The sequence below is a fragment of the Citrobacter sp. MGH106 genome (assembly GCF_001037495.1).
Classification (GTDB): domain Bacteria; phylum Pseudomonadota; class Gammaproteobacteria; order Enterobacterales; family Enterobacteriaceae; genus Citrobacter; species Citrobacter murliniae.
The window spans coordinates 1,843,409-1,958,751 of record NZ_KQ089822.1 but is presented as its reverse complement, the minus strand read 5'-3'; the positions used below and the strand labels follow the sequence as shown (position 1 = coordinate 1,958,751).

Annotated in this window: 108 protein-coding genes, 4 tRNA genes, 1 other RNA gene, 2 pseudogenes and 1 riboswitch (2 of these 116 running past the window's edge); of the genes and pseudogenes, 69 read left to right on the top strand and 46 right to left on the bottom strand. The window is 49.7% G+C overall.

What is annotated here, in order from left to right; translation table 11 throughout:
* The 3 genes in view from trpCF to trpA are tightly spaced (at most 10 nt apart) and all read left to right on the top strand, a layout consistent with a single transcriptional unit that may run on beyond the window.
* Positions 1-477 carry the 3' portion of a bifunctional indole-3-glycerol-phosphate synthase TrpC/phosphoribosylanthranilate isomerase TrpF gene (gene trpCF, locus SK36_RS09370; protein WP_045449642.1) on the top strand. The gene continues 882 nt to the left of window position 1, outside the view, so the window shows 477 of its 1,359 coding nt (coding positions 883-1,359); its start codon lies off the left edge, out of view; its stop codon occupies positions 475-477.
* A 10-nt stretch (positions 478-487) separates the two neighbouring features.
* Positions 488-1,681 (top strand): tryptophan synthase subunit beta, encoded by a 1,194-nt coding sequence (gene trpB / locus SK36_RS09365; RefSeq protein ID WP_045443538.1) that lies wholly within the window; start codon positions 488-490, stop codon positions 1,679-1,681.
* Complete coding sequence (gene trpA / locus SK36_RS09360; protein ID WP_045443540.1) at positions 1,681-2,487, top strand: tryptophan synthase subunit alpha; 807 nt, start codon at positions 1,681-1,683, stop codon at positions 2,485-2,487. The genes trpB and trpA overlap by 1 nt, the downstream gene beginning before the upstream one ends.
* A gap of 34 nt (positions 2,488-2,521) precedes the next feature.
* On the opposite strand, the gene SK36_RS09355 is transcribed toward trpA, so the two are convergent.
* The 4 genes from SK36_RS09355 to SK36_RS09335 form a co-directional block, all read right to left on the bottom strand.
* Positions 2,522-3,988, bottom strand: coding sequence for a GGDEF domain-containing protein (locus SK36_RS09355; protein ID WP_048221379.1), 1,467 nt, complete (start codon positions 3,986-3,988; stop codon positions 2,522-2,524).
* Positions 3,989-4,853: 865 nt separating this feature from the next.
* Entirely contained in the window at positions 4,854-6,122 is a 1,269-nt protein-coding gene (locus tag SK36_RS09345; protein WP_048221377.1) for a Y-family DNA polymerase, read from the bottom strand.
* 2 nt (positions 6,123-6,124) lie between these two features.
* Entirely contained in the window at positions 6,125-6,544 is a 420-nt protein-coding gene (locus tag SK36_RS09340; protein WP_045443549.1) for a translesion error-prone DNA polymerase V autoproteolytic subunit, read from the bottom strand.
* Between the two features lie 99 nt (positions 6,545-6,643).
* The gene (locus SK36_RS09335; RefSeq protein WP_048221376.1) at positions 6,644-7,381 is read right to left on the bottom strand and encodes a GNAT family N-acetyltransferase; all 738 of its coding nucleotides are present in this window, start codon (positions 7,379-7,381) and stop codon (positions 6,644-6,646) included.
* Positions 7,382-7,490: 109 nt separating this feature from the next.
* On the opposite strand from SK36_RS09335, the gene pdxR reads away from it, so the two are divergent.
* On the top strand, positions 7,491-8,969 hold the full coding sequence (gene pdxR, locus SK36_RS09330; protein WP_048221375.1) for a MocR-like pyridoxine biosynthesis transcription factor PdxR: 1,479 nt from the start codon (positions 7,491-7,493) through the stop codon (positions 8,967-8,969).
* A gap of 31 nt (positions 8,970-9,000) precedes the next feature.
* Here pdxR and nikE read toward each other — a convergent pair whose 3' ends face one another.
* From nikE to nikA, 5 genes are read right to left on the bottom strand one after another with little or no spacing between them, the layout of a single operon-like run.
* Positions 9,001-9,801: a nickel import ATP-binding protein NikE gene (nikE, locus tag SK36_RS09325; protein WP_048221374.1), complete on the bottom strand. Its 801-nt coding sequence runs from the start codon at positions 9,799-9,801 to the stop codon at positions 9,001-9,003.
* Entirely contained in the window at positions 9,798-10,562 is a 765-nt protein-coding gene (nikD, locus tag SK36_RS09320) for a nickel import ATP-binding protein NikD (protein WP_045443561.1), read from the bottom strand. The genes nikE and nikD overlap by 4 nt, the downstream gene beginning before the upstream one ends.
* Entirely contained in the window at positions 10,562-11,395 is an 834-nt protein-coding gene (gene nikC, locus SK36_RS09315) for a nickel ABC transporter permease subunit NikC (protein ID WP_045443564.1), read from the bottom strand. The genes nikD and nikC overlap by 1 nt, the downstream gene beginning before the upstream one ends.
* Positions 11,392-12,336: a nickel ABC transporter permease subunit NikB gene (gene nikB / locus SK36_RS09310; protein ID WP_045443567.1), complete on the bottom strand. Its 945-nt coding sequence runs from the start codon at positions 12,334-12,336 to the stop codon at positions 11,392-11,394. The genes nikC and nikB overlap by 4 nt, the downstream gene beginning before the upstream one ends.
* Positions 12,336-13,910, bottom strand: a complete 1,575-nt coding sequence (gene nikA, locus SK36_RS09305; RefSeq protein ID WP_048221373.1) for a nickel ABC transporter substrate-binding protein — start codon at positions 13,908-13,910, stop codon at positions 12,336-12,338. The genes nikB and nikA overlap by 1 nt, the downstream gene beginning before the upstream one ends.
* A 404-nt stretch (positions 13,911-14,314) precedes the next feature.
* On the opposite strand from nikA, the gene SK36_RS24660 reads away from it, so the two are divergent.
* Positions 14,315-14,662, top strand: a complete 348-nt coding sequence (locus tag SK36_RS24660; protein ID WP_045443573.1) for a colicin E1 family microcin immunity protein — start codon at positions 14,315-14,317, stop codon at positions 14,660-14,662.
* Positions 14,663-14,753: 91 nt separating this feature from the next.
* On the opposite strand, the gene SK36_RS09295 is transcribed toward SK36_RS24660, so the two are convergent.
* The gene (locus SK36_RS09295) at positions 14,754-16,166 is read right to left on the bottom strand and encodes a hypothetical protein (RefSeq protein ID WP_048221372.1); all 1,413 of its coding nucleotides are present in this window, start codon (positions 16,164-16,166) and stop codon (positions 14,754-14,756) included.
* Positions 16,167-16,867: 701 nt separating this feature from the next.
* Positions 16,868-17,506 (bottom strand): outer membrane protein OmpW, encoded by a 639-nt coding sequence (ompW, locus tag SK36_RS09290; RefSeq protein WP_045443588.1) that lies wholly within the window; start codon positions 17,504-17,506, stop codon positions 16,868-16,870.
* Positions 17,507-17,762: 256 nt separating this feature from the next.
* Between ompW and SK36_RS25010 the strand changes: the two are divergent.
* From SK36_RS25010 to yciA, 4 genes and pseudogenes are all read left to right on the top strand, one after another.
* A pseudogene (locus SK36_RS25010) lies at positions 17,763-17,849 on the top strand (YkgJ family cysteine cluster protein); the annotation flags it as partial.
* Positions 17,850-17,877: 28 nt separating this feature from the next.
* Positions 17,878-18,621: a YciC family protein gene (locus SK36_RS09285; RefSeq protein ID WP_045443590.1), complete on the top strand. Its 744-nt coding sequence runs from the start codon at positions 17,878-17,880 to the stop codon at positions 18,619-18,621.
* Positions 18,622-18,677: 56 nt separating this feature from the next.
* Positions 18,678-19,217, top strand: a complete 540-nt coding sequence (locus SK36_RS09280) for a septation protein A (RefSeq protein ID WP_045443592.1) — start codon at positions 18,678-18,680, stop codon at positions 19,215-19,217.
* A gap of 164 nt (positions 19,218-19,381) precedes the next feature.
* Positions 19,382-19,783, top strand: coding sequence for an acyl-CoA thioester hydrolase YciA (yciA, locus tag SK36_RS09275; protein ID WP_048221371.1), 402 nt, complete (start codon positions 19,382-19,384; stop codon positions 19,781-19,783).
* Between the two features lie 41 nt (positions 19,784-19,824).
* Here the strand turns inward: yciA and tonB are convergent, their stop codons facing one another.
* Complete coding sequence (gene tonB / locus SK36_RS09270) at positions 19,825-20,541, bottom strand: TonB system transport protein TonB (RefSeq protein WP_048222668.1); 717 nt, start codon at positions 20,539-20,541, stop codon at positions 19,825-19,827.
* 224 nt (positions 20,542-20,765) lie between these two features.
* Here tonB and SK36_RS09265 point away from each other — a divergent pair, with 224 nt between their 5' ends.
* Positions 20,766-21,062 carry a YciI family protein gene (locus tag SK36_RS09265; protein ID WP_003020675.1) on the top strand — a complete coding sequence of 99 codons (297 nt, stop codon included), beginning with the start codon at positions 20,766-20,768 and terminating at the stop codon, positions 21,060-21,062.
* Between the two features lie 55 nt (positions 21,063-21,117).
* Here the strand turns inward: SK36_RS09265 and SK36_RS24655 are convergent, their stop codons facing one another.
* A complete protein-coding gene (locus SK36_RS24655; RefSeq protein ID WP_135322069.1) occupies positions 21,118-21,291 on the bottom strand; it encodes a YciY family protein in 174 nt (57 codons plus the stop codon).
* A gap of 142 nt (positions 21,292-21,433) precedes the next feature.
* Here SK36_RS24655 and cls point away from each other — a divergent pair, with 142 nt between their 5' ends.
* Both cls and SK36_RS09255 read left to right on the top strand, forming a co-directional pair.
* Complete coding sequence (gene cls, locus SK36_RS09260) at positions 21,434-22,894, top strand: cardiolipin synthase (protein WP_045443598.1); 1,461 nt, start codon at positions 21,434-21,436, stop codon at positions 22,892-22,894.
* A gap of 34 nt (positions 22,895-22,928) precedes the next feature.
* The gene (locus SK36_RS09255; protein ID WP_003020691.1) at positions 22,929-23,258 is read left to right on the top strand and encodes an HI1450 family dsDNA-mimic protein; all 330 of its coding nucleotides are present in this window, start codon (positions 22,929-22,931) and stop codon (positions 23,256-23,258) included.
* A gap of 35 nt (positions 23,259-23,293) precedes the next feature.
* Here the strand turns inward: SK36_RS09255 and SK36_RS09250 are convergent, their stop codons facing one another.
* The 7 genes from SK36_RS09250 to ychE all read right to left on the bottom strand — a co-directional run bounded on the left by SK36_RS09250 (position 23,294) and on the right by ychE (position 31,222).
* Entirely contained in the window at positions 23,294-24,130 is an 837-nt protein-coding gene (locus SK36_RS09250; protein ID WP_048221370.1) for an ion transporter, read from the bottom strand.
* Between the two features lie 46 nt (positions 24,131-24,176).
* Positions 24,177-25,181: a murein tripeptide/oligopeptide ABC transporter ATP-binding protein OppF gene (gene oppF / locus SK36_RS09245; RefSeq protein ID WP_045443601.1), complete on the bottom strand. Its 1,005-nt coding sequence runs from the start codon at positions 25,179-25,181 to the stop codon at positions 24,177-24,179.
* Positions 25,178-26,191, bottom strand: a complete 1,014-nt coding sequence (gene oppD, locus SK36_RS09240; protein WP_048221369.1) for a murein tripeptide/oligopeptide ABC transporter ATP-binding protein OppD — start codon at positions 26,189-26,191, stop codon at positions 25,178-25,180. Before oppD ends, oppF begins: the two co-directional genes overlap by 4 nt.
* Positions 26,192-26,202: 11 nt before the next feature.
* Positions 26,203-27,111, bottom strand: a complete 909-nt coding sequence (gene oppC / locus SK36_RS09235; RefSeq protein WP_045443607.1) for an oligopeptide ABC transporter permease OppC — start codon at positions 27,109-27,111, stop codon at positions 26,203-26,205.
* Between the two features lie 14 nt (positions 27,112-27,125).
* Complete coding sequence (oppB, locus tag SK36_RS09230; RefSeq protein ID WP_005126405.1) at positions 27,126-28,046, bottom strand: oligopeptide ABC transporter permease OppB; 921 nt, start codon at positions 28,044-28,046, stop codon at positions 27,126-27,128.
* A 123-nt stretch (positions 28,047-28,169) separates the two neighbouring features.
* Entirely contained in the window at positions 28,170-29,801 is a 1,632-nt protein-coding gene (oppA, locus tag SK36_RS09225) for an oligopeptide ABC transporter substrate-binding protein OppA (RefSeq protein ID WP_048221368.1), read from the bottom strand.
* Between the two features lie 773 nt (positions 29,802-30,574).
* Positions 30,575-31,222: an NAAT family transporter YchE gene (gene ychE / locus SK36_RS09220; protein WP_003020714.1), complete on the bottom strand. Its 648-nt coding sequence runs from the start codon at positions 31,220-31,222 to the stop codon at positions 30,575-30,577.
* Positions 31,223-31,709: 487 nt separating this feature from the next.
* On the opposite strand from ychE, the gene adhE reads away from it, so the two are divergent.
* Entirely contained in the window at positions 31,710-34,388 is a 2,679-nt protein-coding gene (gene adhE / locus SK36_RS09215) for a bifunctional acetaldehyde-CoA/alcohol dehydrogenase (RefSeq protein ID WP_045443611.1), read from the top strand.
* 226 nt (positions 34,389-34,614) lie between these two features.
* Here the strand turns inward: adhE and tdk are convergent, their stop codons facing one another.
* On the bottom strand, positions 34,615-35,232 hold the full coding sequence (tdk, locus tag SK36_RS09210; protein WP_045443613.1) for a thymidine kinase: 618 nt from the start codon (positions 35,230-35,232) through the stop codon (positions 34,615-34,617).
* A 644-nt stretch (positions 35,233-35,876) separates the two neighbouring features.
* Between tdk and hns the strand changes: the two genes are divergently transcribed.
* Positions 35,877-36,290: a histone-like nucleoid-structuring protein H-NS gene (hns, locus tag SK36_RS09205; RefSeq protein WP_006684280.1), complete on the top strand. Its 414-nt coding sequence runs from the start codon at positions 35,877-35,879 to the stop codon at positions 36,288-36,290.
* A 139-nt stretch (positions 36,291-36,429) separates the two neighbouring features.
* Here hns and galU read toward each other — a convergent pair whose 3' ends face one another.
* The 3 genes from galU to rssA all read right to left on the bottom strand — a co-directional run bounded on the left by galU (position 36,430) and on the right by rssA (position 39,552).
* Positions 36,430-37,338, bottom strand: a complete 909-nt coding sequence (gene galU, locus SK36_RS09200; protein ID WP_045443617.1) for a UTP--glucose-1-phosphate uridylyltransferase GalU — start codon at positions 37,336-37,338, stop codon at positions 36,430-36,432.
* Between the two features lie 204 nt (positions 37,339-37,542).
* Entirely contained in the window at positions 37,543-38,556 is a 1,014-nt protein-coding gene (gene rssB / locus SK36_RS09195) for a two-component system response regulator RssB (RefSeq protein WP_048221367.1), read from the bottom strand.
* A gap of 90 nt (positions 38,557-38,646) precedes the next feature.
* The gene (gene rssA, locus SK36_RS09190) at positions 38,647-39,552 is read right to left on the bottom strand and encodes a patatin-like phospholipase RssA (RefSeq protein WP_045443623.1); all 906 of its coding nucleotides are present in this window, start codon (positions 39,550-39,552) and stop codon (positions 38,647-38,649) included.
* Between the two features lie 111 nt (positions 39,553-39,663).
* Here rssA and SK36_RS09185 point away from each other — a divergent pair, with 111 nt between their 5' ends.
* From SK36_RS09185 to SK36_RS23545, 7 genes are all read left to right on the top strand, one after another.
* Entirely contained in the window at positions 39,664-40,119 is a 456-nt protein-coding gene (locus tag SK36_RS09185; RefSeq protein WP_045443627.1) for a YchJ family protein, read from the top strand.
* Between the two features lie 56 nt (positions 40,120-40,175).
* Positions 40,176-41,018: a formyltetrahydrofolate deformylase gene (gene purU / locus SK36_RS09180; RefSeq protein ID WP_045443630.1), complete on the top strand. Its 843-nt coding sequence runs from the start codon at positions 40,176-40,178 to the stop codon at positions 41,016-41,018.
* Positions 41,019-41,174: 156 nt separating this feature from the next.
* Positions 41,175-41,259: transfer RNA gene (locus tag SK36_RS09175), tRNA-Tyr, on the top strand.
* 35 nt (positions 41,260-41,294) lie between these two features.
* Positions 41,295-41,379, top strand: a tRNA-Tyr gene (locus tag SK36_RS09170).
* A gap of 35 nt (positions 41,380-41,414) precedes the next feature.
* A tRNA-Tyr gene (locus SK36_RS09165) sits at positions 41,415-41,499 on the top strand.
* A 35-nt stretch (positions 41,500-41,534) separates the two neighbouring features.
* Positions 41,535-41,686 (top strand) — tRNA-Tyr (locus tag SK36_RS23550).
* Between the two features lie 44 nt (positions 41,687-41,730).
* Positions 41,731-41,861, top strand: a non-coding RNA gene (locus tag SK36_RS23545) — RtT sRNA.
* A 189-nt stretch (positions 41,862-42,050) separates the two neighbouring features.
* Here SK36_RS23545 and narI read toward each other — a convergent pair.
* The 5 genes from narI to SK36_RS09140 all read right to left on the bottom strand — a co-directional run bounded on the left by narI (position 42,051) and on the right by SK36_RS09140 (position 50,496).
* Positions 42,051-42,728 carry a respiratory nitrate reductase subunit gamma gene (gene narI, locus SK36_RS09160; protein ID WP_045443634.1) on the bottom strand — a complete coding sequence of 226 codons (678 nt, stop codon included), beginning with the start codon at positions 42,726-42,728 and terminating at the stop codon, positions 42,051-42,053.
* Entirely contained in the window at positions 42,728-43,438 is a 711-nt protein-coding gene (gene narJ / locus SK36_RS09155; RefSeq protein WP_045443637.1) for a nitrate reductase molybdenum cofactor assembly chaperone, read from the bottom strand. Before narJ ends, narI begins: the two co-directional genes overlap by 1 nt.
* Complete coding sequence (gene narH / locus SK36_RS09150; protein WP_045443641.1) at positions 43,435-44,973, bottom strand: nitrate reductase subunit beta; 1,539 nt, start codon at positions 44,971-44,973, stop codon at positions 43,435-43,437. Before narH ends, narJ begins: the two co-directional genes overlap by 4 nt.
* On the bottom strand, positions 44,970-48,713 hold the full coding sequence (locus SK36_RS09145) for a nitrate reductase subunit alpha (RefSeq protein WP_045443644.1): 3,744 nt from the start codon (positions 48,711-48,713) through the stop codon (positions 44,970-44,972). The genes narH and SK36_RS09145 overlap by 4 nt, the downstream gene beginning before the upstream one ends.
* 391 nt (positions 48,714-49,104) lie before the next feature.
* On the bottom strand, positions 49,105-50,496 hold the full coding sequence (locus SK36_RS09140) for a NarK family nitrate/nitrite MFS transporter (protein ID WP_045443647.1): 1,392 nt from the start codon (positions 50,494-50,496) through the stop codon (positions 49,105-49,107).
* A gap of 340 nt (positions 50,497-50,836) precedes the next feature.
* On the opposite strand from SK36_RS09140, the gene narX reads away from it, so the two are divergent.
* Together narX and narL are read left to right on the top strand one after the other, a co-directional pair.
* Entirely contained in the window at positions 50,837-52,633 is a 1,797-nt protein-coding gene (gene narX, locus SK36_RS09135; protein WP_048221366.1) for a nitrate/nitrite two-component system sensor histidine kinase NarX, read from the top strand.
* Positions 52,626-53,276: a two-component system response regulator NarL gene (gene narL, locus SK36_RS09130; protein ID WP_045443652.1), complete on the top strand. Its 651-nt coding sequence runs from the start codon at positions 52,626-52,628 to the stop codon at positions 53,274-53,276. Before narX ends, narL begins: the two co-directional genes overlap by 8 nt.
* Before the next feature lie 20 nt (positions 53,277-53,296).
* Here the strand turns inward: narL and SK36_RS09125 are convergent, their stop codons facing one another.
* Positions 53,297-54,682 (bottom strand): YchO/YchP family invasin, encoded by a 1,386-nt coding sequence (locus tag SK36_RS09125; RefSeq protein ID WP_075261769.1) that lies wholly within the window; start codon positions 54,680-54,682, stop codon positions 53,297-53,299.
* A gap of 223 nt (positions 54,683-54,905) precedes the next feature.
* Between SK36_RS09125 and SK36_RS09120 the strand changes: the two genes are divergently transcribed.
* Together SK36_RS09120 and SK36_RS09115 are read left to right on the top strand one after the other, a co-directional pair.
* On the top strand, positions 54,906-55,259 hold the full coding sequence (locus tag SK36_RS09120; RefSeq protein WP_045443655.1) for a DsrE/DsrF/TusD sulfur relay family protein: 354 nt from the start codon (positions 54,906-54,908) through the stop codon (positions 55,257-55,259).
* 263 nt (positions 55,260-55,522) lie between these two features.
* A complete protein-coding gene (locus SK36_RS09115) occupies positions 55,523-55,768 on the top strand; it encodes a DUF1883 domain-containing protein (protein WP_045443658.1) in 246 nt (81 codons plus the stop codon).
* A 61-nt stretch (positions 55,769-55,829) separates the two neighbouring features.
* On the opposite strand, the gene SK36_RS09110 is transcribed toward SK36_RS09115, so the two are convergent.
* Positions 55,830-56,525 carry a gamma-glutamylcyclotransferase gene (locus SK36_RS09110; protein ID WP_045443661.1) on the bottom strand — a complete coding sequence of 232 codons (696 nt, stop codon included), beginning with the start codon at positions 56,523-56,525 and terminating at the stop codon, positions 55,830-55,832.
* A gap of 401 nt (positions 56,526-56,926) precedes the next feature.
* Between SK36_RS09110 and chaA the strand changes: the two genes are divergently transcribed.
* The gene (gene chaA / locus SK36_RS09105; protein WP_045443664.1) at positions 56,927-58,027 is read left to right on the top strand and encodes a sodium-potassium/proton antiporter ChaA; all 1,101 of its coding nucleotides are present in this window, start codon (positions 56,927-56,929) and stop codon (positions 58,025-58,027) included.
* Between the two features lie 108 nt (positions 58,028-58,135).
* On the opposite strand, the gene kdsA is transcribed toward chaA, so the two are convergent.
* The 6 genes from kdsA to hemA are packed head-to-tail and all read right to left on the bottom strand — an operon-like array spanning position 58,136 to position 63,441.
* Positions 58,136-58,990 carry a 3-deoxy-8-phosphooctulonate synthase gene (gene kdsA, locus SK36_RS09100; RefSeq protein ID WP_003020772.1) on the bottom strand — a complete coding sequence of 285 codons (855 nt, stop codon included), beginning with the start codon at positions 58,988-58,990 and terminating at the stop codon, positions 58,136-58,138.
* Positions 58,991-59,025: 35 nt separating this feature from the next.
* Positions 59,026-59,835 (bottom strand): invasion regulator SirB1, encoded by an 810-nt coding sequence (sirB1, locus tag SK36_RS09095; RefSeq protein WP_045443670.1) that lies wholly within the window; start codon positions 59,833-59,835, stop codon positions 59,026-59,028.
* A gap of 3 nt (positions 59,836-59,838) precedes the next feature.
* Positions 59,839-60,231: an invasion regulator SirB2 gene (sirB2, locus tag SK36_RS09090; RefSeq protein WP_048221365.1), complete on the bottom strand. Its 393-nt coding sequence runs from the start codon at positions 60,229-60,231 to the stop codon at positions 59,839-59,841.
* A complete protein-coding gene (gene prmC / locus SK36_RS09085) occupies positions 60,228-61,061 on the bottom strand; it encodes a peptide chain release factor N(5)-glutamine methyltransferase (RefSeq protein WP_048221364.1) in 834 nt (277 codons plus the stop codon). The genes sirB2 and prmC overlap by 4 nt, the downstream gene beginning before the upstream one ends.
* Positions 61,061-62,143 carry a peptide chain release factor 1 gene (gene prfA, locus SK36_RS09080; RefSeq protein WP_048221363.1) on the bottom strand — a complete coding sequence of 361 codons (1,083 nt, stop codon included), beginning with the start codon at positions 62,141-62,143 and terminating at the stop codon, positions 61,061-61,063. Before prfA ends, prmC begins: the two co-directional genes overlap by 1 nt.
* 41 nt (positions 62,144-62,184) lie before the next feature.
* Positions 62,185-63,441: a glutamyl-tRNA reductase gene (gene hemA / locus SK36_RS09075; protein ID WP_045443682.1), complete on the bottom strand. Its 1,257-nt coding sequence runs from the start codon at positions 63,439-63,441 to the stop codon at positions 62,185-62,187.
* Positions 63,442-63,746: 305 nt separating this feature from the next.
* Here hemA and lolB point away from each other — a divergent pair, with 305 nt between their 5' ends.
* The 12 genes from lolB (at position 63,747) to SK36_RS09015 (ending at position 75,546) form a co-directional block, all read left to right on the top strand.
* Positions 63,747-64,370 carry a lipoprotein insertase outer membrane protein LolB gene (gene lolB / locus SK36_RS09070; RefSeq protein WP_045443685.1) on the top strand — a complete coding sequence of 208 codons (624 nt, stop codon included), beginning with the start codon at positions 63,747-63,749 and terminating at the stop codon, positions 64,368-64,370.
* Positions 64,367-65,218, top strand: a complete 852-nt coding sequence (gene ispE / locus SK36_RS09065; protein ID WP_045443688.1) for a 4-(cytidine 5'-diphospho)-2-C-methyl-D-erythritol kinase — start codon at positions 64,367-64,369, stop codon at positions 65,216-65,218. The genes lolB and ispE overlap by 4 nt, the downstream gene beginning before the upstream one ends.
* Positions 65,219-65,480: 262 nt before the next feature.
* Positions 65,481-66,428 (top strand): ribose-phosphate diphosphokinase, encoded by a 948-nt coding sequence (gene prs, locus SK36_RS09060; RefSeq protein WP_001518537.1) that lies wholly within the window; start codon positions 65,481-65,483, stop codon positions 66,426-66,428.
* Positions 66,429-66,552: 124 nt separating this feature from the next.
* Positions 66,553-68,232, top strand: coding sequence for a C4-dicarboxylic acid transporter DauA (dauA, locus tag SK36_RS09055; RefSeq protein ID WP_071828963.1), 1,680 nt, complete (start codon positions 66,553-66,555; stop codon positions 68,230-68,232).
* A gap of 108 nt (positions 68,233-68,340) precedes the next feature.
* On the top strand, positions 68,341-68,865 hold the full coding sequence (locus tag SK36_RS09050) for a GNAT family N-acetyltransferase (protein ID WP_045443697.1): 525 nt from the start codon (positions 68,341-68,343) through the stop codon (positions 68,863-68,865).
* Between the two features lie 233 nt (positions 68,866-69,098).
* A riboswitch (cobalamin riboswitch) is annotated at positions 69,099-69,326 on the top strand.
* A 196-nt stretch (positions 69,327-69,522) separates the two neighbouring features.
* Positions 69,523-70,575: an ABC transporter substrate-binding protein gene (locus SK36_RS09045; RefSeq protein WP_048221362.1), complete on the top strand. Its 1,053-nt coding sequence runs from the start codon at positions 69,523-69,525 to the stop codon at positions 70,573-70,575.
* Positions 70,576-70,641: 66 nt separating this feature from the next.
* Positions 70,642-71,706, top strand: a complete 1,065-nt coding sequence (locus tag SK36_RS09040; protein ID WP_045443703.1) for a FecCD family ABC transporter permease — start codon at positions 70,642-70,644, stop codon at positions 71,704-71,706.
* Positions 71,703-72,524: an ABC transporter ATP-binding protein gene (locus tag SK36_RS09035; RefSeq protein WP_048221361.1), complete on the top strand. Its 822-nt coding sequence runs from the start codon at positions 71,703-71,705 to the stop codon at positions 72,522-72,524. Before SK36_RS09040 ends, SK36_RS09035 begins: the two co-directional genes overlap by 4 nt.
* Before the next feature lie 17 nt (positions 72,525-72,541).
* Positions 72,542-72,982, top strand: a complete 441-nt coding sequence (locus tag SK36_RS09030) for a pseudoazurin (protein ID WP_048221360.1) — start codon at positions 72,542-72,544, stop codon at positions 72,980-72,982.
* Positions 72,983-73,006: 24 nt separating this feature from the next.
* Positions 73,007-73,558, top strand: a complete 552-nt coding sequence (gene petA, locus SK36_RS09025; protein WP_048221359.1) for a ubiquinol-cytochrome c reductase iron-sulfur subunit — start codon at positions 73,007-73,009, stop codon at positions 73,556-73,558.
* Between the two features lies 1 nt (position 73,559).
* Positions 73,560-74,732, top strand: a complete 1,173-nt coding sequence (locus SK36_RS09020) for a cytochrome b (protein WP_048221358.1) — start codon at positions 73,560-73,562, stop codon at positions 74,730-74,732.
* 4 nt (positions 74,733-74,736) lie between these two features.
* Entirely contained in the window at positions 74,737-75,546 is an 810-nt protein-coding gene (locus tag SK36_RS09015; RefSeq protein WP_048221357.1) for a cytochrome c1, read from the top strand.
* A 45-nt stretch (positions 75,547-75,591) separates the two neighbouring features.
* On the opposite strand, the gene ychH is transcribed toward SK36_RS09015, so the two are convergent.
* Positions 75,592-75,870: a stress-induced protein YchH gene (ychH, locus tag SK36_RS09010; protein WP_045443721.1), complete on the bottom strand. Its 279-nt coding sequence runs from the start codon at positions 75,868-75,870 to the stop codon at positions 75,592-75,594.
* A gap of 274 nt (positions 75,871-76,144) precedes the next feature.
* On the opposite strand from ychH, the gene pth reads away from it, so the two are divergent.
* From pth to SK36_RS23540, 3 genes and pseudogenes are all read left to right on the top strand, one after another.
* Positions 76,145-76,729: an aminoacyl-tRNA hydrolase gene (gene pth, locus SK36_RS09005; RefSeq protein WP_016153302.1), complete on the top strand. Its 585-nt coding sequence runs from the start codon at positions 76,145-76,147 to the stop codon at positions 76,727-76,729.
* A 115-nt stretch (positions 76,730-76,844) separates the two neighbouring features.
* Positions 76,845-77,939, top strand: a complete 1,095-nt coding sequence (gene ychF / locus SK36_RS09000; protein WP_048221356.1) for a redox-regulated ATPase YchF — start codon at positions 76,845-76,847, stop codon at positions 77,937-77,939.
* A 166-nt stretch (positions 77,940-78,105) separates the two neighbouring features.
* Positions 78,106-78,773: pseudogene (locus SK36_RS23540) on the top strand (tyrosine-type recombinase/integrase); the annotation flags it as partial.
* 193 nt (positions 78,774-78,966) lie between these two features.
* Here the strand turns inward: SK36_RS23540 and SK36_RS08995 are convergent.
* Together SK36_RS08995 and SK36_RS08990 are read right to left on the bottom strand one after the other, a co-directional pair.
* On the bottom strand, positions 78,967-79,848 hold the full coding sequence (locus SK36_RS08995; protein WP_048221355.1) for a hypothetical protein: 882 nt from the start codon (positions 79,846-79,848) through the stop codon (positions 78,967-78,969).
* Positions 79,849-80,129: 281 nt separating this feature from the next.
* Complete coding sequence (locus SK36_RS08990) at positions 80,130-80,738, bottom strand: alpha/beta fold hydrolase (RefSeq protein ID WP_053069235.1); 609 nt, start codon at positions 80,736-80,738, stop codon at positions 80,130-80,132.
* Positions 80,739-81,127: 389 nt separating this feature from the next.
* On the opposite strand from SK36_RS08990, the gene SK36_RS08985 reads away from it, so the two are divergent.
* Both SK36_RS08985 and SK36_RS08980 read left to right on the top strand, forming a co-directional pair.
* On the top strand, positions 81,128-81,538 hold the full coding sequence (locus SK36_RS08985; protein ID WP_048221354.1) for a hypothetical protein: 411 nt from the start codon (positions 81,128-81,130) through the stop codon (positions 81,536-81,538).
* Positions 81,539-81,699: 161 nt separating this feature from the next.
* A complete protein-coding gene (locus SK36_RS08980) occupies positions 81,700-82,089 on the top strand; it encodes a hypothetical protein (protein WP_048221353.1) in 390 nt (129 codons plus the stop codon).
* Positions 82,090-82,229: 140 nt separating this feature from the next.
* Here the strand turns inward: SK36_RS08980 and SK36_RS08975 are convergent, their stop codons facing one another.
* Positions 82,230-82,787 (bottom strand): nucleotidyltransferase family protein, encoded by a 558-nt coding sequence (locus SK36_RS08975; RefSeq protein WP_045443742.1) that lies wholly within the window; start codon positions 82,785-82,787, stop codon positions 82,230-82,232.
* Positions 82,788-83,368: 581 nt separating this feature from the next.
* On the opposite strand from SK36_RS08975, the gene SK36_RS24650 reads away from it, so the two are divergent.
* From SK36_RS24650 to SK36_RS08955, 5 genes are all read left to right on the top strand, one after another.
* Positions 83,369-83,545 carry a hypothetical protein gene (locus SK36_RS24650; protein WP_156184442.1) on the top strand — a complete coding sequence of 59 codons (177 nt, stop codon included), beginning with the start codon at positions 83,369-83,371 and terminating at the stop codon, positions 83,543-83,545.
* Positions 83,546-83,745: 200 nt separating this feature from the next.
* The gene (locus tag SK36_RS08970; protein WP_048221352.1) at positions 83,746-85,848 is read left to right on the top strand and encodes a TonB-dependent receptor; all 2,103 of its coding nucleotides are present in this window, start codon (positions 83,746-83,748) and stop codon (positions 85,846-85,848) included.
* The gene (locus SK36_RS08965) at positions 85,848-86,801 is read left to right on the top strand and encodes an ABC transporter substrate-binding protein (protein WP_048221351.1); all 954 of its coding nucleotides are present in this window, start codon (positions 85,848-85,850) and stop codon (positions 86,799-86,801) included. Before SK36_RS08970 ends, SK36_RS08965 begins: the two co-directional genes overlap by 1 nt.
* Positions 86,798-87,547 (top strand): class I SAM-dependent methyltransferase, encoded by a 750-nt coding sequence (locus tag SK36_RS08960; RefSeq protein WP_048221350.1) that lies wholly within the window; start codon positions 86,798-86,800, stop codon positions 87,545-87,547. Before SK36_RS08965 ends, SK36_RS08960 begins: the two co-directional genes overlap by 4 nt.
* 2 nt (positions 87,548-87,549) lie before the next feature.
* On the top strand, positions 87,550-88,557 hold the full coding sequence (locus SK36_RS08955; RefSeq protein WP_048221349.1) for a FecCD family ABC transporter permease: 1,008 nt from the start codon (positions 87,550-87,552) through the stop codon (positions 88,555-88,557).
* A 249-nt stretch (positions 88,558-88,806) separates the two neighbouring features.
* Here the strand turns inward: SK36_RS08955 and SK36_RS08950 are convergent, their stop codons facing one another.
* The gene (locus tag SK36_RS08950) at positions 88,807-89,298 is read right to left on the bottom strand and encodes a hypothetical protein (protein ID WP_053069234.1); all 492 of its coding nucleotides are present in this window, start codon (positions 89,296-89,298) and stop codon (positions 88,807-88,809) included.
* Positions 89,299-90,108: a winged helix-turn-helix domain-containing protein gene (locus tag SK36_RS08945; protein ID WP_048221348.1), complete on the bottom strand. Its 810-nt coding sequence runs from the start codon at positions 90,106-90,108 to the stop codon at positions 89,299-89,301.
* A gap of 414 nt (positions 90,109-90,522) precedes the next feature.
* Between SK36_RS08945 and SK36_RS08940 the strand changes: the two genes are divergently transcribed.
* From SK36_RS08940 to SK36_RS08925, 4 genes are read left to right on the top strand one after another with little or no spacing between them, the layout of a single operon-like run.
* Entirely contained in the window at positions 90,523-91,110 is a 588-nt protein-coding gene (locus SK36_RS08940) for a fimbrial protein (protein ID WP_045443757.1), read from the top strand.
* Between the two features lie 53 nt (positions 91,111-91,163).
* Positions 91,164-91,859: a fimbrial biogenesis chaperone gene (locus tag SK36_RS08935; protein ID WP_045443760.1), complete on the top strand. Its 696-nt coding sequence runs from the start codon at positions 91,164-91,166 to the stop codon at positions 91,857-91,859.
* 15 nt (positions 91,860-91,874) lie between these two features.
* Positions 91,875-94,367 (top strand): fimbria/pilus outer membrane usher protein, encoded by a 2,493-nt coding sequence (locus SK36_RS08930; RefSeq protein WP_048221347.1) that lies wholly within the window; start codon positions 91,875-91,877, stop codon positions 94,365-94,367.
* Positions 94,368-94,381: 14 nt separating this feature from the next.
* On the top strand, positions 94,382-95,446 hold the full coding sequence (locus SK36_RS08925; protein ID WP_048221346.1) for a fimbrial protein: 1,065 nt from the start codon (positions 94,382-94,384) through the stop codon (positions 95,444-95,446).
* A 90-nt stretch (positions 95,447-95,536) separates the two neighbouring features.
* Here SK36_RS08925 and SK36_RS08920 read toward each other — a convergent pair whose 3' ends face one another.
* A complete protein-coding gene (locus SK36_RS08920; RefSeq protein ID WP_045443766.1) occupies positions 95,537-95,929 on the bottom strand; it encodes a hypothetical protein in 393 nt (130 codons plus the stop codon).
* Between the two features lie 115 nt (positions 95,930-96,044).
* On the opposite strand from SK36_RS08920, the gene hyaA reads away from it, so the two are divergent.
* From hyaA to cbdX, 9 genes are all read left to right on the top strand, one after another.
* Positions 96,045-97,166, top strand: a complete 1,122-nt coding sequence (gene hyaA, locus SK36_RS08915; RefSeq protein WP_045449661.1) for a hydrogenase 1 small subunit — start codon at positions 96,045-96,047, stop codon at positions 97,164-97,166.
* Positions 97,163-98,956, top strand: coding sequence for a Ni/Fe-hydrogenase large subunit (hyaB, locus tag SK36_RS08910; protein WP_048221345.1), 1,794 nt, complete (start codon positions 97,163-97,165; stop codon positions 98,954-98,956). The genes hyaA and hyaB overlap by 4 nt, the downstream gene beginning before the upstream one ends.
* 18 nt (positions 98,957-98,974) lie before the next feature.
* Complete coding sequence (gene hyaC, locus SK36_RS08905) at positions 98,975-99,709, top strand: Ni/Fe-hydrogenase b-type cytochrome subunit (protein ID WP_048221344.1); 735 nt, start codon at positions 98,975-98,977, stop codon at positions 99,707-99,709.
* Positions 99,706-100,299, top strand: coding sequence for a hydrogenase 1 maturation protease (gene hyaD / locus SK36_RS08900; protein WP_045443784.1), 594 nt, complete (start codon positions 99,706-99,708; stop codon positions 100,297-100,299). The genes hyaC and hyaD overlap by 4 nt, the downstream gene beginning before the upstream one ends.
* On the top strand, positions 100,293-100,697 hold the full coding sequence (gene hyaE / locus SK36_RS08895) for a hydrogenase-1 operon protein HyaE (protein WP_048221343.1): 405 nt from the start codon (positions 100,293-100,295) through the stop codon (positions 100,695-100,697). Before hyaD ends, hyaE begins: the two co-directional genes overlap by 7 nt.
* Positions 100,694-101,551, top strand: a complete 858-nt coding sequence (locus SK36_RS08890; protein ID WP_048221342.1) for a hydrogenase expression/formation protein — start codon at positions 100,694-100,696, stop codon at positions 101,549-101,551. Before hyaE ends, SK36_RS08890 begins: the two co-directional genes overlap by 4 nt.
* A 100-nt stretch (positions 101,552-101,651) precedes the next feature.
* On the top strand, positions 101,652-103,196 hold the full coding sequence (appC, locus tag SK36_RS08885) for a cytochrome bd-II oxidase subunit 1 (protein ID WP_048221341.1): 1,545 nt from the start codon (positions 101,652-101,654) through the stop codon (positions 103,194-103,196).
* Positions 103,197-103,207: 11 nt separating this feature from the next.
* Positions 103,208-104,344 carry a cytochrome d ubiquinol oxidase subunit II gene (gene appB, locus SK36_RS08880; protein ID WP_045443796.1) on the top strand — a complete coding sequence of 379 codons (1,137 nt, stop codon included), beginning with the start codon at positions 103,208-103,210 and terminating at the stop codon, positions 104,342-104,344.
* 12 nt (positions 104,345-104,356) lie between these two features.
* Positions 104,357-104,446, top strand: coding sequence for a cytochrome bd-II oxidase subunit CbdX (gene cbdX / locus SK36_RS25230; RefSeq protein ID WP_075261768.1), 90 nt, complete (start codon positions 104,357-104,359; stop codon positions 104,444-104,446).
* A gap of 126 nt (positions 104,447-104,572) precedes the next feature.
* On the opposite strand, the gene SK36_RS08875 is transcribed toward cbdX, so the two are convergent.
* Together SK36_RS08875 and SK36_RS08870 are read right to left on the bottom strand one after the other, a co-directional pair.
* A complete protein-coding gene (locus SK36_RS08875) occupies positions 104,573-104,776 on the bottom strand; it encodes a 2-hydroxymuconate tautomerase family protein (protein WP_045443799.1) in 204 nt (67 codons plus the stop codon).
* A gap of 103 nt (positions 104,777-104,879) precedes the next feature.
* Entirely contained in the window at positions 104,880-106,070 is a 1,191-nt protein-coding gene (locus SK36_RS08870) for an MFS transporter (RefSeq protein ID WP_048221340.1), read from the bottom strand.
* Between the two features lie 108 nt (positions 106,071-106,178).
* Between SK36_RS08870 and SK36_RS08865 the strand changes: the two genes are divergently transcribed.
* The 8 genes from SK36_RS08865 to dhaL all read left to right on the top strand — a co-directional run.
* Positions 106,179-107,051 (top strand): LysR substrate-binding domain-containing protein, encoded by an 873-nt coding sequence (locus SK36_RS08865; RefSeq protein ID WP_048221339.1) that lies wholly within the window; start codon positions 106,179-106,181, stop codon positions 107,049-107,051.
* Between the two features lie 266 nt (positions 107,052-107,317).
* On the top strand, positions 107,318-107,848 hold the full coding sequence (locus SK36_RS08860) for a Csu type fimbrial protein (RefSeq protein ID WP_045443808.1): 531 nt from the start codon (positions 107,318-107,320) through the stop codon (positions 107,846-107,848).
* A 14-nt stretch (positions 107,849-107,862) separates the two neighbouring features.
* Positions 107,863-108,585: a fimbrial biogenesis chaperone gene (locus tag SK36_RS08855; RefSeq protein WP_048221338.1), complete on the top strand. Its 723-nt coding sequence runs from the start codon at positions 107,863-107,865 to the stop codon at positions 108,583-108,585.
* 55 nt (positions 108,586-108,640) lie between these two features.
* Complete coding sequence (locus SK36_RS08850; protein ID WP_048222658.1) at positions 108,641-110,920, top strand: fimbria/pilus outer membrane usher protein; 2,280 nt, start codon at positions 108,641-108,643, stop codon at positions 110,918-110,920.
* A gap of 19 nt (positions 110,921-110,939) precedes the next feature.
* Positions 110,940-111,908, top strand: coding sequence for a Csu type fimbrial protein (locus SK36_RS08845; RefSeq protein WP_048221337.1), 969 nt, complete (start codon positions 110,940-110,942; stop codon positions 111,906-111,908).
* Positions 111,909-112,238: 330 nt separating this feature from the next.
* The gene (locus SK36_RS08840) at positions 112,239-113,513 is read left to right on the top strand and encodes a Glu/Leu/Phe/Val family dehydrogenase (RefSeq protein WP_045443817.1); all 1,275 of its coding nucleotides are present in this window, start codon (positions 112,239-112,241) and stop codon (positions 113,511-113,513) included.
* 323 nt (positions 113,514-113,836) lie between these two features.
* Positions 113,837-114,907, top strand: a complete 1,071-nt coding sequence (gene dhaK / locus SK36_RS08835; protein WP_045443820.1) for a dihydroxyacetone kinase subunit DhaK — start codon at positions 113,837-113,839, stop codon at positions 114,905-114,907.
* 11 nt (positions 114,908-114,918) lie between these two features.
* A protein-coding gene (gene dhaL, locus SK36_RS08830; RefSeq protein ID WP_048221336.1) for a dihydroxyacetone kinase subunit DhaL crosses the window boundary here: on the top strand, positions 114,919-115,343 show its 5' portion. Its footprint extends 208 nt past the window's final position; only the first 425 of its 633 coding nucleotides appear in the window; its start codon is at positions 114,919-114,921; its stop codon lies beyond the right edge, outside the window.

Below are 115,343 nucleotides of genomic sequence, written 5' to 3'. Positions count from 1 at the left end.
CAGGCACGTGAGGTCATGGCAGGCGCACCACTACAGTATGTCGGCGTGTTTCGTCATCACGATATTGATGACGTGTGTGTAAAAGTCAAAAATCTGGCGCTCACAGCCGTGCAATTACACGGCAACGAAGATCAGACATATATCGATACGCTGCGCGCCGCATTGCCGGAACACGTGCAAATCTGGAAAGCGTTAAGCGTTGGTGAGTCACTGCCTGCCCGGAGCTATCAACATGTTGATAAATACATTTTCGACAACGGGCTCGGCGGCAGCGGTCAACGTTTTGACTGGACACTTTTAGGCGGACAATCGCTGGATAACGTTCTTCTGGCTGGCGGACTTGGCGCAGATAACTGCGTTGAGGCAGCTAAAACCGGCTGTGCCGGTCTCGATTTCAATTCTGGCGTAGAGTCGCAGCCGGGCATCAAAGACGCTCGTCTTCTGGCTTCGGTCTTTCAAACACTGCGCGCATATTAAGGAAAAGGACATGACAACATTACTCAACCCCTATTTTGGTGAATTTGGTGGCATGTATGTGCCGCAGATTCTGATGCCAGCGCTGCGTCAACTGGAAGAAGCATTCGTCAGTGCGCAGAAAGACCCTGAGTTTCAGGCTCAGTTTACCGATCTGCTGAAAAACTATGCGGGTCGCCCTACTGCACTGACCAAATGCCAGAACATCACCGCAGGCACAAACACCACGCTGTATCTCAAGCGTGAAGATCTGCTGCACGGCGGTGCGCACAAAACCAACCAGGTGTTGGGCCAGGCGTTACTGGCAAAACGCATGGGGAAAACCGAAATCATCGCGGAGACCGGCGCGGGTCAGCACGGTGTTGCGTCTGCTCTCGCCAGTGCTCTGCTGGGCCTGAAGTGCCGCATTTACATGGGTGCAAAAGACGTCGAACGCCAGTCGCCAAACGTCTTCCGTATGCGCCTGATGGGTGCAGAAGTGATCCCGGTACACAGCGGTTCCGCCACGCTGAAAGATGCATGTAACGAAGCGCTGCGCGACTGGTCTGGCAGTTACGATACCGCGCACTATATGCTCGGTACGGCGGCTGGCCCGCACCCATTCCCAACCATTGTGCGTGAATTCCAGCGCATGATCGGGGAAGAAACCAAAGCGCAGATCCTGGAAAAAGAAGGACGCCTGCCGGATGCGGTTATCGCTTGTGTCGGCGGTGGTTCAAATGCTATTGGCATGTTTGCTGATTTCATAAACGACGCCAGCGTCGGTCTGATTGGCGTTGAGCCGGGTGGTCACGGAATTGAATCCGGTGAACACGGCGCACCATTAAAGCATGGTCGCGTCGGGATTTACTTCGGTATGAAATCCCCCATGATGCAGACCGAAGAGGGACAGATTGAAGAGTCCTACTCGATTTCCGCGGGCCTGGACTTCCCGTCAGTCGGGCCACAGCATGCTTATCTGAACAGCATCGGTCGTGCTGACTATGTTTCGATTACCGATGACGAAGCGCTGGAAGCCTTTAAAACGCTGTGTCTCCATGAGGGAATTATTCCGGCACTGGAATCTTCTCACGCCCTGGCACACGCATTGAAAATGATGCATGAAAACCCGGAAAAAGAGCAGTTGCTGGTGGTCAATCTCTCCGGTCGCGGCGACAAAGACATTTTCACCGTACACGATATTCTGAAAGCGCGAGGGGAAATCTGATGGAACGTTATGAAAGCCTGTTTACCCAGTTGAAAGACCGCAAGGAAGGCGCTTTTGTCCCTTTCGTCACCCTCGGCGATCCTTCTGTTGAACAGTCACTGAAAATTATTGATACATTAATCGACGCCGGTGCCGACGCACTTGAACTTGGTATTCCGTTCTCTGACCCACTGGCTGACGGCCCGACAATTCAGGAAGCCACATTACGTGCGTTTGCAGCAGGCGTCACGCCGTCGCAGTGTTTTGAAATGCTGGCGCTGATTCGTCAGAAGCACCCTGCCATTCCTATTGGCTTGCTGATGTACGCCAATCTGGTCTTCAGCAAAGGTATTGACGAGTTTTACGCTCAGTGTGAAAAAGTCGGCGTGGATTCTGTGTTAGTGGCTGATGTGCCAATTGAAGAGTCAGCACCGTTCAGGGCTGCTGCATTACGCCATAACGTTGCACCTATTTTCATCTGCCCGCCGAACGCTGACGACGAACTGTTACAACAGATTGCCGCCAGTGGACGCGGTTATACCTACCTGCTTTCGCGGGCAGGCGTAACAGGTGCAGAAAATCGGGCAGCGTTACCGTTGCACCATCTGGTCGAAAAATTGAAAGAATACAATGCGCCTCCCGCCTTACAGGGCTTTGGTATCTCTGCGCCTGAGCAGGTAAAAGGGGCGATTGAAGCAGGTGCTGCTGGCGCCATTTCCGGCTCAGCGGTTGTAAAAATCATCGAAAAAAATGTTTCAGCTCCGGAACAGATGCTGTCTGAACTGAAAGCTTTTGCCAGTGCGATGAAAGCCGCCACCCGTCAGTAATTTATAAAGCCGCCAGAACTTCCTCTGGCGGCTTTTATACTTTTGCCAGTTTCATCTTATACATTTCGTTATCCGCATTCTGGATTGCCACATCCAGCTCACCATTAACTTCTGCAATACCCCATGACACCGACAGCGGCACTGTATGGCCATCCACCACAAATACGTGGCTGTTGACCTGCCCACTAATACGCTCGGCTATGGCAAGAGCATCACTCGCCTGGGAGCGAAACAGCAGGATCATAAATTCATCCCCACCGGTGCGGATCACGATATCGTGACTGGTTCGGGTGTTAGACAGCATTCTGTTGGCAATAGTTTGCAGCGCACGATCCCCAGCCGCATGACCCCAGGTGTCGTTGACAGCCTTGAACTTATTACAGTCCAGCAGCACCACTGAACAGTGTGATAAATCCCGTCGTTTGATAATGTCGAGGATCTTGCGATTAAAACAGCCGGTCAGGGAGTCGATATATACCTTGAGATCACTCTCATTAAGCCATGTTTTCAACGAAAAGCTGATCATAATGAAGAAGAATGGCGCCAGGAGAATAACAATCCCGGCCTGGGGATCCCGCACCATAAATCGGCTGAGTGAGATTGAATAATGCAGGGCATATTTTTCTGACAAACTTCTGACCGAGTAGTGGGCGCCATTACATTTTCCGGATAAACAAAGACTCTCCAGGTTGAGTAAATTGACCAGCGCCACGTTAAGTCCCGCCGGGATCCGATACTCAAACGCGTTCGCCAGCGCCTCCTTTAGTTCCGGCTTCGCATGGTCATAAACCAGGTACGCCACAATATGGTCAGTGACTTCTTTACCTGAAAGATCGTAGATATAACTCACCACGCTAAACGCCTTTTCACCGGTAATTTTATCGGTATAAAAGTTCGTTGAACTGAGAGCTTTGTTTTTGACATTTTTTTGCAGTAATCGGGTATAAAAATCGACGGGCGGATAGAAAAAACTGGAAACATCCTTCGCCATCTCAGAATCAGAATAATTGAAGTTACGAGCATCGGCAGGCATAAACCAGTAAAAATAGTCAGCATCCTTGGCGATGATATAACGATGTGCATCGAAGGTCCCCGGATTCAGCTCGTTCACCTTCCCTCGAATAAACTCAGCCGCCGTGTACATACACAGAGCCTGACTACTGATTTTTTTGGCGATAATACTCCCCGATGCCGAATGTACACGCGCTCGATCGGCATTGATTCCCCATTCGTCCTTATTCCGCGGAACGAATTGCGACATATCGCCACATTGCCCGGCATTTCTGATGTGATGATAGCGTTCCCCAATTGCATCAGAGAGAAGTTCATTGTCGTTAAAAATGTCCATCATGCGCGATTGCAGACGGTTGATCCCTTCACTCGCAGTGGCCATACGTTGTTCGTAAATGATAAACAGGAACAACGAGGTAAATATCAGAGTAATCAGGCCCGATACCAGCAATGCCTGCCTGTTTCTGAGCTTATCCTGCACAATCTTCACGAACCCACCCTGATAGTTAACAGTATGACCAAACCAATTACCCGCTTATATTGTTGCATAACAGCCCTGAGTGCTTGTCAAAGATGTCAATTATTCTGTTACTGATGATAAGGTGAAGTCACACCGTCTCCGAGAGATAAAGTTACAGATTTATTTAAAAAAAGCACATTTTTTGTTAACAAAAATCACAAGTTAGCTATCACCAGCGATCGGACAGGCCGCCCGACAATCGCTTACGCCCGCAACATAACCAGTTTCGATTTCATAGACAGGGCTGGCGCTGCAGCGAGAATTTGTTTCAGGCGATAAATTTGCTTAAAGAGTAGCATTACATTGAAGGGGAAAAGGCCGGATGAGAAGTACAGAACATAAAAAAAAGGAGACGGAAGTGCCAGTAATGATGGCGCGGCACTGGCTGGCCAATTCGCATTACCCTCGTGACATAAGTCGTTGGCAATACAGAAAATCAGGGACCAGAATGGGTGCATCCTCTGTCAATACCGCGCCGATTTCCCCTTGCTTTGGTTCCCCCCTAAATTAAACGCTTTGAGAGGGAAGCAGCGGAAGTTGAGACTCAATGATGTCTCAGTTGTCCATTGCTATGTTTAGGTCCTATTCGACCTGCCTCTATCAGAATTTCCTCTATGAGTTCTTCAAGGCACTCCTTTCCATGATGATCACAGACAAGATGCACCTGTCGGGAAATTTCGTCGTGCTTCATACCATCACATAATGCTGCCTTGAGCATTAAGGTGGCCCATCGTTTTGCTTCAGAGTGAGTTAGCATAACCCCTCCCGATATTTGATACCTCTATAAGCGTAGCTGTCTGGGTGTGAATCACCGGACTTTCCTGGCTTCATAAGTCTAGCGGACTCGAAGAAGATCTGCGTATCTGGTGGTATAACGAGGAGAGAGCATTTCTCGCTTCATCTGCCACTGTTGCTGGATCCCCTGCCCGGCGAAATACAACGTCCCTCTGCCCTCTTTAGCATTCAGGAGATCCAGTACCTCCATCAATTTTTCACTGCCTGCACGCGGTGCGTTATCATCAAACAAATTGAGCTGGGCCACGCCCTGGCTGTAAAAATCACCCAGCATGACTCCCGCTTTCTGATAGCGATATCCAGTTTTCCATATGGCATCCAGGCTTCGTATCGCTGCAGCAATGATATCCCTGCTGTCCTGAGTTGGAGTAAGCAGCTTCACCGATGCACTGTTACTGTAAAACGGTTCATTCAGCGCAAATGGCGAGGTTTTAACGAAAACGGATATGAACCGGCAATATTGATGTTCGCTACGCAGTTTTTCCGCAGCTCGCGACGCATAGCTGCAGATAGCCTGACGCATAGCCTCATATCCGGTGATCCATTCACCAAACGACCGGGAACAGACTATTTCCTGTTTAGCCGGTGCAAATTCTTCCAGCGCCAGACAAGGTTCAGCACGCAATTCACGTACCGTTCTTTCGAGTACGACAGTGAAATGCTTGCGAATAAAACGGATGTCGGTATCAGCCAGATCCAGAACCGTTTTAATCCCCATGCTGTCCAGTTTTTTGCTGATACGGCGCCCCACCCCCCAGACTTCATCGACAGGCAATGCAGCCATGAGTTTGCGCTGTCGCTCAAGATTCGATAAGTCCACAACACCGCCCGTCTGCCGCGGCCACTTTTTTGCCGCATGGTTAGCCAGCTTGGCCAACGTTTTGGTCTGGGCAATGCCGACCCCGACAGCGAGGTGAGTGCGCTGTTGTATCGTTGCACAGATTTCCCTGCCGAAGTCGGTCAGATCACGACAATTCCTTACGCCCGTCAGATCGCAGAACGCCTCATCTATACTGTACATCTCCACGCGGGGGGACAACTCTTCCAGTGTGGACATCACCCGGAGACTCATATCCGCGTAGAGTTCATAATTACTGCTAAAACACACTACTCCGCAGCGGCGAAACAAATCCTTTTGTTTGAAATATGGATCGCCCATTTTTACCCCAACGGCTTTTGCTTCAGGACTTCGGGCTATAACACAGCCATCGTTGTTTGACAGAACGACAACCGGCCTTCCCTTCAAATCTGGCCGGAATGCCGTCTCACACCTGGCATAAAACGCGTTCACATCAACCAGTGCAAACATGATTAGACAGTCGCTTTTACGATAAACGTCACCACACCAAAGACATCCAGCGTCTCCTCGCTACCCAGCAGAATGGGAGCGTAGGCGCTGTTCTCCGGTTTAAGCATAACTGTCGGGTGAAGTTGCAGACGTTTAACCGTGAATTCACCATCGATAGCAGCAATAACAATATCGCCATGAACTGCTTTTCTGGAACTGTCGACGACCAGCAAATCACCATTACTGATCCCTGCCCCAATCATGGAATCCCCGGAAGATTTTACAAAATACGTTGCGCTGGGGTGACGCACTAACAACTCATTCAGGTCAATACGCTTCTCAACATAGTCCTGAGCTGGCGAGGGGAATCCGCAGGGCACATGGTCACTGAATAGCGGGAAGCTTTTGATTTCGCGGAGTTCCGCAGGCTGGAAAAACAACATGATGATCTGCCTTCACAATAACTGTATTTATATACAGTAGTATTTTATGGAAAACAGATCAAGAAAGGGATGTCCATGCTGATTTTGCCTGCTGCAGGCTTAACGATATTGCGGTTCATCCTGTCGCATTTTTGCAATCAAGTTACCGAGTTTTTCCTGTTGATTACCATCATCATCGAAGTTATCTGCCGCTAACCATTTTTCGTAGGCGATGCGCAACGCAGGATACTCACCGTCAATGATTGAATACCAGGCGGTGTCACGGTTGCGCCCGCGGTACACAACGGCCTGGCGGAAAATGCCTTCAAATCGGAAGCCGAAGCGTTCTGCCGCCGCTCGGGACGGAGCATTGAGTGAGTCGCACTTCCATTCCAGCCGGCGATAACGGAGCTCCTCAAAAACATAGCGAAGCAGCAGCGCCATAACCTCCGTAGATATACGCGTACGCTTCATGCGCGGCGAATAGGTCACATAGCCGACCTCAATGACCCCGTTAGCGGGATCAATCCGCATAAGTGCAACCGTACCAGACGGCTTGCCGCTGGCCTTATCAATCACAGCGTAATGCAGCGGATCGCGCAACGTTTTGGCACTCAGCAGACTGGTGCGGTAGGATACTTCACTCTCGAAAGGTCCTGACGGCAGATAGGTCCAGTCGCGCTCATCCGGCGCTTCGCAGTATGCCTCATAAAGATCAGCTGCATGACGTTCAGCGCTGATGCGTTCAAGCCGACAATAGCGACCTTCCAGTGATTTTTCACCGGGAAGTTTCGCGCCACTCCAGCCAGAGAGTTCGGCGCCGACAGGCTGGTTAAAGCGATTCATTATATTAGTCATGGTGACGATCAGCTCCTTTGAGACGGGATCATTAACAGAGTCAGAGGATGAAATAATTGTGGTATCCTGAAAAGAGCCACGGTTTTAGTTTTTGATAGGTCCACGACATATGTTTGATATCACCGCCCCTCTGACGCCGGGGGCAATCTCCCCAGGCGGTGAACCGCTATCTCTGCAAAAACAGCTTACAGAGCGTATTCAGCAGGCGATTCTGAGTGGCCACCTGCCGGCGGGCTCGAGCCTGATATCATCCCGAACGCTGGCAAAAGAGCTCGGTGTATCGCGAAATACCGTTGTGAACGTTTATGAACACCTGGCAGCAGAAGGGTATATTCTGGCCGATCGCCAGGGCACTCGTGTGGCATCCCTGTCAGGCGCCGACCGCAAAAACGTCTCCCCGGTATCGCCGGACACGCCCGCAGTCCGTCTGGCTGATCGCCTCAGACCGATTCTGGAAACCCCGTTACAACCGGTACACGATGCACTGTTATCTCCCGGCATGCCCGCAATCAGGGAATTTCCGCTGGCTGCCTGGCGACGCTCCCTTGACCGGGCGGTCAGACAGTTGCAATCCCACTCGCTGGGCTATAGCGAACCGGCAGGCGAACGCACTCTACGAGAAGCGATAGCAACGCATCTGTATGTTGCGCGCGGAGTGCGTTGCGATGTTTCCCAGATAATCGTGACTGAGGGAGCAAAACAGGCGCTGGAGCTTTGCGTAACGCTGCTGACAGATCCTGGCGATACAGTCTGGATGGAAGACCCCGGCTATCGTGGGGCAAAGGCAGCATTCTCTGCTGGTAATTTGCATACGGTATTGATGGCGGTGGACGAAGAAGGTATACGCGTACCAAAGGATGCATGGACGACCCATACACCAAGGCTAATTTATACCTCCCCTGCCCATCAATATCCCACCGGGGCGGTGATGTCCGTCGCCAGACGACTGGCGCTGATTTCAAAAGCCAGCCGCACCGGAGCATGGTTGATAGAAGACGACTACGATGGCGACTTCAGGCACTCTGGCGGACCGATAGCCAGCATGCAGGGACTCGTATCACATACGCCTGTACTCTACATCGGCTCGTTCAGTAAGACGATGTTTCCCTCCTTAAAGCTGGGATTCCTTGTACTTCCTGCGCGCGTAATGGCACAGGCAAAAACGGTATTGAATGAAATTCTCCGAAATGGCCAACAATTGCAGCAGATGGCTATGGCTGATTTCATGAAAAGTGGAGAGTTTGGCCGACATCTGGGGCGGATGCGACGACTCTACCGCGAGCGCCAGCGTATTTTACGCGAGGCGCTGATAGCCGACTTTTCACCAGATCAGATTCTCGGGGGTAAATCAGGAATGCACCTGACGCTGAAGCTGGCAGCGGGAGATGATGACAAAAGGATCGCTGAATTAGCCCACCAGCATGGTCTGGGCGTTCAGGCTTTGTCATCATTCTGTACGAGGCCCGGCGCGGTTTCTGGTCTTGTGATTGGCTACGGAAATACCTCCAGTAACGATATTCCGGCGGCGATCGGCATGCTTACAGACCTGATTAAACAAGGGCGGAACGTCAAAACATGCCGCAGTTAAGCGTGAGCGTACGTAACATCCAATTTAAACCTTATGATGCCTGAGTGTGACGCACAGGGAATGCGGGGAGTACCGCATTCTGTAGTACTCGTCCGGCATCAGAAGAGAAAGTTAGTGTCTCACCCACGATTTGCGTTTCAACAATTCTCCCGTCGTCCATCACCATCACCCGGTGGCAAAAACGTTCGACAAGGCGTAAATCATGGGTAATAAACAGGCAGGCAGTGCCAAACTGCTGTTGCAGTTTTTTGAGCAAGCGAATTACGCCAGCTTGCAGCACCAGATCAAGGTTAGACACCGCTTCGTCCAGAATTAATAGCTTAGGCTCAACGCTCAATGCCCGTGCGAGACAGACACGCTGTAGCTGACCACCGCTGAGCTGTGGCGGACGTTTGTCGAGTATGCTGTCGTCCAGATCAACCGCTTTAAGCATTTCGTTTGCACGCGCGAGTTGTTCTGTTTTACTAAGTGATAGCAGGTGGCGCATGGGTTCACGTAAAATATCACGTACGGTTTTACGTGGGTTAACGGCACTAATGGAGTCCTGAAATACCATCTGAATATCCCGGCGAAATGCTTTTTGCTTTGTCCGATTCAACCGGGTGAGTGGCTCTCCCCGCCAACTGACGCAACCCTGAGTCGGAGATTCTAAACCAACAAGCAAACGTGCCAGTGTGCTTTTGCCACAACCACTGCGCCCCAGCAAAGCAACCGTTTCACCGCTTTTAAGTGTTAATGAAACATCCTTTAATACAGACTGATGCTGGTGTCTGCCGCTCAAATTCGCATGGGCATACTGATGTGAAATACCCGTGACCGTCAGTAGTGTCATAAGACTAACTCCATGCCGTACAAAGCAAGATGTGCAGAAACCAGATTACGCGTGACGGTATGTTGAGGCGTCCGAAACAGAGTTTGAACGTCGCCGTACTCAACGATATTGCCATGATCCATTACCGCCACCTCGTCGGCCAGTCGCGCCACTACGCCCATATCATGGGTCACCAGCAGCATCCCTGGCGCACGAGTTTGCATAATGCTGTCCAGCAAATCGAGAATGCGCGCTTGCGCGACCACGTCCAGATCGGTTGTCGGTTCATCTGCCACAATAAACGGCGCATCACACAGCACCGCCATTGCAATCATCATGCGTTGCAACATACCACCACTCATTTCAAAGGGATAAAGAGTGAGAACACGAGCGGCATCCTCTAACCCCACGGCCTCCAGAGTCGTGATAAGCGTGGCATCATCTGCAGGTTTCCCAAGCACGATGCAGGTTTCCCGCGCATGTGCAGCCATGGTTCGCAGCGGATTAAATGCGCTGCGTGGGTTCTGCATAATTGTCGCAACTTTTACACCACGCAGATCGCCAGGGGAAACCGGTTTACCATCTGCAAGAACGGCTCCCGCAGTTTGATGGACACCCGACGGAAGAATGCCGAGCGCGGCGGCACAGGTTAGCGATTTTCCGCTTCCACTTCCCCCTACCAGTGCCAGTACACGTCCGCGTTTAAGCGACAGTGACACGCCGTTGACCAGCGGTTTCTCTGCATGCAGAACAAGATTTTGCAGCTCAATTTGTTGTGGCATCAGTGGGCATGCTCCGTGACGAGATGGGGATCCAGATGATCACGCAGTGCATCCCCCACCAGATTGAAGGCCATTACGCTGATAAACAGCGCCAACCCTGGCCAGAACATTTGTAGCGGCTGAGTCCAGATATACTGGCGAGCGTCGTTGATCATGACACCCCATTCGGCAGTTGGCGCGGTCACACCGAGGCCAAGAAATGACATTCCCGCCACGTGCAGCATCATATGACCAATATCCAGAGTTGCCAGGACGAGCAATGAGGGGATCACCGCTCCGGCCAGATGGTCGATAAATATTCTGACATTACCGGCGCCGGAAAGTCGGGAAGCGAGCACAAATTCACGTTGGCGTAAGGAGATAACCAGGCTACGTACCATTCGTGCATACCATGCCCAATGCGACAGAGCGATAGCTATAATGACATTGGTCAGTCCTGTACCCAGCACACCGACGAGGAAAAAAGAGAGGATTGAAGTCGGAAAAGTCATAAACATATCCGCGACACGCATTGTGGCCTGATCGACACGGCCGCCAATCAATCCTGCGCTTCCTCCGACGATCAGCCCCAATGTCAGTACCAGAATTAAACAGGCCATGACCGAACCGAGCGACACCCGGGTTGCTGCCAGCAAGCGGGAGAAGATATCGCGCCCCAGATGATCAGTCCCCAGCCAATGCTGGCTATCGGGGGCTAACAGACGCGATGGTAAATCAATTGACTGCGGATCATAGGGTAACCACCACTGGCTGGTAAGCGCAATCACAGCCAGCAAAACAATAACGATCAGTGCCAGACGTACCGACCAGCGTGAAGAGAGGTAAAAGTTCAAGAATGCGCTCCTTCATGACGGCGAATACGTGGATCTACTGCGGCATTCAGTAAATCAACCACCAGATTACAAACAACAAATACCACCACCATAATTAGCGTAAAGCATTGGATCACCGGATAATCACGGTTGAAAATTGCCGATACGGCATAACGTCCAACGCCTGGCCAGGCAAAGATATTCTCAATAATCATCGTTCCACCAATCAATTCGCCAATGTGCATTCCCACAGCGGTGATCATCGGTAACGAGGCATTACGCAGAATATGACGGCGTTCGATTTGCTTCTCGTTCAGGCCGCGCAGACGCGCCCAGGTAACATGACGCTGCCCGGCAACCTCTAGCATGCTTGCACGCAGCAAGCGGGCATTAATCGCCAGCGACATAAAAGCAATCGACACAGCAGGAAGAATGATGTACTGCCAGCCGCCGTAGCCCAGCGCGGGCAGCCACTTCAAATAAACCGAGAAGAACATGACCAGCAGAAAAGCGAGCCAGAAGTTGGGCATTGATACACCAAGAAAGGCGATTATCCGCACAACAAAATCTGGCAGGCGGTCGCGATGACGAGCAGCCCAAATTCCCAACGGTACAGAAGTTAGCAGGATCAGTACCAGTGCAGCGCCCGCCAGCTGTAAAGTGGCAGGCAGAAAGTGCATCACATCATCCAGCACCGGGCGCTGAGTAGCAAAAGAGATACCAAAATCCAGATGCACGGCCTTCCACAGCCAGCGACCGTACTGCACAATGAGTGGTTGATCCAACCCAAGCATGACTCGTGTGGAAGCCACCATATCAGGCGTTGGGGGCAGGTTAGATAAACGTAAGTAATCAAGTGCCGGGTCGCCGGTTCCCAAACGCAACATTAAAAAGATAACCACTGACGCGGCGAAAATCATCGGAATCAGCAGCAGAATTCGCCGTATAGCATAACGCAGCATCAGTGTTTCACCGGTTTTATCTGTTCAAACGGGATTTCCGAGGCAATCGGTGCGTAAGGGATCTCCCCCAGGCCAGGTTTAGCGACCACCATCATCGACATATAACTGATTGGTAAGTAAACCGCTTCATTATGCAAACGGGTCAGAATGTCACGATACAGCTCCTGGCGCTGAGTTTTATCTGTGGAAATCAGCACGTCACCAATCTCTTTGTCGATTTGCGCTTTGTCGGGAAGACCAAGCTGGGCCTGGTAGTCAGCATGGGATGGTACACGCATTGAACTCATGAAAGCATGTGGATCATACGGCGCCCCCCAGGTGCGATTGAAAATCATACCAAAGCGACCATCGCGCTGACGGGCGTATATACTGCTCTCCTCTTCCCCGACCAGAGCAACATCCACACCAATCTGGCGCATATTTGCCTGCATAATCTCAGACATTGATTTGCTGAGCGCATCGGTACCGACATAGGCCAGTTCGATATGTAACGGTTGACCGGCTTTTTCTCGAATTGTTTTTCCGGCGGGCAGAGTCCAGCCAGCTTGTTCCAGCAAAGATTTTGCGTGCTGTGGATCGTATTCGCGCGGCTTCAAACCGATATTGGCGTAAGGGACGGATGGCGCAAACAGCGTATCTGCTACCTGCTGAGTACCGTACAACGCATTTTTTATCAGCGTTTTTTTATCAACTGCATAATTTAATGCTTCACGCACAGCCAGTTCATTAGTTGGTGCTTTTGCTGAGTTGAGCGCCAGCATCACGGTTTCAACAGGTGCTGAAAGCTGCGTTCTGTATTCAGGGTTCTGACTGAAGCGTGCGAAGGTATCAAGAGGCAGTAGCCCTTCATTTCCATATAACAGATCGATATTACCTGTTTCAAAAGCGACAGCCCGTGTGGTTGGATCCGGGATCACTTTGACAGTAACCTTTTGAATTTGAGGTTTTCCACCCCAGTAATGCTCATTGCGCACCAGCACATCATACTGGTTGAGTTTCGATTCTTTCAGCACCCAGGGCCCGGTGCCAACCGGCGCTTTAATTCCGTTCAGGGTTTCGTTATTTTTAAACTGAGAAGGTGCAATAAAACGGAAAGGTCGCGGCAGGGTCAACTCTTGCAGGAAAGGATAGTACGCATCCTTCAGTGTGATTTGCAGTTCATTTTTACTTAACGCTTTAACATCCGTGATTTGATTGGTTAACTCCAGCCAGGCATGCCGTTTACGGTTATCCAGTACTGCGCGGAAGTTTTCCACTGCGGCCTGAGCATCAAATTCTTCACCGTTAGAGAATTTAACATCATCACGTAAGTTGAAAGTCCAGGTTTTACCGTCTTCCGAGTGACTCCAGCTTTTTGCCAGCCACGGAATTACCGAACCATCCGCCTGATATTTCACCAACGGCTCATAAACCATGCTCTGAGCAAACATCTGGTTAGGTGTATAAAGATGTGGGTTTAACGGCCCCACATTCACCGGCCATGCAGTGGTGATTTCATCGGAGGCTGCTGCCTGTGCAAAAAAAGGCGCGCATGCCAGCAGCGCTATGAGTGTGCGGTTTAGTCTGGACAAGATGGTGCCCCCGAAGACGATAGATGTAAGTTAAAAAAGTATGATGATTTTAGTAATTCATCATACTTTTTAATTGTTCAGGATCAATGCCAGGATAAATAAGCTTTTCGTTATCAATAAATTTTGTTGGGAAGTAGCAGGAAATTCGCGACTGGCTACGACAGCGACATGTGGGAAAGAATAGAGAAAACTGGTCGGTAAAAGGCCTTCATATCGCCTGGCTATCATCAAGATCACAAATCAGAACCAAATCGTCGTATGGGTTAAGTGAGAAGTCCGCAATCAATAATGCCCCTGCGAGATACCATCATCACGACTGAGAATGATTATCGTTATTGATTTTCCCTTCGATCTTGTTAGCATGCTGCTTGCGGATGGAACGTTGTTAACTACAGGAGCGGAGCCTTATGGAATCAGGGATGACACTCAAATACTATCTTAAAAATAGTGTGTGGAGCGTAATAGTAATTGGTGTATTTTTCTATTCCTGGATGAACAACCCCGAGAGTGAGTTGACATATCAGTTATTCCTCGCTGTGTTGATTAACTCGTTTTTATTCCCTTTTTCAAAGTATATTATTGAAAAAACCGCCCTTTTGTTTTCAAAAAAAGAATTCTGGCAACGAGACTTCTTCACTAGCTCCACAGGTGGCAGTTTAGTCGTTATTTTTGAATTTTTCTGTTTTATCCTGACAATTCCAGTTTGCATATTATTTTTAGCTGTGAAATCTGTTAAAACCCTTTCAAAATTATGAGATTTTAATGCTTAAATGTCTCGGTCTCTTAATCAAATGGGGAGCCGGTCATAAAAGGCTCACCGGCTAAAGCGGTGAGCTCGTTTGGTTATTAACGTATCACACTAACATTTTCCAGTTTCACTGGATTTTCAGGTTTATCTCCCAATTGCTGAGTAACCGGCACGAAGACGTTGAGATCTTGCAGCCAGGCAAGTTTGTCACGACTTCCCGGTTGCCCTTCATTAGTTGCATGACACTCCACTAATAGATATTTCCCACTAAACTCAGGTGCAATGCTATGTGCATCTCCCTCTTCCGTTACGTCGCAACGTAGCGCTGATGCAGTGACTTTCTTATTGGAGTCAATACTGTCCCATTGAGCCTGATATTGTTGACCAGCCACTAACGGGAAACGCAGGTCCGTCTGCAATGTGTTAAGCAATGTAGTGCTACTACTAATAGACATGGTGAACTTCAGCTGTAGCTGATTACCCAGAGTTAAACGTTGCACCGTCCAGATACCATAATCTTCCAGCTTGCGTATATATCCATCCGGTTGTGCATCCAGTTGTACTTTGGTCTTGCCAAGCGCACTAACTTCGGTATAACGAATCTGTTTAAAGCGAGGAATCGCCCATGGTTTGATCAATGACTGAGTCTGGTGTTCAATAGCAGCAGACAGAGGGAATTTATTCAGCCACTGCGGATTATTATTACTCAGTTCGGGCATTGATGGCCCCATCAATGTTGAGGCTTGCTTGTTAGCGGCGGGTATAAAATGCCCTTCGGCTTTGAATGATTTCCCCGCGGGTAACTGGCAGAGTTGCTCAAAGCGTTGTGCCTTTTGCGTGTTAATTTTGAAGTCACTCTTACGACGGACAATATCAGCAGTGATAAGTGAGTCCGTAACGCGCCCCTCACTGTCGAAGTTCATTAACGCTACAGCATCTCCTTGATGCGTTTTACAATTATATAAGTAATGCTCAATCTTTAATTCCAACGGTGCATCATAAGGCGGTTCCCAGATGATATCAGCAAAGTCATACCCCATACGTACCGACAAAATATCACCAATGCGCTGGATGTTATTAACATCGACAAGTTCGGTAATGCCGACTGTATCCGTGGGAGATAATCTTTCCCAGATTGCATCTTTTATCGGTAGCTGGCAAACCGCGCGTATATCCTCTTCCGTCATTTGCTTATCATCTTGAGCAGGAGCATAACGGAGGTAACTGTTGCCGTAATAGCGAGCTTTGGTAAATCCCTCCTCATTCAATAAATCCTTGTAGAGAAGCTGTGCCTTACCCTGTTTACAATCAACGGAACGCCATTGCTGAGCCGTTTTTCCGTTATTGAAGTTTAGCGACACCATATAATTCACACGATCGTGAATTCTGGTTACAGACAAGGGGTTAACACCACCACCTATCAATGCAGGTTTATCAGTAGCCTGAACGAGAGAAAACGGCAACAGCGCCAGAAAACAAAGTGGACGCACTAAAGGTCGAATACAATACATATATGTTCCTTCATATATTGATTAAGAAATAAAGGTATCGGCATCAAGGGATAAATTATTAGTCTGACGCATCCTATCACTAAACTCGCGTGAGGATAGTGACGGACGCTCCTGGCACTTATCAGCCCTGGTGAGGTAGCGCACCGTTATGGAGGTATCGGCAGTGGAGGTGCAAATCCTTTCATGCGGACAATAATCTCCTTTAAGAACCCACATCTACGAAACCGGAGAAACGCTTAAACAGGAAAACGCCCCACTTACCGCTAAAGATAATGACTTCCTGCAGACAAAGGATGTTGCTGGCCATCATCACAGGGCAGCGGTTGGCCGATCTTTGTAATATGAAATGTTCAGATATCCGAGATAATCACCTCTTCGTTGAACAAAGCAAACAGGTGCAAAAATCACGACACCTTTAAAGTGACACTGTAACAAGTCCAACATTTCTCTTGAGGATGTGATCGCTCAGTGCCGGGACAGGATACTTAGCCCGTATTTACTCTACCACCAGAGCCCTTGTTCTTTCCATGAGCAACGTTCTTTGGCTGAAAGGATATCCAGTGAGCAAGGGATCGACATACAAATTTTGTTAGGTCATCGCAGTAAAGCAATACGTGAACATTACAACGATACACGTGGGAAAGAGTGGGTAAAACTGGCCGATAAACGACCAGTTTTACAGAGGAGTTTTGCAGAAGAGCTTAAAAACGATAACCCGCAGAGAACATAAATACCCACGGATCGAGGCGCACACTGTCATGCTGCTGAGCACCAGCCAGTTTATAGCTCGCGGTGGTATCGATATCCATGTACCACACAGACATGTTAATCAACCAGTCACGATCGATCAGATAATCCATACCCACCTGCCCCGCTGCGCCCCAGGAGTCTTTCAGGCTCAGGTCCGATAATCCGGTTTCTTTGCCGTTATTATTAAATCCTTCGTCGAAGAAAGTGGTGTAGTTAACACCGACACCAACATAAGGACGCAGTTTGCTGCTGGAGTCACCAAAGTACCACTGCGCCATTAACGTCGGCGGTAAGTGATGAACGGTTGCAATATCTCCCGTTGTTGCCGTTCCGATTTTATGACGGAACGGCGTCGCTGCCAGCAATTCAACACCAATATTGTCAGTTGCCATATAGGTGAATGTCAGTCCCAACTGAGTGTTATTGCTGACATCAAAGCCGCCTAAGCTTCCCAGCGTACCACCCGCGCCTTCCGTTGGTCTTACTGTTGCAGAACCTGCACGAATAAAGAACTCCCCGGCTTCATGCGCAAATGCGTTTCCAGAGAGAAGAGTTGTTAAAGCCAATGCTGCAACTGTTAATTTTTTCATGTCCGCTCCATCGTTATGGTTATAAAAGCGGAGTGAATATACCTACAATGGAGTAATAAATGATCTAACACAGATCACATTGAGGCCAGTAATTTAACATTTATTGATCCAGATTAAGTTAGAACTTGCATTCAAAATCCAGGTTAAATTAATTCAGATCAATTTTGATATATTTTCGCCACGCAAGTATTTTCGCCCGTGTACTGTACAGAGAACACACAACGTTGTTGCAGGGTGCTGAAGTCATAGCCAAAAATTACCGGAGCTTTACAAAGATATGCTTTTCAATACATCTTGCGATGCTGCCACTGTAGAGTTATCCAGGGTACAATTGCCCGCAAATGAACACCTGCAAAACTCAAGGAGAGTGCATGTCTATCACGGCGAAATCCGTTTACCGTGACACGGGAAACTTTTTCCGTAATCAATTTATTACCATCTTGCTGGTATCGTTATTGTGCGCGTTTATCACAGTGGTGTTAGGGCATGCCTTTTCTCCCAGCGACGCACAGATTGCGCAACTCAGCGAAGGAGATCAGTTAACCAGCAGCGTGGGTCTGTTTGATCTGGTGCAAAACATGACGCCAGAACAACAGCAAATCCTGTTACGCGCGTCTGCAGCATCGACATTTTCTGGACTTATTGGTAATGCCATCCTCGCGGGCGGCGTCATTCTGATGATTCAGTTGATTTCAGCAGGCCATCGGGTCAGCGCATTACGCGCCATTGGTGCCAGTGCACCGGTATTGCCCAAGCTGTTTATTCTGATTTTTCTGACTACCTTGCTGGTGCAAGTCGGTATTATGCTGGTTGTCGTCCCCGGCATTCTGCTGGCTATTCTGCTTGCCCTCGCGCCAGTGATGATGGTTCAGGATAAAATGGGTGTCTTTGCGGCCATGCGCAACAGTATGCGTCTGGCATGGTCTAATATGCGACTGGTAGCGCCTGCAGTAATCGGTTGGCTGTTGGCAAAAACGCTGCTGTTGCTGTTTGCGCCAAGTTTTGCAGTACTAACGCCGAACGTTGGCGCGGTGCTGGCGAATACGCTGAGCAATATGATTTCTGCCGTGCTGCTGATCTATTTGTTCCGCCTGTATATGCTGATTCGCCAGTAAACCCTGAACGCATCCGGCCTTCCTGGCCGGTGCTTTTTTGATTACGGAATTGAAGAATGAAGCAGTTTCTTGATTTTTTACCGCTGGTTGTCTTTTTCGCTTTTTATAAGCTCTACGACATCTATGCGGCGACTACAGCGCTCATTGTCGCTACCGCAGTGGTTTTGATTTACAGTTGGGTCCGCTATCGCAAGGTCGAGAAGATGGCGTTAATCACTTTTGTTCTGGTTGCCGTATTTGGCGGCCTGACCATTTTCTTCCACAACGATGAATTCATTAAATGGAAGGTAACTGTGATTTATGGTCTGTTTGCTGGCGCGCTGTTGTTTAGCCAGTGGGTGATGAAAAAACCGCTGATTCAGCGCATGTTAGGCAAAGAGTTGACGCTGCCACAGCCGGTATGGTCAAAGCTTAACTTAGCCTGGGCCGTCTTTTTCATCCTGTGCGGCCTTGCAAATATCTACATCGCATTTTGGCTACCACAAAACATTTGGGTCAATTTCAAAGTATTTGGTTTGACCGCGCTAACGCTGTTCTTCACGCTGCTGAGCGGAGTTTATATTTACCGCCACCTGCCGCAGGAAGACAAATCGTAATATCTTTCGCCAGATCTGCGGATCTGGCGAATTTTCATCCGGAAGCATTCCTCATTGCCATATCCCCTCTTTTCCACTGCTCTGCACACCGCATCAGCTCTGTTCTCAGCCCGCAAATCATAGTAGCATCGCGCCTGTAATCTTTCTCTACAGTCGGTTCTACAATGACAACAACGAATAACACCCCTCAGGGTGAACTGGTTTTACGCACTCTGGCCATGCCTGCTGATACAAATGCTAACGGCGATATTTTTGGCGGCTGGCTGATGTCACAGATGGATATTGGTGGCGCTATTCAGGCCAAAGAGATCGCACATGGCCGTGTGGTGACGGTGCGAGTTGAAGGAATGAGTTTTTTGCGCCCGGTTGCCGTGGGTGATGTAGTCTGCTGCTATGCACGTTGCGTGAAACGCGGCACTACTTCAATCAGCATTAATATTGAAGTCTGGGTAAAGAAAGTGGCGTCAGAGCCTATCGGTCAGCGCTATAAGGCTACTGAAGCCCTGTTTATCTACGTCGCGGTTGATAAAGACGGCAAGCCTCGTCCGATACCGGTTCAGGCGTAATACAAAAAAGCCTCCAATGGAGGCTTTTTTGTTTGTTTTTCTTACTCTATTTGTGTGGTGCCATTCATTCGGAAGACAATGTTCACCACCAGGCCAGATCCAGGTTTTCCTGCCTCATAGCGCCATCTGCGCATCGCATTCTTCACTTCACGCTCAAACATATTGGCAGGCTGTGCGGAAAGTACTTCCACATTCTCCACCCGACCATCTGATGTGACGTCAAATTTAACTTTTACGCGGCCTTCAATACGCAGGGCCTGCGCACGCGGCGGATACTGCGGTTGATTACGGCTCAACGCACGCGGACCAGCGGGTACGCTCACTGCAGGTTTACTGGTTGCCGACGCGGTACTGGTAGTCGGACGAGCAGGCGCGGTATTTTCAAACAGCGAAGCCGTACGTGGTTCAGCCGGTTTAACGTCACGCTTCGGCTGTTCTTGTACCTTTTTCACCGGTTTTGGTTTCGGTTTTGGTTTAGGCTTCGGTTTCTCAATCACTACCGGCGCCTCTTTCGGTGGCTCCGGGATTGGCTCAGGTTCCGGTTCAGGCTCCACGACAGGTTCCGGCGGCGGCTGAACTACCTGAGGTGGTTCGAGATCGGCGGGCGCAACCATTGTGATGGAGATTGGCTGCGCAGGCGCAGGCAGTTCAATAACCTGATGTACCGAGGTATACAGCAGACCTGCCACTACAGCACCGTGAATGCCGACGGAAAGTAACGTCGGCCAGGGAAAGCGACGAGGTAAATCAAGGGTCATTGAAGTCATAATCGTTTCAGTTAAAAAACCAGGCCCTGATTTTAAATGCAAATAGCAATCATATTCAATAAGGCCAGTGAAGTAAGCGGCATTTAAAACGCAATTTCATGTAAATAAACCATCATTATAATGTGGTCTTAACAAATCGGTTATCTTTACGTTGCAGTTACCAGACCTTTCCAATAACGTAATTAACGACTTTTACCGATTAAGGAGCTCTTCCCGTGCTGTACGTTATTTATGCTCAAGATATCGCCGACTCTCTCGAAAAACGTCTTTCCGTGCGTCCAGCTCATCTGGCTCGTCTACAGCTTCTCCATGACGAAGGTCGTCTTCTGACCGCAGGCCCAATGCCGGCAGTTGACAGCAACGATCCGGGAGCTGCGGGATTTACGGGTTCAACAGTGATTGCCGAATTTGAATCTTTAGAAGCAGCACAAGCGTGGGCTGAAGCGGACCCGTACGTGGCAGCAGGGGTCTATGCACAGGTTTCAGTGAAGCCGTACAAAAAAGTATTTTGATTTAGAAAGAAAGCGATAGAAATACATTGGGCACCACTGGGGTGCCCTTTTTCGATCAGATTCCGTGGATCGCAAACAGTAACGAGTTACGTTGATGGTTGAGAATACACTTTCTGATGGTATGGATACGCATATTACGACGCGATTGTCCTTCAAGCCAACGCGCTTTACGGCGGCTGGCCTGACGCTGCATCCGCCAGCGCCCCACTTCCGTTCTACTACGCTTCATGTTAACTACTCTTCCAGTCACAGAGTGGGCATTATACCGCCAGACCGAACGCAGACCAGTGGTTTTCCCGTGTTTTTATTTGCCAGATGAATCTTGATGCGTAAACTCTTAACAATACGCTTTCAAAAGGATTTTTAAATTTATGACAACCTTCTACACGGTGGTGAGTTGGCTGGTCATTCTGGGATACTGGGTACTCATTGCTGGCGTAACATTACGCATTCTGATGAAGCGACGCGCAGTACCCTCAGCAATGGCCTGGCTTTTGATCATCTATATTCTGCCATTAGTAGGGATCATTGCTTATTTGTCCTTTGGTGAACTCCACCTCGGTAAGCGCCGCGCCGAACGGGCCAGGGCGATGTGGCCTTCAACGGCCAAGTGGCTGAACGATCTCAAAGCTTGTAAGCATATTTTTGCTCAGGAGAACAGCAGCGTCGCCGCATCTTTATTTAAGCTGTGCGAACGACGTCAGGGAATTGCAGGTGTTAAGGGGAATCAGCTTCAGCTTCTCACCAGTTCTGACGACGTTATGCAGGCGCTTATCCGCGACATACAACTGGCACGGCATAATATTGAGATGGTGTTTTACATCTGGCAACCTGGCGGTATGGCCGATCAGGTCGCTGAATCATTAATGGCGGCAGCACGTCGGGGGATCCACTGTCGTTTGATGCTGGATTCCGCAGGCAGCGTGGCCTTCTTCCGTAGCCCGTGGGCCGCCATGATGCGTAACGCCGGCATCGAAGTTGTCGAGGCGCTGAAAGTTAACCTAATGCGTGTCTTTTTGCGCCGCATGGACCTGCGCCAGCACCGTAAAATGGTCATGATCGATAATTACATCGCTTATACCGGCAGCATGAACATGGTGGATCCACGTTTCTTTAAACAGGATTCAGGTGTCGGCCAATGGGTTGATCTGATGGCGAGGATGGAAGGCCCGGTAGCGACAGCCATGGGGATCGTCTACTCCTGTGACTGGGAAATTGAGACCGGTAAGCGCATTTTACCGCCGCCACCTGATGTCAATATTATGCCTTTTGAGCAGGCCAGCGGGCACACAATTCACACCATTGCGTCAGGTCCGGGTTTTCCTGAAGATTTAATTCATCAGGCTTTATTGACCGCTGCGTATTCCGCACGCGAATATTTAATTATGACCACGCCCTACTTCGTCCCCAGCGACGATCTGTTGCACGCCATCTGTACGGCGGCACAGCGTGGAGTCGATGTCAGTATTATTCTTCCCCGCAAGAATGACTCAATGTTGGTGGGTTGGGCAAGCCGGGCTTTTTTCACCGAGCTGCTGGCTGCTGGCGTCAAAATTTACCAGTTTGAAGGCGGCCTGTTACACACCAAGAGCGTGCTGGTCGATGGCGAGTTGAGTCTGGTCGGTACTGTGAACCTGGATATGCGTAGTCTGTGGCTGAACTTTGAAATCACGTTAGTGATTGACGATGCCGGGTTTGGTGCCGATCTTGCAGCGGTACAGGACGATTACATCTCCCGTTCCCGCCTGCTTGATGCGCGTTTATGGGTAAAACGACCACTCTGGCAGCGGATCACCGAGCGACTGTTTTACTTCTTTAGCCCGTTGCTGTAAAACGTGCCCAAGAGACGGTAAACAGGTAGTCATTATGGATATGGATTTGAACAATCGCCTGACTGAAGATGAAACGCTTGAGCAGGCTTATGATATTTTTCTCGAACTGGCAGCAGACAACCTCGATCCTGCTGACATCATTCTGTTCAATTTGCAATTTGAAGAGCGTGGCGGCGCAGAATTATTTGACCCGGCGGAAGACTGGCAGGAGCACGTCGATTTTGACCTGAATCCTGACTTTTTTGCCGAAGTAGTGATCGGTCTGGCCGATACCGAAGATGGTGAGATTAACGATATTTTCGCGCGCGTTCTGTTATGCCGCGAAAAAGATCACAAACTCTGCCACATTCTCTGGCGCGAATAATCAAACAAAAAAGCTGCTCTCGCAGCTTTTTTTATTTAATCAGGCAGTTTACTTCCACAGCGATTACAAAATTGTGCACTGTGTTCGTGCTGGCTCTGCTGGCACTGAGAGCATTTACGTTGATTCTGGCGATGTTGAAACGCACTGCTCATATGCGTCGTAATCAACCCCGTCGGTATCGCAATCACCGAATAACCAATCAAAATAAGCACCGACGCTACCATGCGACCTAATGGCGTATGTGGAGTGATGTCGCCATACCCCACCGTCGTTACCGTCACTATTGCCCAGTAGACCGACGCATTCAGCGTAGTAAAGCCATATTTTGGCCCTTCAATAAGGTACATCAACGCGCCGAAAATAATCATCAGAATGGCAATAAATGAATAGAACAGGATCAGCTGATGACGCGCACTTTTGATGGCACTCCAGAATACGCGCAATGATGGCATAAAGCGCAGGAGTTTGAGGATACGCAGCACACGAATGGCACGCATCGCTCGCCAGGCAAAAACATAATTAAGACTGATTTCAGGCCATAGCCACATCACATACAGCGGTAATATGGTGGCCAGATCAATAATTCCCCAAAAGCTAAACACGTATTTAGCTGGATTAGCCCAGCAGCACAATCGAAGCAGGTATTCGATTGTGAAAACCAGGGTAATAAATATCTCCAGCCAAACGAAAGAACGCCATTCATCAAAAGTTAAATGGTATTGCGTCCCAACGCCTGACTCAACGAAGATAACAATGACGCTGAGCAACGCAAACAGCGCACACATGCCTTCAAAACGACGGCCTGAACGCGTGTTTAAATCGAATAATTTACGATAGAGCGCACGCCGGACAGAAGACACTAAGCCAGACACATTCACCTCACCTGAAAGAAGGGCTGACTTTTGTCAGCCCTCTCGATTATAGCGGGTCTACTTTCAGGCAGGAAACCGCATGGCGGAAACTCCCCTCAAGAACCGGCCGCGTTTTCGCACATTCAGGTCCGGCAATCGGGCAGCGCGTGCGGAACACGCAACCTGACGGAGGATTAATCGGTGACGGCAGTTCGCCTTCCAGCAACTGGATAGTCTTGTTCCTTTCCAGATCAGGGTCGGGAATTGGCACCGCCGACATCAGGGCTTTGGTGTAAGGATGCAGCGGATTATGGTACACCTCATCATAAGTGCCTAATTCCACCGCATGCCCCAGATACATCACCAGCACGCGATCGGAAATGTGTTTAACCACTGCCAAATCGTGGGCAATAAAGATTAACGACAATCCCATTTCACGCTGTAGCTGTTGCAGCAGGTTTACCACCTGCGCCTGAATTGACACGTCCAACGCGGAAACCGGTTCATCGCAAATAATCAGCTTCGGCTCAAGGATAAGTGCACGAGCAATACCGATACGCTGGCATTGTCCGCCCGAAAACTCATGCGGGTAACGGTTAATCAGGTTTGGCAGCAAACCGACCTTCATCATCATAGCCTTCACGCGATCGCGAACTTCCTGACCAGGCAGACCAGGATGATAAGTTCGTAGCGGTTCGGCAATAATTTCGCCAATGGTCATACGCGGATTTAATGATGCCAGCGGATCCTGGAAAATCATCTGAATGTCGCTGCGTACTTCCCGCCACTCATCAGGCTTCATACCCAGCAGATCTTTACCCAGCCAGGCAACCTTGCCATCGGTGGCTTTCACCAGGCCGATAATCGCCCGCGCAAACGTCGATTTACCACAACCGGACTCACCCACTACGCCTAACGTTTCACCTTCATACAGTCGCAGGGTTACGCCATCAACTGCCTTCAGGGTTTTCGATGGCTGCCAAAACCACTGTTTACCGTCTTTGATATCGAAATGGACTTTGAGGTCGGCTATTTCGAGGAGCACTTTACGTTGTTCAGTAACCGCTGTCATACCAGTTCCTCCACCGGTTTAAAGCAGGCGCGCAGACGGCCCGGACTAAACTCTTCCAGTGGCGGAGCACTGCTACAAATTTCCATAGCATGCGGACAACGTGGCTGGAACGGACACCCTTTTGGCAAACGCAACAGGTTTGGTGGATTGCCCGGGATAGTCAGCATCTCTTCGCCTTCAGCATCCAGGCGCGGCACCGCATTGAGCAAGCCGATAGAATACGGATGAACGGGCTTATAAAAGACATCGCGCGCGCTGCCATATTCCATGGTACGCCCGGCATACATCACCAGAACCTTGTCGCAGATACCCGCGACCACACCCAGGTCGTGGGTGATCATAATGATCGCGGTATTGAATTCACTTTTAAGCTCATTCAGTAGCGTCATTATTTGTGCCTGAACCGTCACATCCAGCGCAGTAGTCGGCTCATCAGCTATCAGTAGCTTTGGCCGACAGAGCAGCGCCATGGCAATCATCACACGCTGGCGCATCCCGCCGGAGAATTCATGCGGATACATTTTCATGCGCTTGCGTGCTTCCGGCATTTTTACCGCATCCAGCATTCTGACGGATTCTTCAAAGGCTTCCGCTTTACTCATGCCTTTGTGTAGCATCAGAACTTCCATTAACTGCTCCCCGACCCGCATATACGGATTCAGAGAGGTCATCGGGTCCTGAAAGATCATCGAAATTTGCTCGGCACGCAGTTTGTTCAGCTCGCGTTCGGGTAAATTCAGAATTTCACGCCCGTTAAATGTTGCAGATCCACCAATGCGGCCATTCGCCGCCAGCAATCCCATCAGGGCAAACGCCGTTTGTGATTTCCCTGAACCAGACTCTCCCACAATGCCCAGCGTTTCACCGGCACGCAGCGTGAAGTTCAAATCGTTTACCGCAGTTACGTCACCATCAGGGGTTTCAAACGTCACGCGAAGGTCTTTAACGTCCAGCAGTGCGTTAGCCTGTTGTTGCGCGAGCGGCACGGTTGAGGTTTCAATTACGCTCATGGCAGCACTCCTTAACGGTCTTTCGGATCGAGGGCATCACGCAAGCCATCGCCAATAAAGTTGAAACAGAACAAAGTGACCACCAGGAAACCTGCCGGGAACAACAGCAGCCACGGAGAGACTTCCATCGAGTTAGCGCCATCGCTTAGTAGTGCGCCCCAACTGCTTAACGGTTCCTGAGTACCTAAGCCGAGAAAACTCAGGAAGGATTCAAACAGGATCATGCTTGGTACCAGTAGCGAAGCGTAAACCACCACCACACCCAACACGTTCGGCACAATGTGACGGATAACGATACGCACGGTAGACACCCCACCCACCTGCGCCGCTTCGATAAACTCCTTGCGCTTCAGACTCAGGGTTTGGCCACGCACGATACGTGCCATATCCAACCAGGATACCATCCCAATCGCCACAAAAATCAGCAGGATATTCTGTCCAAAGAAGGTGACCAACAAAATCACGAAGAACATAAACGGGAAGGAGTTGAGAATTTCCAGCAGACGCATCATTACAGAGTCAATTTTGCCGCCCAGATAACCCGACAGCGACCCGTACAATGTGCCCACAATCACCGCCACCAGCGCCGCAGCAATCCCAACCATCAGCGAGATACGCCCGCCAATCGCCACACGCACCAGCAGATCGCGTCCTGAGGAGTCAGTACCGAAATAGTGTCCGGACTCTGTATCCGGCGCGCTGGACATCATTCCCCAGTCGGTATCGAAGTAGGTAAACTGCGACAACATAGGCGCCAGCGTTACAAAGAGCGCAATGATGACCAGCACTATCAGGCTTGCCACCGCCGCGCGGTTATGCATAAAGCGTCGACGAGCATCCTGCCAAAGGCTGCGACCTTCGACCTCCAGCTTTTCACTGAAATTCTCCAGTGTCTCGCTGTTTTTCTTACTTAACATCATAGCGAGCTCCAGTATCAGTAACGAATTTTCGGGTCGATAACGGCATACAGCACATCGACAATCGCATTAAACACGATGGTCAGCGCCCCCACCAGGATGGTCAGACTCAATACCAGCGAGTAATCGCGGTTCAGCGCGCCATTCACGAACAACTGTCCAATACCTGGTAAGCCATAAATAGTTTCAATAACCATTGAACCGGTAATAATACCGACGAATGCCGGGCCCATATAGGACAGTACAGGCAACAGCGCGGGTTTTAATGCGTGGCGGAAAATAATGCGTCGCATCGGCAGCCCTTTGGCTCGCGCAGTACGAATAAAGTTAGAGTGCAACACTTCAATCATCGAGCCGCGAGTAATACGGGCGATACTGGCGATATAAGCGAGTGATAACGCCACCATCGGCAGGATCATGAATTTCAGCGCCCCACCGTTCCAGCCTCCGCCGGGTAACCATTTCAGCGTTATCGCAAATATCATGACTAATAAGGGAGCAACAACGAAACTGGGGATCACCACCCCGGTCATCGCTACCCCCATTACCGTGTAATCCCAGCGGGTATTTTGCTTCAATGCGGCAATCACACCAGCACTCACCCCGATAACAACCGCGAGAATAAAGGCGGCAGCACCCAACTTCGCAGAAACCGGAAAGCTTGAAGCGACCAGGTCATTAACCGTGTAGTCTTTATATTTAAATGAGGGTCCAAAATCACCATGCGCCAGTTGCTTCAGGTAGCTGAAGTACTGTGTCGAGATCGGGTCATTAAGATGGTATTTAGCTTCAATATTCGCCAGAACTTCTGGCGGCAGCGCGCGCTCCCCGGTGAAAGGACTTCCCGGTGCAAGGCGCATCATAAAGAATGAAATCGTAATAAGAATAAACAGCGTCGGAATCGCTTCCAGACAGCGGCGTAATATAAATTTCAACATTGCCCGTACCTTCTGGCGTGTGCCTTTACACCTCTTTCACCCAAACGTCATGGCAAAGAGGTGTTTATAGTTCAATGAAAAAAGACACTGTGGGGCAAAAAAAGATTGCCCCACGTCTTGCCATTAATGCTTGATAATATACAAGTCTTTAACGTGGATATTATCCATCGGGTCTTTACCGGAGTATCCGCCTACCCATGGTTTCACCAGGCGGGCGTTAACATAGTAATAAACCGGTACAATCGCAGAGTCGGCATCAAGCTGCTGTTCTGCTTTCGAATACAGCTCACTACGCTGCGCTTCATCCGTAGCTTTCAGAGTATCTGCAATCAGCTTGTCAAATGCAGGGCTCTTATAGTGGACGGTGTTGTTGGAGCTGTCAGACAGTACCATATTCAGGAAAGAGGTCGGCTCGTTGTAATCCGCACACCAGCCTGCACGCGAAACATCATAGTTGCCCTGATGACGCGTATCGAGGAAAGTCTTCCACTCCTGGTTTTCCAGCTTCACGTTTGCGCCCAGATTTTTCTTCCAGATAGATGCCGCAGCGATAGCCAGTTTCTTATGCAGATCAGAGGTGTTATACAGCAGATCGAAGGTCAGTGGTTTTTCAGCAGTGAAGCCTGCTTCAGCCAGCAGTTTTTTAGCTTCTTCGTTACGTTTTTCCTGTGACCATTTGAACCACTCTGGTTCAACCAGTTTCGCGCCATCGGTATATGGCGGTGTAAAGCTATAAGCCGGTAGATCGCCCTGGTTTTTTACTTTGTTGACGATAATGTCACGATCCAGCGCCAGCTTCAGTGCGGTACGAACACGAACATCGTTGAACGGTGCTTTCTGGTTATTAATTTCGTAATAGTAGGTACACAGATACGGATCAACGTGAACTTCGTTCGGGATCTCTTTTTTCAGCTTCTGGAATAACTCAATCGGCATGTTGTTATAGGTCATGTCGATTTCACCACTGCGATAGCGGTTAACGTCAGTGACTTCAGAGGAAATAGGCAGGTAGGTTACCTGGTTAATAACCGTTTTATCGTTGTCCCAGTAGTTGGTATTACGCTCAAGCACAATGCGTTCGTTAACTACCCAATCTTTCAGTTTGTATGAACCGTTAGAAACGATGTTAGCTGGCTGGGTCCATTTATCACCAAATTTTTCAACAACGGCTTTAGGGACTGGTGAAACGGAAGAGTGAACAAGCAGTTTATAAAAATAAGGAACTGGTTCACTAAGGGTCACTTCAAAGGTATGGTCATCAACCGCTTTTACACCGAGGTCTGTTACCGGCTTTTTACCGGCGATAATATCATCAATATTGACAATATGACCGTACTGCAAATAACTGGCATACGGTGATGCGGTATTCGGATTGGCCAGACGCTGCCAGCTATAGACGAAATCTTGTGCAGTAACAGGTGTTCCGTCAGACCATTTTGCGTCTTTACGCAGATGGAATGTCCAGACTTTAAAATCTTTATTTTCCCATTTCTCAGCCACGCCTGGTGATGGTTTGCCATCAACGTCACTGATTAATAAACCTTCGAATAAGTCACGGTTAATGTTGGATTCCGGTACACCTTCGATTTTATGTGGATCGAGTGACTGAACTTCCGAGCCATTATTACGCACCAGCGTCTGTTTTTCAGCAAGCTGAACACCAGCTGGCACAACTGCCGCCGTAGCAACATTCCCGGCTATTAGCGCAGTTAGGATCCCCGCAGCTACTAAACTTTTTTTTGTGATGTTAGACATTGTGTTTGTACTCCCTCATTATTATGGCTGGTTTTATAACCAGACTGTTAATCCTGTTAGGATTCCTGTACAGCACCGGAGATTTTCTGCCGTCAGGTGGTTTATTGTTTACTGCTCGCTATCACCGACTTTATTTATTCTGGCGATTCGTACGACCGCCTTGCGTCGATTATCTACGTACCTCCCCTGCCGGAAGCACGCTACTACTTTTGCTGTGAGAAACTAATTGAAAATTATTCTCATCAACGTGAAATCTTCTGCAAAATACCTGGCCGGAAAGTACCAAATGCGTTTCTTAACCGCCAATACATTTTACAGATTTGTTAACCAATTCTCTTTTATCGAAAATAAATCGCACTAAACAGAGTCTCAACAAAAGAGATGGCTTACAATAAAAACAAAAAAATCAACCAGATACGACGAATTCGCAGTAAACAACCCTGTCCGGTCTCTGCTTGACGTCAAAATGTACATAAAATTAACAATTGGTTATTAATTAGCACATTCATCTAAAATAGATGCTGAAATAACTAATAACATTTCGATAATCCTACAGCAAGCCCCAGAGTATGATGTTAATAAAATAACAATGACTCCGCAGCTCAACCGTAATGCCTTTAAAATAATTATCTTTAAAATCAATACATAATGTAAATATACGCAACCAGCAGCTTCGATCATTCCATTGCTGGTTTTCAACTTTAGTGAGAGGTTTTACTAATAATGAAAAGAAACGGAGCTGGAATCAGCTCCGTTTGCGGTAAACAAACTCGTCAGGCAAGCAAGCCAGGGAAGATGGATTTGATCCCGGTGACAATGAATTCGATACCCAATGCCATAAGCAATAACCCCATAATTCGCGTAATGACGTTGATACCTGTTTGCCCCAGCAGGCGAACCAGCCAGGGTGCCATGCGGAAAAGTCCCCAACAACACAAGGCAAACAACGCAATTGCTACAAAGAAACCGAACAGGTTTATTGCACTGTGATAACGAGTTCCCCAGACGATGGTTGAACTTATCGCCCCCGGCCCCGCCATCAACGGCAATGCCAGCGGGACAACACCGATACTTTCACGTATGGCGGTCTCTGATTTTTCCTGTTTGTTTTGCTTATCTTCCCCGAGTTTTCCGCTGATCATCGACATAGCAATGGTGACAACCAGAATCCCACCGGCAATCCTGAACGAATCAATCGAAATACCGAAGAGTTGTAGAATACCGTCGCCAAGGAACAAAGAGGTCCACAGGATGATAGCAACTGACAGGTTCGCCGTGAGGTTTGTTTTATTACGCGCCGCAGCGGTTTGGTAGCTGGTCATGCTGATGAAAACAGGGATGATCCCTACGGGGTTGACCAACGCAAATAACCCAATGAAAAATTTAAAATAAACAGGAAAATCAAATAGCGTTTGGATCACGGTTAGCTCCGAAGCGTTAGCCGGATAAAAATGAGTCATAAAAATTGATTAAAACCGCGCTGAAGATACGCCTTTTAGCAGCATAGTTCACCTTCTATCTGTGTATATGTGTGTAAACACGCTACCATTACTCAGTGTTATTAATATGTATTAAATATGATAATGTTACACCCATCCATCACATCAATTTATTAACACTTGCCGATAAACGCTAAAAGGGCCTGCTGAAAGGTGTCAGCTTTGCGTAATTTTGATCCAGATCACGCAATTACTACTCAGAAGTGAGTAACCTTGCTTACGCCACCTGGAGGTAACGCGTTAGAGTTAAATGACGCTAGCGTATAAGCTCTTTTAGTAAATCAATGTAAATGGACGTTAATTAACCGTTTGATTTTCAAAACGTTACACAAATTTTCGTCGATCTGTCTATACTCTCGTATCGAGCAGATGATTTACTAAAAAAGTTTAACATTATCAGGAGAGCATTATGGCTGTTACTAATGTCGCTGAACTTAACGCACTTGTAGAGCGCGTAAAAAAAGCCCAGCGTGAATATGCCAGTTTCACTCAAGAACAAGTCGACAAAATCTTCCGCGCCGCCGCTCTGGCTGCCGCAGATGCTCGAATCCCTCTCGCGAAGATGGCCGTTGCCGAATCCGGCATGGGTATCGTCGAAGATAAAGTGATTAAAAACCACTTTGCTTCCGAATACATCTATAACGCTTATAAAGATGAAAAAACCTGTGGTGTCTTAGCTGAAGACCACACCTTCGGTACTATCACTATTGCTGAACCTATCGGCATCATCTGCGGTATCGTACCAACTACTAACCCGACTTCTACCGCTATCTTCAAATCGCTGATCAGCCTGAAGACCCGTAACGCCATCATCTTTTCTCCGCACCCACGTGCTAAAGATGCAACCAACAAAGCAGCTGATATTGTTCTGCAGGCTGCTATCGCTGCTGGTGCACCGAAAGATCTGATCGGCTGGATCGATCAACCTTCCGTTGAACTGTCTAACGCCCTGATGCATCACCCGGACATCAACCTGATCCTTGCGACCGGTGGTCCAGGCATGGTTAAAGCAGCATACAGCTCTGGTAAACCGGCAATCGGCGTAGGCGCAGGTAACACTCCTGTTGTTATCGACGAAACGGCTGATATCAAACGTGCTGTTGCATCTGTACTGATGTCCAAAACCTTCGATAACGGCGTAATCTGTGCTTCCGAGCAGTCCGTTGTGGTTGTTGATTCTGTCTATGACGCTGTTCGCGAACGTTTCGCCAGCCACGGCGGCTACATGCTGCAGGGCAAAGAGCTGAAAGCTGTTCAGGATGTTATCCTGAAAAATGGCGCGCTGAATGCTGCTATCGTTGGTCAACCGGCATACAAAATTGCTGAGCTGGCAGGTTTCTCAGTACCGACTACCACCAAGATTCTGATTGGTGAAGTTAAAGTTGTTGATGAAAGCGAACCGTTTGCACACGAGAAACTGTCACCAACGCTGGCAATGTACCGTGCTAAAGACTTCGAAGACGCTGTTGAGAAAGCAGAAAAATTGGTTGCAATGGGCGGTATCGGTCACACCTCGTGCCTGTACACTGACCAGGACAACCAGCCAGAACGCGTTGCTCACTTCGGTCAGATGATGAAAACCGCGCGTATCCTGATTAACACCCCTGCTTCTCAGGGTGGTATCGGTGACCTGTACAACTTTAAACTCGCGCCTTCCCTGACTCTGGGTTGTGGTTCCTGGGGTGGTAACTCCATCTCTGAAAACGTTGGTCCTAAGCACCTGATCAACAAGAAAACCGTTGCTAAGCGAGCTGAAAACATGTTGTGGCACAAACTTCCGAAATCTATCTACTTCCGTCGTGGCTCACTGCCAATCGCACTGGATGAAGTGATTACCGATGGTCACAAACGTGCTCTGATCGTGACCGACCGCTTCCTGTTCAACAACGGTTACGCTGATCAGATCACCTCCGTTCTGAAAGCTGCTGGCGTTGAAACTGAAGTGTTCTTTGAAGTTGAAGCTGACCCGACTCTGACCGTTGTTCGCAAAGGCGCTGAGCTGGCTAACTCCTTCAAACCAGACGTTATCATTGCGCTGGGTGGTGGTTCCCCAATGGACGCCGCGAAGATCATGTGGGTAATGTACGAACATCCGGAAACCCACTTCGAAGAACTGGCGCTGCGCTTTATGGATATTCGTAAACGTATCTACAAGTTCCCGAAAATGGGTGTGAAAGCGAAAATGATCGCTGTCACTACCACTTCCGGTACGGGTTCTGAAGTAACGCCGTTTGCGGTTGTTACCGACGATGCAACCGGTCAGAAATATCCGCTGGCAGATTACGCTCTGACCCCGGATATGGCGATTGTCGACGCCAACCTGGTGATGGATATGCCGAAGTCTCTGTGTGCTTTCGGTGGTCTGGATGCTGTAACTCACGCTCTGGAAGCTTACGTTTCCGTGCTGGCTTCTGAATTCTCCGATGGCCAGGCTCTGCAAGCGCTGAAACTGCTGAAAGAAAACCTGCCAGCGTCCTACCATGAAGGTTCTAAGAACCCGGTAGCACGTGAACGTGTACACAGTGCAGCGACTATTGCCGGTATCGCGTTTGCTAACGCCTTCCTGGGCGTATGTCACTCAATGGCGCACAAATTGGGTTCTCAGTTCCACATTCCTCACGGTCTGGCGAACGCCCTGTTGATCAGCAACGTTATCCGCTATAACGCGAACGACAACCCAACTAAGCAGACTGCATTCAGCCAATACGACCGCCCTCAGGCACGTCGTCGCTACGCTGAAATCGCAGATCATCTGGGTCTGAGTGCTCCGGGCGACCGTACGGCAGCAAAAATCCAGAAACTGCTGGCATGGCTGGAAGAAATCAAAGCTGAGCTGGGTATTCCTAAGTCTATCCGTGAAGCTGGCGTTCAGGAAGCTGACTTCCTGGCACACGTTGACAAACTGTCTGAAGATGCGTTTGATGACCAGTGTACCGGTGCTAACCCGCGTTATCCGCTGATTTCTGAACTGAAACAGATCCTGATGGATACTTACTACGGTCGTGAATACAACGAAGGTGAAACTGTCGCTAAAACAGAAGTAACTGCTGCGCCAAAAGCTGAGAAAAAAGCGAAAAAATCCGCTTAATTCCCACGCATAAGTTTTAGCATCACCATAAACGGTCCCGATGGGACCGTTTTTTTTCGTCTGAATCTTACAAATTCAAACGGTTCTGGCATCAGACATTGTAGGTCAATGGCACTAACAGAAAATCGTACATAGAAGGCAAGAACGGCGTCAGAAGAGAGAGTATGGTCAGGGTAGACCAATAGACCTACCCAGGGTGTATCAGCGCTTATGAGCGTTTGAGGGATTAATTGTGGTTGTGTCGTTCCTGAATGGCCGTTAAAGAGCCTTCAGACTGCGCTTCTTTATAATGCTTGCGGCATACCGATACATAACGCTCATTCCCGCCTATTACGACCTGCTCGCCCTCATTAAAAGGTCGCCCAGCCTGATCAAGTCGTAATACCATGCTCGCCTTGCGGCCACAGAAGCAAATGGTCTTTAATTCAACCAGCTTATCTGACCATGCGAGCAGGTATTCGCTGCCACCAAATAATTCACCACGAAAATCGGTGCGTAAACCGTAACATAAAACAGGAATATCGAGCTGATCGACCACCTCTGATAATTCATAAACCTGTTGTCGTGTCAAAAACTGAGACTCGTCCACCAGCACACAATGTATTCTTTGCTGCGCATTCTCCGCACGAATCTCTTCGAACAATGATGAATTTTGGTTAAACAATTTTGCAGGTGACGACAGTCCTATACGTGAACTTACTTTTCCCGCACCAAAGCGATCATCAATTTCCGCTGTATATACAACAGCACGCATACCGCGTTCCTGATAATTGTACGAAGATTGCAGCAATGCAGTCGACTTACCTGCATTCATTGCAGAATAGTAAAAATATAGCTGTGCCATTGACCGTAAGCCCTCACCTGGGGAAATAAATATGCGCAGGATTGTAGCATAACTCGCAAACTTGTCGGTGTTCGTCGTCACCAGAAGGTATAAAAGAGCGGACACTCATCACCCTCCTCCCCCTAAATAATGTGGGTACAGTAAGTGTTCGCGGGAGCATTCTTAAGTGTGTAATGGTGTAAATGCGCACAACCAAAGTGCAAGTGACATGAAGTATGACGCGTATATACACACTCTTTCACAAATAGTGCTAACAAAATTCATCAATGCTACTTATCGTCACAGATCAATAAAGAACCCTTGCTCTTATTGTTATTGCCACTCGCTGTGACAACATCGTAATAGCGAATTTCCGTAAGCAAAACTAATACAAAAGGTTGAAATTGCTGCAAAGAGATACTATTACAACACGGTAAAAATGTGACCTGAATCCTGAATTTTTACTCTCCCCTGATGAGAAGCCCCCTCACCAATAAGCCTTTTTTATGCCGTTCATCAGGTAAAATTTAAGACTGGAGAATAAATAATGATACTAAATAAAGCGCAATTTTGAATTCCTTACATTCCTGGCTATTGCACAACTGAATTTATAGCTCTATTATTAGCTCAACAAACCACCCCAATATAAGTTTGAGATTACTAAAATGAGCGAAGCACTTAAAATTCTGAACAACATCCGTACTCTTCGTGCGCAGGCAAGAGAATGTACTCTGGAAACGCTTGAAGAAATGCTGGAAAAATTAGAAGTTGTCGTTAGCGAGCGTCGCGAAGAAGAAAGCGCTGCCGCTGCTGAAGTTGAAGAGCGTACTCGTAAACTGCAACAATATCGTGAAATGCTGATTGCTGACGGTATTGACCCTAACGAACTGCTGAATAGCATGGCTGCTGTTAAATCTGGCACCAAAGCTAAGCGCGCAGCACGTCCGGCTAAATATAGCTATGTAGACGAAAATGGTGAAACCAAAACCTGGACTGGTCAGGGTCGTACACCGGCTGTGATCAAGAAAGCAATGGAAGAACAAGGTAAACAACTGGACGATTTCCTGATCAAGGATTAATTCAGAATTAGTTTGCTTAAAATCCCGCCTGTGGCGGGATTTTTTTTATCTGTACTTCGTACAACACCCCACCCGGATTAGGTATAAAAAAACGGCGCTGGATTAACAGCGCCGTTTCGTCCTGATTAATACCGGACTGTTACTTCTTAATACCCATCTCGTCTTCGAGCCAGGCTTTAAATTCAGCGCCAAGCGTATTATGGCGAATACCATATTCAACGAACGCCTGCATATAACCTAGCTTATTACCACAGTCATGGCTTTTGCCCTTCATATGGTAGGCTTCAACTGTTTCTTTTTCAATCAGCATATCGATGGCATCGGTCAACTGAATTTCATCACCGGCTCCCGGAGGTGTTTTTGCCAGCAGAGGCCAGATATCTGCGCTGAGAACATAACGTCCGACAACAGCAAGATTAGAAGGTGCAACATCGGCTTTTGGTTTTTCAACTACACCAACCATCGGTACGCTCTCACCCGGTGTTAATTCAACGCCTTTACAATCAACAACACCGTAAGCCGTCACATCCGCTACAGGTTCCACCATAATCTGACTGCTGCCAGTTTCATCGAAACGGTGGATCATTTCAGCGAGGTTATCGCGGGATAAATCAGATTCGTATTCATCAAGAATAACATCTGGCAGAATGACCGCAACGGGTTCATCGCCAACAACCGGATGCGCGCACAATACCGCGTGGCCCAGACCTTTAGCCAGCCCTTGACGAACTTGCATAATAGTCACGTGTGGCGGGCAAATAGATTGAACCTCTTCGAGAAGCTGACGTTTTACACGTTTTTCCAGCATAGCTTCAAGTTCAAAGCTTGTATCGAAGTGGTTTTCGATTGAATTTTTAGACGAATGAGTCACCAGCACAATTTCAGTGATACCCGCAGCAATACATTCGTTTACGACGTACTGAATTAATGGCTTATCAACCAGTGGAAGCATCTCTTTCGGGATTGCTTTCGTAGCCGGTAGCATCCTGGTTCCTAATCCCGCTACCGGGATAACGGCCTTTTTGACTTTTGAATTTAGGGCAGCCATTTAAAACTCTCCTGGACTGTTCATGTATTGAACGTGTTCATTAATCTGTATCGCATCCGAGTATATCAGTACCGCGACAAGCATCAGGTCTGAAAAGGACGCGGGTCGGAATAATTAAGACAATTACCAATAAATCTGGCGCTGATAGTAGCACTCACGCAGACAAGGAGGTGAAGTAATTTTATTCTCCTCCTATTCGATTGTTCATTCCGCAGACAACATCAGACGCAGGCGTCCTCCAGCCCCCCAAATTTGGCACTGCCAGGACTCACAGCGTTGACTTAGCTGGTTAAGATAAGTATTACCTAATGTCCCCAGGGGAACACCATTACTGATTTGTACGTGATGTGAGCCTGTATTTAATGTCGCATTCAGACCCGCGGATACCAGTATCAGATTTTTTAATCCACTATGATAATACCCCACCAGCAACGGAAACTGACCCGGTAAGTTGGCCTGTCGCAGCAGATGGTTAACCTGTTTCAATAATGTTCCCAGTTCCGGCAACCGTTGATTTTGATGTGCCAGTTGTTCCTGCAGCAGTCCATTAAACAATGCACGCAATAACAGTGCGGCCAAAACACCATTGTCCCCCGCTCGAGTCACATCCAGACAATAGAAAGCGAGGTCGTGGTCTGACAGCGGCGCGATATCAAGCACCAACCCCGGTTGATCGGCGGCAACCAGTTGTCGATAATTAATTCGACATTGAGAAATAACTTGCTGAACCGGAGGCTGTAACTCCTGCAGCAGTTTTGCAGCAGCCGCAGGATCATCTACCATTGCATCCCAGTCACGGAACAACCGCTCCTCTTCTTCTACACGCGAGTTAAACATGTTGGGATAGAGGCACGCAAAGACCGTTTCACGCAGGCGGTTGAGGTCCTTTACTGGCTTTAGCAGTACATCGTCCACACCGAGTCGCAGCGCTTTGGCAATATCAGCCATATTTTCCGTTGCAGAGATAACCAGAATCGGCGTTTGATCGCCGTGATTACGCAGATATTCGACCAGTTTAAGACCGTTCATTCTCGGCATAGCAAGATCGCAGATCATCAAATCAGGTGTGAAGTGTCCAAGTAACTCCAGCGCATCAAGCCCATCGCCTGCTACAGCCGTTGTCGCTCCCAAAGAGGAAAACCATGAATCCAGAAGCGAGCGAAATACAGGCTCATCTTCAACAATAAGAATCTGTTTTCCGACCAATGGCTGCGTCATATTCTCCCCCCTGACTGGCTTTAATAAATAGTGGCATGCTATTGCTACTCACGCCTGTCAGAATTTACTTAAGTGTTGATAAAAAATGCGTTAAACGTTGGTCTTCACCAGGGGCAAAAGTTCATCCATTTTCTTCTCTACCGCTAACTGCCCGGCAGCAATCGCGGCGCTTGCGCGGTGAAAATCCAGCGTGGATATTTGCGGACAAAATGGCTGAATAAGGATATCTGGCGGATCACCGGCCATGCGGTTGCGTTTAAGACGGTTTTCCAGAACCTGAATTGAGGTCGTCATGATCTCCATCGCCGTCGGCGCGGTTACTGCACGTCGCGCAGTAATATTACTCAACCGCTCTTTCAGGCGAGCATGCCACGAAAGCTCATCATCACTCGACTCTGTGTCATTGCTGACGTTGAAGGAGAGCAGATCTTGTTGCATGAGATGCGCATCATGTTGCAGATCGACTGCAATGACGATATCAGCGCCCATCGCTCGCGTGAGAGAGACGGGCACGGGGTTAACTACTGCGCCATCAACCAACCAGTAGCCATTATGTGCAACTGGAGACATCAGGCCAGGAATACTGCAGGAGGCTCGGACTGCAAGGTGCAAGTCACCTTCCGTAAACCATAGCTCCCGGCCAGTACTCAAATTAGTCGCAACAGTTGCAAAACGGCGAGAGCATTGTTCGATGGCTTCCACCGGCATGACATTACGATACTGGTTAAATACCCGTTCACCGCGCAGTAATCCCCCCCTGCGCCACGAGAGATCCATCAGACGTAACACATCCCAGTAGCTAAATGAGCAGACCCACTGCTCAAGGGCGGGTAATTTGTTGCAAGCGTAGGCGGCCCCGACCAGCGAACCGATGGAACACCCTGCCACAATATCAATATCAATGCCCATGTGTTTAAGGGCCTTAATCACACCGATGTGCGACCAGCCTCGTGCTGCGCCGGAACCTAGCGCCAGCCCAATTTTAATTTTTCTCATTGTACCTACAGACTTCCCCTGGCTTGCAGACGTAGCAACATCGCCACGGCTCAGTTAACATAGTGCCACCGTGGCGTTTTTACGCCGTTTTTTTATTCCAGGGAGTAATTTGTGTCTCAGCTTTGTCCCTGCGGTAGCGCTGTCGAGTATAGCCTATGTTGCTACCGTTATGTGTCCGGCGCGCAAGTAGCACCTACGCCGTCACACCTCATGCGTTCTCGTTACTGTGCTTTTGTGATGAAAGACGCAGATTACCTGATTAAAACCTGGCACCCGGACTGTAATGCAGCCGCTTATCGGGATGATATTATCGCAGGGTTTGCCCATACCGAATGGCTCGGACTGACCATTTTTGAACAGGCGACGTCAGACACAGACAATGTCGGATATGTCAGCTTCGTTGCGCGTTTTTCTGAACAGGGGAAAACAGGCGCAATTATCGAGCGATCTCGTTTTTTAAAGGAAAACGGCCAGTGGTATTATATTGATGGTACGCGCCCTCAACCAGGCCGAAACGATCCCTGCCCTTGCGGGTCAGGTAAAAAATTTAAAAAGTGCTGCGGCTAGCCAATGCCCGACAGCGCATCAATGATGCAAACATTCTCAACAGGATTACCCCGGCAATGCATTCACAACAACGTAAAGTTCTTCGCACTATCTGTCCCGATCAGAAAGGTTTGATCGCACGGATCACCAATATTTGTTACAAGCATGAACTGAACATCGTGCAAAACAATGAATTTGTTGACCATCGCACCGGGCGCTTTTTTATGCGCACGGAACTGGAAGGTATTTTTAATGATGTCACACTACTGACCGATCTGGACAGCGCCTTACCAGAAGGTTCAATTCGCGAACTAACGCCGGCAGGACGTCGCCGCATCGTTATATTGGTCACCAAGGAAGCACATTGTCTGGGTGACCTGTTAATGAAAGCCAATTATGGCGGACTCGATGTTGAAATTGCTGCGGTTATTGGCAACCACGATACGCTACGTTCTCTGGTTGAGCGTTTTGATATTCCCTTTGAGCTGGTCAGCCACGAAGGATTAACACGCGAAGAACACGATCAGAAAATGGCCGATGCCATCGACGCACATCAGCCAGACTATGTTGTATTGGCGAAATATATGCGTGTTTTGACCCCAGAATTTGTTTCACGCTTTCCGAATAAGATCATTAATATTCACCACTCGTTCCTGCCAGCCTTTATTGGTGCACGTCCGTACCATCAGGCTTATGAGCGCGGTGTTAAAATTATCGGTGCAACGGCTCACTATGTGAATGATAACCTCGATGAAGGCCCAATTATTATGCAGGACGTGATTCATGTGGATCACACCTATACCGCAGAAGATATGATGCGTGCGGGCCGCGACGTAGAAAAAAATGTTTTAAGCCGGGCCTTGTATCAGGTTCTGGCCCAGCGAGTCTTTGTCTACGGTAACCGAACGATTATTCTGTAATCGATTGATAATTAAATTGGTTACCTTTACATCTTTACGCGTAAAAATCAGGCAACCAGTTCTTTTTTATCAACGGAATACTTTACAGCGGCGCGTCATTTGATATGATGCGCCCCGCTTCCTACTGGAAGCAGGCCAGTACAAGCATTACCCCGTGGTGGGGTTCCCGAGCGGCCAAAGGGAGCAGACTGTAAATCTGCCGTCATCGACTTCGAAGGTTCGAATCCTTCCCCCACCACCATTTCAAAGTATCGTCCTACAATTTGAATTACCCCTGGTGGGGTTCCCGAGCGGCCAAAGGGAGCAGACTGTAAATCTGCCGTCATCGACTTCGAAGGTTCGAATCCTTCCCCCACCACCATTTCAAAGTATCGTCCTACAATTTGAATTACCCCTGGTGGGGTTCCCGAGCGGCCAAAGGGAGCAGACTGTAAATCTGCCGTCATCGACTTCGAAGGTTCGAATCCTTCCCCCACCACCATTTCAAAGTATCGTCCTACAATTTGAATTACCCCTGGTGGGGTTCCCGAGCGGCCAAAGGGAGCAGACTGTAAATCTGCCGTCATCGACTTCGAAGGTTCGATTCGAGCGTAGCGAGAAAGCGTTGCCGCAGGCAACGACCCGAAGGGCGAAGCGCGCAGCGCTGAGTAATCCTTCCCCCACCACCATCACTTCCCTGAAGCACAATAATCAACTCAAAAACTGCTGCTTAATGTCCTGCCCTTGGGGAAGGACGAGAATCTTCGACTAAGGTTCGATTCGAGCGTAGCGAGAAAGCGTTGCCGCAGGCAACGACCCGAAGGGCGAAGCGCGCAGCGCTGAGTAATCCTTCCCCCACCACCATTTTCTTCTGAAAGCATCTTCCCCAAATAGAGCCACACTGCCTTACATTCTGCCCGTCCAGCATGACCTTATCATACCTATAACGTCCCTGTTCTGTAGGTCGAATAAGCGAACCGCTCTCCGACAATGCAGATGTCCCCCATAAAAAAACCCCGCCGAAGCAGGGTTTTGTCTTACGGAAATAACGGATTAGTGACGTGCACGCACAATCTGGTATTTACGCGTCAGATACTCGACAGGAACGCTCCAGATATGCACCAGACGCGAGAACGGGAACAACAGGAACAACGTCATACCGAGCACCAGGTGCATACGGAAGATGAACGCCACACCGTCCAGATATTGAGAAGCGCCGCCGTGGAAAGTCACCACGGACTGTGCCCAGTTCACCAGCTTCATCATCTCGCTGCCGTCCATATGCTGGGCAGAGAATGGGATAGTCAGCAGACCCAACGCACACTGGATAACCAGGACAGATAGCACCAGAATATCCGCGCCAGTAGTGGTTGCGCGTACGCGTGGGCTGAACAGACGGCGTTTAAGCAGTAATACGCCCCCCACCAGGCACATCACACCGGATGCACCGCCAGCAAACATTGCCATCTTTTGTTTTACTTCCAAAGGCAGCCACGCTTCGTACATCCAGTGCGGCGTCAGCATACCAAGGAAGTGACCAGCGAAAATACCCAGGATCCCGATGTGGAACAGGTTTGACGCCAGGTTCATTCCTTTACGATCCAGCATCTGGCTGGAAGCCGCGCGCCAGGTGTACTGACCGTAGTCATAACGCAGCCAACTACCAATCAGGAAGACAGAACCCGCGATGTACGGATAGATGTCAAAGAAGAACGTATTCAGGAAGTGCATTATTGCTGTCCTCCGGTGGTGATATTCAGGTACTGCGGCGCAACGGCCCCGGCAAAACGACGCTGGTGAGCGGAGATTTCAGATTCGCCGCACCCCTGGTCGGCAAAGAATTTCACCTGCTCTTCTTCCCAGACCGCATCCAGCGCCTGCGGAGTGTCGTCACGAACTTCATCCGCAATTTTTTCAGCCACTTTGTTGCTGTCGATAGCAGCGTTAGCCAGTTTCAACAACAGATCGAACAGCACGGCGTAGCGGCTCTCGCGCTGTTGCAGACGCGCACTGAGCAGCGCCAGAATCGGTGCGATATCCTGCAAGCCGCCCAACGCTTCTTCCTTCGGCAACTGAGCCAGATATTCCAGATATAACGGAAGATGATCTGGCAGTTCGCGGCTGTCGAGCTGTAAACCGTGTTGCTCGTACTGAGCCATCAGGTCTACCATCGCCTGGCCGCGATCGCGGGATTCTCCATGAACATGTTCAAACAACAGCAGAGAGGTTGCACGACCACGGTCGAACAGCTCGCTGTAGCTTGCCTGCACATCCAGCATATCCTGCGCGGTTAAATCACGCAGGAAGACGCCCAGGGTCTGAGCATCCTCTTTGTCCAGGTTCTCAGATGATGCGAGTGCATCGAAAAGTTCCTGCTGATGCTGCCACAGGGCAGCATCCGGGTATTCGAGCAGGCGCGAAACAATGACGAGTTCAATCATTGGTGCGGCTCCGTTTTACTGGTCACATCGACAGCATCGATGCGGCGGCTGTTGAACAGATTGAATTTTGTGTCAGAACCATGACAACCATCACCAAAGCTAAAGCCGCAACCCCCTTTCTCCGGGAACGCTTCGCGCGCCAGTTCACGATGGCTGCTCGGCACGACGAAACGATCTTCGTAGTTAGCAATCGCCAGGTAACGATACATCTCCTGTGCCTGAGCTTCAGTCAGTCCGACCTCTTCCAGCGCACGGGTGTCGACTTTACCGTCAACCGTTTCCGCACGTTTGTAGTGACGCATCGCCAGCATACGTTTCAGTGCCAACAGCACCGGCTGGGTATCGCCGGCAGTCAGCAGGTTTGCCAGGTACTGAACCGGAATACGCAGGCTGTCTACATCCGGCAGAATGCCATTGCTGCCCAGTTCGCCCGCGTCAGCCGCTGACTGAATCGGTGACAATGGCGGCACATACCAGACCATTGGCAATGTGCGATACTCCGGATGTAGCGGCAGTGCCAGTTTCCAGTCCATCGCCATTTTGTACACCGGAGACTGCTGTGCCGCGTCAATCACGCTCAGTGGGATGCCATCTTTCAGCGCCTGTTCAATGATCGCCGGATCGTTCGGATCGAGGAATACATCCAGTTGACGCTGGTACAGGTCTTTCTCGTTTTCCGTGCTTGCCGCGCTTTCAATCGCGTCCGCGTCATACAACAGCACGCCGAGGTAGCGAATACGACCTACGCAGGTTTCGGAACAAATGGTCGGCTGACCAGCTTCGATACGCGGGTAGCAGAAAATGCATTTCTCGGATTTGCCGCTCTTCCAGTTGAAGTAGATTTTTTTGTACGGACAACCTGTGATGCACATACGCCAGCCACGGCACTTATCCTGGTCAATCAGTACGATGCCATCTTCTTCACGCTTGTAGATGGCGCCGCTTGGGCAGGTCGCCACGCACGCCGGGTTAAGGCAATGCTCACACAGACGCGGCAGATACATCATGAAGGTGTTCTCGAACTGACCGTACATCGCCTTCTGCATGTTCTCGAAGTTTTTGTCTTTCGACAGCTTCTCAAATTCACCACCCAGGTCATCTTCCCAGTTCGGACCCTTGGTGATTTTATCCATACGCTTGCCGGTGATCAGCGAACGAGGACGAGCAATCGGCTGCGCCTTGCTGTCAGCTGGCGTGTTATGCAGCGTCTGGTAGTCGAAATCAAACGGTTCGTAGTAATCATCCAGGCCCGGCAGGTGCGGGTTGGCAAAGATTTTACCCAGAAGCATCGCGCGGTTACCCATACGCGGCTGCAGTTTGCCGTTGATCTTACGAACCCAACCGCCTTTCATTTTCTCCTGGTTTTCCCAGTCAGTTGGGAAACCGGTACCCGGCTTGGTTTCAACATTGTTGAACCACGCATACTCGGTCCCTTCACGGCTGGTCCAGACGTTTTTACAGGTGACTGAGCAGGTATGACAGCCGATGCACTTATCGAGATTCAGCACCATGCCGACTTGTGAACGAATTTTCATTTTACGCTCTCCTGTACCTGGTCATTGCCTTCGCCATCCAACCAGTTAATGTTCTTCATCTTACGTACAACCACGAACTCATCACGGTTTGAACCTACGGTACCGTAGTAGTTAAAGCCATATGCCAGGTGCGCATAACCGCCAATCATATGGGTCGGTTTCGGCGTAATGCGGGTCACCGAGTTATGGATACCACCACGTTGACCGGTAATTTCAGAGCCAGGCAGGTTAACGATACGTTCCTGTGCGTGGTACATCATGGTCATCCCGGCAGGGACACGCTGGCTTACTACAGCACGAGCAGTCAGCGCACCATTGCTGTTGAAGACTTCAATCCAGTCGTTGTCTTCAATACCAATCTCTTTGGCATCCTCTTCACTCATCCATACGACCGGACCACCGCGGCCTAAAGTCAGCATCAGCAGGTTGTCACTGTAGGTGGAGTGGATACCCCACTTCTGGTGTGGCGTCAGGAAGTTGAGCGCTTTTTCCGGGTTGCCATTGGATTTCTCACCCATCACCTCTTTCACCGAACGGGTATCGATTGGCGGACGATAGACCAGCAGGCTTTCACCGAAGTCGCGCATCCACTGATGATCCTGATACAGTTGCTGGCGACCCGTCAGCGTACGCCATGGGATCAGCTCGTGAACGTTGGTATAACCGGCATTGTAAGAAACGTGTTCATCTTCCAGACCAGACCATGTCGGACTGGAGATAATTTTGCGCGGCTGCGCCTGAATATCACGGAAGCGGATTTTCTCGTCTTCTTTATTGAGAGCCAGGTGCGTATGGTCCCGACCGGTAAACTCGCTCAGCGCCGCCCAGGCTTTCACCGCCACCTGACCGTTCGTTTCCGGCGCTAGGGTGAGGATCATCTCTGCCGCATCAATCGCCGTATTCAGCATAGGCTGGCCTTTAGCCGGACCTTCTGCCTTGGTGTAATTGAGCTTACGCAGCAGATCCATTTCACTCTGGGTGTTCCAGGCAATCCCTTTACCACCGTTACCGACTTTATCCATCAGCGGGCCAATAGAGGTGAAACGCTCGTAGGTGGCCGGATAATCACGCTCAACGGTCATGATGTGCGGTGCAGTTACGCCTGGTATCAGATCACATTCGCCTTTCTTCCAGTCTTTTACATCCAGCGGCTGCGCCAGTTCGGCGGCAGAGTCGTGCTGGATAGGCAGTGTAACCACATCAGTTTCTTTACCGAGATGGCCAACACAAACTTCAGAGAATTTCTTCGCGATGGCTTTATAGATTTCCCAGTCGCTTTTCGATTCCCATGCCGGGTCAACGGCGGCAGACAACGGATGAATAAACGGATGCATATCCGAGGTATTCATGTCGTCTTTTTCGTACCAGGTCGCGGTTGGCAGCACGATGTCGGAATAGAGGCAGGTGCTTGACAGACGGAAGTCCAACGTCACCACCAGATCCAGTTTGCCGTCGAGACCGTTATCCTGCCATTCCACTTCTTCCGGCTTCACACCGCCCTGTTTGCCCAGATCCAGCCCCTGAATACCGTGCTCGGTACCCAGCAGGTACTTCAGCATATATTCATGGCCTTTACCGGATGAGCCCAGCAGGTTTGAACGCCAGATAAACAGGTTACGTGGATGGTTTTTACCGTTTTCAGGCTGCTCGGCCGCAAAGCGAATAGTGCCCTCTTTCAACGCTTTGACGGTGTAGTCTACCGGTGTCATTCCGGCTTTTTCCGCTTCATCGGCGATACGCAGTGGGTTAGTGCCTAACTGCGGTGCAGACGGCAACCACCCCATACGTTCTGCGCGAACGTTGAAATCCAGCAGATGGCCGGTGTAACGGGATTTATCCGCCAGCGGTGACAGCAGTTCTTGCGCCGTAACCGACTCGTAGCGCCATTGGCTGGAGTGGTTATAGAAGTACGAGGTGCTGTTCATATGACGCGCCGGACGTTGCCAGTCCAGACCAAACGCCAGTGGTTGCCAGCCAGTCTGCGGACGCAGTTTTTCCTGGCCGACGTAGTGTGCCCAACCGCCACCGCTCTGGCCGACACAGCCGCAGAACACCAGCATATTGATCAGACCACGATAGTTCATATCAAGGTGATACCAGTGGTTCAGACCCGCACCGACGATAATCATCGAACGACCGTGCGTTTTATCCGCGTTATCGGCAAATTCACGCGCGATACGGACGATCTGTGAGCGGGAAACACCGGTGATTTTTTCTGCCCACGCTGGGGTATACGCTTTGATGTCATCGTAGCTGGTCGCACAGTTTTCATCGTTCAGACCGCGTTCCAGACCGTAGTTAGCCATGGTCAGATCGTAAACGGTAGTCACCAGTGCAGTAGAACCATCTGCCAGACGCAGGCGTTTCACCGGCAGTTTATGCAGCAGAACATTTTCCAGTTCGACTTTATTGAAGTGTTCAGTACCTTCACCGCCGAAGTACGGGAAACCAACTTCAGCGATATCATCCTGACTACCCAGCAGGCTGAGCTGCAGTTCGGTTTCTTCACCAGACGTGCCGTCACGCTGCTCAAGATTCCATTTACCTTTTTCGCCCCAACGGAAACCGATTGAGCCGTTTGGCGCGACCATATCGCCGTTGGTATTAATCGCGACAGTTTTCCATTCAGGGTTGTTTTCCTGACCCAGAGAATCAACAAGATCCGCAGCACGCAGCATACGGCCCGCAGCATAGTAGCCGTCACGCTCTTCAAGCATTACCAGCATCGGCATGTCGGTATAACGACGCACGTAGTCGGTAAAATACTGGCTCGGATTATCGAGGTGGAACTCACGCAACATAACGTGGCCCATCGCCAGTGCCATCGCGGCATCGGTACCCTGCTTCGGCGCCAGCCACAAGTCGCACAGCTTGGCGATTTCTGCATAGTCCGGCGTAATCGCAACGGTTTTGGTGCCTTTGTAACGAACTTCCGTGAAGAAGTGGGCGTCCGGAGTACGGGTCTGCGGAACGTTAGAACCCCAGGCGATGATATAGCTGGAGTTGTACCAGTCAGCAGATTCAGGTACGTCGGTCTGTTCACCCCAGGTCTGTGGAGACGCAGGCGGCAGGTCGCAGTACCAGTCGTAGAAGCTCAGGCAGGTACCGCCAATCAGGGACAGGTAGCGTGCGCCGGAAGCGTAAGAAACCATCGACATTGCCGGGATCGGAGAGAAACCAGCGACACGGTCAGGACCGTAGGTTTTGACCGTGTAAACGTTGGAAGCCGCAATCAGTTCATTCACTTCCTGCCAGGAAGAACGGACAAACCCACCACGACCACGCGCTTGTTTGAAGCTTTTTGCTTTATCGGCGTCTTCAATGATGGATGCCCATGCGTCTACCGGATCGCTGTGCAGTCTTTTCGCTTCACGCCACATCTTCATCAGACGTTTGCGCATCAGCGGATATTTGAGACGGTTAGCGCTGTAGAGATACCAGGAATAGCTCGCACCGCGCGGGCAGCCGCGTGGTTCGTGGTTCGGCAGATCAGGACGGGTACGCGGGTAGTCAGTTTGCTGAGTTTCCCAGGTCACCAGACCATTCTTCACGTAGATTTTCCAGCTGCATGAACCGGTGCAGTTTACCCCATGGGTTGAGCGCACGACTTTGTCATGCTGCCAACGCTGGCGGTATCCATCCTCCCAGTCCCTGTTAGTATCGAGAAGCTGGCCGTGCCCATCGGCAAAGGTTTCGCCCTTCTGTTTGAAGTAGCGAAACCGGTCCAGGAATTTACTCATCGGTTGTCTCCTGTAGGAGCCTGACGGCTCTCTGATAAATCGACATTGCTTGATTGCCTGCGAAGTTAACGCTCTGAAAGCACGTAGGAATTGATAACGATCAAGGCAGACAGGGATGAAAAATGGAGGTTAATTTTCATATACCCCCTAAGTGGGATATTTTTATTGAATCTAACTAATTGATATTAAATAATATTTCCAATAACGCTCATCATGCAAATGTTAATTTCTTTACAAGTGGGTATTAAGGGGTATGCCCCCTGCCTGGCATATTGCATGCACACTATCTCAGGCGGTCACCTTGAAATAACTCATTAGTATGTTGTAACTAAACCCAGACAAAAAAAAGCGCGGTCTAACACCGCGCAATGGATAATCAATTGTTACTTTTTTACTTTTTAGAATGCCGTCCGTATACCACCCAGGTGATTACCACGCAGGCGACATAGAAGATTAGAAAGACTTTCATCGCCCCCACAGGCGAACCGGTTAACGCCAGAGAAGTACCAAATGCTTTTGGAATAAAAAAGCCGCCAATTGCGCCAATGGCTGAGATAAAGCCCAACGCTGCCGCTGTATCAGTTGCCGCTTCACGCATCGCTTTCTCTTCAGAACCACCTTCCGCTTTAACCCTGTCCATCGTCAGCTTACGGAAGATGACAGAGATCATCTGGAAGGTAGAGCCACTGCCCAGACCGGCTGTCAGGAACAACGCCAGGAACACGACGAAGAAGGCCATAAAGTTGCCACCCTCACCGTTTACAGGCAAGGTCAGGAACAGCAAGGCGCTGAAAACTGCCATCAATACAAAGTTCACCAGCGTAACGCGCGTCCCGCCCAGTCGGTCAGAAATTGCACCGCCCGCAGAACGAGCCAAGGCACCAATCAGCGGACCAAAGAAGGCGTAATGCAGGATCTGCACATCCGGAAACTGAGTTTTTGACAGCATCGCGAAACCGGCAGAGAAGCCGATGAAGGAGCCAAAGGTCGCCAGATACAGCAGGCTCATAATCCACAGATGCCCACGTTTCAGCACCGGAAGTTGCTCTTTCAGCGACGCTTTCGAGGTTGCCAGTTCGTTCATACCGAACCATGCCGCCAGCGTGAACACCGCCAGGAACGGTACCCAAACCCATGCAGCGTTTGCCAGATACAATTGCGTACCATCCGGTTGTTCCACGCCATGACTGCCAAATACGGCGAAAATGGACAACGAAACCACCAGCGGCGCAACCAGTTGCATCACGCTGACGCCCATATTGCCCAAACCGCCATTCAGACCCAGCGCACCACCCTGTTTCTGTTTTGGAAAGAAGAAACTGATGTTTGCCATGCTGGAAGCAAAGTTTGCACCCGCAAAACCGCACAACAAGGAGATCACAATAAAGGTACTAAAAGGCGTGGTGGTATCCTGCACGGCAAAACCTAACCATACGCAAGGGATGATCAGGATACCGGTGCTGAATGCCGTCCAGCGGCGTCCACCAAATAGTGGAACCATAAAGGAGTACGGTACGCGCAACAGTGCGCCGGAAACCGATGGTAACGCCGTCAGCATAAACAGCTGTTCGGTTGTGAAGTCGAAACCGACCTTCGGCAGATTCACCGCAACAGCGCTGAATAACATCCACACACAAAACGCCAGCAGCAGACAAGGGACGGAAATCCACAGGTTACGGCTGGCAACTCGTTGACCACGCTGTTGCCAGAAGACGGGATCTTCCGGCCGCCATTCTGTAATTACAGCTCCAGATGCCCTTTCCGGGGCAGATGAGTGACTCATAGACACCTCTGATACTTGTTTCGATGCCTGCCACATTAGGGTTTACAGCCGGTGGTAAGTTGATATAAATCAAAGGAAAAGGTGTCATTATTGATGCTTAAAATTTATCATTACCCCAAATGAGTAGCTAACATCGGTAAAAAAGATGTGGTTTTTCACGCTTCTGTCGCACGCTACTCCCCTCTGTCAGGAATCGCTCCCACCAGTGGCAATTAAGGGGTAGCCCGTTTGAGGTATGGGTATACTCCAGTGTATAGCTGAGAATAACGCCACTGCCTGCAGCAGAATCGTCATTCAATAAGGTTTTCTGCTCAATGAAAACCCGAAGGAAGAAGTCACCATGTTTAAACGTTGTCTCTCACCGCTTACGCTGGTCAACCAGGTGGCGCTTATTGTTTTACTGTCCACTGCTATTGGCGTGGCGGGTATGGCTGTCTCCGGCTGGCTGGTTCAGGGGGTTCAGGGCAGCGCCCATGCGATCAACAAAGCGGGTTCACTGCGAATGCAAAGCTATCGCCTGCTGGCAGCGGTGCCACTGGATGCCGACGACCAACCGCTGCTGGAAGAGATGGAAAAAACCGCGTTTAGCCCGGAACTGACTCGCGCCGCGCTCCGTGACGGGCGGCAGGAACAGTTGAAAGCATTGCAGAATTACTGGCACACCGAACTGGCGCCAGGGCTCGCGCATGCACAAAATGGCGCAGCGGTGGCCGGGGACGTTTCACGTTTCGTGACAGGGTTGGATCAACTGGTCACGGCCTTCGACCACACCACCGAACTGCGTATTGAACGCGTGGTCATGCTGCATCGCCTGATGGCGATATTTATGGCATTGCTGCTGGTCTTCACCATTATCTGGCTACGCGTGCGCCTGTTGCAGCCGTGGAAACAACTGCTGGCGATGGCTCGTGCAGTGAGTCAGCGCGACTTCACCCAACGCGCACACATCAGTGGCCGTAATGAAATGGCCGCACTGGGATCGGCACTGAATAATATGTCAGAGGAACTGGCCGAAAGTTACGCGGTACTGGAACAGCGGGTCCAGGAGAAAACAGCAGGTCTGGAACATAAAAATCAGATCCTCTCTTTCCTGTGGCAAGCTAATCGTCGTCTGCACTCCCAGATACCACTTTGTGAACGCCTTTCCCCGGTACTCAACGGCCTGCAAAATTTAACATTGCTGCATGATATTGAACTGCGGGTTTACGATCTGGAGGATGAAGATAACCATCAGGAGTTTACCTGTCAGTCTACTGTCAGCTGTGATGAAAAAGGGTGTCACCTGTGTCCACGCGGCATTCAACCCGCAATTGACGGGGGAATTACGCTGAAATGGCGGCTAACCGATGCACATACCCAGTACGGTATTCTGCTCGCCACCTTGCCATACGGACGCCATCTCAGCCACGACCAACAGCAACTGGTGGACACGCTGGTTGAACAACTGACCGCTACGCTGGCGCTGGACAGGCACCAGGAGCGCCAGCAGCAGTTGATTGTTATGGAGGAGCGTGCCACCATTGCTCGCGAACTGCATGATTCTATTGCACAATCTCTCTCTTGTATGAAAATGCAGGTCAGTTGCTTGCAGATGCAGGGTGACGCGCTACCAGAAAACAGCCGCGAGCTGTTGAGTCAAATACGTAACGAACTGAACGCCTCGTGGGCGCAGTTGCGCGAACTGTTAACCACCTTCCGTTTGCAGCTAACGGAACCTGGATTGCGGCCTGCGCTGGAAGCCAGCTGTCAGGAATACAGCGCCCGCTTTGGCTTTACGGTGAAGCTGGATTATCAATTGCCGCCACGTCTGGTGCCTTCCCATCAGGCGATCCACTTGCTGCAAATTGCCCGCGAAGCCCTGAGTAATGCCCTTAAACACTCCCAGGCCGATGACGTTATCGTGACGGTGGTGCAAAATGGCAAGCAGGTCAAGCTGACTGTACAAGATAACGGCTGCGGCGTACCGGAAAACGCCGAACGCAGTAACCACTACGGCATGATAATAATGCGTGACCGTGCGCAGAGCTTGCGCGGCGATTGCCGCGTTCGCCGTCGCGAGACAGGCGGTACTGAAGTTACTGTCACTTTTATTCCCGAAACAAACTTCACAGATGTCCAAGGAGATACCCATGAGTAATCAGGAACCGGCAACCATCCTGTTGATCGACGATCATCCGATGCTACGAACCGGTGTAAAACAGCTTGTCAGCATGGCGCCCGATATTACCGTGGTCGGTGAAGCCAGTAATGGCGAGCAGGGTATCGAGCTGGCTGAATCCCTTGATCCGGATCTGATTCTGCTGGATCTGAACATGCCCGGAATGAACGGTCTGGAAACACTCGATAAGTTGCGAGAAAAATCACTTTCCGGCCGCATCGTGGTTTTCAGCGTATCTAACCATGAAGAAGACGTTGTTACCGCACTGAAACGCGGCGCAGATGGCTATCTGCTAAAAGACATGGAACCGGAAGATCTGCTGAAAGCGTTGCAGCAGGCAGCAGCAGGTGAAATGGTACTAAGCGAAGCCCTGACACCTGTTCTGGCTGCCAGTCTGCGGGCGAACCGTGCGACTTCCGACCGGGACGTTACCCAGTTGACGCCACGCGAGCGCGACATTCTGAAGCTGATTGCCCAGGGCCTACCAAACAAGATGATTGCCCGTCGTCTGGACATCACCGAAAGCACGGTAAAAGTGCATGTTAAGCATATGCTGAAGAAGATGAAACTCAAATCACGCGTTGAAGCAGCGGTGTGGGTGCATCAGGAACGTATATTCTGATAATGAGTTCCTGAAGTATTTTAACGAGGATCATTTTCCGACACGGTGATGAACGGTTCGGCCAGCGATAGCGTGATCTCATTGGAAGAGACACGCTGGCCCTGCCCGTCTTCCACTACCACTGACAACCGCCAGCGGTTTGTTGCCCCTTCGCTACCGTCCCACTTCGGCATAATAATCGTCCAGCCTTCCGCACTGCGGGTATTTGTCCCGGCCGTTAAGCTCAGTGCCTGCGTATCCCCCTGCCACGCCAGATGGCGAATACCATGCAGACTACGGACCTCAAGCTTCAGTACCACCGTTTCACCCGGTTTGAGATCCCAGGGCGGCGTTGCCAAAAAGACGGAAAGAGATTTGCGTTGGCGATATTCCATCGTTGGCAGATTATCACGTTGCGGAAAGTCATAACGACTGCCACGCAGTGACTGGCTGCTCGCCACTTCACTGACCATCAGCTGTTTTTTCAGCGGGACGCCAAAACGATAATTGAGGTTTAATCCAAGGTTATTTTGACTCACTCCACTTTCCCCCTGCTTGTGCTGTGCGGTCAATGTTATCAGTGGGACCGGCGTATAGCTTAGCCCCAGTTTGACCGCTACAGGGTTGTGGTATCCGGCTCCGGAATGAAACAGATCCACCCGATCGCCGAAATATTGTTCAACGCTGACACTGGTATTGAGGTGCTCATAAAATGGCACCCGCATCAGCGCGGTAAGGTCATACCCACGCGCCATCCGCTGCTCTTGCGTCGCTGAACGCTCCTGCCAGGCAGAGAACGGTTGATAGTAATTCGCGGATAAGCGCAGATACTCTCCCCACGCTTCTGCCCCCAATCCGCCCCGGGACAGATTTTCATCCAACAGGTTATCGTAAAAGGTGTTGTAGCCCAGCAACCAACCGTCCCGCACCCAGCGTTGTCCGATACCCACATTACTGACTAATCCCTCATCCTGTTGAGTCAGCCCCAACTGGCTCCAGGTAAGGTAACGCTGATTATCCTGCCAGGGTATAAACCAGTTACCACGACTGCCGCTAAAACTGCCCTCATTATCAATCTGGAGCCCAACGCTGGCTCGTCCCCAGGGAGAAAGCCATGATTCAAGCTGCTGATTAACCTGTTCACTCACCGTGTCACGCACCTGGCCAAACGCGAACTGCTTCGCCTGCTCGCCCGTATCAAGCCCGTTGTCGGTCATACTGGCTTCGCCAAACGCTTTAACCATTTCAGCAAAATGCTTTTCTCCTGCCCTGGACTCCGGTGCCATGCCAAGGTCAGGCAGACCATCATCATTATTGTCGAAAGGGTTTTCAGCTTTCTGAAGAAAGGAAGGGTGTGCGCTGGCAATACCGCCTGCCGGCGGCAAGAGTAGGAGGAGATACAGCGGACTACAGACTATACGGCTCAAAACGTCAGTTGTTTCTTACATCAATAAATTACAGCGGCATACATATCCTAAACCATAGCGTTTTCACGCAATATTTGCAGCCCTGCTCTCTCTTTTCCGGATTATCCCTGGACGAAAAGTACTTGTGACCCGCCCCTTCACTCATGCTTCCTTTTCCATACAAACAACACGGAGTAACATAGATGCTGATAAGTAATCCTGTCCCCTGACAACCGGAGTCAAAATGCAAAAGATTGTGATCATCGCGAACGGTGCGGCCTATGGAAGCGAATCGTTATTCAATAGTCTGCGTCTGGCCATTGCGCTGCGTGAACAGGAGAGTAGCCTGGAGCTACGTCTGTTTTTGATGTCGGACGCAGTGACAGCTGGGTTACGTGGGCAAAAACCCGCGGAAGGCTACAATATTCAGCAAATGCTGGAAATTCTGACCGCACAAAATGTGCCGGTAAAACTCTGCAAAACCTGCACCGATGGACGCGGGATCACCGCATTGCCATTAATCGACGGAGTGGAAGTCGGTACGCTGGTAGAACTGGCACAGTGGACGCTGGCGGCAGATAAGGTTCTGACCTTCTGATTCGCTAAGTTTCAGGCAAGCGCACTACCAGGAGCAGCTATTCCCCGATTTAATCTTACATGGGCGTGGTTTCACTGAAAGTTAGCACGCCCTTTCAACGCTTCTGAGGGATTTTGTCATTTTTGTTTAATCGTTATGCCATTTTTTGATCAAAATCAGCATCCTGTTACTCCCCCTTTGGTGTTATGCAATGAGTGAAATGTGAACAACATCACGCAGCACTTTCGAAAGAGAGTACGTTGTTTTCAAGAACGGGGTGAAAAATGGCATTAGTGAAGGCAAGTTTAAAGTTATTTGGTGGAGATACGGTGGTTGTGCGCTGCTCTGAGCGCTGTCACATCCACCTGATGAGCGAGAAAAATCACGTCAAAGACATGCAGACTGACATTTTAAGCGTGCAGGATCGTGATAACGCGTGGCTGACCGTACCGTACACAGGCGTCTGGAATGTGCTGATCGACAGCCACAGCCAGTCGCTGGAGCACTCAATCAGTTATATTGCAGCCTGATTGTAAAAGGCCCGATAGCGCATACGCTTATCGGGCATCTTACAGGTAACCGGGTCCTCGCTTACGCATATCCTGGTCGCATAACTCCTTCCGGCAGATCCTCACCCAACAATCTTTTGACGGTTATCACCAGATCGTTAAGACAATCATCCTTCATTCCCAATCTGGAAAGCTCTTGTTCCAGCGAGAACAAATACTGTGCGTTAGTCCCTAATGGCCCACTGGCGGCAGCGATAAGCGGCGCGATGACCTGCGCTCGGGTATCTGACTCAAACAGTGGGTGACGCGGATCCATAATAAAGACCAGCGCATTGACCGTCCTGCCATCATCCAGCGCCAGCTGACACCAGGTTGGAAGATAACAGCCAGTAATCATTTCACGCTTCCACAGCAGGGAAAGCTCTTGTTCCAGGGTGGCATCCGGTAAGCGATATGCGACACCGGTCGTGCGCCCGCCCTCCTTCAGAGCCAGCATACGTCCTGGCTGACACGCCGTTCCTCGCCCCGCCGTCAGACGCAGACAAAAAGCCCGATGCCAGCCAACCAACGTCCCGGTACAGGACTCTTCAAACTCTAAAGCCGGGTTCCACATCAACGATCCATAACCAAAGATCCACACCGGTCCATCATCAGGTCGGCAAGAAAGCGTGGCTGCCAGTGAGGCTGCCCGTTGTTCCGCTGACCAGAGTAGTGATTCTTCAATTGTACCAAATGCCGTTTTACAGTCGGCATTCAACAAAAAATCACGCGTTAACACCTTACACCTCCGCCACTGCGACTTCCCTGCGACAACTTTTGACGCCTTCCGGGCTTTTTTACTGCTCATTTTGAAACCAATACCAGGACAATAGGCAATTCACCGACAGCTTGCAAGACAACAAAGGCTCAACGGCACTTTATATCCTGTTCCGATGACCCCAATTGTCCGAGTATTTGCATCATTATCATTGTCAATTTTTGTGCCCAATGGAAGCTAACACTTTGTTATTTAAACACTCTATAAACAAGATAAACGATTTTACTCACTTTGAGGCAAAAACTGACTCATGCCGTAAAATTACGTAAAAACAGATCGGAAATACCGAGAGATCTGTTATTTTTTACATTCTTTAATACATTTATAATTATAAATACCTGCAGAGATGGAGAATTAATTAAATGACACATGCACATGAGGCGGTTAAAACCCGCCACAAGGAGACCTCGCTCGTCTTCCCGATTTTGGCGCTGGTAGTCCTGTTCTTATGGGGGAGCAGTCAGTCACTACCAGTGGTCATCGGCATTAATGCTCTTGCCCTTGTTGGTATATTAAGCAGCGCTTTTAGCGTTGTCCGTCATGCTGACGTATTAGCCCACCGTCTGGGCGAACCTTATGGCTCGTTAATCCTGAGCCTTTCGGTAGTTATTCTTGAAGTTAGTTTAATTTCCGCATTAATGGCAACTGGTGATGCCGCACCGACGCTAATGCGCGATACGCTCTACTCCATCATTATGATTGTTACCGGCGGTCTGGTCGGTTTTTCATTACTGCTGGGTGGACAAAAATTTGCCACTCAGTATATGAACCTGTTTGGAATTAAGCAGTATTTAATTGCTTTGTTCCCGCTGGCTATTATTGTGTTGGTCTTCCCGATGGCATTGCCGGAAGCAAACTTCACTACCGCGCAAGCGCTGCTGGTAGCGTTAATCTCTGCGGCAATGTATGGCGTATTTCTGCTGATTCAGACCAAAACACACCAGAGCTTGTTTATTTACGAGCATGAGGATGAAAGCGACGACGACGATCCGCATCACGGTAAACCATCAGCACACAGCAATATGTGGCATGCTGCCTGGCTTATCATCCATTTAATTGCGGTCATCGCCGTGACCAAAATGAATGCCAATCCTCTGGAGACTCTGTTAACTGAGTTGAATGCACCGGTCGCCTTTACCGGTTTCCTGGTTGCTCTGTTGATCCTCTCCCCGGAAGGGCTGGGAGCACTAAAAGCGGTGCTCAGCAATCAAGTACAGCGTGCGATGAATTTGTTCTTCGGCTCAGTATTAGCCACCATCTCACTGACAGTACCGGTGGTGACACTGATTGCATGGGCGACGGGGAACGATCTGGTATTTGGCTTAGGCGCGCCAGAGATGATCGTGATGGTTTCTTCGTTGGTGCTGTGCCATATTTCCTTCTCAACGGGGCGCACTAACGTGCTAAACGGTGCGGCACATCTGGCACTTTTCATCGCCTATCTGATGACGATATTTGCCTGACCGTGTAAAAAAGCCCGATAAGCGTTAACGCATATCGGGCTTACATGCCTGGTTTTGCAGACCGGATAAAACGCTCAGGCGTGTTATCCGGCAGACAAAAACCGCAGTTTAGTTTTCAGTATCCAGTTCGTCGAAACTTTTCACCAGATCATCAATCGCTTTAATCTGCGTCAGGAACTGTTCCAGCTTCGCCAGCGGCAGCGCGGACGGACCATCACATTTCGCATTCGCTGGATCCGGGTGTGCTTCAATAAACAAACCTGCCAGACCTACCGCCATACCAGCGCGCGCCAGTTCGGTAACCTGCGCACGACGACCGCCGGAAGCAGCGCCGAACGGATCGCGGCACTGCAGTGCGTGAGTGACGTCAAAAATAACCGGAGAGTTGCCGGAAACTTTTTTCATCACGCTAAAGCCCAGCATATCCACAACCAGGTTGTCGTAACCAAAATTGGCACCACGATCGCACAGAATAACTTTATCGTTACCGCCTTCATGGAATTTATCCACGATGTTACCCATTTGACCAGGGCTTACGAACTGCGGTTTTTTCACGTTGATAACGGCACCGGTCTTCGCCATGGCTTCCACCAGATCGGTCTGACGAGCAAGGAATGCCGGAAGCTGAATTACATCCACAACGTCAGCAACTGGCTGTGCCTGGCTGGCTTCATGAACGTCGGTGATCACTTTTACGCCAAAAGTTTGCTTCAGTTCCTGGAAGATTTTCATCCCTTCTTCAAGGCCTGGTCCACGGTATGAGTGGATGGAAGAACGGTTGGCTTTATCAAAGGAGGCTTTGAACACGTAAGGGATACCCAGTTTTTGAGTAACGGTTACGTAGTGCTCACAAATGCGCATCGCCAGATCGCGGGATTCCAGCACGTTCATTCCGCCAAACAGCACGAACGGCAGGTCATTTGCCACGTTGATGTCGCCAATGCTAACCACTTTTTGTTTCATAGGATCGCCTTAAACGGTAGGTAAAGTGTCATTAATCAATGCAATACAATTTGTTTGTGCGAAATAGTATTGATCTGCGCACGGATCATTTCGCTGATCGGGTCTTCCGGACACTGCTCAACGAAATAACTTAAATCATTTAATGCAACATGTTCACATTCCAGTTGCGCGTAAATCAATCCGCGATCGCGTATTTCATACGGGTCTTCAGGATTAAACTGCAATAACGCTTCGCTGGCGCGTAGTGCCAGCTCCATTTGACGCTCTTCCATTAGCGAAGATTTCAGCGTATCGAGCAGTTTGCGGATCACTTCCGCATTATCCGCTTCATCCAGATCTTCGTTAAATAACTCAGCAACCGGGCTGATATTCCCCTTCAGCCACACTTCCAGAGTGTGCTCATTTAACGTTTCGCCATTGAACGGATTGATCAGCCACATTTCGCCATCCAGCGATTCAATACGCAGAATTAACTGCGTCGGGAAAATCACCGGGACCAGCGGGAGATCAAGCCGATTGGCAATCCACAATAAGATTGCGCCAAGCGACACGGCGCTACCCTGGCGATTTTTCAGAACCTGGTCGAGCCATAGTGCATCAGAAAGACGATAGACGCCGCGGGTATCCGTAAACCCCCATTCGCCGTAAAAAAGTGCCAGCAGTTTTTCCAGTTGCTCATCCTGAGACAGGAGCTGGCTAATTTCTTCATGCGCCAGACTTGCCAGACGTTCCAGTTCGGCATAGACAGACTGTGTAGGGAAATCCAGGCGGATAGATTCCGATGCCAGGATCATTCCTTCGCACAATGGCGCTTTATTAAATTCGAAATCAGCTAACGACCTCATGACTTACCCCAGTAACGGTATTTTTGTGGTGGCGAGTTTAATGATGATGTACAGCACCACCAGCGCCAGCGGAAAAGCGATTAATCGCGCCTGCTGGCTGCGCGCCCGACGATAATCGAGCGCAATAAAACCCAAAACGATGTAAATGATAACCCCAAACAGCTTTTCAGTCAGCCATGTCCCCTGCCCGGTGAATGGCAGGATGTGCGTTTTAACGATCAACGCCACGCCGCTAAGTAATAAAACGGTATCAATGATCGGTGGCACAATACGCGACCAGCGCGCAGACGCAAGGCTTGCGTCGGTATAACGCCACCAGAAACGTAACGTTAACAGACCGACAGAAAGCGCGATGCTGATAAGATGAATGCTAAGTAGCACGCTGAATGTAGTCATAATGCGGTGTGTCCGAACGTAATTCGTTCGTTGCCGCCGTAGTCGCGACAGGTTTCAACAGCCTGGTAACCCGCGCGAAGAAAAGCATCGCGCACTGCCTGCCCCTGCTGCCAGCCATGTTCCAGTAACAGGTAACCACCGGGAATTAATACGCTGCGCGACTGGTCGATGATATGCACAATATCTGCAAGACCATGATCGCCCGCCACCAGTGCTGATAACGGCTCAAAGCGCACATCGCCTTGCGCCAGGTGCGGGTCCTGCTCATCGATATACGGCGGATTGCTGACAATCATGTCAAACTGTTCCCCCTGCAGGGCGCTAAACCAGTTGCTTTGCAATACGCGAACATTACTGACGGTCAGGTGCTGTGCGTTACGCGTCGCCAGATCAACAGCATCTGGCATGCGGTCAACTGCAGTTACCGCGCAATCCGGGCGCTCGGTAGCCAACGCCAGCGCAATTGCCCCCGTGCCGGTACCCAAATCAAGAATACGACACGGCGAGGCCGGTAGACGCGCCAACGCCTGTTCAACCAGACATTCGGTATCCGGGCGCGGTATTAGCGTTGCCGGAGAAACAAACAGCGGCAGCGACCAGAACTCGCGAATACCGGTCAAGTGCGCCACAGGCTCTCCCCGCTGGCGGCGCGCCACCAGAGAGTCCAGCTGTTCACGCTGCGCCTCGGTTAATTCCGTTTCGCCAAATGCCAGAATAAAAGTCCGCCCCTTGCCAGTGACATGCTCGAGTATGATCTCGGCGTCACGGCGCGGGCTTTCGCTGTCCTGTAATTGGCTTATCGCCTCACGCAGCCAGTGCTGATAGTCCATTAATCCTGCTCGGACAATGCCGCCAGTTGGTCGGCTTGATATTCCTGGACAATTGGCTCAATTAGCATGTCCAGCTTACCTTCCATCGCTTCGTCCAGACGGTAAAGCGTCAGATTGATGCGATGGTCTGTCACGCGCCCCTGCGGGAAGTTATAGGTGCGGTTACGATCGCTGCGATCGCCGCTACCCAAGAGGTTACGACGCTCAGAAGCTTCTGCCTGCTGACGTCTTGCCACTTCGGCTGCACGAATACGCGCCCCCAGCACCGACATCGCTTTCGCTTTGTTTTTATGCTGCGAACGTTCGTCCTGGCACTCCACCACAATACCGGTCGGCAAGTGGGTAATACGAATTGCCGAGTCGGTGGTGTTAACGTGCTGACCACCCGCACCCGATGAACGGAAGGTGTCAATACGCAAATCGGCCGGGTTGATGTCCGGCAGTTCGGCCTCTGGCAGTTCCGGCATCACCGCTACCGTACAGGCGGAGGTATGAATACGCCCCTGCGATTCAGTGGCCGGTACGCGCTGTACACGGTGGCCACCAGACTCGAACTTCAGACGACCATACACACCGTCGCCGCTCACCTTGGCAATAATCTCTTTGTAACCGCCATGTTCACCTTCATTGGCGCTCATGATCTCAACGCGCCAACGGCGTGATTCAGCGTAACGGCTGTACATACGGAACAGATCGCCGGCAAACAGTGCGGCCTCATCGCCGCCGGTACCCGCGCGAACTTCCAGGAACGCGTTGCGTTCGTCATTCGGATCTTTTGGCAGCAGCAGAACCTGCAGATGCTGTTCCAACTGTTCACATTTTTCTTTTGCTTCGCGCAGTTCATCCTGCGCCATCTCACGCATTTCAGGATCGTCGAGCATCATCTGTGCCGTTTCGATATCATCCTGAACCTGTTGCCAGTCCGTAAAACAGCGAGATACATCGCTTAATTGGGCATATTCGCGCGACAATGCACGAAAGCGTTCCTGGTCTGCGATAGTTCCCGCATCGCCGAGCAGCGCCTGAACTTCTTCATGGCGTTCATGCAGGGCTTCCAGTTTGGCAACGATAGAAGGCTTCATAGGCGTAAATGCACCCTGTAAAAAATGAGATTGGTGTGCTGCTACTCCAGCCCGAGGCTGTCGCGCAGAATATTCAGGCGTTCACTATCCCCGTCACGGGCAGCCTGTTGAAGTGATTTGGTTGGTGCATGGATCAGGCGGTTAGTCAGTTTCCAGGCCAGATCCTGCATAATAGCTTGCGCATCACCGCCCTGTTCAAGAGCAGCCAACGCTTTGGCGGTCAGTTCATCACGAACCTGTTCTGACTGACTGCGGTATTCGCGGATGGTTTCACTTGCGCTCTGGGCGCGCAGCCAGGCCATAAACTCGCTGGTTTCCTGCTCAACGATCGTCTCAGCCTCCACTGCCGCCGCTTTGCGCTGCGCCAGGTTATGCGAAATGATACTTTGCAGGTCGTCAACGCTATACAGGTAGGCGTTAGACAGTTTGCCAACTTCCGGCTCAACATCGCGCGGTACAGCGATATCGACCAGCAGCATCGGCTGATTGCGGCGATTTTTAAGCGCGCGTTCCACCATTCCTTTACCGATAATCGGTAGTGGACTGGCTGTGGAACTAATAATGATATCGGCGTCCTGCAAACGCTCGTCGATTTCACTCAGTGAGATCACCTCGGCACCGACCTCATCTGCCAGAACCTGTGCGCGTTCACGCGTGCGGTTGGCAATAATCATCTTCTTCACTTTGTGTTCACGCAGATGACGCGCCACCAGCTCGATGGTTTCACCTGCGCCGACCAACAGCACGGTCACCGTGGAAAGAGATTCAAATATCTGACGCGCCAGTGTACAGGCGGCAAAAGCAACGGATACCGCGCTGGCGCCGATATCGGTTTCAGTTCGAACGCGCTTGGCAACCGAGAAGGATTTCTGGAACATGCGTTCCAGCGCACTGGCATTCAAGTGACCTTTTTGCGAATCCGCAAACGCTTTTTTCACTTGACCCAGTATTTGTGGCTCACCGAGCACCAGCGAATCCAGGCCGCTGGCAACACGCATCAAATGGCTGACTGCGTCGTTGTCCTGGTGCCAGTAAAGGCTGCTGCGCAGATCGTCTTCATTCAGATTATGGTATTCGCACAACCAACGAATCAGCGCCTCTTGCAGGTTATCCTGCTCCTCGACGCTGAGGTAAAGCTCCGTACGGTTACACGTCGACAGCACCACCCCGCCCTGCACCATTGGCTGCGCAAGCAGGCTGTCCAGCGCCTGATCGAGCGTGTCCGGCGAAAACGTTACGCGTTCTCGCAGCGATACAGGTGCCGTTTTATGGTTAATACCAAGCGCTAAAAGGGTCATGTGTGCGGGAATAGTACCAGCGTTGATAAGGTTAGACTGGGGGCATCATACAGGATGCGTGCGGTCAATAAAAGAGACAGCCCCCTTTTGGAGTAATAGCTTACGGTTTAAATTAAGATAACGTGAACGTAGACGATATACCCGCTCGGCGCTAGCATTAAGGGTTATAACTGCAACCGATGGCAAGATTTTGCCGGATGGCTAAAAATTAGCCTTATCCGGCCTACGGGTTGAGTTTGTAGGCCTGATGAGTCGTAGCGCCATCAGGCAATTATTGCACCGTACTACAAGGATTTGTCATCATTATGACCCTGCCTGATTTTCGCTTGATCCGCCTGCTGCCGCTGGCAAGTCTGGTCCTCACCGCCTGTACGCTCAACGCGCCGAAAGGTCCTGGCAAAAGCCCCGACTCCCCAGAATGGCGTCAACACCAGCAGGAAGTGCGCGCACTACATCAGTATCAGACGCGCGGCGCGTTTGCCTACATTTCCGACCAGCAGAAAGTCTATGCCCGCTTTTTCTGGCAGCAAACCGGTCAGGATCGCTATCGTCTTTTGTTGACTAACCCACTGGGCAGCACCGAACTGGAGCTGAATGCCCAGCCAGGCAATGTAGAGCTTGTCGATAACAAAGGTAAGCATTACACCGCTGACGACGCCGAAGAGATGATCGGTAAATTGACCGGAATGCCAATTCCTTTAAACAGTCTGCGTCAGTGGATCCTCGGTCTGCCTGGCGAGGCTACTGATTACAAACTTGATGAGAAATACCGTCTGAGTGAAGTGAACTACAGTCAGGACGGTAAGAATTGGAAAGTGGTCTATAGCAGCTATGACAGTAAAACGCAGCCCGCTATGCCCGCTAATATGGAACTGTCGGACGGCGCTCAACGCATTAAGTTGAAAATGGATAACTGGATTGTGAAATGATGACCCACTGGCCCTCCCCGGCAAAGCTGAATCTGTTTTTGTACATTACTGGACAACGTGCAGATGGTTACCACACGCTACAGACGCTGTTCCAGTTTCTCGATTATGGTGACGACATCACTATTGATGTGCGTAGCGACGGTGAAATTCACCTGCTAACCGCAGTTGAAGGCGTGGAGCATGAAGATAACCTAATCGTTCGCGCAGCACGTTTACTGATGAAAACCGCCGCTGGGAGTGGGCGCCTGCCCACAGGAAGCGGCGCTGACATCAGTATTAAGAAACGTCTGCCGATGGGCGGCGGTCTTGGAGGTGGCTCATCGAATGCCGCTACCGTGCTGGTTGCGCTAAATCATCTTTGGGGTTGTGGGCTGTCACAAGATGAGTTGGCGGCGATTGGATTAACGTTAGGCGCCGACGTACCGGTATTCGTGCGCGGACAGGCCGCTTTCGCCGAAGGTGTAGGCGAAGTCCTTACACCGGTTAATCCCCCCGAAAAATGGTATCTGGTCGCCCATCCTGGCGTCAGCATTCCAACACCGGTTATTTTTAAAGATCCGCAACTGCCGCGCAACACGCCAAAAAGGTCAATAGAAACGTTACTAAAATGTGAATTCAGCAATGATTGCGAGGTTATCGCAAGAAAACGTTTTCGCGAGGTTGATGCAGCGCTTTCCTGGCTGTTAGAATACGCGCCGTCGCGCCTGACTGGTACAGGGGCTTGTGTCTTTGCTGAATTTGACACAGAGTCCCGTGCTCGCCAGGTGCTTGAGCAAGCCCCGGAATGGCTCCAAGGCTTTGTGGCGAAAGGTGTCAACCTCTCCCCATTGCACAGAGCGTTACTCTAAATCATTCGGGTTTCAAGAAAATGGTAAGATGGCGAATCCCCGGAAGCATACAAAATGTGACGGTGTGAATCATTGATGCCAGCAGACATGAAACGTGAATGACGATGAGTAAGCCGGGCAAGCTGAGTTGCGGTGACAACGTCACCCTGTTCCAGACGTTGCATCGCGCTCTTTAATACACCGCCTGGAGAGGATACTGCCTGGCCCGCACAGTTTTCGGCAGATTCTTTCCACCAATGGACGCATGCCTGAGGTTCTTCTCGTGCCTGATATGAAGCTTTTTGCTGGTAACGCCACCCCGGAACTAGCACAACGTATTGCCAACCGCCTGTACACTTCACTCGGCGACGCCGCTGTAGGTCGCTTTAGCGACGGCGAAGTCAGCGTACAAATTAATGAAAATGTACGCGGTGGTGATATTTTCATCATCCAGTCCACTTGTGCCCCTACTAACGACAACCTGATGGAATTGGTCGTTATGGTCGATGCTCTGCGCCGTGCTTCCGCAGGCCGTATCACCGCCGTTATTCCTTACTTCGGCTATGCACGTCAGGATCGTCGCGTACGTTCCGCTCGTGTACCGATTACCGCAAAAGTCGTCGCGGACTTCCTGTCCAGCGTTGGCGTTGACCGCGTCCTCACCGTTGACCTGCATGCTGAACAGATCCAGGGCTTCTTTGATGTACCGGTTGATAACGTATTCGGTAGCCCAATTCTGTTAGAAGACATGCTGCAGCTGAATCTGGACAACCCAATTGTGGTTTCTCCGGACATCGGTGGCGTCGTGCGTGCCCGTGCTATCGCTAAGCTGCTGAACGATACCGATATGGCTATCATCGATAAACGTCGCCCACGTGCGAACGTTTCTCAGGTGATGCACATCATTGGTGACGTAGCAGGTCGTGACTGCGTGCTGGTTGATGATATGATCGATACCGGCGGTACGCTGTGCAAAGCAGCAGAAGCGCTGAAAGAACGTGGTGCAAAACGCGTATTCGCTTACGCTACCCACCCGATCTTCTCAGGCAATGCGGCAAACAACCTGCGCAACTCTGTGATTGATGAAGTCGTTGTCTGTGACACCATTCCACTGACTGATGAAATCAAAGCACTGCCGAACGTGCGTACGTTGACCCTGTCGGGTATGCTGGCCGAAGCGATTCGTCGTATCAGCAACGAAGAATCCATCTCTGCTATGTTCGAGCATTAATCGAGCCCGGCTCAAAAACCCGCTGCGGCGGGTTTTTTTATCTGCAACATTTATTTGTATGACTTATGCCTCCTTCACCTGCCATTTAGTTGACAGATGATGCGCTCATGGATGAAACATTATTGTGAACAGATTATTTTCCTCACATGTGATGCCTTTCCGCGCTCTCATCGACGCTTGCTGGAAAGAAAAATATACCGTCTCACGCTTTACCCGTGATTTGATCGCCGGGATAACCGTTGGGATCATTGCTATCCCGCTGGCGATGGCACTGGCAATTGGCAGCGGCGTTGCGCCACAGTACGGCTTGTATACCTCAGCCGTTGCTGGGATTGTTATTGCCCTCACCGGGGGGTCACGCTTTAGCGTTTCTGGTCCGACCGCCGCCTTCGTGGTGATCCTGTATCCGGTATCGCAGCAGTTCGGATTGGCAGGCCTGTTGGTTGCCACGCTCATGTCCGGGATATTTCTGATCCTTTTCGGCCTCGCCCGCTTTGGTCGCCTGATCGAATATATTCCCGTATCTGTCACCTTAGGTTTTACGTCCGGTATTGGTATCACCATCGGTACCATGCAGATTAAAGACTTTCTTGGTCTGCAAATGGCTCATGTACCGGAGCACTACCTGCAAAAGGTAGGTGCACTGTTTATGGCATTACCGACCATCAACCTCGGCGATGCCGCTATTGGTGTGGTCACGCTTGGGATCCTGATTTTCTGGCCTCGTCTGGGGATCCGTCTGCCAGGCCATCTTCCTGCACTGCTGGCCGGTTGTGCGGTGATGGGCATTGTTAACCTGATGGGCGGCCATGTGGCGACCATCGGTTCTCAGTTCCACTATATTCTGGCTGACGGTTCCCAGGGTAACGGTATCCCACAACTATTGCCGCAACTGGTATTGCCGTGGAACCTGCCAGATTCAGACTTCACGCTAAGCTGGAGTTCATTACAGGCACTGTTACCCGCGGCTTTCTCTATGGCGATGCTGGGGGCTATTGAATCCCTGTTGTGCGCCGTGGTGCTCGACGGTATGACCGGAACCAAACACAAAGCCAACAGTGAACTGATTGGTCAGGGCCTGGGGAATATTGTCGCACCGTTCTTTGGTGGCATAACGGCTACCGCTGCTATTGCCCGCTCTGCGGCTAACGTCCGTGCCGGGGCAACCTCACCAGTTTCCGCAGTCATCCACGCAATTCTTGTGATCCTCGCTCTGCTGGTGTTAGCGCCGTTGCTCTCCTGGTTACCCCTCTCGGCAATGGCTGCACTGCTGTTGATGGTGGCGTGGAACATGAGCGAAGCCCATAAAGTGGTGGATCTGCTGCGCCACGCACCGAAAGACGACATCATCGTCATGCTGATGTGTATGTCGCTGACAGTTCTGTTCGATATGGTGGTCGCCATCAGCGTCGGTATCGTTCTTGCCTCCCTGTTGTTTATGCGCCGTATTGCCCGCATGACACGTCTGGCACCAGTGAACGTAGTTGTACCGGATGATGTGCTGGTACTGCGCGTGATTGGCCCACTGTTCTTTGCCGCAGCTGAGGGACTATTTACCGATCTCGAGTCTCGTATTGAAGGCAAACGCATTGTGGTGCTGAAATGGGACGCCGTACCGGTACTGGATGCTGGTGGCCTTGACGCCTTCCAGCGTTTTGTAAAACGTCTTCCGGAAGGCTGTGAATTACGCATCAGCAATCTGGAATTCCAGCCGCTGCGCACGATGGCGCGCGCGGGCATCCAACCGATCCCGGGCCGTCTGGCATTCTTCCCGAACCGCGACGCAGCGTTGGCGGATATTTAATGTTCATCTGTTACCGGCATGCTCTTGCCTGCCGGTAACACTTCTCTTCTGTAAACACGTCTGAGTTGTTATCATCATCTCTCCTGCTCTCTGACGATACCTGTAGCCATGAAATCTGACTCTACATTTGTCTATCGCGAAATCACCGAGACTGATATTCCAGCCGTGCAATCGTTTATTATCCGGCATCTGAATCTCTATTTTAATGCCAACAGGCCACTCCCCGACTCAAGTCAGGATGTGTTAGCGTTACGTTCACAATACATTCACCAGCCACGAAATCTGTTGATCGGCGTATGGGATGAACAACAACAGCTTATCGCCACGCTGGCGGTATGCCAGTACGATGACAGAATATCGACATTACGTGGGCGTTATAATTTATCTACAACCGCTGAGATTTGTCGTTGTTACGTTGAACAAAATTATCGTCGCCAGGGAATAGGCGGTCAGTTAGTTTCATTGGCAGAACAATTTTGCCTGCGTCAACAATATAAAACACTCTACCTGCACACCCATCACTTTTTACCTGGCGGTTATCCGTTTTGGCTACGCCATCATTTCACCGAGTTTTTAGATGAAGGCGGAGAACAACAAATTGTGCATATGGAGAAATATGCTATCGGAATGTGACATTGTGCAAATAATTAAATAATTGTGCATCCGCACTATTAATTCCGGTCATTTTTATCGCAGCAAAATTAATTGATCAGAATCAAATAATTCTCATTTAATTTATCTGATATTCACCATCAACATAGAACACACTAAAAAATATTCTCATAACCATCTGTTTTTAAAGGAATTAACAATAGCAAAACAAATACCCCTACTTATTCAAGCGGTTGACGCGATAATTGGATGCCGATACATTCGCCGATGACAGTATTTCAGAATGTACTTATTATTTTGAAACGGAATATGGTGCGGATTATTTCAATCTTATGCCATAGCTGCCCCCGCAACTGTAAGCGGATACAGAATATCTTCGTATGGTAATAAATCACCATAGGTCACTGTAAAGATTTATTTATGGGAAGGCCGATATTCTGATTGCCGCGAGCCAGGAGACCTACTGTCAAGGTTGTATACATTGAGTGGACGGGATGGTCCATGGGGTGATTTATTTGACGAACTAATGATCGTGATTACTGACCTGGTAGACGAGAATATACTTTTTTTTCATATTATCTTGTCTGTACATCATGATTCGATGTCATCTATCGTCATGCGCCTGTCCCGAAATTATATACCAGACGATCAGATTCTGGCATGAAAGGGACAATTATAATGCACGTTGACATTACCTCTTCTTATTCCAAACTTTCACTTCTGGCCTTGACTGGCGCCGCACTTTTCCTGGCCAGTAATATGGCTTCTGCGGCCAAAACAGAATATCCACTGACTATCAAAAACTGTGGCCGGGATATTACTTTTAATAAAGCTCCCCAGCGAGTTACCACCGTAGGGCAAAATAGCACTGAAATACTCTATTCTCTGGGTCTGGCCGATCGCGTTGTCGGAACGTCACTCTGGTTCGGTCCCGTCCCGGAACAGTACAAGGCGGTGAATGATAAAATTGCGGTCATTGCACAGAACATCCCGAGCTTTGAAGGGATTATTGCTAAAAAGCCAGATTTAGTAGCCAGCCAGTTTGAATGGCAAATTGGCCCTGCCGGTACGGTCGCGTCCTACGAACAATTCAGCGAATTGAAAGTTCCGGTTTATACCGCTCCCGCCGATTGTGCCAAAGATAACGAAGACGGCGGAGATGGTGTACGTAAGGGGATGTTTGATATCGCCATGGTTTACCAGGAAGTCGCAGATCTGGCAAAAATTTTCGATGTTCAGGACAAAGGTGATGAACTGATTGCCAGCCTCAAAGCACGTGAGGCTGCGGCAAAGTCCAAAATTACCGGTATGGACAACAACGTTTCCGCCGTCTTTTGGTTCTCCAGCGCCGATCTGCAACTTGACCCGTATGTCGCAGGAAAATTTGGCCCCGCCGCGTGGATCGCCCAATCACTTGGGGTGAAAAACGTCATTGATTCCGCCGAAGAGTGGCCAACTGTAGGCTGGGAGACCATCGCCAAAGCGGATCCATCGGTTATCGTTCTGGGCGAAATGGGACGTCGCCGTTTCCCAGCTGATGACTGGAAAGTCAAAATGGAATACCTCAAGTCTGATCCTGTCACCAGCCTGATCCCGGCGGTTAAAGAAAACCACCTGCCAGTGATCGACGTGCAAACCATGAATGCCGGGATAAGAACTATCGATGGTCTTGAGAAACTCGCTGATGCGCTGGTGCAGTACGGCCTGGCACATCCAAAAGCCACTCATTAATCCTCGTCGCGCGTTATGCCTTTTGCAGGCATAACGCCCTTTTGTACTCAGGGCAGCCGTAAAATAATGAGTGAATTACGCAGGACGCGCCAGGCCATTCGTCAATTAACAAACCGGGCAGTGCTACACAGCCTGTGGGTCAGTGTGGTGATGTGTGGCGTTCTTCTGGCAGGGATCTCCATCGGTGAAACATTTATTCCGTGGCAGCACGTTATCCATACGCTGGCAAACCGACTGTTTGACACCCAGTATATGGTGGACGCGTTGGATGCCGGGATTATCTGGAACTACCGTCTGACTCGCGCGCTGGTTTCCGCCTGTTGCGGCGCATGTCTGGCGGTTTCCGGGGTAGTGTTACAGTCACTGCTACGTAATGCGCTGGCCGAACCCTATCTGCTGGGGATTTCCGCCGGAGCGTCAACCGGAGCCGTGCTCATTGCATTAACCGGACTGGGTGCAGGGATCGTCAGCATGTCTCTCGGCGCCTTTATCGGCGCCTTGACGGCGTTTTTGTTTGTCGCACTGCTGGCGATGGCTGCGCGGGGAAAACACGGTTCCGCCACCACGCAAATCATTCTCGCCGGGATTGCCAGCTCACAGTTGTTCAATGCCATCACTTCACTGATTATCACCCGCTCAGCCAATGCCGAGCAGGCTCGCGGCATTATGTTCTGGCTACTGGGCAACCTTAGCGGCGTTCGCTGGCCAGATGTGGTTCTGGCTATCCCAACTGCGCTGGTCGGCATAATTATCTGCTTTTGCTACGCCCGCCATCTTGATGCATTTTCCTTTGGCGCTGAATCGGCCGCATCGCTGGGTATTCCGGTTAAACGCACCCGCGTCGTACTGATTACCGCAGTGACGGGAATGACGGCCATTATGGTATCGATTGTAGGCGCTATTGGTTTTGTCGGGCTGGTCATTCCTCATGCCGCCCGTTTACTGGTGGGAAACCAGCATCACCGCTTATTGCCCGTAAGCGCCTTTATTGGCGCTATTTTTCTCATCGTGGCGGATGTCATCTCCCGAACCCTGCTTCCAGGGCAAGTGTTGCCAATCGGCGTGATCACCGCCCTGGTCGGCGCTCCCGCATTTTCACTCATATTGATACGAGGGAATCCGAGCAAATGACCGTTAACCCATGCTTTACATCACCTCTACGCAGAGCGAATGCGGCTAATCATGTGGTTTGCGCGCAAAATCTGCACTGGGAAGTGAAAGGCAAGGCAATTGTAAATGATGTCTCTTTTCAGGTTTCTCCCGGGGAGTTTGTTGGGATTATCGGCCCCAATGGTTCCGGGAAAACATCACTGATTTCGCTTCTGGCCGGTTTACTGAAACCCTCCGCAGGCAAGGTTTTGCTGAACAACAAAGACGTTCACCGCTATTCGCGGCGCCATTTGGCGCAAAAAGTGGCTCTTGTTGAACAACAGGCAGAAACCAGCGAGCGTCTTACCGCCATTCAGGCCGTTTCTCTTGGCCGCACACCATTTCTAAGCCTGTTGTCGCCATGGTCGCGTTCTGACGATGAGATTGTGCAAGCGATGCTGGAAAAAGTCTCCATGCAAAACGTACAGCATCGCTGCTGGCATACATTCTCCGGGGGCGAACGCCAGCGCCTGCATATAGCCAGGGCGTTGGCGCAACAACCGCAGGTACTGCTGATGGATGAGCCGACAAATCATCTCGATATCCAACATCAGATTGGCCTGCTCAACCTTGTCAAACGCGAGAAACTTACCGTTATTGCTGCCCTGCACGACCTGAATCATGCCGCAATGTTCTGCGATCGCATCATGGTGATGAAAGCCGGACAACTGGCGATGCAGGGCAATCCTTCTGCAGTGTTCACCCGAGAAAACCTTAACTGCTGGTTTGGCATCGATGCAATTGTCGAACGTCCACCTGATGGGGCGAGCTGCTTCATCCGCTACCAACGACCAGCGTAAATACCAAAGGAACTGATATGAAATGTATTAAGCAAAGTCTGCAAATCCTGTGCCTGTTAGCCTTCACCTCCACGGCTCTCGCACAAACGCATGAAGTGCTGATGAAAAACCGAGGTGCTGGTGGGCCAATGGTCTACGAGCCGGACTATCTGGCGATCCAACCGGGCGATAGCGTGAAGTTTATCCGCAAACATAAGAGCCACAATGCAGCCTCGATTGCCGAACTCTCACCCGCAGGCTATCCCGGTTTCATTGGCAAAATCGATGAAGAGATTGAAGTCAAATACGACAACGCAGGCTTCTACGGCATCAAGTGCTCACCCCACTATGCCCAGGGCATGATCATGCTGATCAAAGTCGGTGACGCCGTATTGCCCGACAGCTACCGCGCGTTTAAAGCACCGGGCCTTGCGGATAAACGCTTTCAGGATATTTATACCCGCATCGATAAACAGTAACGCCACGATAAAGGGAGAATACTGGTGGTGGATAAAAAACCCGATAGTGAAACGATCCAGACCGGGCGACGTGACTGCCTGTGCAAACTGACAAAATTTGTCGGCGCGGCGGGTGTCACTGCCGCCGTCTGGCCGCTCATCTCAGCACTGGGCCCGGATGATAAAACCGAGGCAGAAAATGAGCCAATTGATGTCTCTCTTGCAGGCGTAGCAGCAGGCCAGACAGTGAAGCGTATCTGGCAGGGAAAACTGATCCTCATTCACCACCGAACTCCGCAAGAGATTGCAGCGGCGCAACAGGCAGATAATCGATTACTGCTGGCTCCTCAGGCAGATAGCGAACGGGTTACAGCGGCACATCCACAGTGGCTGGTTATACAGGGCTATTGCCCTCACGCGGGGTGTGTTCCTAACGCCAACCCCAGTGGCCAGGGATGGATCTGTCCGTGTCATGGTTCAGAGTTTGATACCTCCGGACGTGTGACGCGCGGTCCGGCCACTGCGAATCTGGCAATCCCGGACTATACCTTGTCTGCCGATGGTCTGAGCGTACGTATTGGTGCAAAGGATGCCTGATATGAGCACTTCTGATATAACGACGTCATGGCGCAACTTTCAGTTGCGCCTTCCGCTTCCCCGCTCCGTTTCCGGGCTGTGGGTATTTGCTATCGGTTTGATATTACTAGTGATGCTGGGTGTCCAAATCCTGTCGGGCATTGTACTGGCAATGTTCTACGTACCTACGGCGGAGTCCGCATTTGATTCCATTATTCATATTATGCGTTCAGTCAGGCACGGTGAACTGGTGCGCAACATGCATGCAACTGGCGCTTCACTCTTTTTCTTTGCCTGTTATTTGCATATTTTCCGCGCGATGTATTACAACGTTTACCGCAAACCCTATCTGAAGATGTGGACCATCAGCGTGACGTTATATGTGCTGCTGATGATCACTGCTTTTCTGGGCTATAGCCTTATTTGGGGGCAAAAAAGCTACTGGGCCGCCACGGTTATTACCAGTTTTGCCCGGGCAATTCCGTTTATCGGGGATTCGCTGTATACCTATTTAGTCGGTGGATATGCGCCCGGTACACCAACAATTGGGCGTTTTTATGTGCTTCACTTTATTATTCCATTCGCGATTGTCGCGGTGACGATATGGCATGTACGCACCGTTCAGTCGGCTTTTGCCCATGCGATGAAGAAAACATTTTCCGCACAAGAGTCTCAACGGCTGCTGTTTGATTTTCGCGTCACCGAGAGCGATGCCATTAAACTCACTCTCTTTTTAATGTTGTTTACCTGGTTTCTCTTCTTCGCGCCCCATTATCTCAGCAGCGCCGATAACTTTATTCCCGCCGATCCGACAGTCACGCCGGCCATCGTCGCACCGGAATGGTACTTTCTGCCCTTCTTCTCTATTTTGCGCTGCTTTCCCAATGAGCTGGCGGGTATTACTGCGATGTGCGCCTCGGTACTGATTTTCTATTTTCTCCCCTGGCTGGATACGTCACGTGCGCGGTTTCGCAACTATAGCAAGCTGGTTAAAGTCAGCTTCTGGATTTGGGTAGTCAACGCCTTCTTTTTAGGCTGGCTGGGATCAAAAGCGCTGGTTGGTCCGGATTTAGTTGATGGGTTTAATCATGACGAGGGCTGGATCCGTGCAGCATCTCAGCTTTCAACGCTGGTCTATTTCGCATGGTTTCTGATTGTTCTGCCGTGTCGACGCTTACTGGAAAAACAGGACTGACATTATGGGCCGATTTTTAACGTACACCACCCTCAGTCTGGGTCTGTTCTTCAGCAACGTACTCAGTGCGCAGCAACCGCCACCGCAGACGTGGTCTTTTAGCGGTGCGAACGGCAAATACGACACAGAGCAGTTACGACGCGGTCTGCAGGTTTACGAAGAAAAATGTCGGGCCTGCCACAGCATGAAATATCTGACGTTCCGAACGCTGACCAAACCGGGAGGGCCGGAGCTGAGTCAGGCTGAAGCTAAAACAATGGCGAGCGGTTACGTCTTTGCAACCGTGGAGGACGACGGGCAACCCGGCGAACGGGATGGCAATCTGAATGATGTCTTTGCTTCCCCTTATCTCAATGAGCAGGAAGCCAAATACCTCAACAATGGCGCGCTGCCGGTAGATTTGAGCTATATCGTTCGGGCACGAACCTACGATCGCGGATTTCCACAATTTTTACTGGATGCGTTTATTCCTTATTCCGAACAAGGGGCTGATTATATTTATGCATTGCTGACGGGGTATGTTCCCGATGATCCTGAGATGAAGGCTAACCGGTATTTCCCGGGCGGGATTATCAATATGCCAAAACCACTGACAGACGGTGAGGTAATCTGGGCTACGCAAACACACATACCCCAAACGGAAGAACAGTACGCACGCGATGTCACCGCATTTCTGGCGTGGGTAGCCGATCCGCAGCTGGAGTCGAGAAAGCATCAGGGAATGTATGCTATGGGATATCTGGCGGTTGTTTTGGCGCTAGTCGCGTTATTACAGCGTATCCGTTCCCGCTCGCGCAGAAACAAGGCGAACTAACAACCAGTCAGCATAAAGCTGACTGGTCTACAATAACGTCACCGCTTAGCTGTGGCGTTGGCTGTTATTCCGGCGACAGCGTTTGTCGTAATGACGAACCCACCAGTAGCGGTCGCTGATTTGTTCATGCCCACCGACGCGGGCCCCCGCCAGCCAGAGAACACCACCAACAAAAATACTGAGCACAGCACCATGTGCGAAAAACTGTGGCAGATTAAATTGCGGCAACTGATTTAAAATAGAATAGCCAACACCGACAACCATCACCACCAACCCTAAAGCCATGAGCACGTTACCGAGTAACGAAGCATTTTTGCGTTTCATGTGTCACCTCCGGAACTTTGGGTTGCTACAGGGAATACCCCTAATCCTTATGTGTAAAGTATAGACAACACTGCCGTTTGCATGTGCGGGAGCGATCACAATTACAAACACCAATGCAACAAAACTTTACAAATAAGCTACTGAACAACCTCATTTTCTAATAGTCCATTTGGGCAATTATTCAGATTTTGCAGTTACGCACGCAGTTTTTTGTCAAGCGCACCGACAGACAGTAAACTACACGCCGGTTATAGACACACTCAGGACAAAATACGTGACGATTAAATTGATTGTCGGCCTGGCGAACCCCGGCGCAGAGTATGCGGCAACGCGACATAATGCAGGCGCATGGTACGTCGATCTACTGGCAGAGAGATTACGAGCCCCCCTGCGCGATGAGCCGAAATTCTTCGGTTACACCTCCAGAGTGACGCTCGAAGGTGAAGATGTCCGTTTGCTGGTGCCGACCACATTTATGAATCTAAGCGGCAAGGCCGTCGGCGCGATGGCCAGTTTTTATCGCATTAACCCCGATGAAATTTTAGTCGCCCACGACGAATTGGATCTGCCCCCGGGCGTCGCAAAATTTAAGCTTGGCGGTGGTCATGGTGGGCACAATGGCCTGAAGGACATCATCAGCAAGTTAGGCAATAACCCGAACTTTCATCGTTTACGCGTCGGAATTGGCCATCCTGGCGATAAAAACAAAGTTGTCGGCTTTGTTTTAGGTAAACCGCCTGTTTCAGAACAGAAGTTAATTGATGAAGCTATTGACGAAGCGGCTCGTTGTACCGAGATTTTATTCAAAGATGGCCTGACGAAAGCAACGAGCCGCTTACATACCTTTAAAGCTCAATAAGCAGTGATGTGCGGCATTTTTCTCGCGTGCTGTGTATAATAGGCAGAGTTATTTACTTTTCTACAATCTGTTTTCTATAACAGGTTGAATATCAAAAGATTAAGGTGATTTAAACATGGGATTCAAATGCGGTATCGTCGGTTTGCCAAACGTAGGCAAATCCACCCTGTTCAACGCGCTCACAAAAGCGGGTATTGAAGCGGCAAACTTCCCGTTCTGTACTATCGAGCCGAACACCGGTGTTGTTCCGATGCCCGATCCGCGTCTGGATCAACTGGCCGAAATCGTAAAACCACAGCGTATCCTGCCAACCACAATGGAATTTGTGGATATCGCGGGCCTGGTAAAAGGCGCGTCCAAAGGTGAAGGTCTGGGCAACCAGTTCCTGACCAACATCCGTGAAACAGAAGCTATCGGTCACGTAGTTCGCTGCTTCGAAAACGACAACATTATCCATGTTAATAATAAAGTGGATCCGGCTGACGATATCGACGTTATCAACACCGAACTGGCTTTATCCGACCTTGATACCTGTGAGCGCGCTATCCACCGCGTGCAGAAGAAAGCCAAAGGTGGCGACAAAGACGCTAAAGCAGAACTGGCTGCACTGGAAAAATGCCTGCCACAGCTGGAAAACGCCGGTATGTTACGTGCACTGAAAAACCTGACTGACGAAGACAAAGCGGCTATCAAATACCTGAGCTTCCTGACCCTGAAGCCAACTATGTATATTGCCAACGTCAACGAAGATGGTTTTGAGAACAACCCATATCTCGATAAAGTGCGTGAAATCGCCGCCACTGAAGGTTCTGTGGTCGTTGCCGTTTGTGCTGCAGTTGAATCCGATATCGCAGAACTTGACGATGCCGATCGTGACGAATTTATGGCTGAACTGGGTCTGGAAGAACCGGGCCTGAACCGCGTGATCCGTGCCGGTTACGAACTACTTAACCTGCAGACCTACTTCACCGCTGGTGTGAAAGAAGTCCGCGCATGGACAATCCCTGTTGGCGCCACCGCGCCACAGGCTGCCGGTAAAATCCATACCGACTTCGAGAAAGGCTTTATCCGCGCACAAACCATCGCGTTTGAAGATTTCATCACCTACAAGGGTGAGCAAGGCGCGAAAGAAGCCGGTAAAATGCGTGCAGAAGGTAAAGATTACATCGTTAAAGATGGCGACGTAATGAACTTCCTGTTCAACGTCTAAATAAAATTGGTTGTCTCATGAGGTTTCGCTGAATCTCATAAAAATCGCAAAAAACCATAAAATCCACGCAATTGCGTGGATTTTTCTTTTCATAACGTCTCAATTCATCTCGTAGCAACGCAGTCAAAAATGAGTGCGCGGATGAGTACAACATTCTTCCATCTTCATCCTTGAAATTCTTCAGGAAACAGCTAAACGGGGAGCCCCGACAGTTGCTGCGGAAGCTCGCCGCACCGTTTCATCAATTTTCGAGTTGGCAGTCGCGACGCCTGGAGCTGATAGCGATCCCGTCTGGCCTGCGCGCAAGCCCCTTCCTGCTAATAAAACACAAACAGGCATTAAACCCACAGCAAATCGGGAGATTATTGAGTTGTTTTGACAATAGTCATGGCTCGTACCAGGTTAACTATTGCATGTGGTTAATGTGGTGGACACTTGCGCGTCCCGCTGAAGTTACCGAAGCAGAATGGGCAGAATCGATCTTGATAGCGCCCTGTGGACCATTCCGGCAGCGCGAATGAAAGTTTGTAGAGAACACGGTATTCCCCTGCCCTCCCAAGATGTCAAAAAGCTCAGAACACTACAGGGATTAACCGGGCATCGGCAGCACCTTTTTCCGGGCAGGGATAATCAGCTAAGTCCAATGACATCGCACTCTCTGTGTCGGCTACTTAAAAGCCTCGGCTGGAGTGGTACCTATATACCAGAACTACAGGAAGAACACGTTTAAACGAGATGGGCTATCAACCCGACGCTATAGAGGTCCAACTTGCGTTCGCTGATACCAACAATGTTCGTCGCACATACAACCATGTAACTTATCTCGATGAGTGAAAGGTTATGATGCAGGAATGGGCTGATAAGCTGGGCAAAGGGGTAGCAGGATTCGAGTAGAACTTATTGCACTTAGTAAACCTCGAGGATTGAACTCCTTCCTCAATGTCCGCTTTGTGCCAGGAACGGAAGTTGGAGTGCCAGAGACTCCCTAAAAGTTGATGGTTCGTTTTGCAGGGATACTTACAAATGGTCAGTTCCAGTATTCATATTTCGCCGTCATTACTGCGTTATGTTTGTCTACATACTGTTTACCTGTCCGATCAGTTGGGGTGATTGTGATATCTATATTGGCATGTGTGCATTCTCCATGTGAGTTCCACTCCTCGCAGGTGGTCAGATTTTTTTCGATGGTGAAATACGTCTGGGTCTTGCTCAGGGTCAACTCACGGCCCTCGTTATCATAGCCATACTCTTCTATGGTTGAGGGTGATTGGGTTTTGATTAGGCGATGATTGCCATCATAACTATATACAATCGTATTATTATCTATCGCCATACTTCCTTTGCTTGCCGCGCTTGCCAGTAATCCTGATGAATTGAAGGCGTAGTCGATTGTGCCCACTACGGTTTTGTCTTTATCTTCTGGTTTTGTGGCCGCGATAACCGAACGATTAACTGCACGGCTGATAATTCCTTTATCGTTAAGCAGGTACATTCCCTCAAGAGTCTGCCGATATGCCTGCGTGGTTTTCTGACTGTTTTTATCGGCTATGACGCCGTTTGAGTCCACCTGGATGCGCCAGCCAAATTCCGTTTTATTCAACTGAATTTCAGAGGTTGCCGTGAAAACTGCTTTCTGGCCTGTTGAGGTTTTGACCTCTTTCATACGGCCGCCAATTACTTCACCGCATTGACTGAAGTTGCTTTGAACCGATGTGCGGAGATACCCGTCAGGACTATCAATAGTGATTGATACAGATTTGGGAATTTCAGTTCTTGTCGGCTCACTCAGAAGGATGAAGTTGTTCAGTTTGTTTTTAGCGAAGGTTTCCGCAGTGCATTGTGCTGCATAAGTCTGAAATGTGCAGAGGGATAAGAGAGTAATTAACAGTTTGTTATTATTGAATGACATTATTTGTTGTCCTCATGAACCGATCAGTTATCCAGATTTGGTTACGTTGGCGAAGTTTTGTTTCATTGGCTGCTTGTCTGGTTTGGCTCACTTGTCAATCAGTGGCTTCACTGTAATCTGGCTATATGCTTTGTACAATAAGGTCGCTCCTCGCTCACAGCGGACCTTCAACTCAGTTAGCTTGCCCGCTTCGTGCCAACAGCGGACGTAGCCTGCACGCTCTCTTTTTTATTAAAATCGACTTTAAATCGGCATAGGGATCGTACGATATATTGCTCTATTCAATTAGATAAACAATGCTTAAAGGCCGAGCGTACGTTTTCATATAGCACAGGTGTGAGCATTAAATTTTCCCAAATATTATTATGTCCAGCCTCGGGAATGATCAGAAGTTGCTTTTGACAACAGCATGATGCAGAAGACAGCAGTTTTTCTGGTATTTCTGAGGGGATGATTGCATCATTTTCGGCAGCAATAACCAGTAAATTCCCGTTAAACTCAGCAGCTATGTCCCATGCATCTGTATGTTCCCAGCTCCGGTGTTTGCGTATGATTGCAGAAAAATCAGGACCAAACTTAACCTTATATGCAGGTGTTGAGTAGACACCGGGAACCATGAGGATGAGAGATTGGAACTGAATCGCTTTACTAAGCTGAAGTGCATTGTAGGCTCCCATACTGACGCCCATACAACCTGTAAGCACCAGTCCCTGGGAAGCAATCACCGCCTCTGCTTGCATCGTGCGATTAAAAAGAGAAGATTCGTGAATGTCCCCCCCAGTCTCACCATGACCTAAAAAGTCAAATATCGTCGTTCCAAAGCCTAAGGTATCCAGAAGATTTCGGTATTTGTAGAAAACGGTCCGATCTTTACCGCCGCCATGAAGCATAAGGACATGTCCATTGCATCCAAATGTGCTTTCAGCGTGAATCGTTTTGCCATGAAACGGGACCTGGAAATAGTGACTAGAAATCATCTGCGTATGTGTTTTTGGAGTAACGATTTATTCGTTGTATCAAACCCGATCTCACCATGCAATGTCAGATTGAATCGCCACTGCTTTGGTCGACCTCTTGCCCAATCGATGTGCATCGGTATCTTCCGCTTCTCGCTCACTACAGACCTTGCTGAGCATGAATTTCTTCTGTGTCTAGGTGCGGAAATGGCTTACAACAATCTGTGTAGTTCAACGGGGAACGGGCCATTCCATTGACCTGAACACTTAGTACTGTAGGATTGCTAATTATCTTTCTGATTCACCATTAACAAGGAAAAGGTATGTTCGGATTCTTTAGAAAGAAAAGACCTGAAACTGAGCCCGGACAGGGTTCCTCAATCACGGCAAAACAGTTTATTGCGCTGACGCTGAGTGATGAAAAGCTGTCTATGCCTGTCTATCTCCCGGGGATCCGTAACGAAGATGATTGTGAGGATATTGGGCTAGGTCCTCTCATTTATATCTGGAATGTGGATCGTGTTGCTGGCACGTTCAGCCTCTCTGTTAACGGTAAAGCGATTGGCCACCTCCTTGAGCCATTTGTGCCCCGAGATAACCCTGCGTATGTTGAAATCCGTGATGAGGCAATGAAGGTTATCGCTGAAGTATCTACTCAGTCCGTGCTGACAACCATAGAGAAAACTGGTCTCATGCCTGATCTTTTATTTGCTTACCATGCTGAGGACGCATAGCAGGAACCAAGCTGACAGTCAGGCAGAGCTTGAGATTACGCTAGGGACTAAGTTAATCAGTCCTTTCATCGCAACGCTAAATTAGCGTCAAGAAACGCTTTAGATTGCCGAAATGTACATTTAGCGTAATTCCTGAAAATAAACAAAATGGATTGATCCGTATGAAGAAACTCTTACTTCTTTTTCCGCTGGTGTTTACTGCGCCGGTACAGGCTTCTGAAGTCACGGTAGGTCAGGTTTGCAAGGCTGCTTCTGCTGCGATGTTTGGACGTGACCATAAGATCATGCAACTGGATAAAGTCGAATCAGGTATTGCCTACGTACATTATATCCGACAGAACGATAGCACCCGTTGGGCAATTAAGTGCAAACTTATAGGTGATCAAGTTATGTGGGCATCTGACAATCCTGACAGTACCGGTCGCTGGCGTGATGATCCTGCAGACAGTACAGTCAAATATGCTATTGATGGTAAAAAAATAATTATTACCGAGCTCTACAGTGACGGTTCCAGTACCACGAACTCTTATCCCTTGAAGCAGCTAAAGTGACGATGACCTGCTCTCCGTTGATTACGACACCTCAAGGTAAGTCATGTAGTTGTGGGAGTTGCGAACTTCCGCTCCTCGCTCACATCGGACTGTCAATCATACAATCGAACTGCAATAGCCGGGATATCTGCGTATAGAGGTTATAAGGAAACGATGAGCTGTAATCTGGGATAACGTTCCAACCATTGCTTTGTAGTGACCCGTTGTTTGAAAGAGTCCAACTTTTCACGTTCAAATGCAGGAGTCGGTCGTAAACGCAGTTCAAATAAGTCAGAAAGTCCATAAGGCGCAGTGATATCGAGACCTTCCTTCCCCAATCTGACAGCCACGGCCGTAGCTGTTTCAGGCCAGTGCAGTAAAGCATTTCCTGTTGAGGTATAGGGATGATCACCATTACGTTGATGCATTCTGGCTTGATTCTTCACTGACCAGTATAACGAAGGTAATTGTTGCCTAAGCCTGTCTTCAAGGAAGCGATCATGGTCTGGGCTACAGTGCTCACAGTCAAACCAGACGACATCTACATCACCAGAAATTGGACTTAGCCCATATCCATGTAAGTGATCCCAAACAGCGTCTCGTACAAATCCCGCTCCGATCCAACCATCATTGAGTTCCAGTGCTCGAACTGCATATAGGATCTTCATTCTTACAGGGTCATCTGACAATATTTTCTGCAATGACGTTTGGTATTCCATTCGTATCCCCCTGTTGGAAACAATAACCCACTGGTGGAAATATTATCAGCATCCTCCTGTCCATGTCCGCTCCTCGCTGTGAGTTCAACGGGTCGATGCAACGCTATACCTAATCAAGGGGGACGTTGCCATGAAGCGAATAACTCGGATTAACTACACGCCAGTGCAGAAGGCGATTATCTGGGACAGACATAAACAAGCCTGCATTACTACGGACTGACGCTATTAGATCTTCTATTTTTCCTCCATATGGTGCCGGGATTAAGACCGGTATGGCATTTCATTGCACGGGGGAATGTCTGTTGAGATTCGTAACCCTATTGAACAGCAATATCAATGACAGATGCTCCTTTCTTAATCAGATCAATTTCAGCATGGTCCAGACGGACAATTTTGATATATCAGTGAAGAGTCATAGCTGTGTACTGTTTGAATAACCACTGAAGATAGATGCCAGAGCAAAAAGCCAGCCCTTCTTGCAGCGATTTCAGTATCCCTATTTTTGGCTGAGCTGCGATTTATCCAGCAAATAAGTTTAGTGGTAACCTCCCGTTGGTATCCGTTGTCATATGGCATGCTGTTTGCCAGAACTCAAGCAAAGTACCGTTGCACTCGCACACTTTGAAATCCCTCTGGAAACCGCACGCGACGGACTACGAAAAGCGAAGGGTTTGGGCAATACAACGTTTCTCAACCCGGCACCGACTCGCAATTTACGCGGCATCGCCCTGAGTGCCGTTGATAATCTGACGACATAGCTACCGACGATCAGGCTGTTACAGACGCAACCTACCCGTTCTAACTCTCCTGGCAGGGGAAGTAATACCACTGAAACGCATTCCGTCATGGAACCATTTGGCATGCCATGCAGTTTTTTTCGACTTAAACCACTTAGGGTGATTCTTTTTATTATGAATAATGTTATGTTATAACATAACCTAAAAATAGAAGAAGATTTATGAAATTTACACCCTCCCTTATCGCACTTAGCGTTTTTGCCAGTCTTTCATCCTTCGCTCATGCCGCTGAAGAAACACTGGTGGTTACGGCCACCAGCAATGGCAGCAGTTTTTCCGAGCAGACGGATTCTAAACTGCTTGCCGTAGGCTCCGGCTCCCGTCTGGGTTTAACCGACAAACAGACGCCACGCCATACGGAAACCATCAGCCAAGAAACCCTGAAGAAGAAAGGCAAACGCACCCTGACTGAAGTGGTGGAAACAGCGCCAGGTCTGTCGGGCACCAGTTCCCCTACTCTGTCTAACTCGGTATCCCTGCGCGGTTTCTCCGGTGTGTCCTGGCTGCTGAATGGCGTAGCCGTTCCAGGCAGTACCATCCAGATTGCCGATCCGGCGCACTATGAAAACGTCGATATCCTCTACGGCACGGGTTCTGTGCTGAACGGGCTTAGTAATGCAGGCGGCAGCGTAAACCTGGTTTCCCGCAAGGCCTCCTTCATACCGCAGCCTGTTGAAGTGGATTATGGCTATTCCAGCCATAACAGCCATCGCGCCCATGTAGGCGCAGGCGGTACTCTGGTAGACGGTCTGGCCGCTGGCCGTGTGGATGTGAGCGCATCCAATACCGGAACTCAGGTCGAAAAAGAACGCAGCCGTCCAGAACGCGTGACGGCCAACCTGCTGCTGACCCCGACCGACACCACCGAGGTTACGCTTGATCTTGACCGCAGCCTGACCGACCAGCACAACCCGTATTTTGGTACGCCGGTAATTGATGGCAAAATCGATAAAGGCTTGCGCCATGTGAACTACAACAACATTCAGGACGCATTCATCCGCAGCCAGGCCAACTCTATCCAGTCCACCCAGACCTGGCGCGCCACGGAAGACCTAACCTTTGATAACCAGTTTTACTATTACAAAGGCTTCCGCGAGTGGCAGAACGCCGAGCGCTATTTCCAGTCGAAGACGCAGGCAGCAGGCACCACCACCCGCGATTCCTACGGCGCAATCGCGCACGATGACAAGCTGGCGGGCAACCGCACCATGGTGACCTGGGATCACTCCATCGCCTCCATGGATAACCGTGTGACCGCAGGCGTGGACTTCAGCAAGCGTGAATTCCAGTATTACTCGAACGGCTTCCCTGGTGGTGAAGATGTATCCCTGACTAACCCGGCCTCTAACACCTTCCGCGCTGGCGCGGGTGGCAAGATGCGCGCCCCAGTTCGTCACATTATCCAGAACCAGTACGCCCTGTTGCTGGAAGACAACCTTAACGTAACGGATTCCGTCGCCCTGCTTACCCAGCTCCGCTACACCAATATGGATATGCACTGGAACTACCAGCAGGCGGGGAAAGTCATCGACCGTGGTTATAATTTCATGAGTGTGGGCGTGGGCCCGAGCTGGGCTATCAACGATGACTGGACGGTGTACACAAACTACTCCACCGGGAAAGAACCTGGCAGCGATATCTTCTTTATCAGCCCGGAACAGACATCCCTGCCGCTCACCGATGTTCGCCAGTATGAAGCAGGCGTGAAGGGTGCTTTCTGGGATAAACGCGGCGAAATGAAACTGTCCGTTTACGATCTCCAGAAAACCAACCTCTACCAGCAATCTGCTACGCAAGCAGGAGTATGGAACGCGGTCGGCAAACAGACTTCACGCGGTGTTGAGTTAAGCGGCGCAATGAAGCCAGTTGATAGCGTCACGCTTGCCGGTAATGTGGCGTACACCCACGCCCGCTTTGATGAGTTCAAGCAAGGCACTAAAGACCTGTCTGGCAACCAGCCGCGCTACGTACCGGAATGGACGGCCAACCTGTTTGGGCGCTACATGCCGACCGAGAAACTGGGCTTAGACGCGCAACTCCACTACGTGGGCAGCAGCTACAACGATGATGCGAACACCAACAAGATGAGTGATTACACCACCGTTGATCTGGGCGCTGATTACGAGCTGGTGAAAGATGTTGTGGTGGGCACCCGCGTGCGCAACCTGACCGATCGCTTCTACACCTGGCAGCGCACCTACGCAGGCCAGGAAATGATCGCACCAGGCCGTACCTATGAAGCCTACGTGAACATGAAGTTCTGATGCTTCGTCTCGCCATTCTTCCGCTTCTGGTTGCTTGCAACAGCTTTGCCCATCCGGTAACGCTTGAAAACTGCGGCAAGCGCTGGACGTTCGCACACCCACCGAAACGGGCTATCGCCTACATGCCGACCGCGATAGAAAACATGCTCGCTCTGCATCTGGGGGATTCCATCATCAGCGCGGTGGGGTATCGGCCAGATGAAGATACCGCGCCGTCGCCCTGGGCTGCTCCACTAAAAGCCCAGCTCGATGACGCGGCCTGGTCTGGCGAGGCGCTGTTAGCCTCCCGGCCGGACTTTATCTACTCAGGGAGCTATTACTGGTTTAACAGCCCTGAAACCGCTAACCGCGAACGCCTGGAGGAATGGCGAATCGGGAGCTGGCTTATCGAAAGCATGTGCAACGGGCAGCAAGGTGCAACCCCTGCCCCCGTCACCTTCGAGGGGATTTACGATGAGCTGCGCAATCTCGCCCGTATCTATGACGTTGCCCCCCGCGCTGACGCTCTGATAACCAGGCTGAAAGCGCAGGTAGCTGCCGATACTCGCGTGAAGCTCCCGCCCAAAACACTGATGTGGTGGTACTCCAATACCGCCACGCCTTATGTGGCAGGCGGTTACGGTGCATCCGAGCTGCTTACGCAGACCATTGGCAGTAAAAACATCTTTGATGGTTATCGTGAGCTGTGGCCCGCGATGAACTGGGAAGTAATAGCGGTTCTCGATCCTGATTTTCTGGTGCTGGGCGACTTAAACCGTGGCGGCCCAGGTGACAGCGCCAAAAGCAAAATTGAGTTTCTGGAGCACAACCCGCTTACGGCCAGCATGAAAGCCGTCAAAGCAAGGCACTACATCATCTTGCCAGGCTACGACATGGACGCTTCTGCGCGTTCTGTACTGGCCTTGCATCGACTTGTCACGCAAATGCAGTCTTTTACCAAGGAACCACAATGACTTTTCCAGCCCGCGATTTACTGAATAACTGGGATCAGCAACAAAACGCCTACATTGCGCACCGCGAAGAACGTTTCGCCGCCGCTCTCGATGTACTGGCAATGACCTTTGGTGATGATTTTCACGTTGTCGATGTGGCCTGTGGCCCAGGCTCCTTTAGCCTGCGCCTGTTAAACCGCTTCCCGAACGCTCGGGTGACGGCCATCGATCTTGATCCACTGCTGCTGACCCTGGCAAAAGAAGCCATGATCGAGCACAAAGACCGTATCCAGTTCATTCATGCTGATATCGCGCTACCGACCTGTTTTGATTCCGTTGAAGGAAAACCGCAGGCCATGGTATCCAGTACGGCCATTCACTGGCTGTTACCGGAACAGCAGACTGTGCTTTACCGCAATATCTATCACTCTCTGGATCAGGGCGGCCTGTTCATGAATGCCGACCACCAGCGTTTTGATAACCGCAACCCACGCCAGAAACTGATGGCGCAAATGCACGATGAGCTGACGCAGGAACAAGGCTGGGCGGCGGGCGCGCAGGACTGGGATACCTGGTTTGAAGCAGCAACCCGCCACCCTGAACTTGCCGAAAAAATGGATGAACGTACCGCTATCTTTGCTGGCCGTCCGATGCCGTTGCCGACGCCGATAGAATTCCAGCTCGCCATGCTGCGTCAGGCTGGCTTTGACGAGACTGGCACCGTCTGGCAGTTCCTGGATGATTACGTTATCGCTGGCTGGAAATAACCATGCTACGTTCCTCCGTCATCCGTGTTTTGATTCTGGTGCCAGCGTTACTGCTAGTGCTGTGTGTTGCCATTAAATTCGGCCCTGTCACCTTCTCACTTGATGAGGTGGTGAACGCCGTGATGGCGGGTTACTGGCATAGCGATACGGAAGGAACACTGCACCAGCGGATTGTATGGTCGCTGCGATTGCCCCGCGCCCTGCTGGCCACGCTGGCAGGCGCATCCCTGGCGCTGGCTGGAACCGTGCTTCAGTCGCTGACGCGCAACCCACTGGCTGATCCATGGGTGCTGGGTATTTCCTCCGGCGCTGGCGCTGGGGCGGTGCTGGTTATCGCGCTCGGTCTCAGTGTGGGCTGGGCGGCTGTCCCGGCAGGGGCATTTTGTGGTGCGGTGCTGGCCTTTGTGCTGGTGCTGTCGATGGCGGGAAAATCCCTTTCCGGTTCCTCCAGCCGCTTCATCCTGACAGGCGTGGCCGTCACGCAACTGCTGTCGGCGCTCACCTCGCTTATCACGCTCTGGAAGACCGACGCGGATACCACCCGTGGGGTAATGTTCTGGCTGCTGGGCAGTTTCGCTCAGGCAAGCTGGATGCAGGTGCTGTTGTGTGCGCTGGTGCTGCTGCCTGTCGGGCTATTCTGCTGGTGGCGCGCTGTGGAGCTGGATGTTATGACCTTCGGGAGCATTACCGCGCAATCCCTGGGTGTGGAAGTCGGCCAGATCAAACTGGTAATGTTCTGCCTGCTTACGCTGCTGACGGGGGTTGTCGTCGCCTGCTGTGGCGCTATCGGGTTCATCGGCCTGACCGTCCCGCATATCGCACGGATGCTTATCGGCCATCGGCATCGGACGCTGCTGCCTGCAGCCATACTGTCGGGGGCTATCTTCGCCGTACTGGCCGATACACTGGCACGCACGATACTTGCCCCACGTGAATTACCCGTGGGGATCTTAACCGCGCTTTTAGGCGTCCCTGTCTTCTTGTTCCTGATATCCAGAACGACCAAATAGCAATGTGGTGACCCTGTACTCGCTGACGCTATTCCAGCCGCAAGATCGGTGGCGTATCTAACACCTTTGAGTTTATAGTCAGAGAGTGGGCGCAGATGAAAAACGATAAAGAGTCATTTTCCCCAGCATCGGCATAAGGGATTAAATCTCTAAGGAAATCATTTAAACTTTGGTTAGCTAACTACAGCAACTCAAACAACTGCAATTATCCGTGATGGAAATCTCCGTATTGAAACGGCCAAATAAAATTCACGAATGCATATCAACGCAAACCATAACAGGTAGTACAAGTCCCTGGATAAGCCTCACCTGCCCCTTGATCTGAGAGACAGAGAAGAAGTTTGTACCTCCAAGTACCATTTCATTTAACATAACCTCAGGCGCTAAATCCTCTGGAGTTTTAGTCATTTTCACATCCGTTATATTAAAAATATTTGAACCAACGACCTTATCTACACTAACCTGATAATCTCTATTAATCAGATAACTTTCCCCCTTCTGAGTCATTATTCCTTTATGAATGATAGTAACAGCGCCAGAACTATTAAAGATAAAAAAAGATGTCACACGGATCTCTGCATCTTCACCAGATGAATCAGCTTTACGTACAACGACATCTGATTGACACCGAAAATCATCAAGATGATGTTCATCCCGGATAAAGTAATAAAAAATCACACAACCAGTGGCAATCAACATAATTATGACAAATATTATCTTTAACAACTTATCAGTCATCATCTAAGTTCCTGTCATGTTCCTGTAAGATATACAATTTTTATAATCGTCGGCCTCTTTATTCCAATAGCACACACCTAAAAAAACAATTTCAATCTGGTGTTGTCCAAAGTTTGAATAGTAGACATCAGCACCGGGTAATTGACAATTGACATGCTCATCAACAATCATATTTCGTATCCTGTCCAGATAATGATTTACTGGCTCAACTTTGTTTTTCCCAACAAAATAAACTGCACATTCACTAATTTTACCGAGAAAATGTTGATGAATACCTTCTGAATACGGGTGCGGGTAATCGTCTTTTCGGATTAGTAGCAAAAATGTAGTTATCCCTATAAAAATACTGATAAAAAACACCCTCAACTTCCATACATGCTGTCGTGAAAATTGAGAACAAAAATGCCAACGGGTATTCATGAGGAAAATTTTATTGCGGGGTATTTTTTCTGCCACCTGTTTTTGACTATCAGAAACTCTCAGTGTGTGATGATCAATATTCGCCTCAAGACAGAAACCCTTGCCACGGATGGTCCTTATCAGCATGGGGTCACATCCGAGATAACGAAACGCTTTTCTTATTTCACTTACAGCTACATTCAGACTCACTGAAGAACCTGTGAATCCATGATCTTCCCACACTTTCTTTATCAAATCTTCACGTTCTACTACGTGTCCATTATTAATGATTAATACGTATAATAATCTTGCACCTTGATTAGATAAATGAATCGATGATTCTTCCTCACCATTAATCATAATAATTCCGCTATCGACTTCGTAAAGCATTGTAAGATCAATGAGGTACTTCATAAGTATCCTTACGAGCTAGTACATAAGAGAAATAATACCCACAAAATATTATGCGTCAAGTAAAGCCAACTAATTAACCGCAATGAAGTTATATATCCTGGTTAATTAAGAATTATTAAATGATTATTATGCATAGATATATCAGGCGTAGTAGATAGTAAAAATAATTCAGCCCAGCAAAGAAGATTATAATGTCGTTTATCGCCATTAATCAGTATAATGTTTTGATATGTGTCTTTTTGTTGCATGATACTCACGTTGAAGCAGAGTCGTTTCATCGACATACATATACCTCTGATGTTTCTGATTAGAAAATTTTAGTCACGTATTTAATTCAATGGTAAATCTGTGCGAAAGAATCAACTCCCCCGCTACATACCCATATTATTTGATATCAATCAAACGGAGTTTATTATGATTAAAAAGGTCATGATCGTATCTGCATTTGCAGCAGTTACCACTTCAGCAAGTACGATTGCTGCCGACGATACTGCTGGTGGCGTTATCAACTTTAGTGGTGCTATTACAGATACAACTTGTACAATTAATGGAGGTAAAAGTGCTGACTTTACTGTAGCGCTCTCTCCTATTACAATTACGGAAGCAGGAAATACTGTAGGCCTTATCAACAAAAATAAAAAGTCATTTTCAATGACATTCTCTGATTGTACACCAGCAGTTAGTACCTCAGGCATCCATTTTTTGAAAATTAATTTCTTTTCTGCTGATAATATTTCAACTGATGGGAAATATTTATTAAATAACTCCGTCAACGAAAACGACCCAAGCGTTGCACGTAATGTTGGCTTCTCACTTGTAGAGCCGGGTGCTACCGCACCAATTATTCTAAACCAACCATATACAACCTCGATTACAGAAGCCGCAAAATTATCTGACGAAGAGACACTCACTCTGGATGTTTACTACTATAAGACAAATACCACTGCCGCCACTGTGGGGGCATTAAGTTCGAACGTTACTTATACCATTTCATACCTGTAAGTCTCACCCATTCAGACTCTGCAAAAGCAGAGTCTGAATTAAAGGTTATAATCATGCTTAAAGCAACTTTACTGACTGTGTTTTTTCTAAGCATTAGCAATACACATGCTAATATAGTGATCAATGGCACGCGAATTCTTTATCCTGAAAAGAGTAAAGAAGTTATCGTTCAATTAATTAATAATGGCGATGCTCCTTCTTTAGTTCAATCATGGATTGATGATGGGAACATAAAATCAACCCCAGAAACTGCAAATGTTCCCTTTCTGCTTTCCCCCCCAGTAATAAAGGTTAACCCTAATAATGGTCAACATCTTCGCATCAAAAAGATACCGGCGAATCTGCCGACAGATCGTGAATCCGTTTTCTTTCTCAATGTACTGGATATTCCACCGACCCCTGAAAATTTACATGGTCAGAATACAATACAACTTGCTATCAAGACTCGTATCAAACTATTTTATCGCCCTGCCGCTTTAAATGGTTCTGTGGATAGTGCATTGTCCAGGCTAAAATTTATCGCAGAACATAAGCAGCTACGTATCATTAATGAAAGTCCTTTTAATATTACTATCGCTAATATTGAAAATATTCAAAAAGATAAATTACTGAATGAGCCGTTGATGATTTCGCCATTTGCACATGAAATCACCTTAACAACAAAAACTATCAACCCGGGTCAAAAATACTGGATTATGTATGTTGATGACCTGGGGGCATATAAACGCCACACTATCACCAGTCAGTGATAGGAATGTTTCATCATGCAAATTACACAAAACAAGTTTTATCTATTGGTTATATGTCCGCTTCTATTTTCGTACAGATCGAGCGCCCTGACTTTCGATACTTCTATACTTGCAGGAGCATCTGGCAAGTCTGATCTTTCTCGCTTTTATGAAAATAATGAAATGCCAGTTGGTAAACATCCATTAAATATCTACGTAAATGGTAACTGGAAAGGCTGCTATGATGTCATATACGGCAAAGAACGAGATGATATCCGTCTCGACTGGAAAGATTCACAACTACTAGGAATTAATACTCAAAATATCCCTACACCTGCAACTGAATCCGCTCAGGTGCAATTGTATGATTTGGTACAGGGAGGACGTATTGAAACGGATCCAGGTTCGTTAAGTGTAAAACTTACTGTTCCTCAGGCCGCGATAATTCGTACAGAAGAAGGTTATGTTGCCCCACAATTTTGGGATGAAGGTATCTCTGCAATAACACTTTCATACAACATGACCTACTACAACACGCAAACTAAAACACCCCCAAAAGTCAACAATGATGATTTCTACGCTGGTCTTAATTCCGGGGTTAATCTGCTCGGTTGGCAATTTCGTGATAACAGCACATGGAGTAAGCGCACCAGTAACGAAGGCCAGTGGGAAAATAATACCCGTTACTTTCGCAAACCCATTGCCGGACTGAAATCAAATCTGACTTTCGGTGATTTCTATACACCCGGAGATCTCTTTGACTCCCTTAGGATCCGAGGGTTTTCAATTAATTCTGAGATGAAAATGCGGCCTAATTCTCAACAAGGTTTTTCTCCAGTGATACATGGTATCGCGCAGACAAACGCTCTCGTTAAAGTAATCCAAAGCGGCAATATCATTTACCAGGAGAATGTACCACCGGGCCAATTTTCCCTGGACAGTATTCAGCCAACAGGTTCCGCAGGTGATCTCCTGGTGGTCATTCGTGAAGCCGATGGGACAGAGCAATCTTTCACCGTGCCTTTTTCATCTGTGCCTGGCATGCTAAAAGCAGGGGTAACTCAATACGGTATTATTGCAGGGAAAGTTAACCAGACCACTATTGATACCACTCCCTCTTTTGTTCAGGGGACTTTCAGTTATGGCATCAATAACCTAATTACGGGTTACACCGGGGCGATCATTAGTGATAACTACCAGGCTAGTTTGTTCGGTTCTGGCTGGAACCTTCCTTTCGGCGCAGTTTCAATAGATGTTACCCACGCAAACACTAAGCTAGAGAATGCTACAAATAGTGGGCAAAGCTACAGGATATCCTACAGCAAATTTATCGATTCCACTGCCACAAACTTTACTGTGGCGGCTTATCATTATTCAACTAAAGGATATTATAGTTTCAACGATGCACTTTATTCACATGAGAGTTATCATCTTCTGAAAATAAGCCATGAAGACTATGCGGATAATGTTTACAATGCAACAGATATGCCTTTTAATACTAAAGAGGCAACATACACTACACGTCCTAAAAATACATTTACGCTCAACTTAAACCAGCGTTTGACTGACTCATGGGGGACTATATTTTTATCGGGTACACAGAGCGATTACTGGGATTCAGGACAAAAAAAACTTGAATATCAAATGGGATATTCAAATTCGGTGGGAAAAACCAGCTATTCCATCTCTTCCAGCCGCGTAAGGGATATTCAAGGAAAAGAAGAAACGCGTATGTATGCTTCATTAAGTTTGCCATTTTCATTATTTGAAGAGACAGCCTGGATAAGTTCCAGTGTTTCTGCCAGTGATACACATTATGAACAAAGCAACATTAGTATAAGCGGGACCGCAATGGCTTCTAACCGGTTAACTTATTCCCTGTCCGAAAGCCACTCAAATAATGGTGATAATATGGCGAGTCTTAATGCCACATACAGGTCCAACTATTCTACCCTGGGGACATCATACAGCAAATCAGCGAATTTTCGGCAGTCAGGTATGAGCAGTCGAGGAAGCATTGTAGCGTTCCCATGGAGTATTCTCACCTCGAATGAAATAAGCAATACGATGACTATCGTAGAAGCACCTGCAGCCTCAGGGTTAATGATAAATGGTGATGAAAGCATCATTACAAACAATAAGGGCCTGGCACTTGTACCTTATGCTACGCCTTATCGCAAAAATTCAATTACGTTAGCAGAAACAGACACCCATTCAGGAGCAGAAATAATAGGAAATATGGCAAATAGCGCACCATACGATGGTGCAATTAATTATCTATATTTTGAAACAGATAAGCGACAAACATGGGAACTTCACGCAACACGGTCTGATGCTTCTCCCCTACCTTTCGGTACTGAAGTCTTTAATGAAGAGAATATCTCTGTTGGTTATGTCGGCCAGGCAAGCATGCTTTATTTGCGTGCAGAACATCCACCAAAACGCCTGAGAGTCAGGATGCGTGATAGTTACTGTGACATAACATATCCCGTATTCAGTTTGAATTCACCTACTGCTATTTGTAAATAAAAACAGGATCAATAATAATGAAGTGGCTCCTTCTCATGTTGTTAGCTTTTGTCAGCAGCACTAGCTACGCAACCTGCTCCGGTAATGGTATAAGCTATGCCGCCCCCATAAATGTCGATTTATCAGACAAACTAAGCACGGCTACGCCAGAATGGACGGGGACGTTCACTACTCAGTATGCTGGCACTTTTAACTGTACAACATATAATAGTGATTTTGCGTATACTCCGATACTCTCAAATAACATAAAATACGCAACCATTCTTGGATTCAACAATAATAAACACATGATACTTGCAGAAATAACGAGTACTCATTCAACAGTTACTTTGAAATCGAATGGATTGCACTCTGCTTCAGAGTTGAATACCCGTTTCAACATACGATTTTCGCTGGTAAACCAGGGAGGAATGGCTATCACAGGAGAAACAGTGAAACTTTATGATGTTTTGTTTGTGAGTGATCTTAGTGGATTGTCCTTTTCAGAAATCATATTATGGCCATTAAATCAGGTACAAAAAATATTCACATGGCTATTCAACGGTTTCAGGTGGCCATATGATACGCGCGACATGTTTGGTCAACCCATGATAATTAAATACTCACCGAAACAGACTACTTGTTCATTTATTAATGCTGGGTTGACGGTCAGTCTCCCTACCCTGGGAGTAAACCAGATTAACTCTTCAAACCAGCCCGGATTAACACCTTTTATATTGAATATGCGATGTCAGGATATAAGCATAGCTGGCACTTCAGACCGGGCAATCGAAATGTTTTTGTCAAGCAATACGTTACACTCCTCTGATAATTCAGTACTCGTGGACAACAGCGCATCTGGAATAAAAGGCATTGGATTGCGTTTGACTCTACAGAGTAAACCGCAAACACCAGTTATGATTTCCACCTCAAACACCAGCAGGGGTATGGCAACGCTGCTTTATAATGTTACGGCTGGACACTCTATAAGCGATAATTTTTCAATTCCGATGACAGTATACTATTACGCATGGGATAAAGAAAACATTACCCAGGGTAAAATAAACACATCCGCCACATTAAATATTATTTATCCATAAAATAAACATTCTAAATTTTATGATGATATTTTTTAAACTTACTAAAAATAATAACGAAAACATCTCATCACTGAGCGATAACAGGTGGTATCAGTAATATTTTCCTGACAACTGCATATCAGGTAAAAAGGAGAAGCGCATCCACACATAAAAAAAGTGGAGCGCTACATTGGACCTTGTGTACAAACGTCGTATTACAGTTTTAAAAACCCACGCACTTGCGTGGATTTCTTTGAGACTTGCCAGCCCATCTCCGCTTTTACCACTTATCGCTTTTGCCCCGATGGATCCGGTTACGTTTTCTACGGTTAGCTTGTTTGCACCACTTTCATGACCGCAAAGTAGAAAACAGGCACGAATATATCGCAATAAGATATAACCACACCCATTGCATTGTTTCTTACCGCTGATCGGATACTCTTTTTTCACATTATCTCTGGCGGCGTTTGCCAGTACAGGATGGAGTGCAATCGCGCTGCACATGTGGTGTGCAATGCGATAATTTTCCTTGTCAGTAGAACGTCGGCGGGTTCGCAAATGCACCGTATGCCACTGGTGGAGTGCGGTGCAGAAAGGAGAAGAAACGCGCGTTATGAATATGAATAACGAGGAGACTTTTTATCAAGCCATGCGTCGTAAGGGAGTAAGCCGACGCAGTTTTCTCAAATATTGTAGCCTTGCAGCCACATCGCTGGGTCTCGGTGCCGGAATGACGCCGAAAATAGCCTGGGCACTGGAGAATAAACCCAGAATTCCGGTTGTCTGGATCCATGGCCTGGAATGTACCTGCTGCACCGAATCGTTTATCCGCTCCTCTCACCCTCTCGCCAAAGATGTCATCCTCTCACTGATTTCCCTCGATTATGACGACACCCTGATGGCCGCCGCCGGTACGCAGGCCGAAGAGGTATTTGATGACATCCTCAACCGCTACCACGGCAGATATATATTGGCAGTAGAAGGTAACCCTCCTCTGGGTGAGCAAGGCATGTTCTGCATCAGCGGCGGACGCCCATTTATCGAGAAATTAAAGAGAGCCGCTGCGGGAGCCAGCGCGATTATCGCCTGGGGAACCTGCGCGTCCTGGGGCTGCGTTCAGGCGGCCCGGCCTAATCCAACCCAGGCGACACCTATCGATAAAGTGATCACCGACAAACCGATCGTCAAGGTCCCCGGTTGCCCCCCCATCCCGGATGTCATGAGCGCCATCATTACTTATATGGTGACCTTTGATCGTCTGCCTGACCTGGATCGTCTGGGACGCCCACTCATGTTTTATGGCCAGCGCATTCACGACAAATGCTACCGCCGCGCGCATTTTGATGCCGGTGAGTTCGTCGAGAGTTGGGATGATGACGCCGCCCGTAAAGGATACTGCCTGTACAAAATGGGCTGTAAAGGGCCAACCACCTATAACGCCTGTTCTACCACCCGCTGGAATGGTGGTGTCTCCTTCCCGATCCAGTCTGGTCACGGTTGTCTGGGATGTTCAGAGAACGGTTTCTGGGATCGCGGTTCGTTCTATAGCCGTGTGGTCGATATTCCACAGATGGGTACTCACTCTACCGCCGATACCGTGGGTCTCACCGCCCTCGGTGTCGTAGCCGCAAGTGTGGGCGTGCATGCTGTCGCCAGCGCCGTGAATCAACACAACCGACATAAACAGCAATTAGCAGAAGCCGGACAACAGCAGTCAGACAAAGAGGACAAACAGGCATGAGTAACCAGTATCAAACCCAGGGATATACAGTAAATAATGCCGGTCGTCGTCTGGTTGTAGACCCCATTACCCGTATCGAAGGACACATGCGATGCGAGGTAAACATTGATGAGCAAAACATCATTACTAATGCAGTTTCCTGCGGCACCATGTTTCGGGGCCTGGAGATTATTCTTCAGGGACGCGACCCGCGTGACGCCTGGGCGTTTGTCGAACGTATTTGCGGAGTATGTACCGGCGTACATGCGCTTGCATCGGTCTATGCCATTGAAGATGCCATTGGCATCAAAGTGCCCGATAACGCCAACATCATTCGTAACATCATGCTGGCCACACTGTGGTGCCATGACCACCTGGTGCACTTTTATCAGTTAGCCGGAATGGACTGTATTGACGTCCTGAACGCCCTGAAAGCCGATCCGCGCGCAACATCACAACTGGCACAGAGTCTCTCTTCGTGGCCGATGTCATCACCTGGCTACTTCTTTGACGTACAAAACCGTCTGAAGAAATTTGTCGAAGGTGGTCAGTTGGGGATCTTCCGTAACGGTTATTGGGGACACCCTCAGTACAAACTGTCGCCGGAGGCCAACCTGATGGGTTTTGCCCACTATCTGGAAGCCCTCGATTTTCAGCGCGAGATTATCAAAATCCATACCGTGTTTGGCGGTAAGAATCCCCATCCTAACTGGATTGTCGGCGGCATGCCATGCGCTATCAACATCGATCAGAGCGGCGCGGTAGGCGCTGTCGATATGGAACGTCTCAACCTGGTTCAGTCGATCATCACCCGCACAGCCGACTTCATCAACAATGTGATGGTCCCTGACGCACTGGCCATCGGCCAGTTCAATAAGGCGTGGAGTCAAATTGGTACCGGACTGTCTGATAAATGCGTATTGAGCTACGGCGCTTTCCCGGACATCGCTAACGACTTCAGCCAGAAGAGTCTGCTGATGCCTGGTGGCGCTGTCATTAATGGCGATTTTAATAACGTGATGCCAGTAGATCTGGCCGATCAGCAACAGATTCAGGAATTCGTAGATCACGCCTGGTATCGTTACCCTGACGATCAACTGGGCCGCCATCCGTTCGAAGGTATCACAGAGCCCTGGTATAACCCGGGCGACGTCAAAGGCAGTGATATTCATATCCAGCAACTCAACGAGCAAGAACGCTACTCCTGGATTAAAGCGCCTCGCTGGCGTGGTCACGCCATGGAAGTTGGACCGTTAGCGCGCACGCTGATTGCCTACCACAAAGGAGATGCCGCCACGATTGAATCAGTAGATCGAATGATGTCCGCGCTCAACCTGCCATTATCGGGTATTCAGTCAACGCTGGGTCGCATCCTGTGTCGCGCACATGAAGCACAGTGGGCCGCGAGTAAACTGCAATACTTCTTCGACAAACTGATGACCAACCTGAAAAACGGCAATCTGGCTACTGCCAATACCGATAAGTGGGAACCTGCAAGCTGGCCGCAACACTGTCGCGGTATCGGTTTTACCGAAGCGCCTCGCGGAGCATTAGGGCACTGGGCGTCGATTCGCGATCATAAGATCGATCTGTATCAGTGTGTGGTTCCGACAACCTGGAATGCCAGTCCGCGCGACCCCAAAAGACAAATTGGTGCCTACGAAGCGGCATTGATGGGAACCCGGATGGCAATCCCGGATCAACCACTGGAGATCCTGCGAACTTTGCACAGTTTCGATCCCTGTCTGGCTTGTTCAACCCACGTACTCGGCGACGACGGCAGCGAACTCATCTCAGTCCAGGTACGCTAAGCGTTAAGGAAAGGAACGATGACTGGAACGACACCCAAACGCGTCGGGGAGGCGCGTGACACCGCCGTCACCCACTATGTGTTCGAAGCACCTGTGCGCTTGTGGCACTGGCTTACGGTGGGCTGCATGTTGGTTTTGATGGTGACGGGATACTTTATTGGCCGCCCTTTACCGTCCGTCAGTGGTGAGGCCACCTATCTGTTCTATATGGGAGACATCCGGTTGGTGCATTTCGCTGCCGCGATGCTGTTCACGGTGATACTGCTGGGGCGCATCTACTGGGCCTTCGTGGGTAACCGTTATTCACGAGAACTGTTTGTGGTACCGGTCTGGCGCCGCAATTGGTGGCTGGGGGCATTTTCGGTGGTGCGCTGGTATCTGTTTCTGGAAAAAAAACCGGGGGATGATATCGGACATAACCCTATCGCACAGGCAGCGATGTTCGGTTACTTCCTGTTATCGGTTTTTATGATCCTCACCGGTTTTGCCCTATACAGCGAGCATAGTCAGTACGCCATCTTTACCCCCTTCCACTATGTGACGGCATTTTTCTACTGGGCTGGTGGTAACTCTATCGACATTCACAGCTGGCACCGGTTAGGAATGTGGCTCATTGCTGCCTTCATCACCGGACATGTTTATATGGCAATCCGCGAGGACATCATGTCTGACGATACCGTCATCTCAACCATGATCAACGGCTACCGTAGCCACAAATTTCCCCGACGTCAGCACGACAAGGAGGCGTCATGAGTGAGCCAAACGTCATTGTGATGGGCCTGGGCAACTTGTTGTGGGCAGACGAAGGATTTGGCATTCGTGTCGCTGAACGCCTGTACGCCCATTACCACTGGCCGGAATACGTGGAGATCGTTGACGGTGGCACTCAGGGATTGAACCTTCTGGGTTACGTTGAGAGTGCCAGCCATTTGTTGCTGCTTGACGCCATCGACTACGGACTCGCACCAGGCACCCTGCAAACCTACGCCGGTGAAAAAGTTCCCAGTTACCTCAGCGCAAAAAAGATGAGCCTGCACCAGAACAGCTTTTCCGAGGTGCTTGCCCTGGCTGATATTCGCGGTCATCTGCCCTCGCACATTGCTTTGGTCGGGCTGCAACCGGCACAACTGGACGAATATGGTGGGAGTCTGACCGACATCGCGCGCGCTCAGCTACTGGCTGCGGAGCAAGCCTCACTTAGGCAACTGGCTGCATGGGGCATTGTGCCAGAAGCAAACGAAGAAGCGCGTTGCCTTAACTATGAATGCCTGTCGATGGAAAACTATGAAGGTATACGCATCCGCCAGTACCGGATGACGCTGGAGGAACAAGAGAAGTGTTGAATGACAACCCGTTTTCTGCGCTATGGCAACGGATGCTGGCCCGTGGCTGGCAGCCGCTGAACGCGTCTGAACTGGACACCTGGATAGAACGTGTTAGTGATGGCGTCGTACTGCTCAGTAGCGATCCCCGCCGCACACCGGAAGTCAGCGATAACCCGGTGATGATGGCCGAATTACTCCGTGAGTTTCCCCTGTTTGACTGGCACATAGCCATGGCTGACCTGGAACAAAGTGAAGCGATTGGCGATCGTTTCGGCGTATTTCGTTTCCCTGCCACCCTGGTGTTTACCCGCGGGGAACTACGCGGCATCCTCAGCGGCATCCACCCATGGGCCGATCTGCTTTCCATGATGCGCCCACTGGTTGAAGAACGCGTTCCAGCGGAGTCTGAAAAATGAGCGATTCCTTTTTCCATCTGCTGGGGCCGGGGACACAACCAGACGATGACAGTTTTACTATGAATCCATTGCCTCTCACCTGCCAGGTAAACAGCGCCCCCAGCATGGCGGCGCTGGAAAGCTGCCAGCATAGCCCGACGGTGATGGCATTGTTAGCCGAACTGCGCAAACAACTCACCCGGCGCATCCCTGCCAAAGAGGAAGTCCTCGGGTGGGATTTATCCGCACTAAATGCAGACGATCTCACGTTTCTCAATACATTGCTGGGTGAAGGAGAAGTTTCAGCACGTATTCAGCATGCAGATGGCAGCGAGAGCGAGATCCAGGAGTCAATTTTCTGTGGTATCTGGCGGATACGTCGCCAGTCCAGCAATCAGCAATGGGAAGAGCGACTGGAAGCAGGTAGCGCCCCTCTGGTGCTGTGGCAGGCGGCAACACTGAATACATTGCCGGACGATACCCTGCTGCCACCGCCAGTCGACGGGTTGATGAACGGCCTGACGCTGGCCCAGGAATTACTGGCACACGTTCGCAACCCGGCAACGCAACCCCACAGTATCAATCTCACCCAACTCCCGATTAGCGACGCTGACCGTCTGTTCCTCACACGCTTATGCGGCCAGGGCCACATCCAGATCCGCACTGTTGGTTACGGTGAAAGCCAAATCGATGCTACGGCATTACGCCATGTCTGGCATGTCCGCTGCCTGGATACTCTCAAGGGGATCCTGCTCGATAGTTACGAAATCTGTCCGTTGCCTGAACTGGTGCAGGCCGCGCCGGAAGATCTGCTCGACTCACTCCAGCGCCTGAACGAAGTCTGCGGCTGGCTGGAAGGGCCTCCACATTTTTAAGGTCCGTTACCTGGGCCAGTTGCATTTTCTGTTGCTGGTCTGACGCAGTTTGTCTTTCCCATTATTTCCATTCATCTGATTATTGCCTACAGGAGTTCGCATGTGGGATGTCATTGACTTATCGCGCTGGCAATTTGCTCTGACCGCGCTTTATCATTTCCTGTTTGTCCCCCTGACACTGGGGTTGATCTTTTTACTGGCCATCATGGAAACCCTCTACGTCGTGACGGGCAAAACAATCTACCGCGATATGACGCGTTTCTGGGGTAAGTTATTCGGCATTAACTTTGCTTTGGGAGTGGCGACCGGCCTGACCATGGAGTTTCAGTTCGGCACTAACTGGTCACTCTATTCCAACTATGTGGGCGATATTTTCGGTGCCCCGCTGGCGATGGAGGCCCTGCTGGCCTTCTTTCTTGAATCCACTTTCGTGGGATTGTTCTTTTTCGGCTGGCATCGCTTAACCAAATATCAGCACCTGCTGGTGACCTGGCTGGTCGCGTTTGGCTCCAATATCTCGGCGCTGTGGATCCTCAATGCCAACGGCTGGATGCAATACCCGACAGGCGCGCACTTCAATATAGATACACTCCGCATGGAGATGAGCAGCTTTAGCGATCTGGTCTTCAACCCCGTCAGCCAGGTGAAATTTGTGCATACCGTGATGTCCGGTTATGTAACTGGCGCTATGTTTGTTATGTCTATCAGCGCCTGGTATCTGTTGCGTGGTCGCAATCGCGAGTTTGCCCTTCGCTCCTTCGCGGTTAGCTCAGTATTCGGCACACTGGCTATCCTCGGCGCTCTGCAACTGGGTGACAGCTCTGCCTATGAGGTTGCCCGGCTCCAGCCGGTAAAACTGGCAGCAATGGAAGGCGAGTGGCAAACCGAACCTGCGCCTGCCCCATTTCATGTGATCGCCTGGCCACAACAGGAACAAGAGCGTAATGCCTTTGCCGTGAAGATACCGGCACTGCTTGGCATTCTGGCTACCCACTCGTTAGATACGCCGGTTCCAGGGTTGAAGAATCTGATGGCGGAGACGTTACCCCGATTGCAACGTGGCCGGGTTGCGTGGCTGCTGATGCAGAAAATTGCCAATGGGGACCGCACACCTCAGGTGCTCAGCGCTTTCCACCGAGTAGAAAATGATTTGGGTTATGGCATCCTGCTGGCGAATTATGCCCCCAACATGAACAATGTCACACCAGATCAATATCAGGCAGCGCAACGCGGCGCAATACCGCAGGTAGCACCTGTATTCTGGAGTTTTCGCATCATGGTGGGATGCGGCTCCGCTCTGCTGCTGGTAATGGCGATTTCACTGATACAGACCTTACGCATGCGCATCGACCAACATCGCTGGGTGCTGCGTATGACGCTCTGGAGCCTGCCGTTACCGTGGATCGCCATTGAAGCAGGCTGGTTCATGACCGAGTTTGGCCGACAACCGTGGGCGATTCAGGACATTCTACCGACCTGGTACGCTCATTCAGCCCTGACCGCAGGTCAACTGGCCTTCTCTATGGGACTGATCCTTACGCTTTACACCCTGTTTTTAATTGCTGAAGTCTATCTGATGCAGAAGTACGCACGTCTTGGGCCGAGTGCGATGCAGAATCAACAACCGATGCAACAACAGGGATAAAGGAGACAATCATGTTGGATTATGAAACGTTACGGCTCATTTGGTGGCTGCTGATAGGCATCATTCTGGTAGCATTTATGGTCACTGACGGATTTGATATGGGAGTGGGATGCCTGTTACCACTGATCGCACGTAACGATGACGAACGTCGGGTGTTGATCAATAGCGTCGGTGCGCACTGGGAAGGTAACCAGGTGTGGCTCATTCTGGCAGGCGGTGCATTATTCGCCGCCTGGCCACGTGTCTATGCCGCCGCGTTTTCGGGGTTTTACGTAGCGATGATTCTGGTGCTGTGTGCTCTCTTCTTTCGTCCGTTGGCCTTTGACTATCGCGGTAAGATTGTTAATAGTCGCTGGCGCGCCTTGTGGGACACCGGATTGGTTATAGGGAGTCTGGTGCCCCCTGTTATCTTCGGCGTTGCGTTTGGCAATCTGTTCCTCGGGGTTCCATTTGCCTTTACGTCGCAGCTTCATGTGGAATACTTTGGCTCCTTCTGGCAGTTACTCTCGCCCTTTGCTCTGCTGTGCGGCGCATTAAGTCTGATGCTGGTGATCCTGCAAGGGAGCGTGTGGTTGCAGCTGAAGACCGATGGCATTATTCGCCAACGGGCGTTGTCTGCCACCAGCCGCAGCGCAATGCTGGTAGTGCTCTGTTTCCTGTTAGCCGGATACTGGCTATGGGCGGGTATTAATGGCTTTGTACTGCTCAGCCAAAATGCTAATGGCCCTTCCAACCCGCTGCTAAAGGCCGTGACGATATTACCTGGTGCCTGGATGAATAACTTCATGCATACGCCGCTTCTGCTGATTATTCCGCTGCTTGGCATGCTTTTTCCGATGCTCACACTCTATGCCTGCACCCACCGTCGGATTGTCTGGGGATTCCTGTTTTCTTCACTGACTCAGGCCTGTGTGATCTTCACTGCCGGAATAACTCTGTTTCCGTTTGTGATGCCATCAAGCACGCACCCACTTTCCAGTCTGACGGTGTGGGATAGCACCTCCAGTCAAATGACGCTCAGTATTATGCTGATTATTGTGTTGATTTTTCTGCCGATCGTCCTGCTCTACACCCTGTGGAGTTATTACAAGATGTTGGGGCGAATTAATTCAGAAACTCTCCGCCGCCACCATCATGAACTTTACTAGGAGGTCTGTATCATGTGGTATTTATTTTGGTCCTTCAGCATTGTGCTGATGTGCTCGTTGTCTACGCTGGCCCTGGTATGGCTTGAATCTCGTCAGAAATAGATTTTAACCGGAGGGAGTGATACGCAACCTCCGGTTTATTTTATTGGTAATTGCAAAATATCCATTGTTAAGTCATGTGTAACATCAGAAGTGAAGAGTTTGCGCTCCTCACTACCAGCCAACATGTTACTTACTGATTTTACGGAGTTCTGTCACGGGCACGCCGCCAATACCCCAGTTATCTGTGTCAACCTCATCAATAACGACAATAGTTGTACTTGGATTTTTATTGAGCACATCGACCAACAATTGGGTAACCCCTTCCATCAACATTTTCTTTTGTTTATCTGTAGCACCTTCTTTCGTGATCTTTATATTTACGTAAGGCATGTTAACTCCTGTGAATTATATAAGTAACTATAACCAATTTCGGCTACATTATTTAATAGCGAACACCAACATGGCAATGCTATTTATTAGCAAACACTCTGTTTCATTTTTTACTAAAACTATCTAAGTATTTAACTTTTTCGTGCTGGAAATAGCTAATTCCTGCTGCGGCAAATAATGAACCTGCGCCCAAAAGAATCGATAGCGTCATCCCATTTTTGCTGGCCTGAAGCGCACTCACCATTAACGGTCCGGCGACTTGCCCGATGCCGTAGGTAAGCGTCACCAGCCCCAGCATGTTTATCTTACCTGGTGCTTTAATCTTTTTCGCCAGTGGCATGACCAGGGAACTTGTTCCCATAAATGTTGCACCAAAGCCAATACAACTTAAGGTCAATAGCCAGGGAGAATTTATGAATGATGCCAATACGACACAACTCGCCTGCACAATTAAGTTAACAGTCAGGCAAGGCAAGATATTCCACTGACGGGCAGCCCATAACCAACCGTAACACCCGGGGATAACCGCAAGACCAACAATCGACCATATATGATTTGCCAGAAAGTCATTTCCCATCCCTTGCGCCATTAACGGTAAATATGTAGCCACAATGATGTAACCAAAACCGGCCAGTCCATACAATAGTGCCAAATTCCACCATTGAATATCAGGCACTGACGTAGCGATCATTTTTTCGGGTGCGATAATATTTTTATTTTTTGGTAGCAAAATAATCAATACTACGAATAACATTGCAGATATAAACGCAGCACCTGACCATAAAAATTTTGAGTTTGCCGCGTAAGCAACACCGGCAATAACATATTCGTTACCAATAAAAATGCCTGCTCCGACACCGGCAAACAAGGAGGCGATGACAAAGGGATTGTGGGTATGCTGCAGGATAAGCATTGATCCAAATATCATCATGCCCGCACTCGCCACTCCAGCCATAAATCTGATGCATAAAACGATCTCAGGCGACGTCACAATGGCCATGAAATAAATAAGTATTCCGGTGGCGAGCGCAGCTGCCAGTAACATTCCCCTGAGATGATTCGCCCCGTTAAATATACCGAACGAGAAAAGAAGGCTTCCGACCAGGTATCCCGCATAGTTTGCGCTGGCAATCAGTGACAACTGCGAAAATGTGAAAATACCCTCATGCAGCATGACCGGAAGCATAGGTGTATATAAAAAACGCCCTATTCCCATTCCTAATGTTAGTACGATCATGCCGAATACAGCTGTACTCACTTGACGATGACCAGCAACGCTGTGCTCAAGATCCATTTTTTGGACTCAATATGCTAACCAAACTTAATTGTTATCTTACGTGATAAAATGATAATAAAAAGTTAATATAAATGACAAATGCGTTCACTTTGAGTGACAGTCCCTATGAACAGTACCTCCCTTAACTTGTTTAAAACCGTCGCTGAAACAGGCTCGATATCAGCAGCAGCCCGCAATCTCCACTGCGTTTCCTCCAATGTTACAACCCGTCTTAAGCAGCTGGAGTCAAGCCTTGATGTCTCGTTGTTTATACGTGAGAAAAACCGTCTCCATATCACACCTGAGGGTGAGCTTCTTCTGCGATATGCCAACAAAATTCTGGCACTTTTAGATGAAGCGGAGCTGTCCATGCAGGGGACAAAAGCGGCAGGTCCTTTACGCATAGGCGCAATGGAAACCACAGCAGCCGTACGTCTCCCATCCTTACTGGCAAATTTTCACCGGGAAATGCCTTTCGTTGAGCTGAATTTAAAGACGTCTTCAACAGAAGTGCTGGTACAACAGATCCTCAATAGCGAGCTGGATATTGCTTTCGTTGCTGACCACCATGGCTTACATGCTGAGAATTCGAGGCTGCAATCGCAGGTTTTATGTCAGGAAACGCTTGTACTGGTGACCGCAGCAGAGCACCAGGACGTTACTACAGGATCTGACCTTAAGGTGACAAGACCACTGGTCTTTGTGAAGGGATGTAATTATCGCGCCAGATTAGGGCAATGGCTGCGACTGCAGAATGTAGATTATGCTGACCCTCTGGAGTTTGGCTCATTTCAGGCTATTCTCGGCTGCGTTAGCGCTGGGATGGGAATTGCACTTTTGCCGGAGAGCATCGTCAGGCAGTATGAAGGCAATTTCCCAATACGTTGGCACAGCATTACGCCAGAGATTGGTAATGTAAACACTGTGATGATCTGGTTGAAAAACCGGGAAGTCAGCCGCGTACTTAATTGCTTCGTATCATTTGTTGCAACGGCTTAATTTATAGATAAAAACCAGGGAATCCGTGAATATAGACACCTCAGACAATGCCTTGTCTGAGGTCCACGGTAGTATATAAAGAGCTTCAATATACTCACGCATTGGTATTATTTTTTTGTCGACCTCATCACCTTTTTCCTAAGTAAAATTCATTAGCTGAACTGGCACAAGACTAATACTTATCCTAGGGTTTAATCATGGCTTCCTGTATCACATTATTGCTTTTTTAAAGCAAAAAATGTGGTTATTTGAAAAAGGTAAAGAATATGGCTCCAGTCATAAGCGCACGCTTAATTCTTTTTTGCACCGCCTTTTCCATTCCTTCAGCAGCAAATGCCGCGACCGCGAATGGCACATTTCAGGTGCTTATGACTATTCAAAAGGCCTGTACCGTCACTACCGGTTCATCTTCAAATATTACTCTTGGGCCAGTTAATACCACTGCGACAAATACCAGCGCCAGTAACACAATTTCCATCAACTGCTCCAAAACTACTCCTTATTTTATTGGTCTGTCACCTTCAGCAGGCAATGGCGGTAATACAACAGGTGCAGGTGCTATGTCCTCTGTTGCTAACGCAGCGACGAACTCAGATAAAGTGCCTTATCAGTTGAATCAAACATCAGCAACTGGCCCGGTCTGGGGGAATACTGCAACCACAACGTCTGTGGGAAATGGTGTTGCCTCAATCGGAACCGGACAGGGGCAAAACTTCACCGTTTATGCCACAGCACCAAGCGCCAACTTCACTCCTGACGACTATGCCGACACCGTAACGGTTAACGTTAACTATTAACCTCAGGAAGACAAATGATATTTAAACTGCCTCTTCAGCAGTGCGCCTGCACGTGCCTGCTAGGGTTAGCTATGAGCATAAACACCGCCACGGCAAGCGGACTTCAGATAGCACCTGTTACGTTAACGCTGCAGGCAACGCAAAACGCCGATGGGATCTGGTTAAGCAACGCGGGTGATAGCGTGCTCAATGCCCAGGTCCGGGTTTTTCGCTGGAGTCAGAGCGCTTACGGCGACAGGTTATCCCCCTCCCAGGGACTTGTTATAAGTCCACCGATGCTGGCATTAGCACCGGGTGAACGTCAGTTGATTCGCGTTATTCGCACCGCTCCGCCATCAACCCAGGCAGAAGATGCTTACCGGTTATCCATCGATGAATTACCGCCCACAAAATTACAAAAAAATAAGCTGCAATTTGTCCTGCATTATTCCGTGCCCGTTTTTATTCAGCCAGCCACACAGGCTGAAACCGAAGCAAAACTTCAATGGAAGTTACAACTACTGGATGGCAAAAAATTCCTTGAAGTCAGTAATCAGGGAAACGGACATGCACAATTATCTGCTGCAACTTTTATTAATCATAACGGTACCAAAAAAGTCATTACGTCGGGACTGCTAGGTTATGTTCTTCCAGGCTCAACTATGCGGTGGATATTATCCCCGTCCGCCAGTGATACCCATAATGGCGGTAAAGTTGAAGTAACAGTAAATGGCCAAAAAACAGTACAAGATCTCTGACTGGTCATGCTTTCTGCTGAAATTTTGCTTACTCAACGGAGCATTAATATCTGCCATGGTTTCCGCACAAGCGCTTAATAATAACCAGACTAAAAATGGCGTTATTAGTGACGCAACTCCACTTGTGGGTGCCGATTTATATCTTGATGTAACGTTAAATGGTAACCCCGTTGGGCTGGTTCACCTTGGCTATGATAATGGAAAACTCTACGCTGGCGCACAGACTCTGCGCCAGCTAGGTTTTCGCATACCACAGGAAACCTCCGGGCCTGTTAACCTGAACGACATCGACCAGTTAAATATTGACTACAACGTTCAGCAGCAAACCCTGGCGCTTACAGCACCATTGAACGTACTTGATCTTGCCACCACTCAGCTTAACCCCCCTGCAGAGAACGCACCGATGGCATCATCATCGCGTGGGGCGTTACTCAATTATGACGTCTATGCGCAACAGGGGGATGAAAGCAGTTTTAACACCTTTAGCGAACTGCGTGCTTTCAACAGCTTAGGGGTATTAAGTACAACCCAGCTTACGCAATATTCTACTGTTGCAAATGCGAACAACACTTTTAACCGGCTGGATACCAGCTGGCGTTCCTCGTTTCCGCAGGACATGCTGGCGATCACCGTTGGCGATACCCTGACAAGCTCACTCGCCTGGTCCCGACCTACCCACATCGGCGGTATCCAGATTGGGACCGATTTTGGTCTGCAACCCTATATGCCAACCACCCCACTCCCCGCCTACCTCGGCTCCGCAACCGTCCCCTCGAACGTTGAGCTGTACGTCAACGGAGTCAGGTACTACAACGGAGAAGTTCCGGCCGGGAGTTTTCAGATAAACACCATGCCAAACATCAGTGGCGCGGGTACCGGCCAGGTGATGATGACAGACGCGCTGGGCAGAACAACGGTACAAAACTTCTCTTTTTATAACGATCAACAACTCCTGCGGGCAGGGCTAACATCCTGGTCAGCTGAGCTGGGCGCAGTCCGGGAGAATTACGGTTACTCCTCATTTGGTTATGCCAGCGTCCCTGTACTCAGCGGTACCTGGCGTCGGGGGATCAGCAATACGTTCACCGCTGGCGTCCATGCAGAAACAAGTGATGGGCTTATTAATGCGGGTTTCAGTAATGACTGGATCCCCGGTAGCCGCAGCGGAACGCTGTCCACCGCACTGGCAGCCAGCGCCGACTCAGGGAAAAATGGTTTTTTGTACAGCGTGGGTTATCGCTGGTCTGCGGATAAATTTAATTTCAGCACCACTACCACCGCTACCTCCGGCGATTATCGGGACGTTGCCACCCATTATGGCGAGCCGCCGCCGACGCTGACCAGCAACACGGTTATTGGTTATTCAATGGCGTCTGCCGGGAATGTCAGCCTCAGCTACCTGCAGTTTCGCTATCCGCACGAAACGGCAGTGCGTTACGCCAACGCCAGTTGGTACAAATCTGTCACCGATAATGTCTCCCTCAATGCAGGCTTCAATCAGAACATCGATGATGACCGTGATCGCAGCATCTATCTGATGGTGACAGTCACCACCGGCAATAACCTCAGTGCCAGTAGCACCATACAACACACCAATAATGAAACCGGCTATCAGCTAAATGCCAGTCAGACACCACCTGCCGACGGTGGATGGGGATGGAATATTGCCGCCAACCAACAGGCATCCCGCCAAAGCGGCCAGGGTGAGGTGGGATACCTGGGACGTTATGGGAAAGCATATACCGGCTTTAGTCGTTTACCGGACAACCACTATGGATATGCGGGGGTGACCGGTTCTCTGGTCACGATGGGCGGCGGCCTGTTTGCTGCCCGTGAAATCAATAATGGTTTTGCTGTGGTATCAACAGACGGCGTTCCTGACGTCCCTGTCAAACTGCAAAATAATCTTGTCGGGCACAGCGATGATCAGGGTCTGTTGTTAGTCACATCGTTGAACAGCTACCAAAGTAATCAGATCAGTATCGACCCGATGGATCTTCCCGCCAATATGCGGATCTCACGCGTTGAGGCTAACGCAACACCAGCGGATCGTTCCGGAACACTTGTCAGTTTTGGCATAACTCCCGTTCGCGCCGCACAAGTCATCCTGGTGGATGTTCAGGGTAAGGCGATTCCTGAGGGCAGCATGGCGAACGCTACCACAGGTTCGGGTCAGTCGTCTGTCGTCGGATTTGACGGTATGACCTGGTTCGACACGCTGGAACAACATAATCGTCTGCGCGTCGATACTGAAACCGGCAGTTGCAACGTGCAGTTTGACTACCCTCCTTCAGCAAAAGGCATTGTGCAGATAGGACCACTGGTATGCCGGTAAAAAGAACAGGAGAATTTTCTTGAGGTTAAGACATTGGCTACTCATGGTCGTTTTACCCGGATTTCCCGGAATAAGCTATGCAGTTACCTGTTCGGTAAGCAATGTTCAGCCAGTCAATTTTGGCTCCGTAAACCCGTTGTCGACGAATGGCGCGACATCAACAATGACGTTTGCCTATAGCTGCGCAAAGGAACTTGGCGATGTGCTTGCAGGGATCAATCTCTGCTTTAATATTGGCGCGTCAAACGTCAGCGGGCAGGTTACCCCGCGCACTATGTCATTAAGCGGTACACCGGCCAGAACGCTAAACTATCAACTCTACCAGGACACCGGATACAGCAAAATCTGGGGGAGCCAGTATCAGTCGGGAACCACCTTCCCGATGGTGCAGCTTAATCTGCTGAATCTGACGCCGGTAACAGGCACGTTAACGGTATTCGCGAAGATTGCCACCCCACAAACCGCCGCAGTCCCCGGCAACTATCAGGATAGCTATACGCCAGCAACCGCCCTGGTCACCCTCAATCCAGGACTACTTTTCCCGCCTACCACCTGCGGCGATACCGTTGCCGCCAGGTTGCCTTTCAACGTATCGGCCGTAGTCACGAAACAATGCAATATCAGCTATGCCAACAACATTGCCTTTGATCCGGTTAAGGCGAGCCAGCGTAATGCCACCGCGACAGGCTCCCTCGGCGTGGCATGCTCCACGAGTACCCCTTATACCATTGGGTTAACGCCCTCCAACGGCAATACAACAGGCAGTGGCATTATGGCCGGTACGGGTGCGAACAACGATAAGGTACCCTATCTGCTTAGCTCGACACCGGGGCCATCCGGTACAGTGTGGGGCAATACATCCCTCAATAACGTGGCAGGAACCGGCACGGGTTCAACCACGGCTTATCCGGTTTACGCCACTGTTCCCAGCGCGAACTATACCCCTGACAACTATGCCGACACCGTCACCATCTCTGTCACCTACTGACGCGCTGAACCGTCACCAAAAAACAACAAAAGAAAGCACAAATCATTATCATATTATTTACTTTTAGAGGTGCGTCATAAATCTGACAAATAGCACGCCTTAGGCATCATGCAGATTATGTGCATCAATTATCTATAAAAGCGCAGATTACGCCTTTAATATAAATAATTATTCATTAAGACTTTGCGTCAGCACCGAATTTTTGGCGGAGATTTCGTTTCTGGATGAGCCGATTCTTTGAAAAAATGTTAAATTTAAGTTTATATGGTGAGATTCACTGTATACCACGGCTAAATTAAGAACATATTACTTTTATAACTAAGGTTTATCATGGATAAGTTATCTTACGCTTCAGATAGCAGCACATCTGCCTGGAATACCTACCTGCAACAAATCGAGCGTGTGGCCCCTTACCTGGGCGAACTTTCCCATTGGGTGGATACCCTGCGTCACCCAAAACGCGCTTTGATTGTCGATATCCCGGTACAGATGGATGACGGTACCATCCGCCATTTCGAAGGATACCGCGTGCAGCACAACCTCTCACGAGGCCCTGGTAAAGGTGGTGTGCGTTATCATCCTGATGTTGATCTTAATGAAGTGATGGCCCTTTCTGCGTGGATGACCATCAAATGCGCAGCGCTGAACCTGCCCTACGGCGGCGCAAAAGGCGGCGTTCGCGTCGATCCGTTTAGCCTGTCCGAAGGCGAACTGGAGCGTTTGACCCGTCGCTATACCAGCGAAATCGGCATTATCATCGGGCCGCAGAAAGATATTCCTGCGCCGGATGTTGGTACTAACGGCAAAGTCATGGCCTGGATGATGGATACCTATTCCATGAACCACGGCACCACAGTGACCAGCGTGGTCACCGGTAAACCTATCCACCTCGGTGGCTCTCTGGGTCGTGATAAAGCAACCGGCCGCGGCGTTTTTGTTAGTGGTCTGGAAGTGGCACGCCGTGCAAACATCATGGTTGAAGGCGCTCGCGTGGCAGTGCAAGGTTTTGGTAACGTCGGCAGTGAAGCCGCCCGTCTGTTCGCAGCCGCGGGCGCTCGCGTCGTGGCGATTCAGGACCATACCGCTACGCTGTTTAACGCCACCGGGATCGATATGACCGCCCTCACCGCTTGGCAACTGGAGCACAAACAGATTGCCGGTTTCCCGGGTGCAGAAACGATTGCCAGCGAAACCTTCTGGAGCCTGGAGATGGATATTCTGATCCCAGCAGCACTCGAAGGCCAGATTACCCGCCACCGCGCGGAGACGCTGACCTGTAAGCTGGTGCTCGAAGGCGCAAACGGCCCAACTTATCCGGATGCCGATGACGTTCTGGCAAGCCGCGGTATTGTCGTCGTACCTGACGTTGTTTGTAACGCGGGCGGCGTAACCGTCAGCTATTTCGAATGGGTTCAGGACATGGCAAGTTTCTTCTGGAGTGAGGAAGAGATCAACGCGCGTATGGATAAAATCATGACCGATGCGATGGTGCACGTCTGGGAGAAAGCGGCTGAGAAATCCTGCTCCCTGCGTACCGCTGCCTACATCGTGGCGTGTGAGCGAATTCTGTTGGCTCGAAAAGATCGTGGTATTTACCCGGGCTAATGCCAGGCCAATCCTAAAAGACCACCTGCTCAGCAGGTGGTTTTATCTCTACAATACCCATCACGTTCACTTTCTGCGATAAACGCTGCCTAACCTCTCATTTCTGCTGATTTATGCACCAATACGTTCCAATACGGAACATTACAAGCCATGAATGTTCCGTATTGAAACATACATGCCGTCAATTTTCTTTTGACTACCCTCGTGCACAATAACCTTATCGGCAGCGAGCGGTCGCCGTGCGTTGTACACAACCGATACCCTACATCAGATGTCTGCCCGATTTATGCAGCCATCTCAGGACTGTCTGCGGAGCATAAAAAATGAAAAAATTGATTAACCGTGTTGAAGACGTACTGAATGAACAACTCGCGGGACTGGCAAAAGCCTACCCTTCACTGTCACTGCATCAGGACCCTGTGTACGTTACTCGCGCAGACGCGCCGGTGATGGGCAAAGTGGCGCTGCTCTCTGGTGGCGGCAGCGGACACGAGCCGATGCATTGCGGTTATATTGGTCAGGGCATGCTTTCCGGTGCCTGTCCGGGTGAGATCTTCACCTCACCAACGCCTGACAAAATGTTCGAATGCGCAATGCAAATTGACGGTGGCGAAGGCGTCCTGCTCATCATCAAAAATTACACCGGTGACATTCTTAACTTCGAAACCGCTACCGAGCTGTTGCATGAAAGCGGCGTAAAAGTCACCACGATGGTGGTGGATGATGATGTTGCGGTAAAAGATAGCCTGTATACCGCGGGTCGCCGTGGCGTCGCCAATACGGTACTGATCGAAAAACTGGTTGGTGCTGCCGCTGAACGTGGAGATTCACTGGAAGCCTGCGCGGCGCTGGGTCGCAAACTGAATAATCTGGGTCATTCCATTGGTATCGCCATCAGCGCGTGTACCGTTCCTGCCGCCGGACAACCCTCTTTCACCCTACAGGACAATGAGATGGAGTTCGGCGTCGGTATTCATGGGGAACCCGGGATTGACCGTCGCCCCTTCTCTTCCCTTGACCAGACCGTGGATGAAATGTTCGATACCCTGCTGGAAAACGGTAGCTACAGCCGCTCATTACGCCACTGGGATAACGTCCAGGGTGCCTGGCAGGAAGGCAAAGAAACCAAGCAACCTCTACAGGATGGCGATCGCGTCATTGCGCTGGTCAATAACCTTGGTGCAACGCCGTTGTCCGAACTTTTTGGCGTGTATAACCGTCTTGAAAGCCGCTGTCAGGATGCGGGCATCATTATCGAACGCAACCTGATCGGTTCTTACTGCACCTCTCTGGATATGACCGGCTTCTCAATCACCCTGTTAAAAGTGGATGACGACACGCTGAACTTATGGGATGCACCGGTTCACACCCCTGCTCTTAACTGGGGTAAATAAGGAGATTCATGATGTCCCTCAACAGAACACAAATTGTTAACTGGCTCTATCGTTGCGGTGAAATATTCACCACAGAAAGTGATTTCCTGACCGGACTTGATCGGGAGATTGGTGATGCAGACCACGGCCTGAATATGCACCGTGGCTTCAGTAAAGTGGTCGAAAAATTACCGTCAATTGCGGACAAAGACATCGGCTTTATTTTGAAAAACACCGGAATGGTGCTGCTTTCAAGCGTCGGAGGTGCCAGTGGCCCGCTGTTCGGCACCTTTTTCATCCGCGCGGCGCAGGTGACTCAGGCACACCAGAGTCTGACGCTTGAGGAACTTTATCAAATGATACGCGATGGCGCTGAAGGTGTGATCAGCCGGGGTAAAGCAGAGCCTGGTGACAAAACGATGTGCGATGTTTGGGTGCCGGTGGTTGAGTCGTTGCG

Excerpts from the sequence above, each read along its gene's own strand:
- trpB (WP_045443538.1), top strand. The coding sequence starts at position 488 with ATGACAACATTACTCAACCCCTATTTTGGTGAATTTGGTGGCATGTAT.
- trpA (WP_045443540.1), top strand. The coding sequence starts at position 1,681 with ATGGAACGTTATGAAAGCCTGTTTACCCAGTTGAAAGACCGCAAGGAA.
- SK36_RS09345 (WP_048221377.1), bottom strand. The coding sequence starts at position 6,122 with ATGTTTGCACTGGTTGATGTGAACGCGTTTTATGCCAGGTGTGAGACG.
- SK36_RS09340 (WP_045443549.1), bottom strand. The coding sequence starts at position 6,544 with ATGTTGTTTTTCCAGCCTGCGGAACTCCGCGAAATCAAAAGCTTCCCG.
- SK36_RS09335 (WP_048221376.1), bottom strand. The coding sequence starts at position 7,381 with ATGACTAATATAATGAATCGCTTTAACCAGCCTGTCGGCGCCGAACTC.
- pdxR (WP_048221375.1), top strand. The coding sequence starts at position 7,491 with ATGTTTGATATCACCGCCCCTCTGACGCCGGGGGCAATCTCCCCAGGC.
- nikE (WP_048221374.1), bottom strand. The coding sequence starts at position 9,801 with ATGACACTACTGACGGTCACGGGTATTTCACATCAGTATGCCCATGCG.
- nikD (WP_045443561.1), bottom strand. The coding sequence starts at position 10,562 with ATGCCACAACAAATTGAGCTGCAAAATCTTGTTCTGCATGCAGAGAAA.
- nikB (WP_045443567.1), bottom strand. The coding sequence starts at position 12,336 with ATGCTGCGTTATGCTATACGGCGAATTCTGCTGCTGATTCCGATGATT.
- SK36_RS24660 (WP_045443573.1), top strand. The coding sequence starts at position 14,315 with ATGGAATCAGGGATGACACTCAAATACTATCTTAAAAATAGTGTGTGG.
- SK36_RS09295 (WP_048221372.1), bottom strand. The coding sequence starts at position 16,166 with ATGTATTGTATTCGACCTTTAGTGCGTCCACTTTGTTTTCTGGCGCTG.
- ompW (WP_045443588.1), bottom strand. The coding sequence starts at position 17,506 with ATGAAAAAATTAACAGTTGCAGCATTGGCTTTAACAACTCTTCTCTCT.
- SK36_RS09285 (WP_045443590.1), top strand. The coding sequence starts at position 17,878 with ATGTCTATCACGGCGAAATCCGTTTACCGTGACACGGGAAACTTTTTC.
- SK36_RS09280 (WP_045443592.1), top strand. The coding sequence starts at position 18,678 with ATGAAGCAGTTTCTTGATTTTTTACCGCTGGTTGTCTTTTTCGCTTTT.
- yciA (WP_048221371.1), top strand. The coding sequence starts at position 19,382 with ATGACAACAACGAATAACACCCCTCAGGGTGAACTGGTTTTACGCACT.
- tonB (WP_048222668.1), bottom strand. The coding sequence starts at position 20,541 with ATGACCCTTGATTTACCTCGTCGCTTTCCCTGGCCGACGTTACTTTCC.
- SK36_RS24655 (WP_135322069.1), bottom strand. The coding sequence starts at position 21,291 with ATGAAGCGTAGTAGAACGGAAGTGGGGCGCTGGCGGATGCAGCGTCAG.
- cls (WP_045443598.1), top strand. The coding sequence starts at position 21,434 with ATGACAACCTTCTACACGGTGGTGAGTTGGCTGGTCATTCTGGGATAC.
- SK36_RS09255 (WP_003020691.1), top strand. The coding sequence starts at position 22,929 with ATGGATATGGATTTGAACAATCGCCTGACTGAAGATGAAACGCTTGAG.
- oppF (WP_045443601.1), bottom strand. The coding sequence starts at position 25,181 with ATGACAGCGGTTACTGAACAACGTAAAGTGCTCCTCGAAATAGCCGAC.
- oppD (WP_048221369.1), bottom strand. The coding sequence starts at position 26,191 with ATGAGCGTAATTGAAACCTCAACCGTGCCGCTCGCGCAACAACAGGCT.
- oppC (WP_045443607.1), bottom strand. The coding sequence starts at position 27,111 with ATGATGTTAAGTAAGAAAAACAGCGAGACACTGGAGAATTTCAGTGAA.
- oppB (WP_005126405.1), bottom strand. The coding sequence starts at position 28,046 with ATGTTGAAATTTATATTACGCCGCTGTCTGGAAGCGATTCCGACGCTG.
- oppA (WP_048221368.1), bottom strand. The coding sequence starts at position 29,801 with ATGTCTAACATCACAAAAAAAAGTTTAGTAGCTGCGGGGATCCTAACT.
- adhE (WP_045443611.1), top strand. The coding sequence starts at position 31,710 with ATGGCTGTTACTAATGTCGCTGAACTTAACGCACTTGTAGAGCGCGTA.
- tdk (WP_045443613.1), bottom strand. The coding sequence starts at position 35,232 with ATGGCACAGCTATATTTTTACTATTCTGCAATGAATGCAGGTAAGTCG.
- hns (WP_006684280.1), top strand. The coding sequence starts at position 35,877 with ATGAGCGAAGCACTTAAAATTCTGAACAACATCCGTACTCTTCGTGCG.
- galU (WP_045443617.1), bottom strand. The coding sequence starts at position 37,338 with ATGGCTGCCCTAAATTCAAAAGTCAAAAAGGCCGTTATCCCGGTAGCG.
- rssB (WP_048221367.1), bottom strand. The coding sequence starts at position 38,556 with ATGACGCAGCCATTGGTCGGAAAACAGATTCTTATTGTTGAAGATGAG.
- rssA (WP_045443623.1), bottom strand. The coding sequence starts at position 39,552 with ATGAGAAAAATTAAAATTGGGCTGGCGCTAGGTTCCGGCGCAGCACGA.
- purU (WP_045443630.1), top strand. The coding sequence starts at position 40,176 with ATGCATTCACAACAACGTAAAGTTCTTCGCACTATCTGTCCCGATCAG.
- narI (WP_045443634.1), bottom strand. The coding sequence starts at position 42,728 with ATGCACTTCCTGAATACGTTCTTCTTTGACATCTATCCGTACATCGCG.
- narJ (WP_045443637.1), bottom strand. The coding sequence starts at position 43,438 with ATGATTGAACTCGTCATTGTTTCGCGCCTGCTCGAATACCCGGATGCT.
- narH (WP_045443641.1), bottom strand. The coding sequence starts at position 44,973 with ATGAAAATTCGTTCACAAGTCGGCATGGTGCTGAATCTCGATAAGTGC.
- SK36_RS09145 (WP_045443644.1), bottom strand. The coding sequence starts at position 48,713 with ATGAGTAAATTCCTGGACCGGTTTCGCTACTTCAAACAGAAGGGCGAA.
- SK36_RS09140 (WP_045443647.1), bottom strand. The coding sequence starts at position 50,496 with ATGAGTCACTCATCTGCCCCGGAAAGGGCATCTGGAGCTGTAATTACA.
- narX (WP_048221366.1), top strand. The coding sequence starts at position 50,837 with ATGTTTAAACGTTGTCTCTCACCGCTTACGCTGGTCAACCAGGTGGCG.
- narL (WP_045443652.1), top strand. The coding sequence starts at position 52,626 with ATGAGTAATCAGGAACCGGCAACCATCCTGTTGATCGACGATCATCCG.
- SK36_RS09120 (WP_045443655.1), top strand. The coding sequence starts at position 54,906 with ATGCAAAAGATTGTGATCATCGCGAACGGTGCGGCCTATGGAAGCGAA.
- SK36_RS09115 (WP_045443658.1), top strand. The coding sequence starts at position 55,523 with ATGGCATTAGTGAAGGCAAGTTTAAAGTTATTTGGTGGAGATACGGTG.
- chaA (WP_045443664.1), top strand. The coding sequence starts at position 56,927 with ATGACACATGCACATGAGGCGGTTAAAACCCGCCACAAGGAGACCTCG.
- kdsA (WP_003020772.1), bottom strand. The coding sequence starts at position 58,990 with ATGAAACAAAAAGTGGTTAGCATTGGCGACATCAACGTGGCAAATGAC.
- sirB1 (WP_045443670.1), bottom strand. The coding sequence starts at position 59,835 with ATGAGGTCGTTAGCTGATTTCGAATTTAATAAAGCGCCATTGTGCGAA.
- sirB2 (WP_048221365.1), bottom strand. The coding sequence starts at position 60,231 with ATGACTACATTCAGCGTGCTACTTAGCATTCATCTTATCAGCATCGCG.
- prmC (WP_048221364.1), bottom strand. The coding sequence starts at position 61,061 with ATGGACTATCAGCACTGGCTGCGTGAGGCGATAAGCCAATTACAGGAC.
- prfA (WP_048221363.1), bottom strand. The coding sequence starts at position 62,143 with ATGAAGCCTTCTATCGTTGCCAAACTGGAAGCCCTGCATGAACGCCAT.
- hemA (WP_045443682.1), bottom strand. The coding sequence starts at position 63,441 with ATGACCCTTTTAGCGCTTGGTATTAACCATAAAACGGCACCTGTATCG.
- lolB (WP_045443685.1), top strand. The coding sequence starts at position 63,747 with ATGACCCTGCCTGATTTTCGCTTGATCCGCCTGCTGCCGCTGGCAAGT.
- ispE (WP_045443688.1), top strand. The coding sequence starts at position 64,367 with ATGATGACCCACTGGCCCTCCCCGGCAAAGCTGAATCTGTTTTTGTAC.
- SK36_RS09050 (WP_045443697.1), top strand. The coding sequence starts at position 68,341 with ATGAAATCTGACTCTACATTTGTCTATCGCGAAATCACCGAGACTGAT.
- SK36_RS09045 (WP_048221362.1), top strand. The coding sequence starts at position 69,523 with ATGCACGTTGACATTACCTCTTCTTATTCCAAACTTTCACTTCTGGCC.
- SK36_RS09040 (WP_045443703.1), top strand. The coding sequence starts at position 70,642 with ATGAGTGAATTACGCAGGACGCGCCAGGCCATTCGTCAATTAACAAAC.
- SK36_RS09035 (WP_048221361.1), top strand. The coding sequence starts at position 71,703 with ATGACCGTTAACCCATGCTTTACATCACCTCTACGCAGAGCGAATGCG.
- SK36_RS09030 (WP_048221360.1), top strand. The coding sequence starts at position 72,542 with ATGAAATGTATTAAGCAAAGTCTGCAAATCCTGTGCCTGTTAGCCTTC.
- SK36_RS09020 (WP_048221358.1), top strand. The coding sequence starts at position 73,560 with ATGAGCACTTCTGATATAACGACGTCATGGCGCAACTTTCAGTTGCGC.
- SK36_RS09015 (WP_048221357.1), top strand. The coding sequence starts at position 74,737 with ATGGGCCGATTTTTAACGTACACCACCCTCAGTCTGGGTCTGTTCTTC.
- ychH (WP_045443721.1), bottom strand. The coding sequence starts at position 75,870 with ATGAAACGCAAAAATGCTTCGTTACTCGGTAACGTGCTCATGGCTTTA.
- ychF (WP_048221356.1), top strand. The coding sequence starts at position 76,845 with ATGGGATTCAAATGCGGTATCGTCGGTTTGCCAAACGTAGGCAAATCC.
- SK36_RS08995 (WP_048221355.1), bottom strand. The coding sequence starts at position 79,848 with ATGTCATTCAATAATAACAAACTGTTAATTACTCTCTTATCCCTCTGC.
- SK36_RS08990 (WP_053069235.1), bottom strand. The coding sequence starts at position 80,738 with ATGCTTCATGGCGGCGGTAAAGATCGGACCGTTTTCTACAAATACCGA.
- SK36_RS08985 (WP_048221354.1), top strand. The coding sequence starts at position 81,128 with ATGTTCGGATTCTTTAGAAAGAAAAGACCTGAAACTGAGCCCGGACAG.
- SK36_RS08980 (WP_048221353.1), top strand. The coding sequence starts at position 81,700 with ATGAAGAAACTCTTACTTCTTTTTCCGCTGGTGTTTACTGCGCCGGTA.
- SK36_RS08975 (WP_045443742.1), bottom strand. The coding sequence starts at position 82,787 with ATGGAATACCAAACGTCATTGCAGAAAATATTGTCAGATGACCCTGTA.
- SK36_RS08970 (WP_048221352.1), top strand. The coding sequence starts at position 83,746 with ATGAAATTTACACCCTCCCTTATCGCACTTAGCGTTTTTGCCAGTCTT.
- SK36_RS08965 (WP_048221351.1), top strand. The coding sequence starts at position 85,848 with ATGCTTCGTCTCGCCATTCTTCCGCTTCTGGTTGCTTGCAACAGCTTT.
- SK36_RS08960 (WP_048221350.1), top strand. The coding sequence starts at position 86,798 with ATGACTTTTCCAGCCCGCGATTTACTGAATAACTGGGATCAGCAACAA.
- SK36_RS08955 (WP_048221349.1), top strand. The coding sequence starts at position 87,550 with ATGCTACGTTCCTCCGTCATCCGTGTTTTGATTCTGGTGCCAGCGTTA.
- SK36_RS08950 (WP_053069234.1), bottom strand. The coding sequence starts at position 89,298 with ATGATGACTGATAAGTTGTTAAAGATAATATTTGTCATAATTATGTTG.
- SK36_RS08945 (WP_048221348.1), bottom strand. The coding sequence starts at position 90,108 with ATGAAGTACCTCATTGATCTTACAATGCTTTACGAAGTCGATAGCGGA.
- SK36_RS08940 (WP_045443757.1), top strand. The coding sequence starts at position 90,523 with ATGATTAAAAAGGTCATGATCGTATCTGCATTTGCAGCAGTTACCACT.
- SK36_RS08935 (WP_045443760.1), top strand. The coding sequence starts at position 91,164 with ATGCTTAAAGCAACTTTACTGACTGTGTTTTTTCTAAGCATTAGCAAT.
- SK36_RS08930 (WP_048221347.1), top strand. The coding sequence starts at position 91,875 with ATGCAAATTACACAAAACAAGTTTTATCTATTGGTTATATGTCCGCTT.
- SK36_RS08920 (WP_045443766.1), bottom strand. The coding sequence starts at position 95,929 with ATGTGCAGCGCGATTGCACTCCATCCTGTACTGGCAAACGCCGCCAGA.
- hyaA (WP_045449661.1), top strand. The coding sequence starts at position 96,045 with ATGAATAACGAGGAGACTTTTTATCAAGCCATGCGTCGTAAGGGAGTA.
- hyaB (WP_048221345.1), top strand. The coding sequence starts at position 97,163 with ATGAGTAACCAGTATCAAACCCAGGGATATACAGTAAATAATGCCGGT.
- hyaC (WP_048221344.1), top strand. The coding sequence starts at position 98,975 with ATGACTGGAACGACACCCAAACGCGTCGGGGAGGCGCGTGACACCGCC.
- hyaD (WP_045443784.1), top strand. The coding sequence starts at position 99,706 with ATGAGTGAGCCAAACGTCATTGTGATGGGCCTGGGCAACTTGTTGTGG.
- SK36_RS08890 (WP_048221342.1), top strand. The coding sequence starts at position 100,694 with ATGAGCGATTCCTTTTTCCATCTGCTGGGGCCGGGGACACAACCAGAC.
- appC (WP_048221341.1), top strand. The coding sequence starts at position 101,652 with ATGTGGGATGTCATTGACTTATCGCGCTGGCAATTTGCTCTGACCGCG.
- appB (WP_045443796.1), top strand. The coding sequence starts at position 103,208 with ATGTTGGATTATGAAACGTTACGGCTCATTTGGTGGCTGCTGATAGGC.
- cbdX (WP_075261768.1), top strand. The coding sequence starts at position 104,357 with ATGTGGTATTTATTTTGGTCCTTCAGCATTGTGCTGATGTGCTCGTTG.
- SK36_RS08875 (WP_045443799.1), bottom strand. The coding sequence starts at position 104,776 with ATGCCTTACGTAAATATAAAGATCACGAAAGAAGGTGCTACAGATAAA.
- SK36_RS08870 (WP_048221340.1), bottom strand. The coding sequence starts at position 106,070 with ATGGATCTTGAGCACAGCGTTGCTGGTCATCGTCAAGTGAGTACAGCT.
- SK36_RS08865 (WP_048221339.1), top strand. The coding sequence starts at position 106,179 with ATGAACAGTACCTCCCTTAACTTGTTTAAAACCGTCGCTGAAACAGGC.
- SK36_RS08860 (WP_045443808.1), top strand. The coding sequence starts at position 107,318 with ATGGCTCCAGTCATAAGCGCACGCTTAATTCTTTTTTGCACCGCCTTT.
- SK36_RS08855 (WP_048221338.1), top strand. The coding sequence starts at position 107,863 with ATGATATTTAAACTGCCTCTTCAGCAGTGCGCCTGCACGTGCCTGCTA.
- SK36_RS08850 (WP_048222658.1), top strand. The coding sequence starts at position 108,641 with ATGGTTTCCGCACAAGCGCTTAATAATAACCAGACTAAAAATGGCGTT.
- SK36_RS08840 (WP_045443817.1), top strand. The coding sequence starts at position 112,239 with ATGGATAAGTTATCTTACGCTTCAGATAGCAGCACATCTGCCTGGAAT.
- dhaK (WP_045443820.1), top strand. The coding sequence starts at position 113,837 with ATGAAAAAATTGATTAACCGTGTTGAAGACGTACTGAATGAACAACTC.